Annotated in this window: 60 protein-coding genes and 1 pseudogene; 34 read left to right on the plus strand and 27 right to left on the minus strand. The window is 50.3% G+C overall.

Going from position 1 to position 81,225, the window contains the following annotated elements; genetic code table 11:
- The 3 genes and pseudogenes from EOE67_RS16770 to EOE67_RS21115 all read right to left on the minus strand — a co-directional run.
- Positions 1 to 230: hypothetical protein (locus tag EOE67_RS16770; protein ID WP_164852406.1), on the minus strand; the 230-nt coding region annotated here is incomplete at its 3' end.
- Positions 230 to 439: a hypothetical protein gene (locus EOE67_RS20865; RefSeq protein ID WP_240652853.1), complete on the minus strand. Its 210-nt coding sequence runs from the start codon at positions 437 to 439 to the stop codon at positions 230 to 232. The genes EOE67_RS20865 and EOE67_RS16770, both read right to left, overlap by 1 nt.
- 48 nt (positions 440 to 487) lie before the next feature.
- A pseudogene (locus EOE67_RS21115) lies at positions 488 to 634 on the minus strand (helix-turn-helix domain-containing protein); the annotation flags it as partial.
- Positions 635 to 1,110: 476 nt separating this feature from the next.
- Here EOE67_RS21115 and EOE67_RS20560 point away from each other — a divergent pair.
- Positions 1,111 to 1,386, plus strand: coding sequence for a hypothetical protein (locus EOE67_RS20560; RefSeq protein ID WP_164852407.1), 276 nt, complete (start codon positions 1,111 to 1,113; stop codon positions 1,384 to 1,386).
- Between the two features lie 120 nt (positions 1,387 to 1,506).
- On the opposite strand, the gene EOE67_RS16780 is transcribed toward EOE67_RS20560, so the two are convergent.
- On the minus strand, positions 1,507 to 3,102 hold the full coding sequence (locus EOE67_RS16780) for an alpha/beta hydrolase (protein ID WP_206099644.1): 1,596 nt from the start codon (positions 3,100 to 3,102) through the stop codon (positions 1,507 to 1,509).
- Between the two features lie 158 nt (positions 3,103 to 3,260).
- On the opposite strand from EOE67_RS16780, the gene EOE67_RS16785 reads away from it, so the two are divergent.
- Complete coding sequence (locus tag EOE67_RS16785) at positions 3,261 to 4,919, plus strand: LytR/AlgR family response regulator transcription factor (RefSeq protein ID WP_127700490.1); 1,659 nt, start codon at positions 3,261 to 3,263, stop codon at positions 4,917 to 4,919.
- A 10-nt stretch (positions 4,920 to 4,929) separates the two neighbouring features.
- Here the strand turns inward: EOE67_RS16785 and EOE67_RS16790 are convergent, their stop codons facing one another.
- From EOE67_RS16790 to EOE67_RS16825, 8 genes are all read right to left on the minus strand, one after another.
- Complete coding sequence (locus EOE67_RS16790; RefSeq protein WP_127700491.1) at positions 4,930 to 5,787, minus strand: SAM-dependent methyltransferase; 858 nt, start codon at positions 5,785 to 5,787, stop codon at positions 4,930 to 4,932.
- Positions 5,788 to 5,829: 42 nt separating this feature from the next.
- The gene (locus EOE67_RS16795; protein WP_127700492.1) at positions 5,830 to 6,438 is read right to left on the minus strand and encodes a GNAT family N-acetyltransferase; all 609 of its coding nucleotides are present in this window, start codon (positions 6,436 to 6,438) and stop codon (positions 5,830 to 5,832) included.
- Positions 6,435 to 8,186: a tetratricopeptide repeat-containing diguanylate cyclase gene (locus EOE67_RS16800; protein ID WP_127700493.1), complete on the minus strand. Its 1,752-nt coding sequence runs from the start codon at positions 8,184 to 8,186 to the stop codon at positions 6,435 to 6,437. Before EOE67_RS16800 ends, EOE67_RS16795 begins: the two co-directional genes overlap by 4 nt.
- 8 nt (positions 8,187 to 8,194) lie before the next feature.
- The gene (locus EOE67_RS16805) at positions 8,195 to 8,458 is read right to left on the minus strand and encodes a hypothetical protein (RefSeq protein ID WP_127700494.1); all 264 of its coding nucleotides are present in this window, start codon (positions 8,456 to 8,458) and stop codon (positions 8,195 to 8,197) included.
- A 340-nt stretch (positions 8,459 to 8,798) separates the two neighbouring features.
- Positions 8,799 to 11,870 carry a transglycosylase domain-containing protein gene (locus tag EOE67_RS16810; RefSeq protein WP_240652854.1) on the minus strand — a complete coding sequence of 1,024 codons (3,072 nt, stop codon included), beginning with the start codon at positions 11,868 to 11,870 and terminating at the stop codon, positions 8,799 to 8,801.
- A 174-nt stretch (positions 11,871 to 12,044) separates the two neighbouring features.
- Positions 12,045 to 12,527, minus strand: coding sequence for an FKBP-type peptidyl-prolyl cis-trans isomerase (locus EOE67_RS16815; protein WP_127700496.1), 483 nt, complete (start codon positions 12,525 to 12,527; stop codon positions 12,045 to 12,047).
- A gap of 116 nt (positions 12,528 to 12,643) precedes the next feature.
- Positions 12,644 to 13,072, minus strand: coding sequence for a hypothetical protein (locus EOE67_RS16820; protein ID WP_127700497.1), 429 nt, complete (start codon positions 13,070 to 13,072; stop codon positions 12,644 to 12,646).
- A 583-nt stretch (positions 13,073 to 13,655) separates the two neighbouring features.
- A complete protein-coding gene (locus EOE67_RS16825) occupies positions 13,656 to 14,486 on the minus strand; it encodes a M90 family metallopeptidase (protein ID WP_127700498.1) in 831 nt (276 codons plus the stop codon).
- A gap of 174 nt (positions 14,487 to 14,660) precedes the next feature.
- Between EOE67_RS16825 and upp the strand changes: the two genes are divergently transcribed.
- Both upp and EOE67_RS16835 read left to right on the plus strand, forming a co-directional pair.
- On the plus strand, positions 14,661 to 15,314 hold the full coding sequence (gene upp / locus EOE67_RS16830; RefSeq protein WP_206099645.1) for a uracil phosphoribosyltransferase: 654 nt from the start codon (positions 14,661 to 14,663) through the stop codon (positions 15,312 to 15,314).
- A 15-nt stretch (positions 15,315 to 15,329) separates the two neighbouring features.
- A complete protein-coding gene (locus tag EOE67_RS16835; protein ID WP_164852409.1) occupies positions 15,330 to 17,591 on the plus strand; it encodes a CHASE domain-containing protein in 2,262 nt (753 codons plus the stop codon).
- Here EOE67_RS16835 and EOE67_RS16840 read toward each other — a convergent pair.
- Positions 17,588 to 18,862 (minus strand): DUF3422 family protein, encoded by a 1,275-nt coding sequence (locus EOE67_RS16840; protein ID WP_127700542.1) that lies wholly within the window; start codon positions 18,860 to 18,862, stop codon positions 17,588 to 17,590. The genes EOE67_RS16835 and EOE67_RS16840 overlap by 4 nt on opposite strands.
- Before the next feature lie 296 nt (positions 18,863 to 19,158).
- On the opposite strand from EOE67_RS16840, the gene EOE67_RS16845 reads away from it, so the two are divergent.
- Positions 19,159 to 20,073, plus strand: coding sequence for a sterol desaturase family protein (locus EOE67_RS16845; RefSeq protein WP_240652855.1), 915 nt, complete (start codon positions 19,159 to 19,161; stop codon positions 20,071 to 20,073).
- 1 nt (position 20,074) lies between these two features.
- Complete coding sequence (locus EOE67_RS16850; RefSeq protein WP_240652856.1) at positions 20,075 to 20,686, plus strand: LysE family translocator; 612 nt, start codon at positions 20,075 to 20,077, stop codon at positions 20,684 to 20,686.
- A 53-nt stretch (positions 20,687 to 20,739) separates the two neighbouring features.
- Here EOE67_RS16850 and EOE67_RS16855 read toward each other — a convergent pair whose 3' ends face one another.
- Positions 20,740 to 21,939, minus strand: coding sequence for a hypothetical protein (locus EOE67_RS16855; RefSeq protein ID WP_127700501.1), 1,200 nt, complete (start codon positions 21,937 to 21,939; stop codon positions 20,740 to 20,742).
- Between the two features lie 257 nt (positions 21,940 to 22,196).
- On the opposite strand from EOE67_RS16855, the gene EOE67_RS16860 reads away from it, so the two are divergent.
- Positions 22,197 to 22,835, plus strand: coding sequence for a methylamine utilization protein (locus tag EOE67_RS16860; RefSeq protein ID WP_127700502.1), 639 nt, complete (start codon positions 22,197 to 22,199; stop codon positions 22,833 to 22,835).
- A gap of 133 nt (positions 22,836 to 22,968) precedes the next feature.
- Entirely contained in the window at positions 22,969 to 23,466 is a 498-nt protein-coding gene (gene tpx, locus EOE67_RS16865) for a thiol peroxidase (protein ID WP_127700503.1), read from the plus strand.
- A 68-nt stretch (positions 23,467 to 23,534) separates the two neighbouring features.
- Here tpx and EOE67_RS16870 read toward each other — a convergent pair whose 3' ends face one another.
- Entirely contained in the window at positions 23,535 to 27,746 is a 4,212-nt protein-coding gene (locus EOE67_RS16870; protein ID WP_127700504.1) for a hypothetical protein, read from the minus strand.
- Positions 27,747 to 28,193: 447 nt separating this feature from the next.
- On the opposite strand from EOE67_RS16870, the gene EOE67_RS16875 reads away from it, so the two are divergent.
- From EOE67_RS16875 to EOE67_RS16890, 4 genes are all read left to right on the plus strand, one after another.
- Positions 28,194 to 29,372, plus strand: a complete 1,179-nt coding sequence (locus EOE67_RS16875) for a flavin reductase family protein (RefSeq protein WP_164852410.1) — start codon at positions 28,194 to 28,196, stop codon at positions 29,370 to 29,372.
- 76 nt (positions 29,373 to 29,448) lie between these two features.
- The gene (locus tag EOE67_RS16880; protein WP_127700506.1) at positions 29,449 to 30,639 is read left to right on the plus strand and encodes a fatty acid desaturase family protein; all 1,191 of its coding nucleotides are present in this window, start codon (positions 29,449 to 29,451) and stop codon (positions 30,637 to 30,639) included.
- Between the two features lie 176 nt (positions 30,640 to 30,815).
- Positions 30,816 to 31,268, plus strand: coding sequence for a hypothetical protein (locus tag EOE67_RS16885; protein ID WP_127700507.1), 453 nt, complete (start codon positions 30,816 to 30,818; stop codon positions 31,266 to 31,268).
- Between the two features lie 83 nt (positions 31,269 to 31,351).
- Entirely contained in the window at positions 31,352 to 32,224 is an 873-nt protein-coding gene (locus EOE67_RS16890) for a substrate-binding periplasmic protein (RefSeq protein ID WP_127700508.1), read from the plus strand.
- A gap of 65 nt (positions 32,225 to 32,289) precedes the next feature.
- Here EOE67_RS16890 and mutH read toward each other — a convergent pair whose 3' ends face one another.
- A complete protein-coding gene (gene mutH / locus EOE67_RS16895) occupies positions 32,290 to 32,958 on the minus strand; it encodes a DNA mismatch repair endonuclease MutH (RefSeq protein WP_127700509.1) in 669 nt (222 codons plus the stop codon).
- Between the two features lie 392 nt (positions 32,959 to 33,350).
- Between mutH and rppH the strand changes: the two genes are divergently transcribed.
- From rppH to EOE67_RS16930, 7 genes are all read left to right on the plus strand, one after another.
- Complete coding sequence (rppH, locus tag EOE67_RS16900; protein WP_068066364.1) at positions 33,351 to 33,863, plus strand: RNA pyrophosphohydrolase; 513 nt, start codon at positions 33,351 to 33,353, stop codon at positions 33,861 to 33,863.
- Between the two features lie 27 nt (positions 33,864 to 33,890).
- A complete protein-coding gene (gene ptsP, locus EOE67_RS16905; RefSeq protein WP_127700510.1) occupies positions 33,891 to 36,155 on the plus strand; it encodes a phosphoenolpyruvate--protein phosphotransferase in 2,265 nt (754 codons plus the stop codon).
- A 122-nt stretch (positions 36,156 to 36,277) separates the two neighbouring features.
- Positions 36,278 to 37,084, plus strand: coding sequence for a prolipoprotein diacylglyceryl transferase (gene lgt, locus EOE67_RS16910; protein WP_127700511.1), 807 nt, complete (start codon positions 36,278 to 36,280; stop codon positions 37,082 to 37,084).
- Positions 37,081 to 37,914 (plus strand): thymidylate synthase, encoded by an 834-nt coding sequence (locus EOE67_RS16915; protein ID WP_127700512.1) that lies wholly within the window; start codon positions 37,081 to 37,083, stop codon positions 37,912 to 37,914. Before lgt ends, EOE67_RS16915 begins: the two co-directional genes overlap by 4 nt.
- Positions 37,915 to 38,188: 274 nt before the next feature.
- Positions 38,189 to 38,701: an RNA polymerase sigma factor gene (locus tag EOE67_RS16920; protein ID WP_127700513.1), complete on the plus strand. Its 513-nt coding sequence runs from the start codon at positions 38,189 to 38,191 to the stop codon at positions 38,699 to 38,701.
- A complete protein-coding gene (locus EOE67_RS16925; protein WP_127700514.1) occupies positions 38,691 to 39,272 on the plus strand; it encodes a hypothetical protein in 582 nt (193 codons plus the stop codon). The genes EOE67_RS16920 and EOE67_RS16925 overlap by 11 nt, the downstream gene beginning before the upstream one ends.
- Positions 39,273 to 39,286: 14 nt before the next feature.
- Positions 39,287 to 40,282 (plus strand): DUF4097 family beta strand repeat-containing protein, encoded by a 996-nt coding sequence (locus tag EOE67_RS16930; RefSeq protein WP_240652857.1) that lies wholly within the window; start codon positions 39,287 to 39,289, stop codon positions 40,280 to 40,282.
- Between the two features lie 73 nt (positions 40,283 to 40,355).
- On the opposite strand, the gene EOE67_RS16935 is transcribed toward EOE67_RS16930, so the two are convergent.
- Positions 40,356 to 41,822, minus strand: a complete 1,467-nt coding sequence (locus tag EOE67_RS16935; protein ID WP_127700515.1) for an OmpP1/FadL family transporter — start codon at positions 41,820 to 41,822, stop codon at positions 40,356 to 40,358.
- Positions 41,823 to 42,156: 334 nt separating this feature from the next.
- On the opposite strand from EOE67_RS16935, the gene EOE67_RS16940 reads away from it, so the two are divergent.
- From EOE67_RS16940 to EOE67_RS16965, 6 genes are all read left to right on the plus strand, one after another.
- Positions 42,157 to 43,224, plus strand: a complete 1,068-nt coding sequence (locus EOE67_RS16940) for an efflux RND transporter periplasmic adaptor subunit (protein WP_127700516.1) — start codon at positions 42,157 to 42,159, stop codon at positions 43,222 to 43,224.
- A gap of 73 nt (positions 43,225 to 43,297) precedes the next feature.
- Complete coding sequence (locus EOE67_RS16945) at positions 43,298 to 46,642, plus strand: efflux RND transporter permease subunit (RefSeq protein WP_127700517.1); 3,345 nt, start codon at positions 43,298 to 43,300, stop codon at positions 46,640 to 46,642.
- A gap of 5 nt (positions 46,643 to 46,647) precedes the next feature.
- Positions 46,648 to 49,722, plus strand: coding sequence for an efflux RND transporter permease subunit (locus EOE67_RS16950; protein ID WP_127700518.1), 3,075 nt, complete (start codon positions 46,648 to 46,650; stop codon positions 49,720 to 49,722).
- A 403-nt stretch (positions 49,723 to 50,125) separates the two neighbouring features.
- A complete protein-coding gene (locus EOE67_RS16955) occupies positions 50,126 to 52,420 on the plus strand; it encodes a di-heme-cytochrome C peroxidase (protein ID WP_127700519.1) in 2,295 nt (764 codons plus the stop codon).
- 18 nt (positions 52,421 to 52,438) lie between these two features.
- Positions 52,439 to 53,812, plus strand: coding sequence for a cytochrome P450 (locus EOE67_RS16960; protein WP_127700520.1), 1,374 nt, complete (start codon positions 52,439 to 52,441; stop codon positions 53,810 to 53,812).
- Positions 53,813 to 54,043: 231 nt separating this feature from the next.
- Positions 54,044 to 54,607 carry a TMEM165/GDT1 family protein gene (locus EOE67_RS16965; protein WP_127700521.1) on the plus strand — a complete coding sequence of 188 codons (564 nt, stop codon included), beginning with the start codon at positions 54,044 to 54,046 and terminating at the stop codon, positions 54,605 to 54,607.
- An 18-nt stretch (positions 54,608 to 54,625) separates the two neighbouring features.
- On the opposite strand, the gene EOE67_RS16970 is transcribed toward EOE67_RS16965, so the two are convergent.
- Complete coding sequence (locus tag EOE67_RS16970) at positions 54,626 to 56,407, minus strand: coiled-coil domain-containing protein (RefSeq protein WP_127700522.1); 1,782 nt, start codon at positions 56,405 to 56,407, stop codon at positions 54,626 to 54,628.
- 413 nt (positions 56,408 to 56,820) lie between these two features.
- Between EOE67_RS16970 and EOE67_RS16975 the strand changes: the two genes are divergently transcribed.
- The 4 genes from EOE67_RS16975 (at position 56,821) to EOE67_RS16990 (ending at position 60,961) form a co-directional block, all read left to right on the plus strand.
- Positions 56,821 to 57,318 carry a DUF6265 family protein gene (locus tag EOE67_RS16975; RefSeq protein ID WP_127700523.1) on the plus strand — a complete coding sequence of 166 codons (498 nt, stop codon included), beginning with the start codon at positions 56,821 to 56,823 and terminating at the stop codon, positions 57,316 to 57,318.
- Between the two features lie 171 nt (positions 57,319 to 57,489).
- Positions 57,490 to 59,715 carry a YgiQ family radical SAM protein gene (locus tag EOE67_RS16980; protein ID WP_127700545.1) on the plus strand — a complete coding sequence of 742 codons (2,226 nt, stop codon included), beginning with the start codon at positions 57,490 to 57,492 and terminating at the stop codon, positions 59,713 to 59,715.
- Positions 59,716 to 59,894: 179 nt separating this feature from the next.
- The gene (locus EOE67_RS16985; RefSeq protein WP_127700524.1) at positions 59,895 to 60,740 is read left to right on the plus strand and encodes a hypothetical protein; all 846 of its coding nucleotides are present in this window, start codon (positions 59,895 to 59,897) and stop codon (positions 60,738 to 60,740) included.
- A complete protein-coding gene (locus EOE67_RS16990) occupies positions 60,737 to 60,961 on the plus strand; it encodes a hypothetical protein (RefSeq protein WP_127700525.1) in 225 nt (74 codons plus the stop codon). The genes EOE67_RS16985 and EOE67_RS16990 overlap by 4 nt, the downstream gene beginning before the upstream one ends.
- A 5-nt stretch (positions 60,962 to 60,966) precedes the next feature.
- Here EOE67_RS16990 and ygiD read toward each other — a convergent pair whose 3' ends face one another.
- The 7 genes from ygiD to EOE67_RS17025 form a co-directional block, all read right to left on the minus strand.
- A complete protein-coding gene (gene ygiD / locus EOE67_RS16995; RefSeq protein ID WP_127700526.1) occupies positions 60,967 to 61,749 on the minus strand; it encodes a 4,5-DOPA-extradiol-dioxygenase in 783 nt (260 codons plus the stop codon).
- 143 nt (positions 61,750 to 61,892) lie between these two features.
- Positions 61,893 to 62,867 (minus strand): spore coat protein U domain-containing protein, encoded by a 975-nt coding sequence (locus EOE67_RS17000; RefSeq protein ID WP_127700527.1) that lies wholly within the window; start codon positions 62,865 to 62,867, stop codon positions 61,893 to 61,895.
- A gap of 169 nt (positions 62,868 to 63,036) precedes the next feature.
- Entirely contained in the window at positions 63,037 to 65,322 is a 2,286-nt protein-coding gene (locus EOE67_RS17005; RefSeq protein ID WP_127700528.1) for a fimbria/pilus outer membrane usher protein, read from the minus strand.
- On the minus strand, positions 65,319 to 66,110 hold the full coding sequence (locus EOE67_RS17010) for a fimbrial biogenesis chaperone (RefSeq protein WP_127700529.1): 792 nt from the start codon (positions 66,108 to 66,110) through the stop codon (positions 65,319 to 65,321). The genes EOE67_RS17005 and EOE67_RS17010 overlap by 4 nt, the downstream gene beginning before the upstream one ends.
- A gap of 19 nt (positions 66,111 to 66,129) precedes the next feature.
- Positions 66,130 to 66,723, minus strand: coding sequence for a Csu type fimbrial protein (locus EOE67_RS17015; RefSeq protein WP_127700530.1), 594 nt, complete (start codon positions 66,721 to 66,723; stop codon positions 66,130 to 66,132).
- A gap of 33 nt (positions 66,724 to 66,756) precedes the next feature.
- A complete protein-coding gene (locus tag EOE67_RS17020) occupies positions 66,757 to 67,305 on the minus strand; it encodes a Csu type fimbrial protein (protein WP_164852411.1) in 549 nt (182 codons plus the stop codon).
- A 108-nt stretch (positions 67,306 to 67,413) separates the two neighbouring features.
- Positions 67,414 to 70,473 carry a ligand-binding sensor domain-containing diguanylate cyclase gene (locus EOE67_RS17025; RefSeq protein ID WP_164852412.1) on the minus strand — a complete coding sequence of 1,020 codons (3,060 nt, stop codon included), beginning with the start codon at positions 70,471 to 70,473 and terminating at the stop codon, positions 67,414 to 67,416.
- 468 nt (positions 70,474 to 70,941) lie between these two features.
- On the opposite strand from EOE67_RS17025, the gene EOE67_RS17030 reads away from it, so the two are divergent.
- Positions 70,942 to 71,487 (plus strand): hypothetical protein, encoded by a 546-nt coding sequence (locus tag EOE67_RS17030; protein ID WP_127700533.1) that lies wholly within the window; start codon positions 70,942 to 70,944, stop codon positions 71,485 to 71,487.
- 179 nt (positions 71,488 to 71,666) lie between these two features.
- On the opposite strand, the gene EOE67_RS17035 is transcribed toward EOE67_RS17030, so the two are convergent.
- A complete protein-coding gene (locus tag EOE67_RS17035; RefSeq protein WP_164852413.1) occupies positions 71,667 to 72,404 on the minus strand; it encodes an integrase core domain-containing protein in 738 nt (245 codons plus the stop codon).
- Between the two features lie 334 nt (positions 72,405 to 72,738).
- Here EOE67_RS17035 and EOE67_RS17040 point away from each other — a divergent pair, with 334 nt between their 5' ends.
- Both EOE67_RS17040 and EOE67_RS17045 read left to right on the plus strand, forming a co-directional pair.
- A complete protein-coding gene (locus tag EOE67_RS17040) occupies positions 72,739 to 75,588 on the plus strand; it encodes a LysM peptidoglycan-binding domain-containing protein (protein ID WP_127700535.1) in 2,850 nt (949 codons plus the stop codon).
- Positions 75,589 to 75,593: 5 nt separating this feature from the next.
- Entirely contained in the window at positions 75,594 to 75,911 is a 318-nt protein-coding gene (locus EOE67_RS17045) for a hypothetical protein (protein ID WP_127700536.1), read from the plus strand.
- A gap of 275 nt (positions 75,912 to 76,186) precedes the next feature.
- Here the strand turns inward: EOE67_RS17045 and EOE67_RS17050 are convergent, their stop codons facing one another.
- Positions 76,187 to 76,924: an integrase core domain-containing protein gene (locus EOE67_RS17050; RefSeq protein ID WP_164852414.1), complete on the minus strand. Its 738-nt coding sequence runs from the start codon at positions 76,922 to 76,924 to the stop codon at positions 76,187 to 76,189.
- A gap of 354 nt (positions 76,925 to 77,278) precedes the next feature.
- Between EOE67_RS17050 and EOE67_RS17055 the strand changes: the two genes are divergently transcribed.
- Positions 77,279 to 80,266 carry a LysM peptidoglycan-binding domain-containing protein gene (locus EOE67_RS17055; protein ID WP_127700538.1) on the plus strand — a complete coding sequence of 996 codons (2,988 nt, stop codon included), beginning with the start codon at positions 77,279 to 77,281 and terminating at the stop codon, positions 80,264 to 80,266.
- A complete protein-coding gene (locus EOE67_RS17060) occupies positions 80,263 to 81,054 on the plus strand; it encodes a hypothetical protein (RefSeq protein WP_127700539.1) in 792 nt (263 codons plus the stop codon). The genes EOE67_RS17055 and EOE67_RS17060 overlap by 4 nt, the downstream gene beginning before the upstream one ends.
- Positions 81,055 to 81,225 lie beyond the last annotated feature (171 nt).

Genomic DNA, 81,225 nt, shown 5'->3' on the forward strand with positions numbered 1-81,225 from the left:
GGCCATGGAGGCAGTGTAGTCCCACCACCACTATTGGGAGTAAGAATTGTCCCGTCTTGAATATCGCTTTTTAGTAATTGACTCGCTTCGTTTGAAATCGTGACTTTTTCACCTGGCTGTAAAGGATTGCTTGGAGCAGATTCTAAACCCAAGCTGTTTTGAGCTGCTCTCGCTGTAGTCTGTGGCGAAACATAATTGAGATAATTCCCTAATTTTGTTTGGATATCCATTACTGGCCTCTTTTAGTGATTTTCATGTAGATTTTATACAGGAAGTGCGTTGGTAACATGCGGGTCAAGACTTTCGGCATTTTCGCGACCACAAGCTCTTTTTGAGAAGCATCCTCAACATTGTTGTCATCCTCGCTGTCCAAAAATCCGTTTTCGAACAAGAAGCTTAATGATAACTCTAACCAGCGCTCCATTTTTATCTTGTCCATATCATTATCATCCTTTGGTCGTGCGCAAGCTATCCACCGCTGTAGAACATACACAGTTGGTACACTTTGGTTTTTCTCCAACTTATGGACATACGACTTACTTATACCCACCATACCGGCAAAAGTGCTTGCGTCCAAACCTGTGTTTTTTCTAAGTTCGTATAACTTACAACCAATGTCCACTATATTCCACACCCGATCTGCATTGTAAGAAAACTATCGACTATTTATAACATCGAATGTTCATTAAATAAACAGTTATGGCCAATAGTAGACGCACCTTTATGTACTATTAAAGCTGGATGTCGGGATGAGCGGGCATGGATGTTTCGTATTCTAGCCTCTTTTCTATACCTATCGCCAAATCCAGGTTCTTTCTTTGGCGACTGGAGTGACGATCGCTGCATTGGTATTTTCAACAAACTTACGGACACGTAAAAATATACCGGATCACGTCGATTTAAGTTCAGGCATTACCACGAGCAATTTAATCGCGTTGTTGTTTGAGCAAATAATCAATCTTTTACATAAGACTGGTGAACATTTTGACATCCTGCATCACGGCCAAAGAAGCGCTCACTTGCTACCTGCTTTTGTATAGGGTTTCTGGCTGCAGTGCTGACGAATTAAAATTTAGTGAATAGACATACATCAAATCACAGGGCTCAATGATGACATTGTACTGGATGCGTTTTTATCAAATGACTGGCTTAGAAGTGTCGTTCTGTGTTTCATTGCTCCTGTGGTTGTCTCATGAGCGTGCTGCAGCGAAAGAACTGCTCTTTTGGATGGCCTATTCGCAAAGCATAAAAAGCAGGCGCATGATATTCGCTTTACGACGTATGTTACCTCTGGAGTACATCAAGGAATATCTTAGTGGGCGTGTTGATATCACGATTTCAAATGTCCGTGAGGCGAATTTCGACCTTTTTTACAACGAGAACTGATACCACTTGGTTCGATTACATATCACTCAGTAACATAGTGACAAAAAAACTTCGACCTCAGCTGGGCGAACCGCCTGCAAACAAGCAGGCGGCATCGTCGCTTAAATCACTGAGCCTAAATCACTTAGCCGCTGAGAGTTGCAAGTCCGGGATAGGTAGTTCAATCAGGTGCTTATCGACTTTTCCGCTGGCTAAAAATTGTTGGATAAGCTTGAGCACTTGCGGCGAACTTTCCAGCAAATTGTGGCCGCCGTAACGCACTGTCACCAGTTGTTTTGCGGTGAGTCCGGCCACTGCCTGTTGTTGCTCGGCCAGATAAGTGCGGCCATCGAGGGTGCCGCTGAACACCAGCGTGGGGATGGCGTGGGTGGCTTCCTGACGAAAGGCTTCGCCCAAATCAAGTCCCGGGATGCTGCCGTTTAACTGTGGCATTGGGAAATTCAGCATGCCGCCGATCAGAGCGCTTGGTTGCTGCTGATTGAACAACAACTGCCGCTTTGGGGAAATACCGGATGCCAGATCGGTCATTAATGGCATTAATCGTAGCTGGATTGGGCCGGCAGCGAATCCGTCAAAGATGCCACTGCTGATAAGCTCGGTGAGTATGGGCTTCATCGCCTCGGGTTGTGCTTGTAAACCTTGATATAACTGCAATAACTGACCCAAACGCTGGTTTGGATCGGCCAAAGACATCGAGGTCAGCAGCTGTAAATGAAGGCTCTGAAACAAAAATGGACTAGTTTTACCGTCGGCCTGCGGCAGGTTGAGCTCAATAGGGGTGCGTTTTAGTTGGGTCAGCACTTGCTGCATAAGCGCTGCAATATCCGGCCAGAGGGCTTGCTGAGCTGGGTCCAGCGCAATCAGTTGCTGCACGCGCTGTAAATACAAACTGGTTTGAGCCGGCAGCTTCACGGTTTGGTCCAAGCCTTCGACACTGGCAAGTATCAGTTTATCCAGCCGTTCCGGCATTATTTTGCTGGCCGCCAATGCCAGATGCGTGCCATAGGAAATGCCCCATAATGTGAGTTTGTTGGCACCCAGATGCTGACGCAAATCATCTAAATCCAATGCATTTTGTACTGTGGTATATCCGAGCACGTCCGCGCCTTGTTGCTGCCAAAACTGGCTACACTCCTGAGTCGCCTGTTGGTGCAGTGCGCTGAATTTTGGTTCGTCCAGCGGTTGCTGATCCTTGGAATGAGTAACCGGTACCACCACCTTCGACACACAATTTGGCATGTCGGCGGACAAACCGGTGCCGCGCTGGTCCAGCGCTATCACATCAGCATGCTGGCTTAAACCGGTAAACAGCGGATAGCGTGGACCTTTTGCGGTGTGAATGCCTGAACCGCCAGGGCCACCGGCCAGATACACCACCGGCGAGCCCGGTTGGTCGGTGTGTGCCGGAAAACGCACATAATGTAGTTTCAGCTGACGGCTACCCGCACGCTGGCGATTTTCCGGCACCATAAAAAAACCGCTGAATGCGGCAATGCTCTCGCCGTTGCCAGCAGTAAACTGAATGGGGGTTTCGTTGGCGTACAGCCGTGGTTTTTTGCTGACTGCCGCCGCTGTCACAGCGTTGCTATCGATACCACTAAAAGTCAGAGCATGCGCCGGAAAAACGCTCGCCCCAACAGCACTGATGCTCAGCAACAATACCCGACCAAAATTTTTGCGGTATTGACCGCTTGTACTTATATATTTCAATAACATAACATGCTCTCCTTGGTTTACTTTGTTGTAGTAAAGCAAGACCGTTCCAGCACGGCGAGTGCTATTCTGCCAGCGGTATCGGAATGTACAGCGCAATCGCTGAACGGTGGTGCTTTTCCCGCTCAAAGGCGGACTTTTTTCACCCTATGGAGTTGTAAATGCAGACGTCGGATCCGGCCAAACTTCGTTTTTCCCGTTATGGTGCGGGCACGCTACTCCTGTTGTTTGTAGCTTGCCTGTGGCTGGTGTTGCGCCAACCAATGACGCCGCCGCAGTTGCAACCGCTGGAGATTGCCGCCTGGTGTGATGGTCAGCAAGTTCAGACCATGCCTACAGACTTTCGCGAAGTAGGCTGTCAGCAACAAAACGAAGTGACTGCGGATCCACAACATCGGCTGCTGTGGCTGCAGCTGCCATTTGAGCTGCCATTTGAAAAAAACCAGCAGTCAACCAGCCCCGCCGCTGTTGAGGCAGCACCACCGCAAGCTCTGTTTATTAGCGCCAGAGCCTCCAGTGCGGTGTATCTGAATGGCCAGTTGATCGGTCGCAATGGCCGGCCTGGTCTGGCGGCAGATGAAGTGCCGGGGGCGATGGACAGCCGTTTTTATCTGCCAGCGTCCTTATTGCGCCCTGGTCATAATCAACTGGTGCTGCAAATGTCAGCCCAGCATGGTTGGCTGACGTTAGCGCAACCCATTCATTTTATTGGTATTGGCCCCTATAGCGATGCCAATGCGCATCTGCAGCGGCACAGTGAACTGGGGTTGGTGCTGCTCGGCATTCTGCTGACCGGGCTGTTGTATTTCAGCGTATTGGCGCTGCGTAGTCAGCACTCAGGCCCGTTTGTTGATACCAATTCGTCGACCATGCCAAGGCGTTGGCAGGATACGCTGCTGGCGCTGCTGTGTTTTTTTGCCGCCGGTCAGTTATGGTTGGAAATGGTGCGGGGTCTGGTGGGGTATCTGTATCCGCTGCATGACCTGCGGCTGCTGGCCATTTTGTTTTGTGCCTGCGGTTTTGGCTGTTGTCTGTTGCTGCTTACAGCGCTGCGTTATCAACGGGCACAATGGCATTACTGGCTGACAGCCACAGTGCTGCTGACACTGCCGGTGCTGGTATGGCTGGACAGTTTTGATGCGCGTATTGCAGTCGCAACTTTATTACCCATTTGTATTGCAGCCTTGTTGGCTACACTACGCTGGCGCATCGCTGATAAGCAGGAAGATCCGGCTGCTGACGGTGCCGGTAGCAGTGCCTTGTTATTGTTGTTGTACGTACTGCTCGCGGTACTGCTAACCGGTATCTTCCAGGAAATCCTGGCTTTTGTGCTGCTGACGCTGCTGCTGTGCGCGTTGTTTATTGAGCAGGCGGTGCAACATCAGCATCAACAACAGTTACAACTGGCCGATCAGCAGTTAATTCAGCAATTGCAACTTCAGCTCCAACAACACAGGGTCCCCGAACCAACGGCGAATCTGACGTTAGCCAGCGCCGGTAAAGTGCAGTTATTGCCGGTTGATGAAATTGCTTATTGTCAGGCGGCGCGCGACTATAGTGAAATCTGGCTGCTGGACGGTCGTCAACAGCTCTATAGCGGCACCCTGAGAGCGCTGGAAGAGCAATTACCGGCGCGGTTTATCCGGGTGCACCGCTCTTACCTGGTGAATGTCCGGCACGTCCGGCAATTTCGCACCACCACCGATGCCGACAGTGGCAGCGGTGCGGTGTTATTGCTGGCCAGCGGCCAACAGGTGCCGGTCAGCCGCCGGTTGATCCCCGCAGTGCGCAGCGCCATGCAGGAGGTTGTTGCGGCTTAGCGCTGATGCTTCAGTTGCTAATCTCAGCGGCCTGATATTCGCCCTCAGGAACTTCAAACTCTGCAGCGGATGCTTCGGCTTCCAGTTCGGCGGCGCGTATAGCTGCCAGCCGCGCCAGAACCTGCAAGTTTTTTTCAAGTTTGCGGGCAGGGGGCACCACCATGGTGGTTTTCAGGTTCATCTCGGCGTCGGGTAATGCTGAGAGTGGTAAATGGGTGATCCGCGCTTGCTGAAAAGGCAGGCTGGCAGCTTCGTATAAAATCACTTCGTGATGAAGTGGATAGTGCTCAGCCAGCAAGTCAACTAGCACCTGGCGATAGGCGCCGCCGGTGGCAAAACGGGCGTGGCTTTTATCGCCGGCGATGCCTACTTGCCACAACACCAGATAGGCTGTGGGGTCGATATTACGTTGATAAAACATATACTGGCTGGCTTCAAAATACTGACAACCGACTTTACCCGGGTCAATGCCAAGTTCAGCATGTAAACAGTCAGCAGAGCTGATACCAGGCTCCATATGAGCGGTGTAACCTTCGGCGCGAGCCAGTTCAATCACCTTATGTGGTGCGTAAGCAAAGACGCCGGGGTGACCATAAAAAGCACAAACCACCTTTTTGCCGAGCCGCACTTCGACTAGCATTAAATCAATCATCTCTTGATAGGTTACATGGCGCGATTTACCTTCAGCATACAGCGGCGCAAAACTACGCACATCTGGATGCATTTCTTTGAGCCAAAGTTCGGTAATTCCATCGGCCACCCCGGCAAAGACCACATCGGCATTTTCAATATAACTGCGTGATAACGGGCTGATATGCGAACCTAACGTAATACCGGTGCCAACGATCACAATGCTGCCTGGCTGCATGGGAATTCCTTAGAGTGTTATCAAATGAAACTGCTGTTAAGTTCAGGCTTCAGCCAGAGCGGGTTGCGGTTTGTCAAATTGTTGTTCGGAAAATTGCTGGCTGAGTGTGCGCAGGTAGCTGATGTTGTCGGCAGTTGCATGTAATAAATAGCTATTGAGCTCAGCACTTTTTTTAAGCGCAGCAGGGGCGTCAACAAAACCAAAGTGTTTGATATGTTTCACGGCGCCAAGGTTGCGTGGGTCAACACAGGCCAATAACGCAGGCACTTTTGCGTCAGTAAAACAATGTAAAAACAATGCAGTCAAAGCTTCGTCGGCGTAACCTAAACCGCGGGCCGTGGCACTTAATATAATACCAAGTTCATAGGGAGCTTCTACAAAGGGTTTGGCTATCAACGAGATAAAACCAATGGCATCAGTTTGACCCGTCAATTGGATGGCAAAAAAATGCCAGCCGGAATCGGCTTTTTCGGTTTTTTTTAGGCAATTTTTAAAGAACACGGCACTTTGTTCTTTTTCATAACAAGGCCCGATATATTGCATCGTGACAGGATCAGCATGCAGCCTTTGATAAAGCTCCAGTTCTGAAGACGCAAGTACAGATAAACTTAAACGAACGCTTTGAATACACTTTTGAATAGGGTAGATCATAGGACGGCAGTAGCGCTTTCTTTTTGTTGCGTAGGTTCAAATAGCGTCACTTTATTACGCCCCTGATTTTTTGACAAATAAAGGGCGATATCGGCATCTCGGAACAGTTGCCGTAGTTCATAACCAGAGCGGTCGGAACATGTGACACCAAAGCTGGCGGTTATTTTAATGGGGTAGCCACTACCGTTACAGTCAATTTCTTCTATTGCATCACGTAAAATTTCGGCTAATAAAGCGGCTTTTTCGGCGGTACAGGCTGGTAAAAAGATGGCAAATTCTTCACCTCCAATACGGCCAAAAATATCCACATTACGCACGAACTGTCGGCAATGGCTAACAACAGCTTTTAACACCCAATCGCCGGTTAAATGACCATATAGGTCGTTCACTTGTTTAAACCAATCTAAATCAAAAATAATAAAAGCATCAGTCTGGCTTGTGGTTTTACTGCTACTAAGTAGTAGAGCAACTACTTTGGTAAAATAATATCTATTACTAATACCAACTAAACTATCGTTTTCAGCAATTTTCCGGTAAATGCGGGTATTACGAAATGCTCTAAAGGCAAAATAGCCCAATACCATTAAGATTGTTAAAAGCAGAGTAATAAACAGTTTTTTATTGTCATTTTCTACAGTCGCCAGTTCATTCTCAAGCGTTAGTAAAGTGTTGCTTTTTTCTAGCAGTGCAATCTGTTGGTTTTTATTTATGATTTCGTTTTTTGCCAAGTTGTAAGCGGTTTGCTGTAGCGAGATGGTGTTTTTGAATATTTTATCCGCTTCAATATATTGCTTATAAAATTTAAGTGCAGTGCTGGTGTTACCAAGCTTTTCTTCAATTTCTGCTTTTAATTTTAAACCATTGACCATTGGCTCACTTGAGAATGATATGTTTTTAATTTTAAAAAAATTATCAAGGGTTTTGCTAGCGGTGACGGTGTCATTTAAAAAATACTGCGCCTGACTCAATGTAACGTAATAGTGTCCTACTAAATGGACCGGGCCAATATCTTCGGCAGCACGCTTATGAAAATTCAGTACACTTTCAGCTTTTTCGAATTCTTTATGAAACAGATGGTACTTTGCAACCAACACCTGACCATACAATGCCATAATTGGTAGATTATGGCTTTTACAGTAATTTATACCATTCTGTATTTGACTTAATTCAATTTTCTCTGGAGTCAGCTCTTGCGTACTGTAATTGTTGTAAAACAAGGCATTACAACGAGATAGTCCTTGAACGCCAGTATCCAGCAGTTCCTGACTAGTATCTATTGTCTCCTGATAAAGCTTTAACGTCATATAGGTAATGATTGCTTGCACTTTTACACTTGGTTTTAATTCTGGATTTGAAACTTTATCAACAAGCTCAGATGCCTGGAACAAATAGCTAAAAGCAGCAGTCATATTTTGTTTAACGGTCATGACATTAGAGAGCAATAACAGAGTACGATATTGTAAATCAACAGAATTTCCAGTGATCAATGCTTGTTGGTACAGTCGGATTGCTTCATCATGATCGCCGATGACTTGCGTCTGGGAACCTAGGAGATAATAATAATATTGTTGCTGATTTTCTGTCAGTTTGTGTTTGGAGATTTGTTTTAATAATATTTGTAGTTCGCTGGGATTTGACGTTCTTGCTTTATCTGCTCGATCAAATAAAGAGTCTAAACTGGGTTCTGCTGAAGATGGTACTGCTACAAACAGCAATACCACGCTCAAAAGTGTAAGAAGCTTTTTCACTTTAATTATTATTGAAAATGAACTGACTGTTTAGTCGGTTGTTCTTCTTGTTCAACAGGCTGCTCTTCTTCCTCTGCAGGGTGCTCTGTCACACAACGATAAACCGGTACTTCCAACAATTCAGAGAGTGCTTCAACATTGCCTTGTAACAAGGCTTCTAATTGATTTTTGTCTGTTGCCGCATCGCTAAACATCGCCATCAGTTGTGCCTGACTTAATTGCTGTAATGCTGCATTGGTGCCCAGTTGCTCGATAACATGGATCAGTGACATATCTATCCCTAAAATTAGCTGAGTTGGAAATTCAAATTGATGCTGAACCAAAAGCTTCAGTCGGTTGTTACATCAACGTTTTGTTAATAGGTAATACGCTGGTTAAGACTAACTGAAGTCGCTTGTTTTGAAAAGGAAAAAAACAGGTACTGTGCGAAGTGCTGAGGGACCAATAATTGCTTTAAGGCAGGAGCTGCTGATGCAGGGATTCGGGGCGTTTGCAGCCAGTTGGCAAGTGTAGTAACGCTTTTGGAACACTAGGTCAAGGTTGGCCGGTTGGGCAGCTTGGCATTGCGGCCTTGTCCTTCAAAAACAGTTGAAGGACAAGGGCTTAACAGGTTTATTTAGTTGGGGCCACACACATCGGGCTATTTTTCACCACATAAGGCCGGATCAGCGGTGCCATGCCTTTCAGCACTTGCAGTGGTAGGGCGGAGGTGAAGCTGAAACCGTCGGCGCCTTTGCCCGGTACAAAAGCGGTCAGAGTGCCAAAATAGTTGTCGCCTAAGAAAAACACAAAAGTGGCAGTGCGGTTGTTAACGGTCGATGCCATCACTTTGCCACGCACCACCTGAGTGGCAACGCGGTTATCGCCGGTGCCGGTTTTTCCGCCAATTTTCAGCGCGCTGCCATCGGCTTTCATAAAGCTGCCAGTCAGACGGCGTGCGGTACCAAGCTCTGCCACCTGGCCTAAAGTTTTCTTCAGCGCCCGTGCCACTTCTGGTCGCATCACCCGTTCACCGGCACTGGCGTTATATTGCAGCATGGTTTCGTAAGGGGTTTTGGCAGCAAAATGCAGGCTGTCGATACGGATGGTCGGTAGCTTAATACCATCGTTCTGAATAATCCCCATCAGCTCAGCTAAAGCCGCCGGGCGATCGCCAGAGCTGCCGAGCGCCGTGCCTAAAGACGGCACTAAGTGGTCAAAGGCGTAACCCAGCTTGGCCCAGCGTTGGTGGATATCGAGGAAGGCTTCTACTTCCAGCATAATGCGGATGCGGTTGTCGCGGGCGCTGCGATTGCTGGTTTTAAATAACCAACGATACACTTGCTGGCGCTGCTCGCTGCTTTGCGCCACGGCGTCGTTAAACTTAGCATCGGGGTTTTTGTTCATGTAGCTCAGTAACCAAAGTTCCAGCGGGTGCACTTTGGCGATATAACCCTGATCCGGCAGGCTGAATTTGCCCGGGCCATATTTGTTATAAAGCTCGTTTAGTTTTTTCGGCGTGAACTGTTCATCCGGCAGCTTGTCGGTCAAAAAGCGGCTGAATAGCGCAAAGTCAGACTCAGGTAATAAATAGCGATGCACTGCAGCCAGCCGGTCTGGCGTTTGTTTTAAGCCGTCAAAAAACACTTCAAGCCGTTCATCGGCCGGTTTTTGCTGATACTTGCGCCAGAATTTACGCAAAAACTCGGTGCCTTCTTTATCGATAAAGCGGCGCAGGTATTCTTCCCGTTTTGGATCTTTATCGCTGCGCAGCAATAACGAGCTGCTGCCAAGCGTTTGATAACTACTGGAATAAGCCACGATATCGCGCATCAACCTAACAAATGGCAGGTTATGTGATTGCTGTAGCGACTCGGCCACAGTCGGCACTTTGCCATTTTCTTTGTTGTCGAAGTTATTAAATACCTGTAAACCACCACCGGTAAAAAACCGTTCGGCAGGCGAGGCAGAATAGGTCCGCTGCAAGGCGGCATCCAGCATGGCAGTCAGGCTGCGATCGGAGGTTTGCGCCATATATTGTGAGGCCCAGCGGGTGATATGGTCTTGCGGCGCAATGTCCAGATTCAGCAAGTTGACCGGTAGTTCGTCAGCGAAACTCTGGTGTAGCTCGGCGACAATTTCCAGATAGGTCGCCAGCACCCGCAGTTTGGCGGTTGAACCCAGTTCCAATTTACTATGTTCATTTAAATCAAAAGGTTGGTCTGTACTGTCGGTTTGCACCCGGACTCTGTTACCGTCCGCGGTTTTTTCAAATAAAGTGAAACTATATAAGACTTCGGCGGTGCCTTTAGCGCTTAACAGCCGCTCACCAATCAAACCATATTTGGCGGCGGTGTCGGGGTTGGCCAGACTGCGTAAATAGGAGCTGACTTTTTGCTGTACTTCACCATGCAGCGCGCTGTGGGCGTTGAGATCTAACCGGTCCAGATCGTACATCGGTTGATTCAGTAAATTGCCTAACCGCAAGCGGGCGGCGTTAATGCCTTTACGCGCATCCTGTTCGGCTTGTGACTGGTTCGGTTTGGCGCGCACGAATGTGAGTTTCTGTGATAATGCTGAATCGCGTAAGGAGGCATCAACAATACCGGCATTGGCCAGAAGCCGGATATGGCTGTCAGTCAGTTCTTCCAGATCGTCGTGGCCTTGCAGTAAATAATACGAAGGGCGGCGCTGCGCAATCATCAACGCGACAATTTGCCGGAAATATTGTGCCCGTTCACTGGCCGTTTCCGCTTGTTCCGGGTTGCTCAGCAACTGATTGGCTTTAGTAAAATCGCTGCCAAACCAGGCATACAGCGCATCACCAACACCATGCACTTCACCGTGGCCAGGAGCTGAAGATAAAGGCACCGTGTTTAGATAATCTTGCACAATGCGCGTGCGCATGCCCATGGTATTGGTGCCGTGGGCATAAACGCGGATAGTGCCGGAGATGATTTGCACCGCTTTGTCTTTAAAGCTGCGGGTCAAACCTTGCGGCGAGTGCCTGAATTTTTCAATCTGGGTGGCGAGGGTACTGCCACCGGCCGACTGACCACCGACCGATAATACTTTCCCGACCTGGCTGGCTGCCGCCATGATAAAGCGTGGCCAATCCATCACAGGGTTGGCCATCGGCGGAATGCGCAGTAAATTACGGTTTTCAATAAACAGCAGGCTATGCGCGACGACCAACGGAATGTCGCGTGGATCGCGGTAGACGCGCTGCGGGTAATTAAAATCAAATAAAGTTTCATTGCGGCAATCGGCTAAAAACAAGCCGGATTGTACTTTTTCGCGATAAGGCGGGAATAATCCCTGCTCGGCGTAACTTTGCAGCGCTGGTGAAAATTCGGTTTGCGCCATAATGCGAAAATTGCGTTCCTGCAATCTTGGCAATAATTGCGGTAACCGGCTGTAGCCATGACGCTCGTCAAAAGGGCCGGCTTGTGGATACACGATGTTGTTGGATGGACCCGATTTTAATTGATAGGTCAGGGTCTTGGCGTATTCGCTGATCGGTTTGGCGCTGTAGTTTGCGGTATGCATTTCATATGCAACCAGCACAGCCCCAGCAATCAGTAATAGGAGTAACAACCAAGGGATCAGGCTTCGACGCGGTTGTGCTGGTTGCCTTACAGTTGTGTCGGTTTCGCTGCTGTAGGATTTCGGCGCAGAAGGTTCGCGGTAATTATCAAACTGCATTTTTTCAACTGACGGGGGCGTAGGCAACGTAATTTCCATTTAGAGTGGCGGCTGGCTCAGTGGCGGATTTTAACCGGTTTGCCCGGTCATTGCAGCTGAATTTTCTAAAACTATGTTGTAACGAACATTCACCGAAGCGCAGAATTTTCCATTCTGGCTTCGGTGCTTGCGCTATTAATGGTGGTGATGGCCGCCAACACCGTGCGCATGACCATGGGCAATTTCTTCGTCAGAGGCGGCACGTACGTCCAGCACTTCGAAATTGAACGTCAGCGTCTTGCCAGCCAGTGGGTGGTTGGTGTCGACTTCCGCTTTAAACATGCCGATTTTGACGATAGTGACCTGGCGTGGGCCTTGTTCCGTCTCAACGACGGCGGTCATGCCGGCTTTCCATTTTTTGGCGCCTTGCAGATGTTTTACCATCACGCTTTGGATGGCGTCGTCACGGCGCTCGCCGTAAGCATCGCCTGGCGTTAACACCAGATCCAGCGTGTCGCCGATGGTTTTGTCGGTGAGGGCAGCTTCAATCGCTGGCAACATATTCTGGTGACCGTGCAGATATAACAGCGGTTCGCTTTGGGCTGAGCTTTCCAGCAAGCCGTTTTCATCACTGAGTTTATAGTGCAGTTGCACCACGGTATTTTGGCTGATCTTCATGAATAAAAAGTTCCTGATGGACGAAAAGGCCGCCATTATCCTGAGTTGTCAGGCAAAGTGCGACCTTTTTTTCCGGTTGTTGTCGTGAGCTAGTCAGCTGAACTTAGCAACATGAATTAGTCATGGCCACGGTGGTAATGGCGTTTTTCCTCACGATGGCCGTGGTCGCGATCCTGATAGACATAGACTTTTTCGTACTGACGTGGCCGGTAATCCACTTCTACAAACTGCACCCGCTGCTGACAAGCGCCGTAGTGATGGCAATATTTTCTCCAATGTTTACGGTGTTTTTTCGGTGCCTGCACCAACACGTATACGGGTTGCGGCGCGTATTGTGGCGAGTAGTCGTGATGGACATACACCGGCTCGCGATAAACGGGTTGGTGGTACACCGGTTGATGATAAACCCGGACGGCCGGTTGTCCGACGTTGATTTGCCCATACACGCCCGGCTGAATTTGACCTTGTACGCTGATACTGACATCCGCGGCCTGCGTTTGCGGAACCAGTAATGTGCCGATGGTGAATAAGCCCGGCAGCAGCATTTTTTTCAGATTTTGTAGCAGTTGTTGCCAACGGCTACGCTGGGCTTTTTCTGCTAGTGGTTGGTTTGTGTGGTTTGTGTGGTTTGTGTGGTTTTTTTGCTGAGAGTTGTGGTCATCCTCAACCGGGATGTCGCATTGAACCACACGGTGAGTTTGCGCAAGTAACTGCTTTGGCTGCTTCCTTTGAAGAGAAGCGCTTTGAAGACAGGCGTTTTGAAGATGAGTGCTTTGTGGATGATTGTTGTTCATAAAAGCCTCCTGCGGCGATATTCCAACGATGGCGTTGTAATGAATATCGGCGTCAGCCACTGAATCATGGCTGAATAAGAAGTTTCTAATTTATACCCGCGCGGGACGCCGCAAAGTTGCCCACTACCAGTTGGCGTACTGCCGCTGACGCGGCGAGTAGCGCCCTACGCAAAGGTATGTTTTTTTTAATGAAAAATGTCGTCGGCGTACTGCCGCTGACGCGGCGAGTAGCGCCCTACACAAGCATCTGTTTTGGAGAGGAAATTGTAGGGCGTACTCGCCGAAGGCAGTACGCCGTCATGTAAAGCAGCGCTAAAGCGGCGGATCTGGTTGTCTATTGGCTCCATAACGCCGGATCCAGCCGGTAATATTGTTTCAGTTGTTGATAAAGCGCCGGATGTTGCAGCTGAAATATCTGGCCTTGTTCGAAAAAGACTTCGGTGATCACGGCAAAAAACTCCGCCGGATTGGTGGCGGCGTAAGGGTCAAATAACGAAGGTAAGCCTTGCGCCAAACGCTGTTGCAGTGCCTGAAATTCGCTGCCCAAAACCTTGCTCCAGACGCGGTATGCTTCAGTGCTGGCTAGAAAGGGCGCCCCATTGGCGGCGCCATTTTCTTGATCCAGTTGATGCGCGAATTCATGCAGCACCACATTATGACCATCAGTTGGATCGGCAGCGCCGTGTTGACTGTCCGGCCAGGACAACACCACTTTGCCTTGTTGCCAGGATTCGCCAAGCCTGATTTGCACCTGTTCATGCACCACTCCCGCCGCATCAGGCTGGGTTTGTGGCACCTGATAAGCCGCCGGATAGACCAGAATCGTCTTTAAATTCGGGAACAGTTGCGTCGGGCGATTGAGCATTAATAAACAAGCTTGTGCGGCAATATTGATACGGATTTCGTCGGTAATTTCCAGCCCTTCACAACCGATAAATTGTTTTTCGGCCAGAAACAGCTGAATTAGTTTTTTCAGTCGCAGTTGCAAATCGGCCGGTAAGGCGTGAAAGAGCGGCAACTGCTGTTTGAGTATTTTGCGCCAGCGGGTGGGGAAAGGGGTCGCGGCAATCCGTTGTGTTCGAAGCGATTGCCGCCAAACTGGCGACAGCAGCCAACCCATCATCAGGCACATAACGACTAAAATAATTGCGGTTTGCCAGTTCATTCAAAACCTACTCCCGGGAAACTCTGCCCACTGCAGCGCTGCTCCTTCAGAAATGGGAGATTGGCCGACCTTTTTCAAGGGGGACGGCTTTGCTGTGCAAAAGCCGCTACTTTTAACACGCAAATTGCTAAATCCTTGTATACACTGTAGGCAGTGTCATTTTCGGAACCTGCTATGAAGATTTTCCAATTACAACAACAACTTTCCATCGCGCAAACCATTTTGCGGCAACTGCGGGACCCGCAAATTCAGCAAGATCGCTGGCGTTTCCGGCAAAATTTACAACGGTTGGGCGCATTGTTGGCGTATGAAGTCTCAAAACAGCTGCCTTATCAGCAAGCTACCCTGCAAACCGGTCTTGGCAGCGCCACCGTTGCCAATTTGGAGCAACAACCGGTGCTGATTTGTGTGATGCGCGCCGGTTTGCCGTTTTATGAAGGTTTTCTACAAATGTTCGATCAGGCTGACAGTGGTTTTGTCGGCGCTTATCGCCAGGAAGGCGCCAATGCCAGCGAACTGGATATTTTCTTAGGCTACAGCGCCGCGCCGGAAATTGCCGGACGGGATTTAATTTTAATTGATCCAATGCTCGCCACGGGTTCGTCATTGCTAAAAGTGTGGGAGCTATTAAAACGGCATGGTGAACCTCGTAGTTTACATATTGCCGCCGCCATTGCTGCGCCTGAAGGATTGGCGCTATTGCAGCAACAGCTTGGATTTCCGACCTCGTTCTGGCTGGGTGCTGTGGATCAGTGCCTGAACGAGCAAGCCTATATTGTACCTGGGCTGGGGGATGCCGGTGACCTTTGTTATGGACGCAAGGAATAACATGAGTCTTTGCCTGTGAACAGCGAACCTTCGTCGCCAGCTGCGCTTAACCTCAGCCTTCCCATCCAGCCAGCGTCTGGTCATGGCTGGCGGTTGTGGTTTAGCCGGCATAACTGGCTGACCTGGCTTGGACTGTGTTTTATTTTACCCCTGGTCATTTATTACTGGCAGCACTACAGCGACCATCTTCGTCAGCAACAACAGGCGGTGTTTCAACAACATGCCGACAGGATTGAACAAGAACTGCAACAACGGCTCAAGCACATTGAACTGCTGCTCGGCGCCAATGCGGCTTATGTGTCATCGTCGGAGTACGTGAGCCAGGCCGAATGGCAACATTATGTCGAGAGCTTAAAGTTACAGCAGCTTTATCCGGGCATTCAGGCACTTGGCGTGGTCAGTTATCGGCGGGCAGTCGAATTACCGGTATTGCTGGGGCAGTTGAACCTCGAATTGCAACGGCGGCAGGAGTTAGCGCAATCGGCGGCGACTGTCACTTTACATCCGGCCGGGGATCGCTCGCACTATGCCATCGTCAGTCATATTCAGCCTGCGACAGCACAAAACCGCAAAGTGCTGGGTTATGACATGCTGACCAATCCACTGCGAACGCAAACTGCGATGCGCGCCGCCAGTCTGAATCAACCCGCCATTACCGCCAAAGTCGCGCTGCAACAAGATGGCGGACGTACAGAGCAACCGGGTTTGGTGTTGATGTTGCCGCTTTATCATCACAATGCGCCTTTAACCACCGCTGAGCAAAAACAAGCGGCGTTACTAGGTTTTGTTTATGCGGCATTTCGGGTGCGGGAAATTCTGCCTGCGGCCTGGCACGACTCTGCCACGGTGCTGCCGGATATTCAGTGGTCAAGTGGCTTGGAGGAAGACTCGTCACAGTTGCTATTTGCAAGCCGCAGCGAACATGTTGTTGCATCACCTTCAGCCTCGACTGCTGATCCGAAGTCGCCTTCGGTGGCGTTACAGCAACACCGTCATCTGGATTGGTACGGCCAACCTTTTGTGCTACATATTCAAAATAATCAGCTGTTCGAGCGTACATGGTTGCCGCTGGCTGAATATGAATTGGTGTTGCTGGCTTCTGCTGCATTAGTGCTGCTGTTTTTATTGTTAAGTCATCTGAATTTGCGCCGTTATCAGGCGGAATGTCACTCCAGCCAGTTGCAGCAGCATGTGCAGCAACAACGGCAACTGTTGTTGCTGGACGAGCAGCGGCAAAGTCTGGCGCTAAAAGCAAGCCAACTGGCCTGGTTCGAGTTCGATTTACGCACTGGCGGTGCCTTTTATGCCGATATCTGGTGGCGAATGTTCGACTTTGCTGCGCCGCAGCTAAACCCTGAGCCACAGCAGTTGTTTGATTTGCTGCATCCATCGGCGCTGGCGCTGTTTCGGCAGGATTTACAACGGTTACTGGCGCATGGCCCGGATCAGGATCAGCAGCATTACCGGTTTGTCAGCCGACAGGGACGGCAGTTGTATTGTCTGGTGCATTTTTATGTGGTGCGGGCGGCAGAAGGCGATGCAATCCGCCTGTGTTGCACCATGCAGGATCAGACGCTGCAACAGCAGCAAACCGAGCAGCGCCGCCAACTGGCCGTCTTGTGTCAGCTGGACCTGAGCCAGGCATTGTCCCTGCAATCGGTTGTGACTTTAACCACTGACTTTGAACCATTTTTACAGCAACACTGGCGCTGGTTACTGCAGTTTTACTGCGCGGCGCTTGCCGATACGGATGCTGCGCAGCATCCAACGACCACTTCTCAGCCGCTACAACCGCCATTAGAACAAATCATCCAGCTGATTGCCGATGTAGTACAGCTCTATCAGCCGCAAGCCAGCGCCAACAATCTGCAGCTGATTTGGCAGCCGCAATCGATCAGCGAACTGTTAAAACTAGACCGCCATCGTGGCTGGCAAATGGCCTGCGGCTTATTGGAACTGGCTTGTGCGCTCGCCAAGCCGGGCACTGCCGTGACGCTGGAACTGCTGCCATTTCAGACCCGCCTGACCTTCCGGCTGCAATTGCAGCTGAGTGACGCGGCGGCACCACAATGTGCCCAAGATCTGGCGGCGCTGGCATTACATCCGTTGCAAGCCACCACGATACTGCAACAACGACTGCAAGCGGCAAGGTTCTGGGCAGCGCAGCTGGGTGGCGAATTTAGTTATCAGCAAGCCCTAGCTCAGGGTCTAACTCCAGATCAACAATCACCGCCACAACAGCTGAGTTTACAGCTGCAGTTTCCGACAGCCGGTTAAACTTGCTGTTTTGCTGGTTTTCGCAAGCGATACCAAACCCAGCCGGTACTGATGATCACCAGCGGTAAACTCAAAGCTTGCAAAATTTGCAGCGGCAACGGCGGATAAAATGCGGCTAGCGATGTCAGTGCTTTATCTAATAGTTGCACCGCGTAATAACAAATTGCCACTGTCGATAACCGTTCCACCGCTGTTTGCAGGTGCAATTGTTGGCGGGCCCGTTTATCCATTGACGCCAATAATGCGGTATTTTGCCGCTCTAACTGTAAATTAATTCGGGTGCGAAGCAATTCGGTCGAACGCCCGAGCCGGTTGGATAAACTGCGCTGACGACTGAGGACCGACTGCGCGGTGCGAAAGGCCGGGGTGAGCCTGCGCTCTGAAAAATCCTGTAACGACATTAGTCCAGCCAGCGGTGTTTCGCGCAGTGCTTTAAGCCGATCCAGCGTCAGCTGATAATAGGCGGCGCTCGCTTCGAGTCTGGCGCTGTTGTTGGCAATCAGATGTTCGGTTTGTGCCGCCATCTGACTGATTTCCTGCAATAGTTGCTCGTCCGAGCCTTGTTTTTGCTCGATGCGGTGGGTGATATCCGACAGCTGCTGTTCTAGTTGATGCAGTTGATGCACTGCCTGGCGTGTTAACGGCCAACCTAACAGACTGAGTTTGCGATAGTTTCCTAAATCAAATAGCTGCTGGACTAACCGCGCCAGTGCGCTTGGCGATAATCCTTCATCCTGCACCAACATCCGGCCAGAGCCTTCCGGGTGTTTGCGAAAATCAGTCCAAATGCGCGCTTGATTACTGGCGACCAGGCTGGAAATGCAGTGCTCAGCGGCAAACAAACCGGCAATTTCCGGTTCAGACTTGATACTGCTCGACGGCAGCACAATCAGCTGCACCACTCTGAATAACTGGCCTGGCAGCTCGCTGAACCAGTGTAAATCCGGGAGCAATTGCATTGGATCCACAAAGCTGGCGCTGGCACCGGGGTGAATAAAACTGTAAGTCGAAAACTCGCTGTGCCGCTCCCAGCGCAGCTGAATGTCGCCTAATTGCAGTTCTAAGTCGGTGTCACCTTCTTGTAATTCAATGCCATATTGTCTGGCCCGTTGTTGCATCAGCTGAAACTCGGCGCTGCGTGAGCTGCCGTTGAGCGTCAGCATAAAATGGCAGATGCGGCAGGGCGCCGTCAGCGCCTTAAAAAAGCGCTGTTGCAGTTCTTTTTCCAATAAATCACGTTGCGGGTGGTTGCGTAGCCATAATTCCGACATCATTGACACTCCTTGAATTGCGCCGCTTGCAGCCAACTGCTGGCATGGCGCCAGTCTAGCGATGCCAGATGGCAGTCTCGCGACAATGTCTGAGAACTGCGCTGCAATGGCTATACCAGTAATGGCTTGAGTTAAGTCATTGAGTTTTAATTGATTTAAAGTTTTTAATTTTGTTCTGCGGGTCATTTGCCTGCAAATTGCGCAGTAAAGCACAAAAGCAGTGCAAAAATTGTGGTTTTTTTATGGCCGGATGGTTTGCAGCCAAGGACTGTTGGCGTAAAGTCTCCGCAATTAAGATGAAGTTAAAGCAATTGTTTGCTGTTCAGAGGTTACCCGTGATCCCGGTTGAGTTAATTTTAATCCTGTTAAGTCCGATTTTTTTTCTGTTTATCGCCTTTGAGTGGTACCAGTCTGAACGCAAACGGCAATCCGTTTATCATTGGCGTGACAGCCTGGCCAATCTGGGACTGGCGGCGATGCACCAGGCCGGTGATGCGCTCTCTTTATTGTTGTTATTGCCGTTTTTCTTCTGGCTTAGCCAGTTTGCGCTGTATTCGTTGTCGTTTAATCTGACCAATTTAGTGCTGTTGTTTATCCTGCAGGACTTTCTCTATTACTGGTTTCATCGCGCTTCGCATCAAATTCGTTGGTTGTGGGCTTCGCATGTGGTGCATCACAGCTCCAGGTTGATGAATTTCAGTACTGCCTTTCGCCAAAGTCTGACCTATCCGATTTCCGGCATGTGGTTATTCTGGACACCGCTGGTGTTGCTCGGTTTTGACGTGCAGCTGGTGCTGGCAGTGGTGGCGATTAATCTGGCGTTTCAATTTTTCGTGCATACCCGCTGGGGGGCCGACTGGGGCCTATTAGGGTTGGTGTTGAACACACCAGCATGGCATCGGGTGCACCATGCCTGTAACCCTTTGTATATCGACAAAAATTACGCCGGCGTGTTGGTGATTTGGGACCGAATGTTTGGTACTTTTCAACCGGAAGTGGCCGAAGTGCCTTGTGTTTATGGCATCACCGAAGATTTTGAGTCGGTCAATCCGCTGACCATTACCTTTTTTGAGTGGCGGCGGATGTGGCAGGAATTGCGACAACCAAAGACCGCAGGCGCCAAATCCAAACTGCACATTTTATTTGGCCCGCCCAAAGGCCGTTCTGAAGTAGTATCAGGTAACGAAGCTGGTAGGCAACTCCATGATTAATATGACGTTATTATCGGTGTTTATTCCGACTTTTTTGTTTGTTTCTATCACCCCAGGCCTTTGTATGACGTTGTCGATGACGCTCGGCATTAGCCTTGGCGTGCGGCGCACCTTATGGATGATGTGGGGCGAAATGCTTGGCGTGGCGCTGGTGGCAACGTCGGCGGTGCTCGGGGTTGCAGCAATCTTGCTTGGAATGCCGCAACTGCTGGTGGCGTTTAAATGGCTGGGTGGTGCTTATCTGTGTTATGTCGGGCTGCAAATGTGGCAGTCCAAAGGAAAGTTGGCTATTCCGGCCGCTGGCACTGTGATTGAAGTGTCGCGGCGACAGCTGTTCTGGCAAGGTTTTCTGACTGCGGTTTCCAACCCCAAAGGTTGGGCCTTTCATATGGCGTTATTGCCGCCTTTTATTGATGCTAAATTGCCGTTCTGGCCGCAGTTGGCGGTATTGATGTGCATCATTTTGCTGCTGGAATTTGGTTGTTTGTTGTTGTACGCCAGTGGTGGCAAAGCGCTGCGGCTGATTTTCGCCCAAGAGCACAATGTGCGGTTACTCAACCGCATCGCCGGTAGCCTGATGTTGTTGGTTGGGGTATGGCTGGCGTTATCCTGAGGTTTTCCAGAAGCCTTTGATTTAAGATCAAAGGCTAACTCCCAATGATTGCGCTAATCAAAACGCCAGTTGAGGACCAACTGCAATTGCTGAAAATGCTGCTGTACCGGCCAGCCGTCCCATTGCGCGCGATTGGCCTGATGGCTGTTCAGCCGGCTCCATTCCAGCGCTAACATCAATGTCTCGTTCAAAGGCAACTGCAAATTGACGTTCCAGCCGTGGCCATTGCCGTTATTGTCATCCCCGGGGAACTGATCTTGGTCCTGCTGCTGCCAATGATCATAACGCAGGTTGAACCGGTAATTGCCGCCATCAAAATGCAGCAGACTAAACCAGCTTTGATAATCCAGCACCACCGCTTTTGGGCCCATTTCGGTACTTCCGGTTAAATACTGGCTGACCAGCCGCCAATTTTCGCTGAGTTGTTGTTGCCAGGCCAGACTTTGAAATTGCGTGTCCCAGGCATATTGACCATGACGGAACACCAGCGGATCGCCATTGTTGTCGTAATGATACAGCCGCAGTTCGGTCGTGGATTGATGGGTCCAGTGCAGACCGAGGTAATAGCCGGTGCGATGGTCCAGTTCACGGGTGGGTTGCACCCAGGCCGGTTGTGGCGCCAATAAGCCTTCGCGAATACTGGGGTAATTGGAAAAACGTACTTGTTCACCTAAATTAGTTTGAAATGGGTGACTGGCAAAACCACGCCAGCTGATGATCGATCCCAGTGGATCATTACCCTGAAAGATCCCAACTACGCCTTGCCAGCTGGAACTGGAGTTAAAAAACCGGCCGGGACGGCTGAGGCTTAATTCCAGGCCACGGGCGCGCAGCTCTTCGGCCAGCCAACTATTAATCACTGAAAAATTGCTGCTGTAAGGCGATGACCAGGCGGTGTCGCTATTTTCCAGCGACATCGCCGGGTAAAAATAGCCGGCTTTAGCGCGTAGCCGGTAGCCTTCGATGGGTAAAGGCTGATAGCTAAGCCAGGCTTCGGTGATGCCTAAATCGGCGGTTGGGATGCGATGCCACTGCGCATGGACAGTTCCCGACCAAGCACTGTCGGTATCCATTTGCAGCGCCAGCAGTTGTGGTCCGGCGTGCACGCCACTTTTTTCATAAGGCAGTTGCCCGGTGCCACCTTGCCACCAGGGCTGTAAACCATAGGGTTGCTGCTGCACCTGCATGATACTGAACTCGCCTTTACCTTTGAGCATGATGTTAGGGGTCAGCTCGGCTGCAAGCCCTTGCAACGGCAACGCCCCTATCGCGCACAATGCCGCAGACGGCAGTAAATTCCTCGATAACTTGTTCGGTAACTTTTTCGGGAAGCTTTTCGGTAAAAAAGTTAGTGTATTGATATTTATCATGAATAAGCGCGTCTGACCAAGGAGCAGTCAAGCATAGCAGTTCTGATTGTTGGTACAAAACTGCGCTTGCATGTTTTCAAGCTGACTCCGGCTGTTATACTCGAACATCATCAAAGTTTTTGAAAAGGCGGTTGAACGCTATGTTGTTGAAATTATTAAGTTGTGGGCTGTTGCTGAGCACAACATTATGCCTGGTGGCGCCATTGCAGGCGGCACCACTGCAAATCCGCATTACTGATCAGCAAGGGCAGCCATTGGCAGACGCCGTCGTCGAATTGCTGGATCCAGCCAATAAGGCTTTTCGCAGCAAGCCAGCCGACGTGGCACAACAAGACTTAACTTTCCGGCCTTTTGTTTCGGCAGTGCAGGTAGGCACACCGGTGGACTTCCCGAATCAGGACAAAACCCGCCATCATGTTTATTCCTTTTCACCGGCCAAAGTGTTTGAACTAAAATTGTACGCGGGTAAACCTGAAGCGCCGGTGGTGTTTGATACTCCAGGTATTGTCGCGCTCGGCTGCAATATTCACGATTATATGCAAGCTTATGTTTATGTTGGACAAAGTCCTTTTTTGGCAGTGACGAACGAGCAGGGTATTGCCGAGTTTACTGATGTGCCCGTTGCGGGTTATCAGTTAAAACTCTGGCATCCATGGCAAGATGCGGATGTGGTACCTCAGGCTGTGACTTTGCCGTTAACCGCCGCCGATTTTAAAATTACCGTCACCCGGCAGGAAAAACCAAAACGTCCGAAAAAAGGTTTTGGCAATAATTATTAGCGTCAACGGGGTTGAATCGCCGTATCGGTGGCACCATTTCTGACAGCAGTAAGCATGGTCTGAATTTTTTTGTACGCTTAAGTATACTGAACATTAACCGTCAGCCACAGGTTGACACCAAGGAGAGCAAAAGATGGCAACTGTTACTTTAAAAGGCAACCCAATTACCACGCTGGCTGATTTACCGGCGGTGGGCAGCAAGGCTCCGGATTTTACGCTGACTGGCGCAGGTCTTGCTGATGTGAAACTGGCAGATTTTGCTGGTAAACGTCTGGTGCTGAACATTTTCCCTAGCGTTGACACGCCAACATGCGCCACCTCAGTGCGTAAATTTAATCAGGTGTTAAGCAGCCTGAACAATACCGCGGTGCTAAACATTTCTGCCGATTTACCTTTTGCCCAGGCACGTTTTTGTGGTGCTGAAGGCCTGGAAAATGTATTAAACGGCAGCAGCTTCCGGTCAACTTTTGGCAAAGACTACGGTGTAGTATTCGCAACTGGTCCATTAACCGGTTTGTTGTCCCGCGCAGTGGTGGTGCTGGACGAACAAGGCAAAGTGCTTTATACCGAGCAAGTTGCTGAAACAGCCGATGAACCTTCTTATGAAGCCGCAGTGGCAGCTTTAAATTAAGCTGGTAGCGCCAACTACATAAAACCGGGCCGCAATTGCGGCCCGTTTTTTTGTGTTTTTTTGGAAGTTTACTTTTTGCCGCTCAGATCGTCGTCGGCAATTTTCTGCTCAGCGTCAATGACCGGTGTCGCCATAATGACACTCGCTGGTGCAGGCCAAAAACCACCGGCACTTAACTGACGCCAGGCCCAGGGTAACCAACGTACCAAGGCTGTCGCCAGCCATAATGACCACAACAACATCGCTAGCTGATAACACCAAAGTGGCAACGACCAACTGGTGGCAACAGGCAGTTCGCCGGTTGCAGCATCCTGATACCATTGTAAGTTTTGCAAATAAGAGCCGTTACCGGTTAGGTGCATGTCTGGTTGGGACAGCAAGCCATAAGGAATGGCCAGCAATAAGGCCCCGACAGCGGTCAGCGACAGCAGTAATAAACTCAGTTGTTGCAGGCGGCCCTTCACGCCAATCGGCGGTTGTTGTAGCTGCCCCCTTTTACTTAGACTAAATAGCCACAACGCAATCAACACCGGGATCCATAAACTGACGGTACTGATGCCAGCAAACAATAACAGCCAATGCCTTTTGGTGAGTGGTGATGCGATCACGCGCGCCAACACTACTGCGAGTCCGAGCACCACCAGCAACATGCCCCAGAATAAAATCGCCGGGCCAATGGCAGGTCCTTGCACGGCCCACAACCAACGATCGGGCGGCAACTGCAATTGCAGATAAATATTACCGGCGGCCTGACCTAAATGAAGCTGCGGTGTCTGATGTTGCCAGAACGAATCGCTTGGTTGCTGCCAGTTGATACTGAGTTGTTGAGTGCCGGGCCGGATCGGCAATTGCAATAATGTCGATGCCGGCGCCGGCAACAGGTCGCCATCAGCTTGTAGTTCGGTAACTTCCGCCGCAGCAGGGAGTTGCAAAGTGTAAGTTTGGGCGGTGCTGGCGGTGATATCCAACACCAGTCGCAGCTCGGCACTGCGTTTGCCTTGCTGTTGGCTGAGCAGCGCACGGTGAATGGTGATGGTGTCGCCGGTAATGGCCGGTGGTTGGCTTATTTGTAACTGCAACTGCTCGCCGGGCCAAGGTCGCCACAGCTGAGGCATCGGGCTGGTGGCATCAGCTATGGCCGCAATGCCAGTGCTGCTGATATGCCACTGCGGACCCGCCGCCAGTTGCCACACTTCGGTTAGCTGTGGTTGTGCTGCTGAATCTTCCGCAGTTAACGGCAGTTGCGCTTTCAGTTGCAATTGGTCGGTTTTTGCCAGACGCGATACCCAGCTGACCGAGTATTGATCGGGCGCCAATTGCAGCTGAATTTTGCCATCCAGCACTGTCTGTTTACTGATGGGCGTTTCACCTGGCAGCAGTGGCAACGCAATTTGCAAACTGGCATTGGACTGGCCTTGACGCTCTAAAGTGGAATGCAGCTGCCATTCCAGCCCCAGTTGTAAGCGCCGGGTCAGCACTGCGACTGGTGCAATTGAACTCTGTGACGGATCCAATCGTTGTTGGGTGGCGATTTTACTGGTGCGCTGCAATTGCAGTTGTTTGCGGCTTTCTATTAAGGCAGGTAGATCGTCGGCATGGGTGGTATCGAGGCTCAGACTCCAGCCCTGTAGTTGGCTGGTCAGTTGATGCCAGGGCTGTGCAAACTGCAGATTTAACTGCGAAATATTGCCAACTTCAAGCTTTAGCTCCAACTGGTGTTGGCCTCTGGGCAACAACAACCAATGTTGTTCATCCTCGCTGTATAAAGTTGCCGGAGATTGACCCAGGGTAATTTGACTCAGCAGATGCAGCGCTACCGGTAACGGCCAGGCGGTATCTTGCTGGCTGTGCAAGGTCAGCATCACTATGACTTGATCATCGTTGGCGCTTAGGTGTAGCTTCGAAATACTGCTGCACTGTGGCAGACATTCGGGACGTTTTAGCAGGCGCTGCTCGAGTTCAGCCAATAGCTCGGCATTCGGCAAACTTTGACTGAATGCCGGGCTCGGGCTGAGGGTTGCGGCCAGCAGCAATAACGCCGGTAGCAACGTCGGCAGCAATGACTGGATTGATACAGACACCGAGCCAGGCGCTGGTTTTTGCGCCAACACCTTCCAGTCAACAGCCCATAACTGACGGCTTAACAACCACCAAAACGCCAACGCCAACAGTACCGTCACCAGCGAACCCAACCGGTTTAACCAGGCTGGCACCAGATACAACTGCGTTTGTTCTTCTGCCAGAACCGGACCTTGCCAGCGCAAGGTCACCGTTTGCCACTGCCATTCTGGCCGGGCGGGGCCGGTCTGGATCCGCGCGGTTGGATCCTGGGCAAAGGATGGCGTGGGTAGTGGTTCAGCTAAGTTTTTGCTCAGTTTCTGATATTCATTGACCGCAACCGAACTCATGGCACCAGCGACACTCGCCACCGGCGGTGCGGCTGCAACCTCTTGTTGAGCCATTTTTGCGGTGGCCTGACGCTCGGCACGTTCATAAGAAGCGCCCTGTTGCTCGTCGGTGTTTGCACTGTTCTGATATTGAATACTGTGCCATGGTTTTTCCAATTGCGGGTAAATTGCCAGCCGGATTTGATCAATCGCAAACGGCAATAACAGCAACAATAACATCACCGCACAGAGCTGGCTGGCCCGTTGTAGCCATGTCAATACGCGGCCAGAGGCAATTTTTAACAGCGCCAATAACGACACCAACACCAGCCACAACCATTGCGGCGCATCAGCACGTTGGTAGAGCAGCAACATGCAACTGAATGCCAATAGCGCCAATGGCCAGCCAAACATCCGGCCGCAGGCGGTGGTTAACAGCAACACAAAAAAGATGTCCCATAAGGTCCAGTTTTGGATATAACCACCGTAAATTTCATCGGCGCCGGTGGCGGTAAATAAGGACCAGCCAGGTGGCAATTGCAACTGCATTTCAACGTTCGAAAACCTGGCTTGCCAACCGCTGACCGGCAAGGTTGCCGGCATGGATGCGGATAAAGGCACTGTGCTCACTGTGGTCAGTTGTAGCGGGTTTTGTCTTAATTCAACCCCAGGTTGTTGTGGTGGTAATTGCGTAATCAGCTGTGGTTCACCCGACAGTTCGGCGCGGCCGAGTTGATAGGGGGCCATCACTGATAAGCGGCTGCTGCTGGCTAATTCGCCGCTCAGCGTATCTGCGACCGTCAGCGTGTCGCCATTAAAATTAAGCCAGGCGGTTTTGCTCAGTTGCAGTTGATCCTGACTTTGGGTGGCGCCGCGGCTTTGTTGTTCTAATTGCAGACTGCCACCAGCGCTCAGTTGATACAACGGATATTGCCGCCAGTGCTGTGGCGCCTGGGTTTGATTTGGGTCGAGGGCTGGTGCGCCGCTGATCCGCACGGTACGAAGTTCAGGTGCGGCAGCAAAGGCCAGAATTTCAGTGTCGGGCCATGGTGCTTTCGCTCCTGGTAGCGTCAGATTTGCGACAGGGGTAAAACTTTGACTGACCAGTTCAACCTGAAAACGACCTGGCTGCAATTGCAGTCGCAACTGACCATCGGCATTGAGCAAAGCCGGTAATTCACTGCTCAGTGTCAACGCCTGAAATGAGGGTAACAAGGCGCCGGATAATTCGATTTCACGGGAATTGCCGCTGACATCAAGTTGCAGCACTGTGGTGAGCCGCGCCGGAATATGATCTTCCAGCAGTCGAAACACCTGAATTTGCAATTGATCCTGCGCCAGATCGGCGCTTTGCTGAGCACTTGGCTGTAACCAGAGCTGGCGTCCTAATCTTTTGGGCTGAGCGACCTTTTGCTGCTGCCACTGCAGTTGCAAAATGCCGCTTTGGGTTGGGATCTGCAGATATTCAGGCGCTTGCTGCCAGTCAAATTTGCCGGTTAATCGCCAGTTGCCATCAGTGAGCCAGATTTGCGGTTCACCATTGAGATCACGAATGGCCGGTGTGCTCTCTTCGTTCATCCCATTGCGGGCGACAACTTCTTGTGGCCAATGCCGTACATCGCCCGGCAAGGTGATCCAGCCTTGTTGAAATAACTGCAGATTGATGCTGAATTCGGCACCGGCGGGGCTTGCCTCAATGCGGGTCTGACCCACCCATAAACATTGTTGCTCCTCACCATCCAGCCACGGACAAGGATGATTTGGATGCTTTGCCAGCACCCAGGCCTGCCAGGGTTGTAGTGCCGCTGGAATTTGCCCGGCAATAGTGCTGTTTTGCAGCTGACTGGTGGTGGATGTTTGGGCCAACGCCGAAAAGCTAAGTAAGCTGCTCATGAGCGATGCCAGCAGCACGCGGCTGAGCAAGTGTGATAATTTTTGCCAAAGCGGATGGTTAAATCTAAGAAATGCCACAACAGCCAACATGGGTGAATCCTTCCTGAGCATAAGGGCACTGCGTTGCCAGTGCCGGTTGATGTCACTAAGCAACCATAAGAACGCAACCATAATATAGCATTGATTTTTATATAGATAACCAGATTGTTGGCGGTGATCGTTACTGGGAATTTACATTTTTTCGTGAAGCCTAATCAGAGTAGTGTCAGCGCACAGTTGTTATCTTTTAGAAAAGGTCTTGATTCAGGAATAACTGATGCAGCTCAGGTAGATGCAGCTAAGTTCGCTAAAAATAAGCGCATTAACCAGCTTTGTTCAAAAATATTCACTGGAATATAAAAATAAAATAGAGTACAAATGTGCGCTGAAATTTTCAGGTGCAGCCTTATGACGTCATTTTCGACCCCGCAACCCAAGCGGTTAAACCAACAGATCACCAAGAAATCCGCCACAGCTGCGGCCTTGTGGCAACAGTGCTGGCGTTGGTGTTGCCAAGTGGCGTTGGTGCAACCTTCGCTGCTCAGTTATCTCGAGCCGCTGATCCGGCTGGTGCGACCCACATTCCGGGCGCATGTAAGCCACGCCAAACTTGTGCAGATACAGCAGCACGGCAACTTCCTGCATCTGACGTTACGACCTGGCGGTCGTTGGCAGGGTTTTATTCCAGGGCAACATCTGCAATTGGTGCTGGAAATTAATGGCCGTGCTATCAGTCGTACTTTTAGTATCAGCTCGTCACTGCAGCTGTTTTTAGAGCAAGGGCTGATCACACTGACCATTCAGCAGCAGCCACAAGGCGTGATCAGCAACCAGTTGCAGCAATTGTCTGAGCCGACAGCAGTTGTGTACTCGTTACCACAATTGCCGATCCACCTGAGTGCTGCACAGGGCTCTTTCACGCTTTCACAACACCAGCCGGCATTGCTACTAGCCGCTGGCTCAGGCATTACGCCGATCCACGCCATGTTAACGTCCATTACCCGGCTGACGCAGCCACTTCGGCTTATTTACAGTTATCGCGGTGCGGATCAGCTGCTGTTTGCTGAAAGTTGGCGGGAATTACAGCAAAAATTTCCGCTGTTGCAGGTACAACTTATTGATACCCAAAGTCGCGGCCGCGTCACAGTTGCCGAAGTGACAGCCTGGTTGTTTCAGCAACCGGATAGTCAGATTTATGTCTGCGGGCCCACTTCATTTAGCCAATCCTGGTTGCACCAGTTAGCGCTACTGAAGGTGCCGCCGGCGAATATCAAGCAGGAGTCTTTTGGTCTCGGGGCTTTGCGTCCAGAGAATGGCGCTCAAAGCTTACATCCCATCAGGGTAACTTTGGCCGCACAACAGCTGACCGTGCAAAGCGGCGACGGCAGTTTATTGCAAAGCCTGGAAGCGGCAGGTCTGGACCCGGCTTATGGCTGTCGACGCGGCATCTGTATGCAGTGTCTTTGCCAGAAAAGTCAGGGGGTGGTGCGTAATCTGGTCACCGGCGAAACGTCGGATGCCGGACCAGGCCAAATCCAGTTATGTATCAGTCAGCCGCTTTCTGCGGTTGAACTGAACTTTGTTTGAACGTGCTTTCTAACGGTCGCAATGACCACAGGCGAGCCGCTAAAAATGTGCAGAATTTAATCTCGGAATAAGCAGAATGAACGATCAACAACAGCAATATAAGCAGCAAGATCAAAGGCAACAAACAGCAGTAGAAAATGCGGTAGCAGCGGGGCAAGTGTGCTCGCATTCAGATGACCGGCATTTTAGCGAAGCACAGGCCAGTGCGCTGGCGGCCGATTTAGATGCGCTGGCCGATAAAACCCGTGCTGAAGTGGGCGTTGCTGATAGTCAATATCTGCTGCGAATATTACAAATCCAGCGGCTAGCGGCGATCAGTGGCCGCATCTTGCTGGTCGCAGGTTTTTGGTCGGCCTGGTGGTGGGTATTTGGCGTGCTGCTGTTGGCGTTGGCGAAAATTCTCGACAACATGGAAATTGGCCACAACGTATTACATGGTCAGTATGATTTTATGAATCATCCGTACCTGAATTCCCGCACTTTTGAGTGGGATATCGCCTGCGATGCTAAATCCTGGCAACGCACCCACAATTTTGAACATCACACCTACACCAATGTCATTGGTAAAGACCGCGATTTTGGCTACGGCCTGTTGCGGCTGAGTGATGATTTTCGCTGGCGGTTGCAAAATAGCTGGCAAATTGTGACCTATTTTATGCTCAGTACGCTGTTTCAGTGGGGCGTGTCGTACCATGAAATGGCGGCAGAACGGGTGTTTTTCGGCCGGAAAAAAGCAGGACGGGTGGCGCAAGTGACGGATGCTGAACTGAAAAAAGCCTTTTTTGGCAAAGGTGGCCGGCAGCTACTGAAAGACTATTTGCTGTTTCCACTGTTAGCAGGTCCAATGTTTTTGCCAGTGTTGTTGGGTAATTTCCTGGCGAATTTACTGCGGAACTGGTGGACGTCGACCATCATCTTTTGTGGCCATTTCACCGCGCAAGTGCATATTTTTAAGCCCGAAGTGTGTGAAAACGAAAGCCGCGGCCATTGGTATTACCGGCAAATGCTGGGCTCGTCGAATTTCAGCGGGCCACATTGGTTTCATATTTTATCCGGACATTTAAGTTGTCAGATTGAACACCATCTGTTTCCGGATTTACCTGCTTATCGTTATTTACAACTAGCGCCACAGGTTGCAGCGATCGCCAACAAACACGGAATTCCATATCACAGTGGCAGTTTTGTCCGGCAGTACCTGAGTGTGCTGCAACGAATTCTGCGTTATTCGGTGCCGGGGAGCCAGCGACAAGTTGCCACCACCTTATAAACATCTGGATATTTAGCAACCACACCTAACCAGTTTGCCGGTAGCAAATCTACCGGCGCAAAAAACCTGATAGAAACTTGATATTTCGGTTTTTCAGTTGATTTTTCACTGGTAGGACTTTCGCAATGTCGCTAGTATCAAGTGCGATGTAAAGCAGCCAGATAGGAAGGTTGGCGATGAATTATTACTCTGGATTTTTATTAGGCTTGATGCTGATTTGTTCAAGTCTGTTTTATGGGTTGGCATTAACCAACAACGACAAAAAATATCAACCGGTGAGTTCTGTGCTCGACGGCACCTGGCGTTTGGTATCAACCCGGGTGCTGACACCTGATGGTAAGTTATTGTCGGAAAAGGATGCAACCCAGTTGCAGTCGATCAAAGTGGTCGCCAATCAGCACTTCAGTTTTGTCAGTAAAACCACGACCGGTGAACTGTTGCAGGCCGCCGCCGGTAGGTTTGAACTGGCGCAAAACCGCTATTCAGAATCGATTGAATTATCGGCCGTTGCACAGGAACAAACACCGCAGCATTATGAATGGCGCTTGGAACAAGGCCTTTGGTATCAGCGCAGTGAAGCTCAGCAGCAGGTTGTGGAGCAGGTTTGGCAGCTGGTAGAAGCAATTTGAAACAACAAGCCGTTCGGACACAATACTAATTTGGAAAATATGCACTAAGCTTGCTTTGGATAGACTAAACCAAGAGGCAGCATATGAAAATTCTAACCCTCCTCTCGTGCATCACGCTGGTTTTATTACAAATTGGTTGTAAGCCAGCGCCTGTACCCCCGTCAGCTCCTGCTGATGCAGCGACCACCCCGGTCACCGAAACCGCTCCGGCACCTACCGCGCAACCTGCGGTCACACCACCTGAACCTGTGGCGCAAGCCTGTGTGTTAAAACTCGGCTTTGAAGCCTGGGAACCCTACCAATATGTCGGTATGGATCAAAAACCAGCGGGTCTTGATATCGAACTGGTGCAAGCAGTTGCCACCAAAATGAATTGTGAAATTACCCCGCAACAGGGCACCTGGGTTGATCTGATTGCCGGTTTAAAAGCCGGAGAAATAGATATGTTGCTTGGCGCTTCGAAAACGGCCGCCCGGGAGGAATACGCATTTTTCTCCGAACCCTACCGTAAAGAGCAGTTTGTACTTTTTGTGCGGGCAGCGGAAGTTGCCGGTCTGCCGCAAAATACCATGACCGATTTTCTGAGCGCAGGTAAAAAGCTTGGCATTGTCAGCGAGTATTATTACGGTGAAGAATTGGCGCAGCTTTATAGTGACGACAAACTCAAAACCAATTTTGTGGAAGCCTCGTTGAGCGAACTGAATCTGGCTCGACTGATCGATGAAGAAATTGACGGTATGCTGGAAGATCGGTTTGTGGCGGCATCGATGCTCAGACGCAAAGGGCTGGACAAAATGGTCAGTCCGCACAGCATCACACTGGGTGACAACGATGTGTATGTCATGTTCAGTAAAACAACGGTCGCTGATACCAAAGTTGGCGCCTTTAATGCCGCGATGGCAGCGATCCGTCAGAACGGCGAATACGACGCTATTATGGCGCGCTATCAGCAGTAGCGAAGGATGCTGGCGGTTGTTGACAACGATGTTGTCAAACGCTGCCAGCGTCTGCTCATTGCGGATCAGATCCCAAACTGCCGTTGCAGGATTTCTGCTGTAAAATTGGCTTTTAGATAAAAGCCACGGGGCAAGGTCTGAATGGGCTGGCCGTCGCTGCCAACAGCTGCGGTCAGTGCTTTGGCATTGGCGGCTTTGGGTCTGAGTTGCAGCACCTTACCGTGCGCGCCGCGGATCTCATTGATACCGCCGAGCACTATCAGCTCCATCAGTTCTTCCCAGTCTTGCTGCAATAAACGTTGTTGCTGCGGATCCGGCTGCCACAAAAAAGCTGAACCTATCACTCGCTCTGCCAATGGCAAACGACGCTCCGCCCACACCGGTACCCACAACACTTGCTGTAACTTGCGGCAAACCCAAGAGTCCTGCCAGCGTTGCAGGCTCAGATCGGTCAGTGCGGCGACACAAACGTAGGTACTTTCCAGTGGTTTGCCGCTGCTGTCGACCGGCAGGGTTTTGAGTTCAATCCCCAGCTGCGGAAAATCCGGCTCCGCTTTGGAACCACTGCTGGCGCCTAATGCCTGCTCCAGCATTTGCCCGACCATGCCTTTATCGCGTTTCAGATCCTGGGGCAAGGTCAGCGCCAAATTGGCGGCTACTTCGCCAAGCGTCAGACCCGCTAATTGCTGGGCGCGGTACATTAATTCAGCAACATTAACCGGGGGCAAAATCATTGGCAGCACCTATGCAATAACTATCGGCAAACTAACATTTTTTTCGGGCTTTGACTGGTTATTTTATCGGCAATCCAACTTATGCACAGTGTGTGCGCCAGTGTAATGAAGGTGATGTTTGCCTAACCTAATGATAAACATCTATAAATTTATAATTCATTGCAGCTGCTAGCCACTGTTTCAAAAGTTATTCATGGATAAGAACAAGGATGTGCACAGTTTTATCTACAACTCCTGTGTAGAAGTGCACAATGGGTGACTGTATATTTACTGAACTGTGGATAACTTTTGCAAACCACTTTTGCAAAGCCACTGCCAAATACCGTTTGCCGTGGCAGCGACTTTGTGAAAGAATCTTTTCACAAGCTGCTGTAAATTAGCTAGAGGTTAGTGTGATCGATGCCGAAGGTTTTCGGGCCAATGTCGGCATAGTGATTTGTAATCACCAGGGACAGGTGTTTTGGGCTCGCAGATATGGACAACATTCCTGGCAATACCCGCAGGGTGGCATAGACGACGGTGAATCACCGGAGCAAGCCATGTATCGTGAGTTAAATGAAGAAGTTGGTTTATCGCCCGCTGATGTAGAAATAGTGGCAGTCACCAAACATTGGCTGAGATATAAACTTCCAAAACGTTTAATTCGTCGCGATTCAAACCCGGTATGTATCGGTCAGAAGCAAAAATGGTTTTTATTGCGTCTGACCTGCAAGGACGAAGATGTTAATCTGCTAAAAACTACACACCCGGAATTTGATGACTGGCGTTGGGTCAGTTATTGGTATCCAGTGCGTCAGGTCGTTGCTTTTAAACGGGAAGTTTACCGTAAAGTAATGAAAGAGTTTGCCCCGGTCGCTTTGCCGTTTATTCGTCGTGAAGTTAAAAAAAGTAATGGGGTGAGGTAACTCACCCTGTGACATCAAGGGGTCGTTATGCTGGGCCAGCTAAGGCGTATTGTACAGGACGTTGCGCAAGAACCATCATTGGCTAATGCTTTGGCCGGTCTGGTCTCGAACGTCAAAAATGCGCTGCAAACCGAGTGTTGTTCGGTTTATCTGGCTGACTATCAACAACAACAATTTATGCTGATGGCCACCGACGGTCTGAATAAAGACGCCATCGGCAAAGTGGCGATTGGCTTTTCCGAAGGTCTGATTGGCTGGGTTGGTCAACGCGAAGAACCGATCAACTTAGCTGCCGCTCATCTACATCCCCGTTTTAAAGTGACTCCCGAAGTCAGTGAAGATTGTTTCTCCGCATTTTTAGGCTGCCCTATTATTCATCACCGTAAAGTGCTGGGCGTGCTGACCATTCAGCAATCGGCGTCGCGGGTGTTTAGTGAAGATGAAGAATCGTTTTTAGTCACCTTAGGCGTGCAACTGGCGTCGGTGCTGGTCAATGCAGAAATGCGGGAACTGGCCAGTCAGAGCTCACCCAAACATGTGCATGTCGGGCAGTTACAAGGTTTAATCGGCGCGCCGGGTATTGCCATTGGTCAAGGGTTTGTGCTGCAACCGGCCAGCGATTTTGATGCTATTTCGCTACAAAAATCGGATGACCCTGAAAAAGAATTATCGCGTTTTTACCGCGCGGTGAAAGTCACCAAAGCCGAGTTTAACCGTCTCGCCGAGCGGATGTCCGGGCATTTGCCCCCCGATGCGCTGGCGATTTTTGATGTGTATCACCAGTTATTAGATGCCGCGAGTTTGGGTAACGAGATTGAAGCGCAAATCGCTGAAGGCTGGTGTGCCAAAAGTTCGCTGAAACGGGTAGTGGAGAAGTTTGCCCGCCAGTTTGACGACATGGACGATGCGTACCTGCGCGAACGTGGTACCGATATCCGCGATTTAGGCCAGCGGGTTCTCAATCATTTACTCGAAACCGAACAACGTCATCACAAATTGCCAGAACACGTGGTATTGGTCGCGGAAAACGTCACGGCCACCATGCTGGCCGAGATCCCTCGGGTGCAGCTTGTCGCGATAGTGTCTTTAAAAGGTTCGGTCAACTCGCATGCCGCTATTATGGCCCGGGCCTTGGGTATTCCGGCGGTGATGGGCGTCGACGAACTACCGCTGATGCAATGGCAAGGCCAGCAACTGATAGTTGATGGTTATCAGGGCAATATTCTGGTGTCACCGGCTGAAGCGATTTGTCATGAATATCGCCAGCTGATGAATAAAGACGCTGAGCTGAATGCCCGTTACCAGGCGGAATTACACTTGCCGGGGCAAAGTGCCTGTGGCGCGCGCTTTAATCTGATGGTGAACTCTGGCCTTGCGATTGAACTTGAAACGACGCAATCGGAATTTACCGATGGCGTTGGTTTATACCGCACTGAATTTCCGTTTATTATTCGTAGCCGTTTTCCAACCGAACAAGAGCAGATTGAACTTTATAGCAAAGTGCTGACCGGTTACCCGGATAAACCGGTGGTGATGCGCACCTTGGATGTCGGTGGTGATAAGCCTTTGCCTTATTTCCCGATTTCTGAAGAAAACCCATTTTTAGGCTGGCGTGGTATTCGGTTAACGCTGGATCATCCGGAAATTTTCCTGGTGCAAATTCGCGCTATGCTCAAAGCGAATATCGGCAATGGCAATTTACATATCTTATTGCCGATGATTTCAGATTTAGCCGAAGTTGATGAGTCGCTGCGTTTGATTAAACAAGCCTGGTTTGAAGTGGACGATGAAGTCAATCAGCAACATGTGGTGCCAAAACCAAAAGTTGGGGTGATGATTGAAGTCCCTTCGATAATGTACCAGTTACCTGAACTCGCACGGAAAGTCGATTTTTGCTCGGTTGGCACCAACGATTTAACCCAATATTTGTTGGCGGTGGATCGCAACAATCCACGGGTTGGCAATTTGTATGATGCGCTGCACCCTTCAGTACTTCGCGCGTTGCACCAGCTCGGGCAACAAACCCATGGCCTGCAATTTCCGGCCAGTATTTGTGGTGAATTGGCTGGTGAACCGATCGGCGTGTTGATCCTGGCGGCGATGGGGTTTAACCGTTTTAGTATGAACCATCGAAACCTGGCGAAAATCAAATGGTTACTGCGTCGGATTGATTTGTCTGAACTGAAGTTATTGTTACCGGAAATTCTGGCTTGTCAGTCGCCAAAACAAGTCCGGCTGCAAGTACAGCGTTTCCTCGATCAAAAACAACTATTAAATCAACTGCGCGCCTAAGCCGCATTCAGCGCAACGTTTATTTATAAGCGTTGCATTGCGATGGTTTTGGCGCTTGAAAAAGTCGGCGCCAGTGTTATTCTGCGACCGCAATCATTCATCCATCGACACAAGGGTAGTGCATGTCTTCCAGCTTTATCGTATTCCCGCAAATTGATCCGGTTATTTTCAGTGTTGGCCCGCTCAGCGTTCGCTGGTACGGGCTGATGTATTTAATCGCCTTTTTAATGGCGAATCTGATTGCCAATCGCGCAGCCGATAAGCCAAATTCCGGCTGGAGTCGCGATCAGGTCAGCGACTTGATGTTTTTTGGCTTTCTCGGCGTGGTGCTGGGCGGGCGTATTGGTTATGTGTTGTTCTATCAGTTTGGGTTGTTTTTAGATGATCCGCTGTATCTGTTTCGGATCTGGGAAGGTGGCATGTCGTTCCACGGCGGAGTGTTGGGCGTGATGACGGCGATGATTTATTTCGCCTGGCGTACCCAGAAAAACTACCTGCAATTGGGTGATTTTGTGGTGATGCTGCTGCCACTGGGTTTAGGTGCTGGCCGGATTGGTAATTTTATCAATGCCGAATTGTGGGGCCGCACCACGGATGTGCCTTGGGCGGTGTTATTCCCAGGCGCCGGTCCATTGCCGCGCCACCCATCACAACTTTATGAATTTGTGCTCGAAGGGTTAGTGTTGTTTGTGCTGCTGTTGTGGTATCGCTCGAAGCAGCCGCCGGCCGGTAATGTCGCTGGTTTATTCCTGGCGGGGTACGGTAGTTTCCGTTTTATCGTGGAGTTTTACCGCGAGCCGGATGCCCACCTTGGCGTGTTATCGCTGGGCATGTCGATGGGGCAGTGGTTATGCCTGCCGATGATTATTTCAGGCGTTGGTTTAATCAGCTGGGGTTATCTGCGTCGTTCACGTGGAGCTTTGATATGAAACAGTATTTAGACTTAATGCGCCATGTGTTGGCCGAAGGTCATCAGAAAACCGATCGCACCGGTACCGGTACCATCAGCGTGTTTGGCTATCAGATGCGCTTTGATTTAAGTCAGGGTTTTCCGCTGGTCACTACTAAAAAATGTCATTTAAAATCAATTATTCATGAGCTGTTGTGGTTTTTGCAAGGCGACACCAATATCGGGTATCTGAAAGCCAATGGCGTGTCGATTTGGGATGAATGGGCCACCGACAGCGGTGAGTTAGGCCCGGTCTACGGAGCTCAGTGGCGCAGTTGGCAAACGCCGGATGGCCAGGTGATTGACCAAATCAGCCAGTTAATTGCCGATATTAAACGCACACCGGATTCGCGCCGGTTGATCGTGAGCGGCTGGAATCCGGCGGTGTTACCGGATACCCGAATGTCACCAAAAGACAATGCTGCTGCCGGTCGTCAGGCGTTGCCACCTTGTCACACCTTGTTCCAGTTTTACGTGAATGATGGCAAATTGTCTTGCCAGCTGTATCAGCGCAGCGCCGACATTTTGCTGGGCGTGCCCTTTAACATCGCCAGTTATGCACTGTTGACGATGATGGTGGCGCAAGTGTGTGAATTAAAGCCTGGTGATTTTGTGCATACCTTTGGTGATGCGCATTTGTATCTAAACCACTTGGAACAGGTACAGCTGCAACTGAGCCGTGAACCTTATCCAATGCCGACGATGAAGATTAATCCGGCGGTCACCGACATTTTCGGTTTTACCTTTGCGGATTTCGAATTGCAGAATTATCAGTCGCATCCGGCGATTAAAGCGCCGATTGCCATTTAATGCAGTGATTTGTCTTAAAACTGTCATGGACCTTTGTCACAACTGTCACAGACATTTTCGATAATAGCTTTACCAGACACGGATTGATGTGAAAGGTAACATTCCTGCGATACCCTGCTTGTCTTGTTTTTAACCGGCTGAATTCAGCCGGTTTTTTTATGTTTAAAATTTTTAAATCAAATTTCTGCAGTTTTTTTTTGCGGCCTTTAAACCATGCCGCTATGGTGTACGACAAACCTTTCAAATCAGTCACAAATCCGGAAGTTTACATCGAATGCAGGATCAGCTCGAAGGCTGGATACAGCAGGCTAAAAATGGTGATCAGAAGAGTTTTTATCTGATATATCATCATTTTAAAGGACGCGTTTTTGCAGTTTGCTTACGATTACTCGCCGACAGAGCACAAGCTGAAGATGCCTGCCAGGAGGCTTTTGTCAGAGTCTGGCAGCAGTTGCCTGGTTTTCGGGGCGATAGTGCATTTTCGACCTGGTTACATACTATCGCCAGCCGTGCTGCGGTGGATTTGTTTCGTAAAAACAAAGTGTCGCGGTTAAATCTGGATGTCGAGGTGCCGGACATCGCATTTGAACACGCACATGCCGATCCGCAATTGGAACAAGCCATTTTACGATTACCGGATCAGGCCAGAGCCGTCTTTGTATTGTTTGCGCTGGAAGGCTATCTGCATCAGGAAATTGCCGGGATGTTGGATATTGCCGAGGGTACCAGCAAGGCACAATATCACCGTGCCCGTCAGCTATTAAGAGGTTGGTTAGATGAAAACTGAACAGGATTTACAACAACGTTTGGCGCAATTGCCCGACAGCATAGAGCCGCCACGTGATTTATGGCCGGAATTGGCTGCCCGGCTGGCGCAGACGCCACAACAAGCACCGGTCGTGATAGCGCCACCGGCCATCAAAGTTCAGACAGGCTGGTGGCTGGCGGCAGCCGCAGCAGTGCTTTTCACGGTCTGGGCGCCGTGGCAACAATCCGGGGATCAGCCCTTTGTGGCACAACAAGATCAGCCGACACAACCAGATCAACAGCAGGTCGCATTGCCAGACCGTGAATTTACGGTCAGCGCCGCGCGGGTCAGAGCAACCAGCGAAACCCAATGGCGGCTAAGTAGCGAATTTGAACAACAACGGGCCTTACAACTGGCACAAATCAACCAGGTGCCGGAGATTTATCAAGATTGGAAACAACAACTGCAGATCTGGAAACAGGCGACCAACCTGGTCCTGCTGGCGTTGCAATATCAACCGGATGAACCCGGATTACTCAGACAGCTGTCTAGATTGCAGCAACAAGAATTGGCTTATTTACAAAAAGTGGTCCTTGCGGATCAGACCTAATCAGGAGAATTACCATGACTTTTACTCAAAAATCGACCATGAAAACATTTACGCCAAAGCGTATCGCGCTGGTATTACTGAGCGTCATTTGTGTGTCGCAGCCGGCTGTTGCCGCTGAACAAATTAACGAACAGCGCGATGTAAAGGCCAATGAAAAAATTTACATTGAGAACATGCGCGGCAATGTCGAAATTAAAGCGGTCAGCAAAAATGTGTTTAGTGTCAAAGGCAAACTGGATGAAAAGGCTGAAGGATTTGAGCTGATTTCCAAAGATGGTTTTACCCGTTTTGAAGTGAAAATGCCACGAACTACTTATAGTGGCTGGAATGACAACGGCGAAAAAGAAGGTTCGATGCTGCAAATTGAAGTGCCGGTCGGCAGTCAGATTGAGTTTAGCGGCGTCAATGCCAATGTCACCGCTACTGGGGTTGAAGGTGGCAGCAAACTGACCACCGTCAACGGCACCATTGTTGCCAAACAGCTCAAAAATGAAGTGAGTCTGGAAACAGTGAATGGTGAAATCGACAGCATTGATAACTCGGGCCGGATCAAACTCAATACCGTCAATGGTGAAATTGATGATAAAGGCTCAAGTGGTCGTTTGTCAGCAGAATCGGTCAATGGCGAAATTACCCTGGAAAGTAAAGCCAGTGAAATTGATGTCTCAGTGGTGAATGGTGAAGCGGATCTGAAACTGGAAGGGACCGAGCGACTGGACTTCAGTGCCGTCAACGGTGAAATTAAAGCTGATTTAAAAGGCAGTCTGGCTCCTCGTATCAACACCAGTACCGTCAGCGGTTCGGCCACGTTAAAACTGGAACCTAAAGTCAGCGCGCGTTTTAAACTGGAGGCCAGTGCCGGTGGGGATATCGACAATAAACTGACGTCACAAAAAGCGGACAAAGCCAAATATGGCCCGCGCCGTAGCCTGGAATTTAGCACCGGCTCTGGCGATGGTAGTATTGATATGTCCACTGTCAGCGGTGATCTGACGGTTGAATCACGTTAAGTAGCAGCAGATGGTTGTTGTGTTGCCGCAACAACCATCGCTATCTATAACTATCTAAAGTTCCAAGCGAAAATTAATAGCGATAATTCAGCTGCATACCCAGAACCTGGGCATGGTTTTTAAACGATGCCTGCAACTGCGATTTATAAATGCGTTGATCGTTGGCATTAAATTCATGCTCGTTAATCGACAGCGCACTCATCCACATGTAACCGTAAGCAAGATCCAACGTCCAGTGGCGATTGATGGTCCAGTTGGCGCCGACAGTCCACCACAGCCGATCGGCCGTCGGTACCCTGGCTGTTTTGTGACTTTGTGAGATCGGATTCTCATCGTATGCAACACCGGTTTTTAGCGTTAAATCCGGCTGGTATTGCCAGGTCAGGCCAAGTGCCGTCGACCAGCTATCACGCCAGTATTCCGGGATGTAACCGATGTAGCCCGGCTTGGCCAGATTTTGCGGTTGGCTGGTTGAAAGTGACAGCGATGGTTTAGCATCGACGCTCACAATTTCAATATTTTTAAAAGCACTCCAACCGGTCCAGTTGACGCTGGCCTGCCAGGACCAGTCGCTGGTCAGTTGTTGATCCAAACTCAGCATTAAGTTTGCCGGCGTGGTCAGGGCCAGCTGGCTTGCTTCGGTGAGTTGCGACTGTGCCGCCAGTTTGCCGGTAGCTTTGTCGATGGCTGGCAGTTGCGGCGCGACCACAATGTAATTGGCTGAACCTGCCACATTGGCGCCGGTGATTGGGGTGTTGCGGATCACCGAATCGCCCTGTAACGTAAACTTCAGCTCTGAGTGGTAGACGATAGCCAGCTTCAGACCCGACATTGGTTGACCATGCAGTCCTAAACTGTAACCCGCGGCGACATCGTCACCTGACACTTCATAATGGCTGTCGCAATAAGCCGCATTGTAGACATCCCGCTGATAAATAGCGTTAATTTTGCTTCCTGTTTCGCACAAGCCATTGTGATCTTTGTATTTGGATAAAGTGCCTTCAGCATGATTCAGGTTCAGACCTAAGCCAATGGACCACTGCGGAGTCAGTTCATAAGACACCGAACCTTGCAGTGCCAGTACCTGAATGGCCGTTTCATCGGCGAAATAGCGGCCGGCCCAATCATGGTCATAGTCGCTCGATAAACCAAAAGGCACATAAAAACCAAAGCCGTAGTGGACGTCGTCGTTTAGTTCATCCGCAAAAAACGCAAAAGGTACCGCTTCAATTAAACTATTTTTACCTGAGCTGCGACCAATCACTGCGGCGCCGTTGGCATTGGCTGCGGCAACATCGCGGTATTGGGTGTCAGCATCGATAATATTCAGGCCGCCGGCCCATTGTGGCCCTTTGAGCTGACTGAGCGCCGCCGGATTTGAGTAGACCAGACTGGCATCGCTGATTTGTGCGCCGCGGCCAGCATAAGCATTACCCATGCTACTGACCGATTGTTCATAAAGTTTATAGCCTTCGGCGTGTGCCAGGCCGGTGTGCAGCAAACAGGCAATCGCCACTGCAATAGACGATGGTTTAAACATAATGCTTCCTGAGGGTTGATAAAATTTGGTCACAGACTGCTGTTATGATTATTGGTCAGACCTGTGGCGGCGCAGTATAGAGCCTGTTTTGCCTAGAGTACATGCTCTAAAACTCGTGAAATATGTGAACTGTCGTGCCGGGGGTTGAGCTAAATCACTAATAGATAGCGATTTTCGCCAATGCTCTGAAATATCTTGTTGCACTCTAAGCGTACTGAATTGATTTATCTTAATGATTTAAAAGAATAAAATAATCCTATTCCAGCATGGCATGCCAGATGCTATATCGGTCACAGTGAAGTTTAAAATTGCTCTTACAGCCAAGGAAATGTTTATGAAAACCCCATCAAAATTAGCCAGTGCTATCAGTGTGTCGTTACTTGCCTCCGTTCTGTTGCTGTCAGGCTGTGAATCTGCTTCCGGCAGCCCGGACACTGAGAAAAAAGATGTGGTGGTCAGCATTCCGGTTGAAGCCAGCAAAGTCAGTCGCGGCGCCATCAGCAGCACGTACCGCACCACTTCTACACTGGAAGCCAAAGCCGACGCCGAAGTAAACAGTAAAGCAACCGGTCTGGTGAAAACCGTGCTGGTGGAAGAAGGGGACCATGTTGAAGCAGGTCAGGTGCTGGCCACTTTAGATACCGAGCGTCAACGTATTCAACTGGCGCAAGGCAAAGCCGAGTTAGGCCAGCTGACAAGTGAAATGGTCCGGATGGAAAAAATGTATCAGCGCAAACTTGTCAGCGCTGATGTCTACGACAAATTAAAATGGCAGTTAGAATCGATGACTGCCGCTGTCGGGATGCAGGAACTTTCATTGCGCGATACCGAAATCCGCGCGCCGATATCCGGGGTGATTGCCCGTCGTTATGTCAAAGTGGGTCAACTGATCACTGAATATTCATCAAAAGCCTTATTCCACGTGGTGTCACAACAACGTTTGGAAGCAGTGATCAATTTACCGGAACATCAATTACAACGGGCCAAAGTTGGCCAAACCGCTTATCTGAATTTTGCTGGCATGCCACAACATCAGGCGCAAATTGTGCGGATTTCGCCAGTGGTTGATGCGACTTCAGGTACGGCGCGTGTCACCATCGGTATTGATAACAACGATTTAGTATTAAAAGCCGGCATGTTCGCTCAGGTCGAATTGCAGTATGACGCCAAAGCCGATGCCTTATTAGTGCCAAAACGTGCCGTGTTAGCCATGGACAACACCAGCTCGGTGTTTGTGGTGAATGATGGCAAAGTCAGCCGTAAACTGGTGAAAACCGGTTATGAATCTGATGCTTTCCTGGAAGTGATTGAAGGACTGGCGGAAGGCGACCAGGTGGTTACTGCCGGTCAGGCGAGCCTGAAAGATAAAAGCACCGTTAATATCGTCAACGTTAAAAGCTAATCTCTGAATCATCTGATGCCCGGAGCTATCGCGCCGGGCGCACTCCCACAATAAAAACTACAGGAAGAATTCGATGAAACTGGTCAATCTGGCAGTTGCCCGTCCCGTTACCATCTGGATGTTCACACTCGGCATTATGTTGTTCGGTTTGGTGGCGATGGCAAGGCTCGCCGTCAATCTGTTACCTGACTTATCTTACCCAACGCTAACTATTCGCACCGACTATCTGGGCGCGGCGCCGGCTGAAGTTGAACAGCTGGTCAGTAAACCGATTGAAGAAAGTGTGGGTATTGTCAAAGGCATTCGCAAAGTGCAGTCGGTGTCGCGCTCTGGGCGTTCTGATGTGATTATGGAATTTGAGTGGGGCACAGATATGGATCTGGCCGGTCTCGAAGTCCGTGAAAAACTGGATGTGCTCTGGCTGCCGCTGGACGTGAAAAAGCCGTTGTTACTGCGGTTTAACCCTAATCTTGACCCAATCATCCGCTTAGCCTTAAGCCGCAATGAAGGCGCTGTCAGCAAAGATAGCAATGCGGCTGAAGGTAGCAAAGAGGCACAAGGCAGCAAAGACAACATCGCGAAAGCAGCGCCACAGGCATTGTCACAGTCGCAACAGGTGGTGCTGCGTACTTACGCCGATGAAGAATTGCGCCGTAAATTAGAAGCTTTAACCGGTGTCGCCGCAGTGCGCCCTGATGGTGGTTTAACTCAGGAAATTCAGGTACTGGTCGACAATGAAAAACTGTCGCAGCTGAACCTGGATATCAGCGCTGTCAATGCCAGGTTAAAAGCCCAGAACATTAACCAGGCCGGTGGTCGGTTGGAAACTGCTGCGAACGACTATCTGGTCCGAACCATCAACCAATTTAATACGCTGGATGAAATGCGTAACCTGTATATCGCCACCGTAAACGGTAGCCATATACGGCTCAGTGATATTGCCGAAGTGAAAGATGCCTTTGTCGATCGCCAGAGCATTACCTATGTTGATGGTCGTGAAGCCATTGAAATTGCATTGTATAAAGAAGGTGATGCTAATACGGTGCAGGTCGCAAAAACTGTGCTGAGCAAACTGGAAGAACTGCAAAAAAATCTGCCAGCCGGTTATGAACTCAAGCTGGTCTATGACCAATCGACCTTTATCAGTGATGCGATAGCAGAAGTCAAATCAGCGGCTATTTCCGGTGGTTTGCTGGCGATGTTGGTGCTGTATCTGTTCCTGCGGAATCTGTGGACCACGCTGGTGATTTCTATCTCTATTCCACTGTCGATTATCGCCACTTTTAACCTGATGTACGCCCAGGATATCAGCCTGAATATTATGAGTCTCGGTGGTATTGCACTGGCGATTGGTATGCTGGTGGATAACGCCATCGTGGTGCTGGAAAATATTTCCCGCTACAAAGAACAAGGTTATTCGGCGCTGGAAGCGGCGAAAAAAGGTGCCAGTGAAGTGTCGATGGCGATTACAGCGTCAACTTTGACTACGGTGGCGGTGTTTTTCCCGCTGGTCTTTATCGACGGTATTGCCGGTCAGTTATTTAAAGATCAGGCCTTAACTGTGACTTATGCCTTATTAGCGTCATTAGTGGTGGCATTAACACTGATCCCGGCAATGGCGGCGCATGAGCGTAGTTTTGGCAGCAGCGCAGTCGCAGCTGAAACCGTGGTTAAAGTGAAACCGCAGCGCTGGTATCAGTGGTTGGTGTGGGGACTGAAACTGCCGTTTGTTGGATTGAGTTATGTGGTGTCAATGCTGGTTTCGCTGTTGACCTTGCTTTGGCGCGGGCTGGCGAAAGGTTGTGGTTTTGTGCTGGATCCGTTCCTGAATGTTGTGCAACACGGGCTGCTGAAACTGGAACAAAGTTACCGTTGGTTGTTGCAAAAATCTTTACAGGCGAAAGGACTGGTGTTGGCACTGACCCTGGTGATCACCGGTTTGTGTTTCAGCCTGGCACCACGACTTGGCTTTGATGTGATCCCGTCGATGAGCCAGGGCGAGTTTTATGTCGAAGTACAATTACCGGTTGGCAGCGCCATTGAACGGACCGATGTGGTGCTAAAACAATTGGCTGAAGTGGCCAGACAGCAGGACATCGTCGAGCGGACCTATGCGCAGGCCGGCACTGGCCAGCAAATGACGGTTGATCCGTCGATTGGCGGCAGCCACTGGGGCCGGTTAAATATTGTGTTAAAAGCATCGTCTTCTGCCATTGAAGAGCAGCAACTGATGCAGTTACTGCGGGATACCGTGGCGGCGATGCCGGATGTCACGGCAAAAATTGATACACCGGAGCTGTTTAACTTAAGCACACCGATGGAAATTGAAGTGGCAGGTCATGAACTGGCGGCGCTTAAAACCGCAGCGGCCGACCTTGCGACCAAACTTGAAGCGTTGGATCGGTTTGCCGATGTGAAATCCAGTCTGCGGGATGGTCAGCCGGAAATTACCCTGCATTTTGATCATCAACGCCTGGCGCAGCTTGGGATGACAGCATCCGATGTGGCAAAACGTGTGGCTAATTATGTTGGCGGCGAAGTGGCGGGGCAGTTCTCAATTGCCGATCGCAAAGTAGATATCCGGGTGCGGTTGGCAGAAGGCTATCGCAATTCCGAGCAGGAATTGGCACAAATTATTATCAACCCACAAAGTGAATTGCCGTTGCCGTTGTCTGCCGTGGCCACCATCAGTCGTGAAATTGGCCCGAGCGAAATTACCCGTATCGGCCAGCAACGCGTTGCCGTGATCAGCGCCAATCTGGCCTTTGGTGACGTCGAACAAGCGGCCGCTGAAGTGCGCCAGTTACTTGCCAATACAGTGCAACCATACGGTGTCACAGTGCGGATGGTTGGTCAAAGTGAAGAAATGGAGCGCTCGTTTAATTCGCTGGTGATTGCCCTGACCTTAGCAGTATTCCTGGTGTATCTGGTGATGGCATCGCAATTTGAAAACCTGCTGCAACCGCTGCTGATCCTGTTTACCGTGCCACTGGCCGGTGCTGGTGCTGTGCTTGGTTTGGCAATAACTGACACCCGAGTGTCTGTGATTGTGTTCATTGGTCTCATCATGCTTGCTGGTATTGCAGTAAACAACGCCATCGTATTGATTGACCGGATCAACCAGTTACGTGGTGAAGGGCAAGCAATCGATCTGGCCATCGTCGATGCCTGTGCGACACGATTAAGACCGGTGATGATGACCACTTTAACCACAGTATTGGGATTATTACCGATGATGTTCGGGGGCGATGGTGCCGAAATCAGGGCGCCGATGGCGATTACGGTAATTTTTGGTCTGTCCTTTTCAACACTGCTTACCCTGCTGTTTATCCCGGTAATTTATCGGATGACCGCCCGTAATACCGTTGTGAGTGGCGGTGCTACTAACAATGCGGCCAACACATTGGTTCAGGAGTAAGGCGCATGGACTTTAAACCCTTAGCCATCACCAGAATGGCGTTAAAACGCCCGGTGACGCTGTGTATGGTATTTTTATCGATGCTGGTGTTTGGCATGTTGGCCAGTCGGATGTTGCCACTGGAAAACTTCCCTGGCATTGATATTCCGGAAATTTACATTAATGTGCCGTACCCGAACGCCACACCGGCCGAAGTGGAGCGGCTGATCACCAGGCCGGTGGAAGAAGCGTTATCGACCGTCACCGGTATTAAAAAGATGCGCAGTTTCACCCGCGAAGACGGTATGGATGTTGGCCTGGAATTTAACTGGGAAGAGAACATCAATACCAAAAGCATCGAAGTGCGCGAGCGGCTCGATAGCATTCGCCATTTACTGCCAGCGGATGTAGAGCGGGTGCTGGTGTTTCAGTTTAATACCAATGATATGCCAATTTTTCAGCTGCGGATTTCCAGCGAACGTGATTTATCGATGGCGTACGATTTGCTGGAACGGCAGATCAAACGACCGTTAGAGCGGGTGCCTGGTGTGTCCAAAGTAGAGTTGTATGGCGTCGACAAACGCCAGGTGACGATACGGTTGCAGCCGGAAAAAATCCGCAGCTTGCAGGTGGATGTTGCCTCGTTAATGAATATCTTGTCGCAACAAAACTTTGCGATGACCGCCGGTGAAATTCGCACCACCGAAAGCAGCATTCTGGTGAAACCAGTCGGTGAACTGACCACGCTCGATGAAATCAAACAAATTCCGATAGGGGGTGGGATTCATCTGGGCGATATTGCTGAGTTACAGCTGGAACTGCCAAAACGGGTCGAAGGGCGCCGGCTGAATCAGTCGTTTGCGGTCGGTATGAATGTATTTAAAGAGTCAGGGGCGAACCTGGTTGATGTGTCAAAAGCAGCTTTGGCGGTGGTTGATGCGGTCGACAACGATCCGGCTTTTAATGGCATCAATCTGTTTGTGATGGACGATACCGCCAAAGGAGTCACCGATTCGCTGTCCAACGTGTTGAGTTCCGGCGTGATGGGCGCGGTGTTGTCGTTTATTGTGTTGTATTTGTTTTTGCGACACATTCCGACCACCTTTTTGGTGGTTATTTCGGTGCCGGTGTCGATCACTATTACCCTTGGTATCATGTATTTCCTTGGTTACAGCTTAAATATTCTCAGCATGATGGGCTTGATGCTGGCCGTTGGTATGCTGGTCGATAATTCGGTGGTGGTGACCGAAAGTATTTTCCGCGAACGCGAAGCGGACAGTGATACGGTGCGGGCGACCGAACGTGGTGTGTATCGGGTCAGTCTGGCGGTGCTTGCCGGTACTGCCACCACCGCCATTGTATTTTTGCCGAATATTATTGGTCAGAAAGTCGATGTCACGGTGTTTCTGGAACATGTGGCCGTCGCCATTTCCATCTCACTAGGCGTGTCGCTGTTGGTGGCGTTAACGCTGATCCCCTGGTTGTCGACCAAAATCAAAGGCATGACCGCGCAACATACGTTACAACAAAGTGCCACCGACCGTTTTTACAGTCGTTGCCTGCACTGGACTATGCGTAAGCCAATCGCTTCAACCTTTATCGCGATTGGGTTATTAGCGAGTATCGCCATTCCGATGAGTTTTATCTCCGGCGGCGATGAGGAAGAAGGGGATAAAAACCGTCTGTTCCTGAATTACAACATTCAGGGCAATTACAGCCTGGCGGAAGTGGAACAATCGGTGAAAACGATGGAAGCTTATCTTTATGGCAATAAAGAAAAATTCCATATCGATTCGGTGTACAGCTATTACACGCCGGGTTTTGCGGTATCGACCATCATGTTTATGGATGAATTACCTCAAACCGTGACCCAAATTAAAGATGCGATCCGCAAGGATTGGCCGCCGATGGTGCTGGGCAAACCCCAATTTGGCTGGGGCGATTCTGGCGGCGGTATGCAAGTACATTTGTCTGGCCCCTCGACGGGCAAGTTGATGGAACTGGCTGACGAACTGATCCCGGCAATCAGTTCGGTCAAAGGTCTGGAAGATGTGCGCTCTGAAGTAAGTTCTGCCAAATTTGAATTACAAATCAAGCTTAATCCGGATAACTTGCAGCGCTTTGGCCTGAACGCCAAAGATGTGGCGGATATGGTCAGTCTGGCGCTGCGTGGCACCAACTTGCGGACTTTCCGCACGCCGGATCAAGGCGAAGTGCAGCTGCGGGTATTGTATGACGAGACCGTCAGTTTATCGCAACAAGCACTGGCGGCGATTCCGGTGAAGTTGCAGGACAATCAGGTGGTGCGCCTCGATGAAATTGCCACTCTGAGTTTTGTGCAGCAACTGGGCGAAATTCGCCGGATGGATCGGCAGACGGGTCTGGCGATTGGCATGAATCTGCATAAAGACTTAAAAATGGATGACGCCAAAAAGGAACTGACCAAAGTGATGGAGCAGCTCCAACTGCCCGCAGGTTACAGCTGGTCGTTTGAAGGCAGCTTCCGTTATCAGGATGAAGCGCAAGGTATTATGCAAATCAATATGTTGCTGGCGGTGGCGATGATTTACCTGGTGATGGCGGCATTGTTTGAGTCGCTGTTATTGCCAACGGCGGTCATTGGTTCCTTGTTGTTCTCCTTTGTTGGCGTGTTTTGGGCGTTTTTAATCACCGGCACCACCATGGGTATTATGGGGATGATCGGCATGCTGGTGTTGATGGGGATTGTGGTTAATAACGGCATTGTGCTGGTCGACCGCATCAATCAATTGCGGGAAGAATCGCCGGACGCGGAGCTGGTGGCGCTGATTATTTCGGCTTGTGAAACGCGGTTACGGCCGATTCTGATGACGGTTTCCACCACTGTGCTGGGCCTGATCCCGCTGACTTTTGGTGATGCGGCCATCGGCAGCAATGGTCCAAGTTATGCGCCAATGGCGATTGCCATCATTGGCGGACTGATTTTTTCCACCTTAACCAGCTTGTTATTGGTGCCCTTGACGTACTGGGGACTGGTGCGGATGGGTGTGCGTTGGCAACGGTTTCTCAGCCGCGCCCGTGGCAGGGTAGATAAAATTATCAGTGTAAAATCTTCAACTTAAGCGGCGAAAACTGCAGTTAAAAAAGGGCAATCTCGGTGAGGTTGCCCTTTTTTTGATCTGTGGTTTTCGTAGGATTGAGCTCAGTTGACCAGTTGCTGGAAATTTGACCACAAAATAAAGCTGAACTAGCTTCTAATCACCGACAACAAGGATCCCAGTTGTATATACCCAAGCAACTTGAAGATGCGTTTTCAGAGCTGCGTTGCACAAGCAAACGTTGCACAGTACCGCAGCTTCCTTCGGACGGGGCTAAAAGCCCTTGATGCCGCGTTAGCGCTTGTCGCTTTGGAACAACCAAAGCTTCCAAACGCTGCCTTGCCTCAAGTGCTTTTATCTCCCGCTGAAACCTGCATCTTCAAGTTGTTTGGGTATAAAGGTTCCGCTCCAGTGATGGAAGTGCACCATGTTCAGCCGCCTGCTTTATCGAATTGTGCTGTTTTTTATCCGTTTACCTAAGAGTCTGACTTACCTGCTGTTGGGCGTGTTGGTGGTGTTGCCGTTGTTGGCAACTTTCACCGCCAAAATTTACCAGCAATGGGATAATGACCCCGACCGTGGCGCGCTGGCGATTGCCGAAGGCAAATTTGGTGAAAACTACAGTACTCCGGAATACCTGGATCAAGGCTGGGATGCCAATGGCAGTTTATGGTTTTACAACACCACCCAAGGTTCGGCTTTTCTGCCATACGACTTTTTACTGGCCTTAGAACAACCGGAAAAAAGCGCGTTGAGCTGTGAGCGCAACGGCAAAAATAACAGTTGGTTTTTATGTCCGAAATTTGTGGATGATTATCGCTATCTGCCGCAAAAATCCACTTTTTTTAATCCTGACGCGCTGCCGGTTGGCTTTGTCAAAGAACGGTATCAGGGCAAAGATTATGTCGGCTTAACCTGCAGTGCCTGTCACACCGGGCAAATTAATTTTCAAGGGCGGGCGGTGCGGATTGATGGCGGGCCAGCGATGGCGGATATGGTTGGTTTTTTAACGGCGATGTCGGCGGCTTTGAATCAGACACAGCGTAAACCAGACCAACCGAATCCACGGTTAGATCGTTTTATTGAGCAAGTGCTGGCACTCGGCAATGATTTTAGTTCGGCAGAAGAAGTTGAGACAGCGCTCAACAAATGGACCGCGACCCGGGAGCTTTACAATACCGTCAATCACAGTACCACCAATCAGTGTCTGCAACCGGATGGCAGTACCCATATTTGCGTTGGTGAGAATGGCCGCGAGTATTCTTATCCGCTGCGCTACGGTTATGCGCGGCTGGATGCCTTTGGCCGTATTTATAATCGGGTACTGCAACATGCGATCAATCGTCAGCAGCTGGAAAAAATTCTAAAAACGGTCACCCGATTTGATGGTGCAGAGCGGGTGCTGAGCGACGCCGAAGTCGACCTGGTGCTCAAAGGTGTAGGCGATCCCAAAGACGCGGTGTTAAAAGACGAGCAATTCACGCAAATTCTGGCCAATCTACGCTCTAATACCCCAGGTTATCCGAAGTTAAATCAGCCCAATATGCTCCGGATCCGCAACGCGATTTTTAATCCACCTAACGCGCCAGTCAGTTATCCATTTTTGTGGGATATCACCTATTCAGACTATGTGCAATGGAACGGCCTCGCCGGTAATTCATTCCTCGGGCCTTTAGGGCGCAATGCCGGTGAAGTGATCGGAGTCTTTGCCATTTTGGACTGGCATACCGAAACCGGTGTCAGTAAGTGGATGAAAAACTTTAGTTTGTCGTCATTGCTGACCGGACAAAGTAATAAAGAGCAAGTGATTAATTTTAAATCGTCGGTCGACTTATTTAATCTGGAACGGTTAGAAAGTCATTTACTGACCCTGATGTCGCCGCGCTGGCCATTTTGCCGCAACGGCCAAAGTGGCGATTATTATCTGCCAAATGGCCCGCTCAGTCAGGCAGTCGATTTACGGGATTGTGCCGGGCAAGATTTAAGGATGAATCGGCCGCAAGTCGAACGTGGCAAAGTTCTATACGCGCAGAAGTGTCAGAGCTGCCATATCGTCCTCGATCGCGAAGCCGGTGATCGGTTGATGGTGTCGAATATGGTCGGCATTCAGGATCCGGAAACCACCGACGAAACCATGGCCCGCAATAGTGTGCAGTACCACGGTAAATCCGGCAACCTTCGAAATACCTATCAGGAGACCGATGTTGGCTCGTTAGTGATCCAGGAAGATGCGCCGGTGGTGCAAATCCTGACGGCCGGAACCAAAGGGGTGATCGCCACCCCAGATCCGGATAAATGGCTGCCGGTGCGGCTCTATGACTGGGTGTATTCGCTGGTGCGCTCGGCCAAAGATAATCCGGTGCAGAATAGCCTGAAAGCCGGTAATTACCTGCCGGATACCACCGCCAATCCATACAATAGTCTGCTGGCCTATCGGGGGCGGTCACTCAATGGCATTTGGGCGACGGCGCCTTATCTGCACAATGGCTCGGTCCCGACTTTACACGATTTGCTGAGCTGCGTAGCGGACCGTCCGAAAACGTTTAAGGTTGGCGCACGAGAATTTGACCCGGTAAAAGTGGGCCTTAAAACAGAAGGTTATGATGGTTTCGAATTTGATACCAGCCTGGCGGGCAACAGCAATAAAGGACATGACTACGGCGCTTGTAGCTTAAGCCCTGATGATCGAATGAGTCTGATTGAATTCTTAAAAACGCTATAACGGCGGCCAGGAGAGCTTATGCAATACCGGGATTATTTAAGCGAGTTTGATGCAGCCGCCGAACATGAGCGTTACCCGTTGGTGCAGCAATGGATCAAGAGCGAACAGCGGCTGGCTTTTTTCGCCCAGTTGCGAGCCCAACGGCCGGTATTGCAAACGCCGCAATGCACCTTGGTGGCCAATTATGTTGATGTAGCCGATATGCTGCAGTTACCCAAGACGTTTACTGTGGATTTATACAAACCAAAAATGGGCGTCACCGCCACCGACGCCGGTTATCTGATGGCGCATGACGATGATGCTTTGCATTACCGTGAAAAGTCGATTATGCAGGGGCTATTAAATCGCGACGATTTACCAGCGGTCCGGCAGCAGGTTGCTAAAAACGCGGCCCGTATTTTACAACAAGCCAACGGCGAGATTGAGTTTGTGAACCAATATTGCCGGATGGTGCCGATGTTGCTGGTGCAGCAGTATTTTGGGCTGGATGGCTCAGATGAACAGGATCTCATTCGCTGGTCGTACTGGAATCAGTATGATGCGTTTCATAATCAGCCAATTGATCTGCTATCAGACCGCGATCATGATTTGATTATCAGCGAGCATGCAAAAGTCTCGGAAGAGCTGGTGGCTTATATTGCGGTGCTGATGGCCCGGAAAGTGGTCAGTGTGCGGTTGCTGGGATTATTGCAACTGGTGTTAAAAGTGCCGGCTATGTTGCTGTACCGGTTACTGGGCATGACGATGAAACCGAAGCGCGACAATATGGTGGTGCGAATGGTGAAATCGAATTTTGCCAGCGACGTTGATTTTTCATTGGTGCGGGTGGGGGTCAATGCCGGCGGGCTGCTGATTGGCGCTATTGAAACCACCTCGCAAGCGGTGGCGCAAACCGTACAGTTTTTCCTGCAGCGGCCAGCGTTGTTACAGCAAGCCAAAAATCTGGCACGGGAAAACGATGTTGCCGGTTTTGATGCGATGGTGTGGGAAGCGTTACGTTTTGTGCCGATAAGCCCAGATATTTTCCGTAAAACTGCAGAAGATTATGACATTGGGTTGGGCAGCTATTATCAGACCCGGATCAAAAAAGGCACTATTGTCCGGTTACTCACGCAATCGGCGATGTTCGACTCTTTTGCGTATAAAGAGCCCGACATTTTTAATCCGCAACGGGATGTGAATCACAATTTTGTTTTTGGCTACGGCCCGCATCAGTGCCTCGGAAAATACGTCGGTATCGAGCTTATCCCAGAGATGGTGAAACAAGTTCTGCTGCTGGAAAACTTGCAGAGCAAAGGTGATATTTGTTACGTCAATCAACAGTTTTTCCCGGACCGGCCAGGGCCATTTCCCGAGAAGTATCCATTGCATTGGACGGTGAGCTCAACCTAAGGCTTGCCGCAGCACCGGCCAAGCAGCTACAATGCGCGTCTTCCTGCTTGGGGGAGTAATCTGTTGCTGGTTTGTCCGGCTTCGTTGTGGTCAACATACTTGTGCCTCATGCACATGGCTACAACGACATTCGCTTTGTTTGCGGATGTCTGATGAGACCTGAGACAGCACTGTGGCCCAAAGCGGGAGTCGCAGCGTTGTCTTTTGTCTGTTATCCCGCTGAGCCCACATATGGACGCATTGCTTTATTCTTTCACCGGCGTGGCGATCGCTGAGATCGGTGACAAAACTCAACTTCTTTCGTTATTTCTGGCGGCGCGATTTCGCTCCCGCGGCGCCATTATTGCCGGCATTCTGGTCGCTACTTTACTCAATCACGCCGCCTCCGCCTGGTTTGGTGCCTGGGTGGCGCAGTTTATTCCGGCAACCTGGCATGCCTGGTTGCTGGGTGGCTCCTTTATCGCCGTTGCACTTTGGTTGTTGATCCCGGATAAAGACGACAGCGGCGACAGTGAAGTGCTGAAATACGGCGCTTTTGCCGCCAGTTGCGTGCTGTTTTTTGTGGCGGAAATTGGTGATAAAACCCAAATTGCCACCGTGCTACTGGCAGCGGTTTATCCACAAACCTGGCTGGTGATTATCGGTACGACGCTGGGCATGCTGGCGGCCAATGTGCCGGTAGTCTATGCCGGGCGCTGGATTTTAGAGAGGTTGCCACTGGCCTGGGCGCGAATGGCGGCTTGTGCGGTGTTTATGTTGTTGGGCATAGTGACAATCGTCGCCGGGCAGATTTAAGCGCAATTGTCTGGCCGCTCAGGCCAGGCTGCCTTGTTCCAGATTGCGGATTTTCGCTTGCGCTTGTTCCCAATTTCTTGTCAGGCGTTCAATGGTTGAAGCACTGTTGGTTTTGACGAACGACACTTGTTCGAGCAATTGTTGGTTTTGCTCGGACAGCTGTTGTTGTGCTGCCTGTGCTAACTGCGAGGTTTCGCGTAATTGCGCCAGATTTTCCCGTAATTGCTTGATGGTTTCCCGTTGGGTCGAATGATGTTCCGCAGCACTGGCATTTTGCTGTTTCAGCAGAATGTTGGTTTCCTGCAATTGACGCAGCTGTGTTTCATGATCCGGCATTTCGGTTTTAAGCGAGGTAATAAGCTGTGCTTGTGCGGCAAGTTCCAGTTGCTGTTGTTGTAGCTGAAGTTGCTGCTGTTGTTGAGTTTGCTGGGCTTGTTGCAACTCTGCTTTCATTGCGGGCAGTTCGGAGTTCTGCAGCTGTTGTTGCACAGCTTCAAACTCAGCGTGCAGGGCAGCTAACTGCTGGCCGCTGTCGGTTAATTGTTGTTGCAGTTGTTGTTGTTCTTCCACTGCTTGGGCCTGCTGCTGCGCCAACACTTGTTGTAATGCAGTCTGTTCCTGCGCCAACTGGTTTTTTTGCAGTTCCAGCTGCTGCTCACGTTCTTGCTGTTGTTGCAATTGTGCACTGAGCTGCTGTTGTAGCTGCTGCACTTGCTGATCAACATCGGCACCGTTTTGTTGCTGGCAATTAATTTGTTGTTGAAGCTGCGCAATTTGCTGATTGGCGGCAGTATGTGCCTGCTCACTTTGCGTTAGTTGCTGCATCAGCCTCGCCAGTTCCTGGCTGCTTTGTTGCTGAATTTGTACACCTGCCGCTAGTTGCGTGCTGAATTGCTGCAAGTGCAATTCATAGTTGGCTGTCGTTTGGGTAAGCTGTTCGGTATTGGCGACTAACAATTCCTGTTGTTGCTGCAATTGCTGCGCTTGTTGTTGTTGCAAGGTTTCAGTGGCAGAAAGTTGCTGGCTCGCGCTCTGCAGTTGCTGCTGTAAGCTGTGGTTTTCGGCCGTGGTCTGTTGTTGCAGTGCCAGACTTTGTGCCAGTTCCTGCTGTAATTGTTGACGGCCTTGTTCGCTGCGCTCTGCATCTTGGGTGCTGTTTTGCAGTTGTTCGGCAACGGCTTGCAGCTGCGCGTTCAGCGATTGCGCTTGTTGCTGCTCGGCCTGGATTTGCTGTTGTTGCTCAGCCAGTTGCTGCCGAATGAGCGCCACTGTCTGCTTAAATTCGGCAGTTTCAGCCTGCGCCTGATCACGCTCCTGTCTGGTGCTGTCCTGCTGCAATTGCAGCTGTTCCAGGTTTTTGCTGAGCAGGCTAGTTTGCTGGTGATGTTGTTCCGCTGCGGTTTCAAGCTGTGCTTTTTCCGCCGCAGCTTGTTGCAATGTCTGGTTTAAGGCGGCGATTTCAGTTTGTTGCTGGGCTATTTGATTGGTAAAAAATACCTGATCATCGGCTGATTGCTGTAACAGCAGCTGTAGTTCGCTCTGTTGTTGCTGTGCTGACAACAATTCTTGTTGTAACTGGGCGGTAAAATTGCGGGTGAAAGCCGTGGCTTGCTGGCGAAAGGCGTTGATAAATTCGGTGCTGAAATCCGGAGCTTGTTGCTCATTTTGCCACAGGGTATACCAGGTTTGGACTTGCGCGGCGGGAGCCTCTAACGCCGTGGCAATCGCATCGAGATCGATGGGTTGTCCGGCAGCTTGCCAAGCGTCGCAAAGTTGTTTGACCTGATCATAACTCACCATCGGAACTGTTCCTTGTAACTCAATCAAAGTAACGCAATCAAAGTAACCCAGCAAAAGTAACCCAGCAAAAGTAACCACATCAAAAAGCACATCAAACAAACGGGCCGCCACTGCTATTCCCCTGCTCACAATTTCCGTCACACTTCAGTTTGGAAATGACGTTCGAAAACCAGCAATTTGCAAATTAGCAGCGGCTAAATGGCCTTGGATTGTAACTGGTAGTTGAAACTATGGCTACAACCGATGTTAGTGTTTTTGTTAAAAAATTCATCAATAAATAACAAAAAATAACCAGATCATGCCGGACGATGGCTACTTGCCGGATTTACCGCCTTGACCAATAATGAAGCTTCACTTCTGCCAATGTCGATGAAAAAGAAGCAGTTGTTGGGAAAAACCATGGGGCACAATGAATGAAGCATCTTAAGCTCAAGTTTTATCTGGTTTTATCAGCACTGTGGTTGCCGCTAACAACGGTGCAGGCAGCTTGTACGCTGGATCAATTAACCTGGCTCAGTGGCGAATGGCAGGCCAGTATCGGCAAGTCGACCGTGCTGGAACGCTGGCAAGCGGTCAGTGCTGACAGTTTTGAAGGCGAAGGCCAGACCATCACCGCTGATGGCAAAATAAAACAGCAGGAAAGTCTGCGGCTGGTGCAAATGCAGCAACAGATTTTTTATCTGGCGAAGGTGGCGCACAATCCATTGCCGGTGGCGTTTAAATTGGAAGAATGCACTGCCGGGCGGCTGAAATTTGTCAATATGGCGCATGATTTTCCAAAGCAGCTGGAATATATGCTCAAGCCTGTTGAGTCATCGGCCGGATCAGATGCGGCGCAAGTGCAGCTGCAAGTCAATGTCAGTGACGGCGCTGGCAAAGGTTTTAGCTTGTTGTTTTTGAAAAAACGCTAATTGCTAACGCACTTGGTCAATCTTGGCGCTAGCGGCAAAGGTTCCATTCGCAGCAATACTTGACTATAATGCTCGGCTATTTTCGAAAGTCCTTAAATACGTCCTAACTGAGCAACAACCTTGATGCAAACTCCAGTACCAGCCTCACGTAAATCAGCACCGGTCGCCCGTATGGCCGCCGATCGCGATTTGTTTTCTTACCCTAAATACTGGGCTGAATGTTATGGCACGGCGCCATTTTTACCGATGTCGCGTCAGGAAATGAAAAAACTCGGCTGGGACAGCTGCGACATTATTCTGGTAGTGGGGGACGCTTACGTTGACCACCCAAGTTTTGGCATGGCGGTCGTCGGCCGGATGTTGGAAAGCCAGGGCTTCCGGGTTGGCATCATTGCCCAGCCGGAATGGAACAGCAAAGACGCCTTTATGACGCTCGGCAAACCCAATCTGTTTTTTGGGGTTTCTGCCGGCAATATGGACTCGATGATTAACCGCTACACCGCGGATAAAAAACTACGCCACGATGATGCGTATACGCCGGGTGATATTGGTGGCAAGCGGCCAGACCGCGCCGTGCTGGTGTATTCGCAGCGCTGTAAAGAAGCTTATAAAGACGTGCCGGTGGTGATTGGTGGTATTGAAGCCAGTTTGCGCCGCATCGCGCATTATGATTATTGGCAGGAAAAAGTCCGCCGTTCGATTTTATTTGATGCCAAAGCGGAAATTCTGATTTACGGTAACGCCGAGCGCCCGTTGATTGAAGTGGCGCATCGGTTAGCGGCCGGTGAAACTTTTGACACCATGCAGGACATTCGCGGCACCGCAGTTATTCGCAAAGAGCCGTTGCCCGGCTGGCGTGGGGTAGATTCCACCGCCATTGATAAAATCGGTAAAATTGATCCTATCCCCAATCCTTATGGCGCTGATGATGTCGCTTGCGGCACTTTTTCGGAGTTTGCCAAAGAAGGCATCGATTTAACCCAACCGCAAATTGTTGAAGCCAAACCTATTATGGTACAACCGGCCAAGCCAAAGCCGTGGGAGCAGACCTACGTCAAACTGCCAGCCTTTGAGCAGGTCAGCGTCAACAAACCTTTGTATGCGCATGCTTCACGGATTTTGCACCAGGAAACCAACCCTGGCTGCGCGCGGGCGATTTTTCAGCGCCATGGCGACCGCCATATTTGGGTCAATCCACCGGCTTATCCGTTGACCACCGAAGAGATGGACGGCGTGTTTGGCCTGCCATACCAGCGGGTGCCGCACCCGGTGTATGGCAAAGAAAAAATTCCTGCTTATGAAATGATCAAAACCTCGGTCAACATTATGCGTGGCTGCTTTGGTGGTTGTTCGTTTTGCTCTATTACCGAGCACGAAGGGCGGATTATTCAAAGCCGCTCGCAAGAATCTATCCTGAAAGAAATCGAACAAATCCGTGACACAGTGCCTGGCTTTACCGGCGTGATCTCGGATTTAGGCGGCCCAACCGCCAATATGTACAAGTTGCGCTGTAAAAACCCGAAAGCCGAACAAACCTGTCGCCGGCCGTCTTGCGTGTATCCAACCATTTGTGAACATATGGATACCGATCAAAGCCCAACGGTCGATTTATACCGCGCGGCGCGCAAAATTACCGGCGTGAAAAAAGTGCTGGTGGCCTCGGGCGTGCGCTACGACTTAGCGGTTGAAGATCCAAATTATGTACGCGAATTAGTGCAACACCATGTCGGCGGTTATTTAAAAATTGCTCCTGAGCATACCGAAGAAGGGCCATTGTCGAAGATGATGAAACCCGGCATGGGCGCTTATGACAAATTTAAAGCCATGTTCGACAAGTACAGTAAAGAAGCCGGTAAAGAGCAGTACCTGATCCCGTATTTTATTTCGGCGCATCCAGGTACTACCGATCAAGATATGGTGAATTTGGCGTTGTGGCTGAAAGAGCGTGATTTCCGGCTGGATCAGGTACAAAACTTTTATCCAAGCCCGATGGCCAATGCCACCACTATTTACCACACTGAGCTCAACTCGCTGAAAAACCTCAAAGGTAACAGTGAAAAAGTGCCGGTGGCCAAAGGTGAACGCCAGCGCCGGTTGCACAAAGCCTTGCTGCGTTATCACGACCCGAAAGGCTGGCCGATGATCCGCGAAGCCTTGCGTAATATGGGCTTAGCGAAGTTGATTGGTAAAGGCAAAACCTGTTTAGTGCCGGAAGAAACCCGTGATGAGCTGAAACAAAAAGCCAAACCGGGTGGCCAGATTGCGGTGACCAAACATACCGGCATGAATCCGGTGAAAGCGGCGTTGATTAAAAAGCAGCAACAAACCGGTAAATCTTCTGGTCAGGCTTCGTTTAATCAGGGTAAAGCCAAAGGGCCGGCTTCAAAAGCGAAGTAAAGACCCATAAACACCGGCATTGGTGTGCGATGGCGCTGCGCTTATCGCACCGACCAGGCAAGTTAAGTTGTGACTGGTGTTACCCAACTTGGGTGTGGGCAAACAGGTAGGGTGGGTCAGCGCAGCGCCACCCACCATTCGTATTGATCGGCGTTTTAGTTTTCCGGAAACATTCAGACATGACGTGGCAACTGCACCCGGTGCAAGTAACTAATTTTATTCAGTTTCATTTCAAAAACATACCAGCGAATGCCAAGGCATTCGGGATTTATGTGAAAACGGGCGCGCTATGGCGGGATGTCGCTAAGTATGCCCGCTGCGCTTATCACTATCTGCAACAATTACCACGCTGGCGCTTAGGCTTGCTGGGCGCTGCGCTATATCTGCTATTACCTCTATCGGTGACACCTTACTGGCAGTTACAACTTCTTACCGCAAAAAACGCTGAAACCGAAGCATCATTAAAGCCATTACTGAAGTTTTATCAGAAACATGGCGAGGCGGTATTGCCAGCTTTGCAGGCTCAGCTGGAGCTGGACAAATTGCGGCGGCTGGAACAGCAGCTCATTGCCGATAACGCCACTTTTTCATCGCAAGCGCGGGATGAGAAGTGGGCGGAAGCCACCGAATTTATGATCGCGCATTTAGCGCAAAATGTGACCGACAATCAGCTGCGTATTCTCGATTCAGAGTGTCGCAATAATTTATGCCGGATTGAGCTGTATGCCCCTAAAGGCCTGACGCCAGAATTTCAGGCGTTGGTGTTAAAATATGCGTCGACGCTGAAACGGGGTGACTTAGAGTTTCACGATTTAGTGCCGGGCAAAGATCGGATTATGCTGGAGCTGAAATCGGATAAAAAACTAAAATACGGCTTTTGGGCTAGTCGCCAGTTAGAGCCTGCCGAAAAAGCACAGTGGCGGGAAGACATTCGTGCCTGGTTGAATCCTGCGCCCGGCAATGCAAATCCGCAAGCTAAGGCAAAACCGCAAGCTAAGTCAACACCGGAGACAACAGCGAAATGACCAGTACCGTTATCAAACGAAAAGTGCCAACACTGGTTTGGTTGCCAGTCGGTTATTTGTTGCTCGCTGCCATTCACGCACTGCTGTTGCAGCTGTTGCCGGTTCCAGCGGTGATGCCTGCTGAACTGGCCGTCACTTTGCAACAGCAGCCAGTGACGCTTGCCGACATTGAACAGAGTGTCGAACGTTTAGTCCAGCTGAAAAAGCTGGCTGACTTGTAACAGACTTACCCAAACCGCACGGACAACATATCCAGACTGCCATAGGTCAGGGCGTCGTTGCTGAAGATCAATTCATCAGACGGCGAACTGGCGCCAGCTACATACAACAACGGCAAATAATGATCCGGATGCGGCACTGCAAACTGCGCTGCAATGCCTTGGGTTTGATAATTGATGAGGGCTTGCCAGTCACGCTCCCGCAACGCCTGGCGGGCAAAGTCGGCAAATTGCTGCGCCAAAGTGGGCGGTGGACCGTCGTGCCAATCAATTTTGGCCAGGTTATGCACAATATTCCCGGATCCCAAAATCAACACCCCTTGTTGGCGCAAATAAGCCAGTTGCTGCCCCAAAGCAAAGTGCCAGGCCGGTGCTTGGCGGCTATCCAGCGACAATTGCAAGAGTGGAATATCGGCACCGGCAAAGGCATGGCATAACACCGACCAGCTGCCATGGTCAAAACCCCATTGTTGATCGGCACTGATGGGAAGTGGCTTTAGCTGCTCGATTATCGCTGCCGCCAAGTCTGGATCACCTGGCGCCGGATACTGTTTGGCAAATAACGCTGGTGGAAAACCACCAAAATCATGAATGGTTTTAGGTGCTTGCTGCGCGGTAATTTTCAAGCCAGGGCCATACCAATGCGCCGAAATCATTAAAATGGCTTTGGGTCGGCGTGCGCTCACTAAATCTGCCACTAATTGCTGCCAGCCGACCGTCCATTGATTCTGCTCGATTGCATTCATCGGACTGCCGTGGCCAAAAAAAATCACCGGTTGAAGTTGCGTCATAGAGTCCTGCTGAGCATTTCTGCCAAAGTGCTGATTGCTATCCGTCATTCTAACTATCGATTTCATGGTGGGATAGGGCAAAAAATAGCCCAAAGCTTTCGTATTTGATGAACGTTTTGTCGCTGGTTTGGCACTGTATCTGATCAGTAAGTCACCACCACCCGCACGGTATCGCGGTAAGTTCCGGCGGCGGGTGTGAGTTGCCCGGATTGCAGCCGCAACCTTGGTTCAATCACCTCCACACTGCCAAGACCAGCTTTTTGCAACCGGCTGCTGTCGCTGAGCAGGGTGCTGCCATCCGGATGAAACAGGTCGTACCACAGGTACTGGCTGGTGCCGTTGAACAAGCGCCGACTGGCACCACTAAAATGGTCGCCGTTATCAATATGGACCTGATAACTTTCACTTAGGGTGCAGTCGACCTGTAACTGCAACCGGAAATCTGCCAGATTGCTGATATCGGCAACAGTACCAAAGTGATGCGTCGCTGGCACCGTCAGCGCACAGCTACGATCGACAGTCAGGCTCAACTGCAAATTGACCGTGCTGTTTAAATCTTCAAAGCCTACGCAGACCGCAGCTACCGCGAGTCGGCAATAACGACCGGTAAAATGCAGCGTTAACTGATCGGTGTAGGTGCCGGACGCAATATTGGTCGGTAGTGTCCTTGCGTACAGCGGCACCTGGATATCCTGACCGCCGATAATATTTAGCAGGGTGAAGCTCATATTGCTGTAACCCTGACCGACCGCTGACAACACCACCGCAAAATTAGCCTGACTCGACAGCTGATATGGGATGTAAAAACTGCCGTTGCGTAAACGAAAGTTGTTGCTGCTGGCGGTGACCTGATAGTGGATCACATCGCTGCTAATCAAGGCGATATTGATGACGCGGGTGCAGTCGATCAACACACTGGAATTGGCCGGCAATTGACTGCTGCGGACCATTGTTGATGGCTGAGCGCTACCAAAATTCATCGCCGCCGGCGTTTGTGCGCTGCAAAATGCCTGTGCCTGGCTGCTTAAAAAGCACCCGCACAACCACCAGCACAACCACGATAAGCCGCGGGCCATCAGCCAGAGTATTTGGGTAACACGCTTGAGAGCTGTTTTCATCCTGAACTTCGCTGTTATATCCCAGGTTTAAGGTTTATGGGTGTCCGTTATTTTCGATTTTTCGTTATTTTCGATTCCAGATTTATGGGTGTCCGTTATTTTTAAGATTTATGGGTGTCCGTTATTTTTAGATTTATGGGTGTCCATTATTTTGTTATTTTGCGTTGCGTTATTTTGCGATGCACTGCACCGGCACAAAACCGCGCTCTACTGGTGGCGCGGGTAGTTGCAAAGCGCAATGCTGACCGTCCGGCAACGTCAACTTTAGAGTGCTATTGGCATAAGTTGCGGCCAGCATCACTTCACCATCCCAGCCGACACTACTGATGTGCTGTCCCCCGGCAAACAGCTGGCTACCCAGGGGCGCGTAAGCCCCGCCGGGCATATAGATTTTCAGCAGCAAGGTCCGTTGCTGATTAATATCAAACTGCAGATGAATGCCGGTGACGCCTGCCGGCGTGACTTGTTGCTGGAAATTGCTGATCTGGCTGTCCAGCGGCAATTGCAGCGGATCAATGCTGATTTGATTCGGCAGATTGGCCAGCAAATGGGGCACCAAGGCTTTACCGCGCTCGTTGGTCGTGGCAACGTAGCGGTAACTGTTGTAAATATCGATCCCGGCGTGTCCCTGGGTGTCCACCACCGCAAATGCCTGACTGACCGGCTCGGTGATAAACCATTCACCAGCGGTCGCCACCAGACTACCGCGACTGCCGCCCGACCAGCGGTTATTGCCAGCCTGATTGCTGAAACTGAGGTAACTGTCGCTGACATGATTGCGATAGTTACCATAAAGCTGGCTGTTGTTGGCGGCCGTGGTCAGACTTTGTTGCGCCGCAAAGCTCCAGCCATGCACCTCAGATCGCGATTGGTGCAGGCTCAGATACTGAAAGTCGTTATCCCCCTGACTGGCGTACACCGAACCACGCAGCTGCTGATCAAACTGATAACTGACCGAAAGTGCCAGATTCCAGGCGCGTTGTTCGGTCTGATAATTCAGGGTTAAAAAGCCTGACCAGTGGCGATCTCCGGCCAGACTGTAACTCAAATTCAGATAGCGCTTTTTCGGTTGCTGTGCATATTGTTGTTCCAGCAGGTACAGCGCCGCGCTGCCAAATTGACTATGAAAGCTCAGCCCAATTTGGCTTTGACGCTTGGCCAGCAACTGCGCGCCGTAATAACTGGCCAGGTCAAAAAAATTGCTATCCCGTTGCAAATGACTGGCATTCACTTGCCAGCCAGGGGCCAGATAACTGTAATTCAGTCGCCACTGCGCACCGTTCTCGTCAGCGAAACCCTGATCGGTAAAACTCTGACCGGTAAAACTCTGGCTGACCGCTGCGCCAAGCACGCCGGCCAGACCCAATTGTTGTTGGATTTCCAGACTAAAACCTTTTAGTTGTTCAAAGTGCTCGAAAGTAAATCCGAGGGTGCGATCTGCTTGTTGCCCATAGCGATAAGCCGCCACCAGCGCTGGTTTTGATGCATAGTGGCTTTGCATCTGACCATAACTCAATCTTGGCCAGCCCAGGCTCAGGGCGTAGTCGGTTAGACCTTTTGCCAATAAGCTATCGGCGACGTAAAACGGCTGCTCGACCTGCTGCGTCCTACCGAAAACGTCGGTGCTGACAAAAGTCGCCACGCCGGCGCCATTAAGCATCGGCTGGCTGGCGATGACAAAAGGGCCCGGCGGCAAGTCAGCGCTGAACGTTTTCATGCCCTGAATAAACAGATCGGTGTTCGAAGGTACGGCCAGACTGTGATTTAGCTCGGGTAACGGATAGGTAATTAAATCGGGTTGCAGGCTATAATTGCGCCGCCACTGCACGCCAGCCAGCCGGTACGCGCGGCCACCGCTACTGGCTGGCGTAATAAAATCGCCCAGTTGCAGGCTGCGCAGCTGTTGGTGATCCTGAATGCTAAGGCTGGTGTCCAGTCGCACCAGTTCGGTCTGTTGTTGCTGTCGCAGTACCACCTGCTGATGGCGAAAATGGCTTTGTTGATAGTTCAGATTCAGATCCAGGTTGGCCCCCAACATCTGTTGGCGCGGCGTCTGGTATTCTGCCACCAGATCATAATTGAGGATCAGCGCCTCGCCGTAGGTCAACTCTGGTGTTGGCGCTGGCGGCCGCTGTTGCAGCCGGGTTTGAGGCAACCAACTTTCTGCCAGCCGCAGGTGCAGTTGCTGGGTCGAGACCTGATATTCAATCTGCTGCAGCGGCAATTGCCGACTGTCGGTCCAGTCGCTGGCCGGTAAATTCAGGGCTGGTAATAAGGTGCGCAGTGGCGCGGTTTCCAGCATAAATCCCCCAGCTTGTGGTTTGACTAACAACGTCTGGCCAGTGTGCCAGTCGTTAATCACGACATTCAGATATAACAACGGGGCGGTATCTTCAGCATTCACAGCGCTGTTGAACATCAACCAAAAACCGGCGACCAAAAAACGTCTAATCATTGGCTGCCTGAAATAACGGCGACCGGGAATGTCAACGGCACCCGATAACTTTCAAACTGCAGTTGCAACTGCGAACCAGCCGTAAGGGTGTGTTGTAATGTCGGTTCAGGCCCGATGGTCCAGCTGAATTCAGTGTTTGCCAACAAATAACTAAACAAACCTTCGCCCGCGGACCACAGCGGTTGGCCATCAGCAATCAGTTGAACCTGAGATAAGCGCAGGTGGGAAGGTCCGGTATTTTGCAGGCTGAATTTGCAACTGCCATCGGGCAGCAACTGCAGGCTGGCCTGAATTTTGTCCTGCCAATAGGCGTTGAATGGCTGCGCATCATTTGTTGCCGGCACCTCGGCAGGCCTGCCGACAAATAACGGCAACGAATAACGCATCCGGATATGCACCTGACTACCGGTTTTGCTATTCACCGCTGTGACGTCATCAATCAGCACCCGGTAACTTTGTTCGGCGGCCAGGACCGGCACCTGCCCCGCATTGAGGTAAACCAGCCGCACTAATTGACGCTGGCGCGGTTCGATGCTGACAAAAGGCGGGCTGACCAGCACGGTTTGCTGCTCTGAAAATTGATCTTTATGCTGCAGCTGTTGCCATTGTTTGACGCGAATTTGCAACTGCTGTGCAGTATCGCTCTGATTATCCAGATAAATGGCCACTGCCTTGCTGCCAGGCGGCAGTTCAGCGATCAATGGCCAGATGGTGAGTCCCTTGGCGCAGGTCAGCGCAGGCAACCATAGCAGAGCGGCGATGCAAAGATGCCGGCACGTTGTATTCATGGCGCACTTTTTCCTTATGCTACCAGCTGATCGTCACCGTCAAAGTGTCGGAATAGTTGCCACTGGCCGCAATAGGTTGTGACGGCAGTACCGCATACAGATCAAATTGCTGTGCGGTGCCGGTGGCCACGCCACTCAGGCCGGTGGTGTCGTCCCAAACTGTCGAAAATTGCGCATCCCGGTACAGCTGATAGTTCAGGGTGCTGCCGTGATTCGGCTCCCGCAGTTGTCTGGCGGCGACAGAAGCACCATGTAAGCCCCGGTTGATCAGAATTTTGAAATCAACGCCAAGGTTACAACGCAGTAAAATACTGCCGGCATTACTTTGGCTGGTCAGTTGTACCGGCTGCGGTAACTGGCTGAAACTGCCAAAATGCAAAGTACCAAAATTGCCGCCGACGGCATCGCCGCTGAGCTGACAACTTTGTGCCAATTGGATCGCAAGCTCGGTGCTTTGCTGAATGCTTTGTTGTTGGGAGCTTGGGAGTTGGGTGCTTGATTGCAGCACCGTTGGTTGCGCTGCGGGCTGCAGCACCACCGGCTGCCTGGACAGGCTGTTGTGGCTATATAACAGCAGCCACAGCAATCCAACAAATCTGAGCGAATGTTGCATGATCCGTCACTCCCTGTGTTAGCCGAAGCTCAACTACCAGACCACCGTCACCTGAATGGTATCGGTATAAGTGCCGGCGGGCGGCGTGGTGGTCGCGGCGATCCGGCCGTACACCAAATGGAACTGACTGGCACCGGTACCGCTGGTATTGAGCTCGTTGGCTGTACCGGCATCTCCCCACAGCTGGGTACGGGCGTTGTCGCGATACAGCTGATAGGGCACAAAATTGCTATTGCCGTCCGTCATCCGCCGACTGCCACCACTGGCATGCAAACCGTCATTCAAACCGATTTGATAACTTAAACCGGTCGAACAGGTCAGCTCAAAACCAACACCGGTACTGCCGCCGCCCTGGGCATCGACGGATTGCAACAGATTCGAATGCTGACCAAATTCAACAGCGCCAAAATCGTTAAAACCACCAGAGGTATCGAGATTGCCAACCGAACAACCATCAATGACGGTCGCAGTCACCGTCATGGTGCCGGCAATTTGATCAGAGAGTGCAGGGGCAGAACACAGCATTCCTGCAAGCAGGACGCGGTAGGTAAAGGCGGATAGGTTGCGACGATTCAGTTTCATCAGCATGCTCCTTGCAAACAAAATCCAAGCGTCAACTGCATATTTCTGACCGTAGTACCTATATATAGCACATTGCTAAATAATTACCTGTGACAGGGAAATATTTTTTCAGCGATGTTCGGGACTGTGGTCGGGCTTATGCAAATCCGCATACAACACCACCTGATTGCGGCCTTGTGCTTTGCCATAATAGAGCGCTTCGTCGGCGGCATTTTGCCAGAATCGAAGTTCCTGCTGTTGCAAGTCCAGTTCAACCACGCCAAAAGTGGCGGTGACGCTGATCTGGTGCTGCTGATACTCGATTTTCTGTTGCAGCAGCGCCAGCCGTAGCATTTCGCAAATGATCATCGCGCCGGTGTCGGAGGTGTCGGGCAACAGCAACACAAATTCTTCACCCCCAAACCGCGCCAGGATATCTTGTTGCCTTAACCGTTGTTGCAAAGTGGCGGCGATGGTCGCAAGCACAATATCACCGGCTTCGTGGCCGTAGTTGTCATTGATTTTCTTAAAATAATCGATATCAATCATCACCAGTGTTAAGGGTTCAAAATTGCGGCTGCGCTGGCGCTGGATCAACTGGTAATACTCGTCAAAGGCCAGCCGGTTTGGTAGTTTGGTCAGAAAATCGGTGCGCGCCTGCAACGCCAGCTGCTGATTCGCTTGCGCCAGTTCGGAAGTGCGTTCACTGACCAGTTTGTTGAGTTTGCCGGCGATACGTTCCAGCCGTTGTACCCGTAGCCGCAGGATCAAGGCAAATAACACCAGTAAGCTCAAACCGCCGAGTAACCACACCAGTTTGTACATCCACCAGTGCCGGTTTACCTGCAGATAAATCCGCAGCGGCGGTGGTGGGTTGCTGGCCGAAACCACTTCCACTTCCAGCTCGTAATTGCCGGGCGGTAAATGGCTGAAGGTAGCCGAATTCTGATGCGACTGATGCCGCCATTCGTCACTTAAACCGCGTAACCGATAGCGATACTGGTGGTATTGGCTGTGTTCAAAATCGAGCAGACTAAAGCTGAAATTGAGCATTTTATGCCGGGCAGGAATACGCAGTGGTTGTTGTTCCGACGTTTGCACCTGCCAGAAACGGTGGTTATCCAGCTGCAATGACGACAACGCCAGTTTGGCGGTCACTTGAGGTGCAATCAAATCTTTGGGAGAAAAACTGAGCACGCCTTTGGCAGTACCCAGGTAAAAACTACCGTTGGCGTCCGCGGTTAAGGCGCGTGGTTCTAATAACAAGGATGGAATACCATCCTGCTCGACAAAACTGCGGATTTGCTGTGGCTGGTTTTGACTGGCGTATTGCAATTGCGCCAGGCCACGACGGGTGGTTAACCATAGACTATCCGCTGAACGCGCTTCGATGGCGATAATTCGTTGATCCGGCAGGCCATCGGCGGTGGTCCATTGCGTGAGTTCGCTGGTTTGTGGGTTCAGCTTTAACAAACCGCGGTCACTACACAACCAGATTTCATCGTTGGTGGGGGCCGTGACACAGGGCAAATTATTGGTCGGCAGTACCGGTATTGAACTGGCTGTGGTATTAAATTGGCGGATGCTTTGATCTTCCGGATCAAACCGATACAAGCCACTGCTGGCGCTGGTCAGCCAAATCAAGCCATCCGGCGACACCGCACTTTGCTGCACGCCGTCTGATTGATGGCGGGCAATATCAAACTGTTGGCCCGGTTGATCCGGTGTTTGCGGCTGCCAGCGGATCAGACCATGCTGCCACAACCCCAGATTTAAAGTGCCATCCTGGCTATGGCTCAATGACATCAGGCTGATGTCGACATCATTATTAAGCAGCGCAAAAGGCCGGGTTTCTTTAATAAAGCCTTTTTTACCTTCCAGCCGGAATAAACCGGCATTGGTGGCGGCCCAGGTGTCGCCGGACGGATCGACCGTCAGGCCGGTGACCAGGCGGACCTGACTATCTTCCGGAAATGGGTGTTTTTTCCATTGTTTTTGCTCCATGTCAAAACTGAGCACATGCTGCTCCAGCCCCAACCACAAAGTGCCGCGGTGATAATATTGACTGGCGATGCGGTGTAGACCCTGTTCAAAATGGGAGCGCTGCTGCTCGTCGGTCAGCAGATTAAAGCGGTCTTGCCGCACACTCAGCATAAATACGCCGCGGTTGCGGGTGGCCAACCAAATCAGGCCATTTGGATCGGGCAATACATCGCGGACATCCACCGCATGCAGCAGTTTGTGCAGTTGCTGGCGGTAACTAAAAGGCGCTTGCAGCTGATATAAACCGTCGCTGGTGCCGATGAGCAACTGGCCGGTAGGGCTCAGCGCCAGCGTATTACTGCGGGCAACCTGCGCCTGGTGATGCGGCAGAGGTTTGATGGTTTGGCTGGCGTGATCCAGTAAAAACAAGCCATCGCTGCTGGCCAGCCAGACCCCGCCAGCCACCGGCAACAGGGTCCGCACTTCCAGATAACGGCTGGTTTTCCCCGGGTAGTCGACATCCTGCATCGACCACAGCCGCTGCCGGGTTAAGTCGGCGCTGATTTGCACCATGCCAGCCGATGTTGCAAACCACAATTCACCATCGGCGCTTTGGCTGATTTGCCAGATCCGTAATTTTTCAAACAGGTGGTGGAGGGCAGGCGGTAATTGCCGCCGTTGCAGTTGTGGGTCAATCAGGTACACCCCCGCAGTGGTGCCGACCCAGAGTCGTTGTTGCTGATCCTGAAAAGTCGCCTGAATTTGGTCCAGATTGCCAAGCTGGCCATTGGCCGGTTGGCTCAGGCTACCGGCCAGCTGCCAGTGCTGCTGAGTGCGGCGGTCGGGCGCCAGCATCACCAGACCATAACCCCAGGTGCCAACCCAGAGCCGGTCTTTGTCATCAACCAATACTGTACTGATACTCAGCTCTTCACTCGCGGCCGCTTTTAACAACTGAAAAGCTTCCAGCTGATAGCCATCAAAGCGCTGCAGACCGTCCAACTGATTGGCGAGCCAAATAAAACCTTGCTGATCCTGCGCGATGGTAAAGCTGGTCACCGGCGCATTCGGGAATTCATCCGCCAGCGAACTAAAACGGATTTTTGCCTGGTCTTTGGCCTGGACTTTCAGTGCCGTACTGCAAAGCAACAAACACAGCAGCACAACACCACTGAACCACCAACTGAGACGACTTAACTTCGACATAGGGGCCATTAAAAAATGTGCAGTATCAGCTGAGTATGTCAGCTGTAGCGCGCTTGTCCAGAGTTGTGGGATTGTTGTCCAGCGATGATTTATTTAAAACGGCATGTCGATCAAAAAGGCCCTCGTGAACCCGTGCATCGCGAAAGTATCCATCGTTAAGTAAGTGTCTGTGGTACTCCGTTAATCAAAGCTTCTTGTAAGGTAAAAGTGTTTTTTGAAAAAAAATTGGGTTGATTTTGGGGGGATAGATCAGTAATTTAATTTTTTTGAACGGATAGGGTTAGGTCTTGGTTTTTGCCTTTTCTATTCAGATGGCAAAAAGCAAGACCTGACCGTGCATCTTGCAGTTATTTAAACAATATCGAGGCAAACCAGCGGATCTTAGGTCCAAACTGGAAAATGCACGGAAAATATTAATCAGTAAAGGGTCGGGGCCTTTACTGTAAAAGGCTCCCGTCAGGGAAAAAAATGATGGTTTTTAAAACACCTTTTTTATGGTACCGACATATCACCCGTGGGGTTTATTATGCAACAGCGCTTAATATGCGCAGTCGCAGAACAGGCAAACCTGATACCACAACAGCGATGATGTTCACAGGCTTTTTGTATTGTGGTGGTCAGGTGTTAGTCACTTATTACGTAGCACTTTTTAATTTACCTTTTGATTTTGTGCATAAATGGTTAACTAGTATCGTTCTATTTGAGACCTATAAAGGTCCCGTAAACATATTACTTATTGTTCTGTTTGCACTAAGTTTTTTCCTGGCATGGCTTTGCTGCCGTTACAAAGTAACGTTTGAGGAGATTGCAGCGGAATACAACCACGTGAAACCAAGTCATTGGTTCCGATTTTTGGCAACCTTTACTGTGCCAATTTTAGGTTTCGCAGTAGGTATGTATGCAGTTAGTCAAGAACGACAGAGCATAGGTTATTTGGAAGAAATGTTGTTAGTGCCGCATGTCGTTTCATTGTCCCGTTCCAACCGTTCACACAATGGTCTGGGGTTAAACTGACTGATTTTTGTTTAAAAATCAGCCAGTTTGAAATAAACAGGCAGTTAAAAACAATACATTGAGAATGTTTTTGCTGCCTGATGCTCTTTAAAAAACAGTATTTGCAGGTTTTAGGCAATAGAACCCGGCGTTTGCTCTGAACGCTGTGGGGTTGTGTTGTTTAAACCGCTAAGTGTTGTTTAACCTGGCACATAATAGCCGCATAACACCCCATGCCAGGCGGATACCCAACTGGCATGGTGCTGGTTTTTGCTTGGTCGGCCGAGCCAGATCTCAGCGGGCGTCAAGCCGTTTAAATTATGATGCGGCCGGACATGGTTGTACCAGCTGCGATAGATTTCAAGCTCGTGCTGTAACTGGCAGCCGTTAAAATCCAGCTGCCTGAACATCTGTTTAAAAGTTCCAAAAAACCGTTCGATGCGGCCATTCTGCCACGGGCAGGCCACTTGTGATTTTTGTTGTTTGATCCCTAAAAGAGTTAAACATAGCTTGAGCCAGTGCGAGCAAAAGCAGGCTTCGTTGTCGTGACGGATAAACTTTGGCAACCCGAATTGGCGGATGGTCTGCACCAGCTCTAGCATAATCACGGCGGAGTGTTTGCTGCTGACTTGCTGTAACCGCAGGTTTAGACGAGAGCCGTGGTCAACAATGCCAAGGATCAGTTGTTGTCGTGGATTGAGTGTGACCGTGGTTAAATCCATCCCCCAGCTGTGATTTACCGGGATGCTTTTGGGCGGTTGATGTTTGAGCTTGCGGCGCAGTACTTGAATTTGATACTGCTGCGTTTTCATCTGCTGGTAAACAAAGGTTTTACTGACGCTGTCGCCGCTGTGGCGGTAACGCTGGTTAAACAGCTGCGCCACCTTGCCGGCACCATAGCCAGAAACGGCGGCCAGCGCTAAAACCTTATCAATCACCCACTGTGGTTTTTTATGATTTTTGGCATGAGGAAGTGGCAGGGCTGAGATTTTAATCGGGGGGTGGTAATACTTCGGCCTGCCGCAAGTGCCACTAATCCGTTGTGAGCGGACGCGCCGGAGCAACATGTCTAGTAATAAGCAAAGCAACAATAACAGCAACATCAGGTGCATCCCTTTAAGCAGATACGCCTCCTTCCACAAAATGGCCAATATGTTTAGCGCTTACTGAGATTATTAGTGCAGCAGTTTCCTAAGAAAAACAGGACATAAATCAACAAAGCTGCAAACCACCTATTCCTACAGCAATACCGTCGCCACCCGCAAAATCGATTTGGCAAATGAAGATGTCGACTTTACGGTGCAGTTTGATATGCGCGGCACGCTGATGTCGATGCAGCAGACGGATTACAATGCGGATGGTCAGGTGCAAAAAGTCACGACTCATCAGTTATTGGTGGATATGGCTGATGCGAAGTTATTTAATCTGGTGCAGCAGAAAATTACAGCCAGTGGGTTGATGGTAAACGATGGCACTGTGCTCAATGGGCAGGGTTTGCTGGGGGTCAGTGCTGCGGATTTAACCACCACCGGCAGTGTGACTGAATATCAGAACTTTAATGCCGCCGGGCTTGCAGAGCGCACGGTGACCAGAGTCACCAAGCCGGATGACCGAAACCCTGGCCGCACCACGGTAGATGAGCTCAGCTGGAGCCGCAGCTACGAGAAGCGGGATAGTTTACTGGAGAGTAAAGTCAGCGGTACGGCGCAAAGTGGCAGTAAAGGCGGTCAGTTTAAGGATGCAACCAGCTACAGCCAGTACGATGCACATGGCAATAAGGTGTTGGTGGTTGAAGGCAACGAGCTGCAGGACAGTAAATTTAAAGTGCGGCAGATGTTGTATGCAGCGGACGGCAGTTTATTGCGTCTGCAACACAGCGAGATTGCCAAATCCGGGGAAGCTGATGCCCTGACGCAGGTCAAAAACCATCTGAGCCAGGTGCGTAGCGGCCAGGCGGTGGCAGGTCGGGTACAACAGGAATCTATCCAAATCAGCAGCAATGGTGCTTATGTGGGGGATGTCACGGTAGACCGTGGTGAAACGTTACCCGAGGAGCATTGGCTCTACCGCACCAGCATCAAAGACCAGCACTTTAACAGCGGCATTGAACGCACCGACACCCAAAAGCACACGGTACGCGCAGGCGATACTCTGCAAAGTCTGGCGCAGTTGTACTATGGCAATGCCGACTACTGGTATTTAATTGCGACAGCCAATGGCATCAGTCAGAGCTCTGCGCAAGGCGGTCCGGATAGCCAACTCATCGAAGGCACCACGCTGGATATCCCACAGCGCGCCAATAGCTTTAACGCCCATAACAGCTTTAAGCCGATGGATTTACAACAAATCATCGGCGACACCACGCCAAATGTGCCGTATTTACCACCGCCACCACCGGTCGGTTGTAATGCGATGGCGATGGTAGTGATGATAGCAATAACGGTGATTGCGACGATTGCGACGGCTGGGGCTGCTGCAAGTGCCGTGCCTGGACTTCTAATGTCAACAGGTGTCTCTGCTATAACCGGCGGTTTAGGTTTAACAGGTGCAATGGCAGCTGTAGCGGGGGGCTTTGTGGGCTCAGTAGCAGGCCAACTTGCTGGTAAAGCGATGGGCATAGTGGATAGCTTCTCGCTGAAAAATGCTCTTGCAAGTGGTTTAACGGCGGGGGCAACGGCGGGTATGGGCAGTATGATGGGGGTTGGGACGGCGGCAACGACCGTCAATGGTGCGAAAGCCGCAGTGTCTTCACTCGTTTCATTTGCCAAAGATGCGACACACGCAACACTGAACATTTACGGCAAAATGGCGATGGCCGCCAGCACAGTTGGTTTAAGCGTTGCAGCCAACAAGCTGGTCGGTAATAATCAGGCGAGTTTCCAATGGCGTAATGTGGTGATTGGTGCGGTAAGTGCAGGTTTGATGGACAAAGCCGGCATCAGTAACACCAAATCAGTATTCGAAAACTTTAATGAAGGCGCAGGACTTATCAGCGGCTTTATGGAAGGCGTGGCCGGTGCAGCAATAGGGTACGGTGTAAGCAAAGTCCTGTATAACGAAGGCCGCTGGAATTTTAGGAATGTAGCGATTGATGCTTTTGGCAATGCGTTGGGGAATAGCATTGTTGCAGGTCTGAGTGCGAAATCTGGCCCAGCTGCTGAAAACGGCAAGTTCTCTGCCAAAGAGCAAGCTGAGCTTGATCAAAAGATGGCGGCGATGCAAAACCGCATGTCAGGGAAAACCGAAGACGGCGCAACTTATACCAGCGATGGTGTGCGCACTTATGGCACTACCGCGAAAGTGGATAGCTCAGGTAATGTCACTGACCTGTCTGGTAACTACCATATCAATGCCAAAGAACTGCGCGATGTGGTGAACAACGAGCAGTGGGATGTGCTGGGTAGCGTGATGTCGCTGCGGGGTGATGATGAGCTGGCCTTTGGTGGTGATGCGATCCTTGGGTATAAGAAAGCCGGGTTCTTACGCAGTGAACTGAACATTTATGCCAATGAAGCGCATGACCGTATAAAACTGGGTAATGCCATGGGCAATTTAAGCCTGACGGGTATTACCAGTTCGCTGACGGGAGCACTGCGTGCAGTCAGCCGAGGCGTTAGTGATAATTTGATGCCTGCGGCACAATCTACGAAGCAAGCTGCTAATAGATCTTTCAGTGGTGGTAAGCCCGCTGTTTCAAATAATGCATATAGCCCTGAAATTGTGAATGAGCGTAGCGCGGGCTTTTATAAATACTATGACGATAGTAATCCTTTGAGAGGGACCCTATCAAATCATGACGCTCGTCAATGGTATTTGAACAAAGAGCAAAGCATCCCAGAATTGCTAAATAGAGCTAATCCTCTTGCAGAGCAGGCAAAACAAGCGTTTGAACTCAGAAATCAGTTCAGAACTGAGACTCGTGTCATGATGCAAGATAGAGTTACGGCTGACCGATTATTCCGTGAAGAGATCAATCTTACATTTGAGCAGTTAACGAATAAGACAAAGATCAAACTCATAAACAAAGGAATCTCGAATCCGTCAAACGACCAAATTTATCAAGAGATGATCAATAGCTCGCAGCGCTCAAGACAGAGTGTAAACAAACAACTTGGATTATAAATTGTATGAATGTGATTTATAAAGATGAACGCAGAGAGAATGGTGCTGTAAAGTACCATGTTAATGGCCTTGAAGACTCCGAGTTCTTTGACACTTTGGTTGCTTTCCTTGTAAAGCAATACAATGCCGAGATAATCATGAGATCTGATGGTATAACAAGCCGAGTTTGGCAATTAAAAATAAATGATGAAATTTTAACGCTAGAACATCAAGAAGATATAGGTAATTGTTTTTACAGTAATACTCCTGCTGGTGACAGTGCTTTAATGCAGACAATTGCGTCAGACCTTGAAAGTCGATTGAAAGATGTTCCGTATGAATAATTAATGCTCAATAATTTTATTCAGCAACTGAAGTGTCCCGTTCATACCGTTCGCTGTCCCGTTCCAACCGTTCACACAATGGTCTGGGGTTAAACTGACTGATTTTTGTTTAAAAATCAGTCAGTCTGAAATAAACAGGCAGTTAAAAACAATACATTGAGAATGTTTTTGCTGCCTGATGTTCTTTAAAAAACAGTTTTTGCAGGTTTTAGGCAATAGAACCCGGCGTTTGCTCTGAACGCTGTGGTTGTGTTGTTTAAACCGCTAAGTGTTGTTTAACCTGGCACATAATAGCCGCATAACACCCCATGCCAGGCGGATACCCAACTGGCATGGTGCTGGTTTTTGCTTGGTCGGCCGAGCCAGATCTCAGCGGGCGTCAGGCCGTTTAAATTCTGATGCGGCCGGACATGGTTGTACCAGCTGCGATAGATTTCAAGCTCGTGCTGTAACTGGCAGCCGTTAAAATCCAACTGCCTGAACATCTGTTTAAAAGTTCCAAAAAACCGTTCGATGCGGCCATTTTGCCACGGGCAGGCCACTTGTGATTTTTGTTGTTTGATCCCTAAAAGAGTTAAACATAGCTTGAGCCAGTGCGAGCAAAAGCAGGCTTCGTTGTCGTGCCGGATAAACTTTGGCAACCCGAATTGGCGGATGGTCTGCACCAGCTCCAGCATAATCACGGCGGAGTGTTTGCTGCTGACTTGCTGTAACCGCAGGTTTAAACGAGAGCCGTGGTCAACAATGCCAAGGAACAGTTGTTGTCGTGGATTGAGTGTGACCGTGGTTAAATCCATCCCCCAGCTGTGATTTACCGGCATGCTTTTGGGCGGTTGATGTTTGAGCTTGCGGCGCAGTACTTGAATTTGATACTGCTGCGTTTTCATCTGCTGGTAAACAAAGGTTTTACTGACGCTGTCGCCGCTGTGGCGGTAACGCTGGTTAAACAGCTGCGCCACCTTGCCGGCACCATAGCCAGAAACGGCGGCCAGCGCTAAAACCTTATCAATCACCCACTGTGGTTTTTTATGATTTTTGGCATGAGGAAGTGGCAGGGCTGAGATTTTAACCGCTGAGATTTTAATCGGGGGGTGGTAATACTTCGGCCTGCCGCAAGTGCCAATAATCCAGTGTGAGCGGACGCGCCGGAGCAACATGTCTAGTAATAGTAATAAGCAAAGCAACAATAACAGCAACATCAGGTGCATCCCGTTAAGCAGATACGCCTCCTTCCGCAAAATGGCCAATATGTTTAGCGCTTCTGAGATTATTAGTGCAGCAGTTTCCTAAGAAAAACAGGACATAAATCAACAAAGCTGCAAACCACCTATTCCTACAGCAATACCGTCGCCACCCGTAAAATCGATTTGGCGAATGAAGATGTCGACTTTACGGTACAGTTTGATATGCGCGGCACGCTGATGTCGATGCAGCAGACGGATTACAATGCCGATGGTCAGGTGCAAAAAGTCACGACTCATCAGTTATTGGTGGATATGGCTGATGCGAAGTTATTTAATCTGGTGCAGCAGAAAATTACAGCCAGTGGGTTGATGGTAAACGATGGCACTGTGCTCAATGGGCAGGGTTTGCTGGGGGTCAGTGCTGCGGATTTAACCACCACCGGCAGTGTGACTGAATATCAGAACTTTAATGCCGCGGGGCTTGCAGAGCGCACGGTGACCAGAGTCACCAAGCCGGATGACCGCAACCCTGGTCGCACCACGGTAGATGAACTGAGCTGGAGCCGCAGCTACGAGAAGCGGGATAGTTTACTGGAGAGTAAAGTCAGCGGTACGGCGCAAAGTGGCAGTAAAGGCGGTCAGTTTAAGGATGCAAGCAGCTACAGCCAGTACGATGCACATGGCAATAAGGTGTTGGTGGTTGAAGGCAACGAGCTGCAGGACAGTAAATTTAAAGTGCGGCAGATGTTGTATGCGGCAGATGGCAGCTTATTGCGTCTGCAACAGAGCGAGGTTGCCAAATCCGGGGAAGCTGATGCCCTGACGCAGGTCAAAAACCATCTGAGCCAGGTGCGTAGCGGCCAGGCGGTGGCAGGGCGGGTACAACAGGAATCTATCCAAATCAGCAGCAATGGTGCTTATGTGGGGGATGTCACGGTAGACCGGGGTGAAACGTTACCCGAGGAGCATTGGTTATACCGCACCAGCATCAAAGACCAACACTTTAACAGTGGGATTGAACGCACCGACACCCAAAAGCACACGGTACGCTCCGGCGATACTCTGCAAAGTCTGGCGCAGTTGTACTATGGCAATGCCGACTACTGGTATTTAATTGCGACAGCCAATGGCATCAGTCAGAGCTCTGCGCAAGGCGGCCCGGATAGCCAACTCATCGAAGGCACCACGCTGGATATCCCACAGCGCGCCAATAGCTTTAACGCCCATAACAGCTTTAAGCCGATGGATTTACAACAAATCATCGGCGACACCACGCCTAATGTCCCGTATTTACCACCGCCACCACCGGTCGGTTGTAATGCAATGGCGATGGTGGTGATGATAGCGATAACGGTGATTGCGACTATTGCTACTGCTGGTGCTGCTGCAGCGGCGATGGGTACAGTTGCCGGGGGGCTAACAGGAGCTGCCGGAGGAGCGGCAGTGCTTACCGGCGCTGCGGTAGGTGGTTCAGCAGCCCTAGGGATGGCGGCTGCGGCTATTGGCGGCTTTGTCGGCTCAGTAGCAGGCCAACTTGCCGGTAAAGCGATGGGTATAGTGGATAGCTTCTCGCTGAAAAATGCTCTGGCCAGTGGTTTAACGGCGGGGGCAACGGCGGGTGTGGGGTCGATGATGGGCGTTGCCAGTACCGCCAGCAGTGGTACTTTTATCACCGGTGCTACCGCGGCTACTAAGAGTACGCCAGCAGTGATGGCCAGTTTAAATGGTTTAGGGAAAATGGCGATGGCCGCCAGCACAGTTGGTTTAAGCGTTGCAGCCAACAAGCTGGTCGGTAATAATCAGGCAAGTTTCCAATGGCGTAATGTGGTGATTGGTGCGGTAAGTGCAGGTTTGATGGACAAAGCCGGCATCAGCAACACCAAATCAGTATTCGAAAACTTTAATGAAGGCGCAGGACTTATCAGCGGCTTTATGGAAGGCGTCGCCGGTGCAGCAATAGGGTACGGTGTAAGCAAAGTCCTGTACAACGAAGGCAGCTGGAATTTTAGGAATGTAGCGATTGATGCTTTTGGCAATGCTGTAGGCAATTCCATCGTCGGCCATTACGTGAAAAAAGACAGCGCGCTGACAGAGGAAATGGAATACCTCGGACTGAATCCGCAGGACTCCAAAGCTCGAAAAATTGTTCAGCGGTATCGTGATGCAGAGCAAGGTTCGTCGCTGGATAAATTTGCCGATGCACAACAGGCGATGGATGGTCTGTTTTCAGAGCACAAGTCAGACGCGGATCCCCGTAAGTTAAATATGGCAAGATTGACGGCATCAACCAGACCAGTTGATTTTGGTGAAGGCGACAGCTTTAGATATCTCGGTATGACGATGATCGACGGAGGAATGGGTGAGCGTTACGCAACAACAGGCAGAAACACCGCTGAAAATGCTAACTACGTGATAGATTGGACTGCCCGCCAAAGTACCAAAACGGTTGCGGATAGTGTTGCAGCGCAGGCCAGAAGTAGCGGTAACGGGAACGGGTTGCCAGCCGTGCCATTGGATTTTAATATCAAACAAGGTGCGACGGGGCGGAACGTGCATGATATGCAGCGGGTTATCAACAGTTATGAAGGTTACAACCAACCGGTGCTGGGCAAAGCGGGGTCAACTACCATGGCAAATCTGGAGCGGTTTAAAAAGGATTATGCGGCCGGAAATCTGGTGCAACGCGCGGCGGGCGCGAACCCAACGTCAGCTGAAATCAATGCTTATGCGGCACAGCTTTCTGATCGCAACGGAGTGCCTTTAGATCTGCTTCTGGCGACGATTCAGATTGAATCGAGTGGTAATCAATTTAATCCCAAAGGTGCTTACCAAGGCTTCCCGAATGTAGCAGTGACCAAAGACTGGAGCAGTACAGCAGTGGGGTTGATGCAATCGACTTACTCTGGCTCCTTGGCTGATTTCAATCAGAATAATCCAGATAAAGTTAAGTACACCTACGCCGATATCGCTTGGGATTGGCAAAAGAATATGGACGTCGGGGCTTATTATTTAAATAAGGGATATAAAGAAGTCTCTAGGCAGTATAAAGGTTATCCAACAGAAACCATTTATCAAAAATCTTATGGTTATTACCATGATGGAAACATAGGTAAGCAGTCCCAAGCAGCACAAGACGCTTGGAATCGATATCTTAACGGTAATAAGAAATGATAAAAATTAAAGAAGCGGTGTTGTTTTTTATTTTAATGCAAACACATTCGGCAATCTCGGCTGACAATTGGCATAAATCAGATATACGCGAATGGGAGCTTAACTATATAAAAGAAAACAGCGTCCTGCCCTTGAGAGCTTTATATGGTGGCGCAGTAGATCCAGTCAATGATCATTTAGAATATCACCCTGTACCAAATGAACGACGGGAATTACCTGATCAGATGCTTGAATATATTCCTAATAGGGTCCCAGACTTTTCAATCCGCATCAACGATGCCGCCCAAGCCTTTGTGCGCATTGATGGTGAAATCAAGGAGGTGGTGTTGGAAGGTGGGCGATATGCCTACAAGCCAGCCCAAATAACGGCTGCTGAGTTTAAAAAACTGCCGAGTCTGGACAAGCAGAGTATTGTAAAGCAACGATCCTCGTTGGGTGATTTTATTCAGGATATTCGATCTAGAGTTCCTGATACAGCTAGAACCGCGATGACAACGGAAGAGCGTCTCTGGAAAGAGAAAAGCTTTAAAACCTGCGGAAAGTTTAAATTTCTAACTGTGTATACAGGCACTCCTGAAACTAAACACGAGATCGAGCTGCCTGATAGGTCAATCCTACGTATTCCAACTTATCAAATTCAGAGCATGCGCTGCACGGTGCAGGGACGTATGACGGTATTGTTGGCGTATGTGGAGGGCGGTCGGCCAGTTGAAGTGCGGCAAAGTCTACTGATGCTCGACACCGGTATCGATTTTTCCGCCCACGAAAAAGCCAGCCAGAGGAAGTAACATCACACTAAAAAAAAGCAAAGCCCCTTCACAGGGGCTTTGCTTTGTCCGATGCCTTTGCCAATGAAATTGGGAACTCGATTGTTACTGGCTTAAGCACAAAATTGTCCCGTTCCAACCGTTCACACAATGGTCTGGGGTTAAACTGACTGATTTTTGTTTAAAAATCAG

It is taken from the genome of Rheinheimera riviphila (genome assembly GCF_004005945.1).
Classification (GTDB): domain Bacteria; phylum Pseudomonadota; class Gammaproteobacteria; order Enterobacterales; family Alteromonadaceae; genus Pararheinheimera; species Pararheinheimera riviphila.

What these genes read in the sequence shown, in the direction of transcription:
- EOE67_RS16880 (WP_127700506.1), top strand. Translation starts at nt 29,449, where the DNA reads ATGAACGATCAACAACAGCAATATAAGCAGCAAGATCAAAGGCAACAA.
- EOE67_RS17015 (WP_127700530.1), bottom strand. Translation starts at nt 66,723, where the DNA reads ATGCAACATTCGCTCAGATTTGTTGGATTGCTGTGGCTGCTGTTATAT.
- EOE67_RS16925 (WP_127700514.1), top strand. Translation starts at nt 38,691, where the DNA reads ATGAAAACTGAACAGGATTTACAACAACGTTTGGCGCAATTGCCCGAC.
- EOE67_RS16815 (WP_127700496.1), bottom strand. Translation starts at nt 12,527, where the DNA reads ATGAAGATCAGCCAAAATACCGTGGTGCAACTGCACTATAAACTCAGT.
- EOE67_RS17005 (WP_127700528.1), bottom strand. Translation starts at nt 65,322, where the DNA reads ATGATTAGACGTTTTTTGGTCGCCGGTTTTTGGTTGATGTTCAACAGC.
- EOE67_RS16810 (WP_240652854.1), bottom strand. Translation starts at nt 11,870, where the DNA reads ATGCAGTTTGATAATTACCGCGAACCTTCTGCGCCGAAATCCTACAGC.
- EOE67_RS16985 (WP_127700524.1), top strand. Translation starts at nt 59,895, where the DNA reads ATGACGTGGCAACTGCACCCGGTGCAAGTAACTAATTTTATTCAGTTT.
- EOE67_RS16795 (WP_127700492.1), bottom strand. Translation starts at nt 6,438, where the DNA reads ATGATCTACCCTATTCAAAAGTGTATTCAAAGCGTTCGTTTAAGTTTA.
- EOE67_RS16915 (WP_127700512.1), top strand. Translation starts at nt 37,081, where the DNA reads ATGAAACAGTATTTAGACTTAATGCGCCATGTGTTGGCCGAAGGTCAT.
- EOE67_RS16780 (WP_206099644.1), bottom strand. Translation starts at nt 3,102, where the DNA reads ATGTTATTGAAATATATAAGTACAAGCGGTCAATACCGCAAAAATTTT.
- lgt (WP_127700511.1), top strand. Translation starts at nt 36,278, where the DNA reads ATGTCTTCCAGCTTTATCGTATTCCCGCAAATTGATCCGGTTATTTTC.
- EOE67_RS16930 (WP_240652857.1), top strand. Translation starts at nt 39,287, where the DNA reads ATGACTTTTACTCAAAAATCGACCATGAAAACATTTACGCCAAAGCGT.
- EOE67_RS16845 (WP_240652855.1), top strand. Translation starts at nt 19,159, where the DNA reads ATGAAGTTAAAGCAATTGTTTGCTGTTCAGAGGTTACCCGTGATCCCG.
- ygiD (WP_127700526.1), bottom strand. Translation starts at nt 61,749, where the DNA reads ATGACGCAACTTCAACCGGTGATTTTTTTTGGCCACGGCAGTCCGATG.
- EOE67_RS16960 (WP_127700520.1), top strand. Translation starts at nt 52,439, where the DNA reads ATGCAATACCGGGATTATTTAAGCGAGTTTGATGCAGCCGCCGAACAT.
- EOE67_RS16860 (WP_127700502.1), top strand. Translation starts at nt 22,197, where the DNA reads ATGTTGTTGAAATTATTAAGTTGTGGGCTGTTGCTGAGCACAACATTA.
- ptsP (WP_127700510.1), top strand. Translation starts at nt 33,891, where the DNA reads ATGCTGGGCCAGCTAAGGCGTATTGTACAGGACGTTGCGCAAGAACCA.
- EOE67_RS17020 (WP_164852411.1), bottom strand. Translation starts at nt 67,305, where the DNA reads ATGAAACTGAATCGTCGCAACCTATCCGCCTTTACCTACCGCGTCCTG.
- EOE67_RS16870 (WP_127700504.1), bottom strand. Translation starts at nt 27,746, where the DNA reads ATGAGCAGCTTACTTAGCTTTTCGGCGTTGGCCCAAACATCCACCACC.
- EOE67_RS16965 (WP_127700521.1), top strand. Translation starts at nt 54,044, where the DNA reads ATGGACGCATTGCTTTATTCTTTCACCGGCGTGGCGATCGCTGAGATC.
- upp (WP_206099645.1), top strand. Translation starts at nt 14,661, where the DNA reads ATGAAGATTTTCCAATTACAACAACAACTTTCCATCGCGCAAACCATT.
- EOE67_RS16940 (WP_127700516.1), top strand. Translation starts at nt 42,157, where the DNA reads ATGAAAACCCCATCAAAATTAGCCAGTGCTATCAGTGTGTCGTTACTT.
- EOE67_RS17045 (WP_127700536.1), top strand. Translation starts at nt 75,594, where the DNA reads ATGAATGTGATTTATAAAGATGAACGCAGAGAGAATGGTGCTGTAAAG.
- mutH (WP_127700509.1), bottom strand. Translation starts at nt 32,958, where the DNA reads ATGATTTTGCCCCCGGTTAATGTTGCTGAATTAATGTACCGCGCCCAG.
- EOE67_RS16785 (WP_127700490.1), top strand. Translation starts at nt 3,261, where the DNA reads ATGCAGACGTCGGATCCGGCCAAACTTCGTTTTTCCCGTTATGGTGCG.
- EOE67_RS20865 (WP_240652853.1), bottom strand. Translation starts at nt 439, where the DNA reads ATGGACAAGATAAAAATGGAGCGCTGGTTAGAGTTATCATTAAGCTTC.
- EOE67_RS17030 (WP_127700533.1), top strand. Translation starts at nt 70,942, where the DNA reads ATGATGGTTTTTAAAACACCTTTTTTATGGTACCGACATATCACCCGT.
- EOE67_RS16805 (WP_127700494.1), bottom strand. Translation starts at nt 8,458, where the DNA reads ATGTCACTGATCCATGTTATCGAGCAACTGGGCACCAATGCAGCATTA.
- EOE67_RS16885 (WP_127700507.1), top strand. Translation starts at nt 30,816, where the DNA reads ATGAATTATTACTCTGGATTTTTATTAGGCTTGATGCTGATTTGTTCA.
- EOE67_RS17060 (WP_127700539.1), top strand. Translation starts at nt 80,263, where the DNA reads ATGATAAAAATTAAAGAAGCGGTGTTGTTTTTTATTTTAATGCAAACA.
- tpx (WP_127700503.1), top strand. Translation starts at nt 22,969, where the DNA reads ATGGCAACTGTTACTTTAAAAGGCAACCCAATTACCACGCTGGCTGAT.
- EOE67_RS16825 (WP_127700498.1), bottom strand. Translation starts at nt 14,486, where the DNA reads ATGAACTGGCAAACCGCAATTATTTTAGTCGTTATGTGCCTGATGATG.
- EOE67_RS17000 (WP_127700527.1), bottom strand. Translation starts at nt 62,867, where the DNA reads ATGAAAACAGCTCTCAAGCGTGTTACCCAAATACTCTGGCTGATGGCC.
- EOE67_RS16945 (WP_127700517.1), top strand. Translation starts at nt 43,298, where the DNA reads ATGAAACTGGTCAATCTGGCAGTTGCCCGTCCCGTTACCATCTGGATG.
- EOE67_RS16840 (WP_127700542.1), bottom strand. Translation starts at nt 18,862, where the DNA reads ATGTCGGAATTATGGCTACGCAACCACCCGCAACGTGATTTATTGGAA.
- EOE67_RS16820 (WP_127700497.1), bottom strand. Translation starts at nt 13,072, where the DNA reads ATGCTGCTGCCGGGCTTATTCACCATCGGCACATTACTGGTTCCGCAA.
- EOE67_RS17025 (WP_164852412.1), bottom strand. Translation starts at nt 70,473, where the DNA reads ATGTCGAAGTTAAGTCGTCTCAGTTGGTGGTTCAGTGGTGTTGTGCTG.
- EOE67_RS16970 (WP_127700522.1), bottom strand. Translation starts at nt 56,407, where the DNA reads ATGGTGAGTTATGATCAGGTCAAACAACTTTGCGACGCTTGGCAAGCT.
- EOE67_RS16890 (WP_127700508.1), top strand. Translation starts at nt 31,352, where the DNA reads ATGAAAATTCTAACCCTCCTCTCGTGCATCACGCTGGTTTTATTACAA.
- EOE67_RS16920 (WP_127700513.1), top strand. Translation starts at nt 38,189, where the DNA reads ATGCAGGATCAGCTCGAAGGCTGGATACAGCAGGCTAAAAATGGTGAT.
- EOE67_RS16955 (WP_127700519.1), top strand. Translation starts at nt 50,126, where the DNA reads ATGTTCAGCCGCCTGCTTTATCGAATTGTGCTGTTTTTTATCCGTTTA.
- EOE67_RS16980 (WP_127700545.1), top strand. Translation starts at nt 57,490, where the DNA reads ATGGCCGCCGATCGCGATTTGTTTTCTTACCCTAAATACTGGGCTGAA.
- EOE67_RS16875 (WP_164852410.1), top strand. Translation starts at nt 28,194, where the DNA reads ATGACGTCATTTTCGACCCCGCAACCCAAGCGGTTAAACCAACAGATC.
- EOE67_RS17010 (WP_127700529.1), bottom strand. Translation starts at nt 66,110, where the DNA reads ATGAATACAACGTGCCGGCATCTTTGCATCGCCGCTCTGCTATGGTTG.
- EOE67_RS20560 (WP_164852407.1), top strand. Translation starts at nt 1,111, where the DNA reads ATGACATTGTACTGGATGCGTTTTTATCAAATGACTGGCTTAGAAGTG.
- EOE67_RS16950 (WP_127700518.1), top strand. Translation starts at nt 46,648, where the DNA reads ATGGACTTTAAACCCTTAGCCATCACCAGAATGGCGTTAAAACGCCCG.
- EOE67_RS16790 (WP_127700491.1), bottom strand. Translation starts at nt 5,787, where the DNA reads ATGCAGCCAGGCAGCATTGTGATCGTTGGCACCGGTATTACGTTAGGT.
- EOE67_RS16935 (WP_127700515.1), bottom strand. Translation starts at nt 41,822, where the DNA reads ATGTTTAAACCATCGTCTATTGCAGTGGCGATTGCCTGTTTGCTGCAC.
- EOE67_RS16975 (WP_127700523.1), top strand. Translation starts at nt 56,821, where the DNA reads ATGAAGCATCTTAAGCTCAAGTTTTATCTGGTTTTATCAGCACTGTGG.
- EOE67_RS16990 (WP_127700525.1), top strand. Translation starts at nt 60,737, where the DNA reads ATGACCAGTACCGTTATCAAACGAAAAGTGCCAACACTGGTTTGGTTG.
- EOE67_RS16850 (WP_240652856.1), top strand. Translation starts at nt 20,075, where the DNA reads ATGACGTTATTATCGGTGTTTATTCCGACTTTTTTGTTTGTTTCTATC.